Raw genomic sequence first — 86,203 nt, 5'->3', positions numbered from 1 at the left:
GAGGAGCACCTGGAACTGCTGGACCTGATGCTCGCCGGTGACGCCGAGAAGGCCGAACAGTGCATGGCCAAGCACCTGGGCCACGTCCGCTCCCTATGGGCCGGCAGCGACGGCCCATAGGGGAGAGCGCGGAGCCAGGGCCTGTCCTAGGCCTCGTCTGCCGCGTCCTTGTCCTTCTCTTCCTTGTTCTGGGCCTTGTGCTTTTCCTTGATGCGGACCGCTTCCTTGCGGACCTCGGCCTGGGTGGCGCGCTCCTTCTGCAGCCACTCGGGGTTCTCCGCCTTCAGCGCGTCGATCTGCTCCGTGGTGAGGGCCTCGGTGACACCGCCCCGCGCGAGACCGGAAATGGAGACGCCCAGCTTCGCGGCGACCACCGGACGGGGGTGCGGGCCGTTGCGTCGCAGCTCCCGCAGCCACTCGGGCGGGTCCGCCTGCAGTGCGTTGAGTTCGGCGCGCGAGACGACGCCTTCCCGGAACTCGGCGGGGGTGGCTTCGAGGTACACACCCAGCTTCTTCGCCGCGGTGGCGGGCTTCATCGTCTGGGCGGTCTGGTGCGACTTCATGGGTCCAGGGTATCGAGCGTGTGCGCGACCTCTGACCACGACCGGTAACCTGGTGGGGTGACAGGCTCGGAAGCATCCCCTTCGTTCCGACTCGCGTATGTCCCGGGAGTGACGCCCGCCAAGTGGGTGCGGATCTGGAACGAGCGCCTGCCGGACGTACCGCTGCACCTCGTCCAGGTATCCGCCGCGGAAGCCTCCGGGGTACTGCGGGACGGCGGCGCCGATGCCGGGCTGCTGCGCCTGCCGACGGACCGGACCGACCTCAGCGCGATTCCCCTCTACACCGAGACGACGGTGGTGGTGGTCCCCAAGGATCACCTCGTGGCCGCGGCCGACGAGGTGACCACCGAGGACCTGGCCGACGACATCGTGCTGCACCCCCTGGACGACACGCTCGACTGGGAGCACCCGCCGGGACGGCCGGCGATCGAGCGCCCGGCCACCACGAAGGACGCCGTCGAGCTGGTGGCGGCGGGCGTCGGGCTGCTCGTCGTGCCGCAGTCGCTGGCTCGTCTGCACCACCGCAAGGACCTCACCTACCGGCCGGTCACCGGTACCCCCGAGTCACGAGTGGCGTTGTCGTGGCGGGAGGACCGGACCACCGATCTGGTGGACGACTTCATCGGGATCGTCCGCGGGCGGACCGTCAACAGCACACGAGGCCGTCGCGCCGCCGCCCCGGCGGAGGTGCAGCGCAGCCGGGCCGGTACAGGAGGTGCGCGGCGGCAGCCCGCGGCCGGGAAGCCGAAGCCCGCGTCGTCGGGCAAGGGGGTACGGAGGGGTTCCGGCGCCCCCAAGGCCGTAAAACGAGGCAAAAGGGGCAAGCCGCGCCGCTAGGAGGCGTTGCCAGTGGGCCGTCGCCGGCGAGCTCTGGACGCCTCAGCGGCCCTGTGCCGCCTTGACGTTGTCGCCGAACGTCCAGTTCTTGGCTCCGTCCCAGTTGACCGACCAGGTCATCAGGCCCTTCAAGCCGTTGTGGTACGTGTTCCAGGCCCGCGTCACCAGGTCCGGGGGCATATGGCCGCCGCCGGCGCCCGGCTGCGCGGGCAGTCCCGGAACCTGCTTGTCGTAGGGGACCCTGATCGTGGTGCCCTGGACCGTCAGCCCCTTGTCGAGGCAGTCCGTCTGTGCGGTGAACCCCTCGATCGTGCCGGCGGGGTACGAGTCGCCGGCGCATCCGTACATGCTGCCGTTGTAGTACTGCATGTTCAGCCACCAGAGCCGGCCGTTGTCCGCGTACTTCTTGACGAGGGGGAGGTATGCGCCCCAGATCGATCCGTAAGTGACGCTTCCGCCGGTGACATAGGCCGTTTCCGGGGCCATGGTCAGGCCGAAGTCCGGAGGCATCTGGGCGAGAATGCCGTCGATGATGCGGATGAGGTTGGTCTGCGAGGGCGACAGGCGGCCGATGTTGCCGCTGCCGGTGAGGCCGGTCTCGATGTCGATGTCCACGCCGTCGAAGTGGTGCGCCTTGAGGATCGGCACGATCGTTTCGACGAACCGGTCCGCGACGGCGCTGGAGCCGAGGTCGATACCGGCCGCCGCTCCGCCGATGGACATCAGGATCGTGAGGCCCTCGGCCTTGGCCTGGCACATCTCGGCCGGGGTGGGGACCTTCACCGTCGCATCCATCCCGTTCTCCCAGAGGGCCGTGCCGTCCGAGCGGATGACGGGGAACGCCGCGTTGACGACGGTGTATCCGTGCTCGCGGATGCGGGTGTCGGTTATCGGCGTCCAGCCGAACGGCGGGTGGACGCCGTTCGCCGCGCCGTCCCAGTTCTCCCAGTAGCCCTGGAGGACCTTGCCCGGGGGCTTCGGTTTGACGGCGCAGGCGGCGTCCCGGGGCTCGTTCGGCGCCGCGGCGATCAGCATCGGCGCGGTGACGGCCATGGCCAGACCAACCCTCAGGAGACGCGACAGCCGACCGGTCACGCTGGGCTCCCTTCGTGGGGCGACGGGTGCGCCACACCGTAAGTTGGTCCATACCTTTCGTCAAGGGTGAGGAGAGGCAGGGGAGTTGATGGCATGTGCCGCCGGGGGATGGCAGCCGGGTGCCAGGGTGAGGGAGCCTGGTCGGGTTTACGTCCGCCTTCCGGGAGTCGCCGCAGATGACCACCAATGAGTTCCGTACCGACGCGCCCTCCACGCTCCGCTTCCCCGCCGGATTCCGCTGGGGCACCGCCACCGCCGCCTACCAGATCGAGGGCGCCGCGCAGGAGGACGGCCGGGGCGCGTCCATCTGGGACACCTTCAGCCGGACGCCCGGCAAGGTCCTCCACGGCGACACCGGTGATACGGCCGCCGACCACTACCACCGCATGCGGGAGGACGTGGCGCTGCTCAAGGAGCTGGGCGTGAGCGACTACCGGTTCTCGGTGGCGTGGCCCCGCGTCCAGCCGGACGGACGGGGCCCGGCCAGCACTAAGGGACTGGACTTCTACCGCCGTCTCGTGGACGAACTGCTGGATGCCGGTATCCGGCCGGTCGCCACCCTCTACCACTGGGACCTGCCGCAGCAGTTGGAGACCGTCCCTCCCGGCGACTCCGCCACGGACGGCGGCTGGCCGCAGCGCGAAACCGCCGAGCGCTTCGCCGACTACACGCGGTACGTCGCCGAGGCGCTCGGTGACCGGGTGGCCACCTGGATCACTCTCAACGAGCCGTGGTGCGCGGCGTTCCTCGGATACGCGGCGGGCATCCACGCCCCCGGCCGCACCGACCCGGCCGCCGCGCTGCGCGCCGCGCACCACCTCAACCTCGCGCACGGGCGCTCCGTACAAGCCCTGCGTGCCGCGCTCCCGGCCTCGGCGGAGATCTCCCTGACCCTGAACCTGTTCGCGCTGCGGCCCGCGCGCGACAGCGGGGCCGACCGGGAGGCGGTCCGCCGTATCGACGCCGTCGGCAACCGCCTCTTCCTCGATCCGGTCTTCCACGGCCGGCTGCCCGAGGACCTGGTGCGCGATACGGCGGAGGTCACCGACTGGTCGTTCGTCCACGACGGCGACCTGGAGGCCATCGCCACGCCCATCGACTCGCTGGGCGTCAACTACTACGCGCCGATGGTGGTCGCGGCCGGTACGAACACCTCGAACACCTCGCCCTCGTCGTCCCCGCCCCCGTCCCGGTCGCCGTGGCCGGGGGCCGCCGCGGACGTGAGGTTCCGGCCGGCGCCGGGGCCGCGTACCGCCATGGACTGGCCGGTGGACGCCGATGGACTGTACGAGCTGCTGACCCGGCTCCGCGACGAGCTGCCGCACACCCCGCTCCTGATCACCGAGAACGGTGCCGCCTACCACGACTACGCCGATCCCGAGGGCCGGGTCCACGACCCCCAGCGGATCGCCTATCTGCACCAGCATCTGGCCGCCGTGGGGCGGGCGATCGCCGACGGGGCCGATGTGCGGGGCTACTTCGTCTGGTCGTTGATGGACAACTTCGAGTGGGCGTACGGCTACAGCATGCGGTTCGGCATCGTCCATGTCGACTTCGCTTCGCAGCGGCGCACCCTGAAGGACAGCGCCCGCTGGTACGCCGGAGTGGTCGCCCGCAACGGCCTGGAGGCGTAGGCTGCCCCTTCGCCTCCACTCCCTCTCCCGCTCCCGCGTGACAGCGCCCGCCCCCCGGTACGCGACCGACGCGAAAGAAGGCTGTTCATGGCCCGATCGACGTCCAGCGTCATCACCCTGGACATCAACGGTGAGAAGCACACACTGCCCGTCGACCACCGCACCACCCTCCTCGACGCGCTGCGTGAACACTGCGGTCTGACCGGAACCAAGAAGGGCTGCGACCATGGCCAGTGCGGCGCTTGTACGGTGCTGCTCGACGGGCGCAGGGCCGTCTCCTGCCTGCAGTTCGCGGTGTCCGCCGAGGGGCGTGCGATCACCACCATCGAGGGCGTGGCGGACGGCGAGCGGCTGCATCCGGTGCAGCAGGCCTTCCTCGACCTCGACGGATACCAGTGCGGCTACTGCACGCCCGGGCAGATCTGTTCGGCCGTCGCGGTACTGGAGGAGCATGCGGCGGGCTGGCCGAGCGCGGTGACCGACGACGTACGGCCCGGAGCGGGAGCGCCGCCGTTGACCGCCGATGAGATCCGGGAGCGGATGAGCGGCAACCTGTGCCGCTGCGGTGCGTATGTGGCGATCGTCCAGGCGGTCGCACGGGCGGCCGGAAGCGGCCCGCGCACCGGGCGGGCGGCGGAGCACGGTGCGGCGGGCGGCGCGGAGGTGACGGCATGAGGGAGTTCGGCTACCGGCGGGTGTCCGACGTCCGGGGCGCGGTGGCCCTGCTCGATGCCGAGCCCGATGCACGGCTGCTCGGCGGCGGCACCAACCTCGTCGACCTGATGAAGGCCGGGGTGGAGCGCCCCGGCCTGCTCATCGACGTACGGGAGCTGCCGCTCGACCGGATCGGCGGCACGGACGGCGGCGGGCTGCACATCGGTGCGACCGTCACCAACAGCGATCTGGCCGCCCATCCCGAAGTGCGCCGCGCCTACCCGGCGTTGGCCCAGGCCGTGCTCGCCGGCGCCTCGGGACAGCTGCGCAACATGGCCACGGTCGGCGGGAATCTGCTGCAGCGTACGCGCTGCGGCTACTTCACGGACGTGACGCAGGCCTGCAACAAGCGGGTGCCCGGGAGCGGTTGCCCGGCCGTCGCGGGCGAGCACCGCAACCATGCGATCCTCGGCGCCTCCGCGCACTGTGTGGCCGTCCACCCCTCGGACATGGGGGTGGCGCTCACCGCCCTCGACGCCGTGGTGTCGTACGAAACAGTGGACGGAGCAGGGGAGTTGCCGCTGGCGGAGCTCTATCTTCCGGTGCGGGACACTCCGCACCGGGAGACCGCGCTGCCGGCCGGCGCGCTGATCACCGGCGTCACTCTGCCGTCGGCTCCGGTCGCGGCCGTCTCCCGCTACCGCAAGGTGCGCGAGCGGGCGTCGTATGCGTTCGCGATCGGGTCGGTCGCCGCCGCCCTCGACGTCCAGGGCGCGGCCGGCGGGGCCCGGGGCGCGGTCGTCCGCGATGTCCGGCTCGCCTTCGGGGCAGTGGCCTCCCGGCCATGGCGGGCGCGGGAAGCCGAGCGGCTGCTGACCGGCGGACCGGCGAGTGCCGAGGCGTTCGCCGCCGCCCTGGACGCCGAACTGGCCGCCGCCGAGGCGCTGCCCGGCAACGGCTACAAGGTGGCGCTGATCCGCAACCTGGCCGTCGCCCTGCTGACCGAGCTGACCGAGCCGACTGAGGAGAGCGCCGGATGACCGTGCCCCGGACCACGTCCGTGACCGCGACCACGGCGACCACCGCGGTGACCGGGGCCGTCGGCACCCCGTACCCCCGTGTGGAGGGCCGGGCCAAGGTCACCGGGTCGGCCCGCTACGCGGGGGAGATCCCGTTCGGCGGACTCGCCCACGGGTGGCTGGTGACGTCCCGCATCGCCCGCGGCCGGATCCGCTCCGTGGAGTCCGCCCCCGTGCTGGCGATGCCCGGCGTCCTCGCCGTCCTGCACCACGGGAACGCCCCGTGCGTCGAGCGGGACTACACAGGTCCGCTGGGCGGCCCGCCGGACCCGACCATTCTGCTCTTCCGCGACGACCGTGTGCCGAGTGCGGGCTGGCCGGTGGCGCTGGTCGTCGCCGAGACCTCCGAGCAGGCCCGCGAGGCCGCCGAAGCGCTGGTGATCCGGTACGACGAGGAACCGCACGACGTCGTGTTCCGGGCCGGCCGCCCGGGCACGTACACCCCGCCGCAACCGCCCGGCATGGCCATGGAGAAGGGCGATCTCGACGCCGCGCTCGCCGCGTCCGCCGTCGTCGTGGACGCGGAGTACACCACACCGGAGGAGCACCACAACCCCATGGAGCCGCACGCGGCCACGGCGCGCTGGGACGGCGGGCGCCTCGAGGTAGTCGACTCCAACCAGGGCAGTATGTGGGTGGCGGAGGAACTCGCGAAGCTGTTCTCTCTCGACCCGGCGACGGTGCGGGTGCGGTCCGAGCACGTCGGCGGCGCATTCGGGTCCAAGGGGGTGCATCCGCACCAGGTGGCTGCGGTGATGGCGGCGACCCGGCTACGGCGCCCGGTGCGGGTCGTGCTGACGCGACGCCAGATGTTCTCTCTCATCGGCCACCGCAGCGCCACGGCACAGCGCGTCAGGCTCGGCGCCGGCGCGGACGGGCGCCTGCGCGCCCTCTGTCACGAGGCGTACAGCGCCACCTCGACCGTGCACGAGTTCGTCGAGCAGAGCGCCAACGTCGCGCGGGTGCTGTACGACGCCGACGCCCACCACACCGTCAACCGCGTCGTCGCGCTCGACGTACCCTCGCCGACCTTCATGCGGGCACCGGGGACGGCCCCGGGCTCGTTCGCGCTGGAGTCCGCGATCGACGAACTCGCCGAGCAGTGCGGTATCGACCCGATCGCGCTGCGCGTACGCAACGAACCGGACGCCGGGCCGCTCTCCGGCCTGCCGTTCAGCAGCCGCAATCTGCTCGCCTGCTTCCGGGAGGGCGCCCGCAGGTTCGGCTGGGCGGACCGCGACCCCCGCCCCCGCGTCCGCCGCGAAGGGCGCTGGCTGCTCGGGACCGGCACGGCCGCGGCCACCTTCCCCGTCCTTGTCGCCCCGTCCACCGCGGCCGTGACGGCGGAGGCGGACGGCACCTTCACCGTACGGATCAACGCGGCGGACCTGGGCACCGGGGCGCGGACCGCGCTGACGTCGGTCGCCGCCGATGCGCTGGAGGCGGCGCCGGACCGGGTCCGGGTACGGATCGCGGACAGCGACTTCGGCCCGGCGTCGGTCGCCGGCGGGTCGATGGGCACCCGCTCCTGGGCCTGGGCGGTCACCGCCGCGGCCCGGGCGCTGCGCGAGCAGCTCGCCCTGGGCGGTGGGATTCCGCCGCAGGGCATCACCGTACGGTCCGACACCACCGAGGCCGTCGCCGCACTGGCCGAGCGGGAACGGCACTCGTTCGGGGCGCAGTTCGCCGCGGTCGCCGTGGACCCGGCCGTCGGCGAGGTCCGGGTACGGCGGATGCTCGGCGTCTTCGCCGCGGGCCGGATCGTCAATCCGCTCACCGCGCGCAGCCAGCTCATCGGCGGTATGACCTGGGGTCTTTCCATGGCGCTGCACGAGGAGGCGGTCCGGGACGAGGCGTCGGGCGGTCTCGTCGGAGCCGACCTCGTGAGCTATCACTTCGCGGCGAACGCCGACGTCCCCCTCATCGAGGCGGACTGGGTGGACGACCCGGACGACGACGACCCGGTCGGCATCAAGGGCATCGGCGAGCTGGGCATCGTGGGCGCCGCCGCGGCGATCGCCAACGCGGTCTGGCACGCCACGGGCGTACGCCACCGGCACCTGCCGATCCGGCCCGACCGGATCCTGACGGCGGAAGCCGGACGAGCCGGGCGGTGAAGCGCCGGGCTGGCCGAGTCGCCGTGCGGTTTCGGCCATCGGGCAGGGAGGGGAAGTGAGCGACGGCCGCGGGACATAAGGGACTCCGGCGGCCCGGAAGACGGGGAGGTCCGGGCGGTGGCGGACGTCAGAGTCGTGTATCGATACCGCCGATATGCCGTACTGCGCGCCGAGGTTACGGCGTCACGGAGAGCAGCCGTTGGTGCGCGGAGTCGCGGTGCGGGGCGTTGGAGCGGGTTGACCAGGATCTCGGGTGTATGCGCAGGTGGCGGGGTGTGCAAGGGTGCTTGGGCGGCCTTGTCGTCGAAATGGCCCCCGCTCCAGCCGTATTGACGGAGCGTCGATGTACGGCCACGGGTGGTGTGACGGCCGTCTCGGCCGGGTGTGGCCGTAGCTGTGTCACCCGGCGCATGAGTAGTGATCAATTCCGGTTATAGTGCTACCAGTTGGGTACCCGGGGTGAGCGGTCCCCGTGTTCTCGGCTCATGACGTAATGCCGCCTCGGGTAGGAGGGGTCGGCGGGACGGATATCGTGCCTGCCGCGCCGTACCCCAGGCGCCACGTAAGCCCATGATTGAGGATGCTGATGGTTCGTACTGCGTCGTCACCCGGAGGCTCGCATTCCGGCTCCGTTGCGGCGTGGTCGGCACCCGCTGCCATGGCTGCCGTGGCGACCGCGGTCGCCGGACCGCTCGTGCCGGCCGTGGCCACGAGCGCGGTGATCTGGTGCGGTGCCCTCGCCACCGTGGCCATCGCCCTCGTCTCGACGGTGGCGGCACGGCGGGGCCAGGCCCTGGCCGCGGTCCGCGCCGAGGCCGCCGAGCGGGAGGCCCGGCTCCTCCGGCATCTGCGGCAGCAGGAAGCGGCGACGATCCACCTCGCCGAGGAGCAGCTTCCGGTGGCCGTCAGCCGCCTCCAGGAAGGCGAGTTCGCCGAGGACGTGCTGGGGTCCCTCACCGTCACGGACGACGGGCTCAGCCCGCAGTTCCGCGCGGCGCACGAAGCTCTGCTGCGCTCGGTGGTCGAGGCGGTGCAGGCCGAGGAGTCCCTGCGCGACTCCGCGCAGCGCGGTGTGGTCAACGTCGCCCGCCGGGTCCAGGCCATCGTGCACCAGCAGGCCACGGACCTGCGCGTGATGGAGGACCGGCACGGTCAGGAGCCGGCGTTCTTCGCCGACCTGCTCAGGCTCGACCATGGCACGGCGCTCATCGGGCGGCTGGCGGACAGCATCGCCGTCCTCAGCGGTGCCCGGCCGGGACGGCAGTGGAGCAAGCCGGTGCCGCTCTACAGCGTGCTGCGCGGGGCGATGTCGCGGATCCTCGACTACCAGCGGGTGGAACTGCACTCCGTCGCGGAGGTCGCCGTCGTCGGGCCGGCCGTCGAGCCGCTCATCCACGCCCTGGCCGAACTGCTGGACAACGCCACGCGGTACTCGCCGCCCAAGACCCGCGTCCACCTGACCGCGGTGGAGGTGCACATGGGCATCGCCATCGAGATCGAGGACGGCGGTATCGGCCTCAGCGAGGAGGCCCGGGAGCGGGCCGAGCGGATGCTGACCGAGGCCCAGGCCGGGATCGACCTCAAGGACCTCGGTGAGTCGCCGCGGCTGGGTCTCGCGGTGGTCGGCCGTCTGGCGCGGGCGTACGACTTCCAGGTGGCGCTGCCGCCCTCGGCCTACGGGGGAGTGCGCGCCGTACTGAGCGTGCCGAAGGCGTCGATCACCACCGCGCCCGCACCGGGCAGGGCACACGGCATCGGCTCGGCCTCGGGCCCGCGTCCGGAGCCGCGCCGGTCCGCGCCGCCCGCCGCCGCATGGGCCGACGACACCCCGATCGAGCACTCGGCGCCGCGGGCCGCGCAGGCGGGCACCGGTGGACGTGACGAGGACACCGGCACCCACGCGGTGGCGGAACGCGGCTGTGCCGAGGAGGAGCCCACCGCGACCACGGTGACGGCCAGCGGCCTGCCGCAGCGGCGCCGGCGCACTCCGAATCCGGCGGCCCGTAAGGCGGCGCCCCCCAGGCCGGGCCCAGCGGCGACCGCGCACGAAGAACCGGCGCCCGGTGTCTGGATGGCCGAACTGCACAGTGGCCTCTCCGGCGAGCGGCAGTCGTCCGCCCCCGCCCGGACCAGCAACGACACGTCAGACAAGGGTGAGTAACCGATGCAACAGCGCGCGGACATGGACTGGATGCTCAAGGACCTCGCGGAGAGCGTCCCCCAGACCCGCCATATCGTGGTGCTGTCGTCCGACGGCCTGTGCATGGCCCGGTACGACACGAGCGCGGACACCGCCGACCGCCTGGCCGCCATCGGTTCCGGACTGCAGAGTCTCTCCAGCGCGGTCGCCGCGGAGTTCCCGCACAGCAACGGCCGGATGCGGATGGTCGTCATCGAGGTCAACGGCGGCTTCCTGTACCTGATGGCCGCCGGCGCCGGCGCGCATCTCGCCGTGCTCGCCGACGAAGGGGTGGACGCGGGCCTCGTCGGACAGTGCATGCGCGACCTCGTGGCCCGGATCGGCGCCCACCTCACCAGCCCGCCGCGGGCCGACGGACCGACGCGGTGAGCAAAGCCGGTCAGGACTGGGACGAGGGCGGGCCGGAGCGGCTCTACGTGATAACGGGGGGCCGCTCACAGAGCGACCAGCACGCCCCGCTCGACCTTGTCACACTGATCGTCGCCAAGGAGGAGGCGCAGCTGGGCATGCAGCCCGAATTCGCCGCCATCCTCCGGATCTGCCGCACGCCGCTCTCCGTCGCCGAGATCTCCGCGCACCTGGCGCTGCCGGCGAGCGTCGTCGGCGTGCTCCTCCACGACCTCTTGGCCGATGGGCGGGTGGAGGCCCGCGCGCCGGCCGCCCAACACCCCGACATAGCACTGATTGAGGCGGTTATCCATGGTCTCCAGAAGCTCTGACACCGTCATGGAGCCTCGGCGCGAGGACCAGTTGCCGTCGACGGTCTCCACCGCCGTCAAGATCGTCATCGTCGGTGGATTCGGCGTCGGCAAGACCACCCTCGTCCGCTCGGTGAGCGAGATCCGGCCGCTGACGACCGAGGAGACGATGACGGAGGCGGGCGCCGGTGTCGACGACGTCTCCGGAATCGAGCGTAAGACGGTGACCACCGTCGCCATGGACTTCGGCCGGATCAGCCTGAACGAGGAGCTGGTGCTCTACCTGTTCGGCACGCCGGGCCAGCAGCGGTTCTGGTTCCTGTGGAACGGTCTCTTCGAAGGAGCGCTCGGCGCCGTCGTCCTGGTCGACACCCGGCGGCTCGAAGTCAGCTTCGACGTCATCGGCCGCCTGGAGGAGGCCGAAGTACCGTTCGTGATCGCCGTCAACGCCTTCCCCGACGCGGCCTCGTACCCCGTCGAGGAGCTGCGCGGCGCACTGGACCTGCCGGAACAGGTGCCGATCGTGGTGTGCGACGCCCGCGACCGGGCGTCGAGCCGGGACGTCCTGATCACCCTCATGCGCTACCTGCGCTCCTTCGCCCAGCTCCCGGAGCCCCAGTGACCGCCAACTTCCCCGAGCACCCCACCGATCACCACCCGGCTCCGCCGCCGGGCTGCCCGGCACACGGCGGCGCCTCCGAGAACCTGTACCGCCTGCACGACCCAGAGGTCCAGGCCGAACTCGTGGCCGTGTACGAGAAGCTGCGCGCCGAGTACGGCCCGGTCGCCCCGGTACTCGTCCAGGGCGACCTCCCGGCCTGGCTGGTCCTCGGGCACCGGGAGAACCTGGAGGTCCTGCGCACCCCGAGCGTCTTCTCCCGCGACTCACGGCACTGGCGGGACATGGCCGAGGGCCACGTACCGGCCGACCACCCGCTGGCGCCGGTCACCACCTGGCAGCCGCTGTGTGTCTTCGTCGACGGGGAGGAGCACAGGCGCCTCCGCGGCGCGGTCACCGACAGCCTGGGCCGCTTCGAGTCCCGCGGCATCCGCCGCCATGTCACCCGCTTCACCGGCGAACTGATCGACGAGTTCGCCGGATCGGGGACGGCCGACCTGGTGAGCCAGTTCGCCGCCGAGATTCCGCTTCGTGTGATGACCCAGCTGTTCGGTATGCCGGAGGAGCACGGACCGGGCCTGACCGCCGCCGTCCAGGACGCGCTGAAGGGTACGGAGACCGCGGCGGCCAGCAACACCTACATCACTCAGACCCTCCAGCAGCTGGTCGACCGGAAGCGTGCCCACCCCGGCCACGACTTCCCGTCCAAGCTGATAGAGCACCCCGCGGGCCTCAGCGACGACGAGATCCGCGAACACATGCGGCTCATCCTCACCGCGGCCAACGAGACCACGGTCAACCTGATCGCGAACACCCTGTGCATGGTGCTCACCGACCCCCGGTTCCGGGCGCACCTGACCGGCGGCCATATGACCCTGCCCGACGCGCTGGAGCAGGTCATGTGGGACGAGCCGCCGCTGATGACGCTGCTGGGACGCTGGGCGACCAGCGACACCCGGCTCGGCGAACAGACCATCAGGAAGGGGGAGATGCTGCTGCTCGGTCTGCGCGCGGCGAACGTGGACCCGGCGATCCGCCCCGATCTGACGGCCCCGGTGCACGGCAACCGCTCCCATCTGGCCTTCAGCGGCGGCCCGCACGAGTGCCCGGGCCGGCACATCGGCCGGGCGATCGCCGACACGGCCGTCGACACTCTGCTCACCCGGCTCCCGGACCTCCGGCTGGCCGTTCCCGAGACGGAACTGGAGTGGTCGTCGTCGCTGATGTACCGCCAGCTCGTCGCGCTGCCGGTGCAGTTCACGCCGCCCCGCCGCTAGGGCGCTTCTGACGGAGATCCGTCAGAAGCGCGCGCCCTGGTCCTTGCCGCCGGCCGCCGACGTGGAGCCGTGCGGGGAATGAGTTCGACCTCCGTATGGGCTTCGTATGGCCGTTGTCAATGTGATCCTTGTTGCCTCACTGCAAGGTGTGGTCCTGTCTTAGTGTGATGCCGATGCGTGCACCGATGCTGGGGAGCACCTATGGGGCAGGACGTGCGGGCGTGGTCCGCTGACCGCAGCCGCTGTGACGGCGGGCATCACCGGCCTGCGCCGGACGCGGAGCAGGTGCTCCAAGTCCGCGTCCCCCGGCTCCCGTTCGCACCCGCCGTCCCCCGTGTGGAGCCTTGATGAACACCAGCACGCCCCTCGCCGGCGCCCGGAACCCCGCACCGGACTCCGCCCCGCCAAGTGCCGCACTGCCCGGCCTGTTCGCCCACCGGGCGGCCTGCGCGCCGCGTGACCCGGCCGTGCGGGACGGCGACCGGACCTTCAACTACCGGGAACTCGACGACTGGTCGGAGTCCGTATCACAAGCGCTTCGCGCCCGGGGGGTACGCGGTGGCGAGGCCGTCGCCGTCCTGGGCACCCGCTCCTGGGAGGCGACGGTCACCATGGCCGGCGTCCTGAAAGCAGGTTCGGTCTGCGTTCCCGTGGACGCCCACCACCCCTCGGCCCGCACCGCCGAAATGCTCACGGACGCCCGTACGCGGCTGGTCGTGGTCCTTCCCGGGCATACCGCGGCGGCGCAGGGCACGGATCACGGACCGGCCGAGTGGGTCGCCTTCGACGACCTCATGGCGGCGGACCCCGGCCCCGGTGGTGATCTCCCGGCGGCCGTGCGGCGCCGGCCCGACGACTGCGCGTACCTGCTCTTCACCTCCGGTACCACCGGCCGCCCCAAGCCCGTGGTCTTCCCGCACCGCGCCGTGGCCCGGCTCGCCGCCGGGGGCCACCCCTGGTGCCCCGGCCCCGGCACTCGCGTCCTCCAGAGCTTCGGTCTCTCCTTCGACGGCTCGCTCTTCGAGACCTGGACCACCCTGATCAACGGGGGCTGCCTCGTCGTGGCCGAACGGGACGTCCTCCTGGACACCGAGCGGCTCCGGTCGGTGATCCGCGCCGAACGCATCACCCACACCTTTCTGACGACCAGTCTGTTCCACCATGCCGTACGCACCCACCCCGCGATCTTCGGCTCCCTGGAGATGGTGCTGATGGGCGGTGAGGCCATGGACCCGGACCTGGCCGCGGCCGTCTGCGTGGCCGGGCGGCCGCGCCACCTCATCAACGGCTATGGCCCGACCGAGGGCGGCATCATGGTCACCGCGTACGACGTCGACCAGGTGCCGCCCAGCGCATCCGCCATCCCGATCGGGCGGCCGGTGGCCGGCAGCAGCTGCCATCTGCTGCGCGCCGACGGCACCCCGGCCGGTGTGGGCGAGGACGCGGAGATCCATATCGGCGGGGAAGGCCTCGCCCTGGAGTACCTCGACCGGCCCGATGAGACCGCCCGGGCCTTCGTCACCCACCACACCCCCTCCGGAGCAGCGCTCCGGCTGTACCGCAGCGGCGACGTCGGGCGTCTGCGCGCCGATGGCACGCTGGAGTTCCGGGGCCGGACCGACCGCCAGGTCAAGGTCCGCGGCTTCCGGATCGAACTGGACGCGGTGGAAGCCCTGCTGCGCGGGCACCCCGATGTCGCCGAAGCCGCAGTGGTCGTCCGGAGCAACGACGGGATCGGCAGGGGACTCACCGCCTTCGTCACCGCGGCGAACTCCGCCGCCCCCGACCAGGCCGCCCTCCACGCCCACCTCTCCGGCAGCCTGCCCGCGCACGCCCTGCCCGCCCCCATCACCGTCCTCGACCGCCTCCCCCTCACCGTCAACGGGAAGACCGACTACACGGCGCTGCGGAACTCCGCGGACCCCGCCGTCCTCCGGTGCGGTACCGAACGGGCCGCCGCCCACCGCAGCCGCGACGCCGTCGCCGAGATCTGGGCCGAGGCGCTCGGCACGCCGGTTTCCGAAGGCACCGACTTCTTCGCCGAAGGAGGCAACTCCCTGCTGGCGGCCCATACGGTCACCCGCACCCTGGCCGCCCTCGGGCTGGCAGCCGACCGCTTCGCCCCGCTGCTGCGCTGCCTGCTCGCCACTCCCACCCTCGCCGCCTACCGCTCCGCGGCCCGCCGCGAGTCCGCCGGCCGGCCGGACGACACGGAACCGGAGGACACCCCGCGGCCGGACTTCGAGGCCGAGGCCCGACCGGAGCCGCTTCGTCCGGTCTCCTCGGCCCCCGCGCCCCGGCCCACCCGGGCCCGCCACATCCTGCTCACCGGGGCCACCGGATTCGTCGGGGCGTTCCTCCTCGCACGCCTGCTGAGAGACACCGACGCCACCATCCACTGCCCTGTTCGCGCGGCCGACCGCCCCCGGGCGACGCACCGCGTCCACGAGGCGATGGAGCGCTACGGCCTGCCGCTCACCGCACCCGACCGGATCCACGCCCTCCCCGCCGACCTGGCCCGCCCCGCGCTGGGCCTGGCCCCCGCCGACTTCGACCGGCTCGCGGACACCGTGGACCTCGTCCTGCACAACGCGGCACACGTCAACTTCCTCTACCCGTACCACCAGTTGCGGCAGGCGAACGTGACGGCTGTCCGTACCCTCGTCCGGCTGGCCGGGCCGCGCCGCATCCCCTTCCATTACGTGTCCTCGACCGCGGTGTTCGCCGGCAGCGGCGTCGGCGGCGTACGGCATGTCGACGAGACCACCCCGCTCAGCCACCCCGAACTGCTCAGCATGGGGTACCCCGAGACCAAGTGGGTGGCCGAGCGGCTGCTCGGACACGCGGCCGGCGCCGGGCTGCCGGTCACCGTCCACCGTCCGTACGAGATAACCGGCCACAGCCGGACCGGAGTCTGGAACACCTCCAGCGCCATCTGCGCCGTCTTCGACGCCATCGTGCGCATGGGCATGGCGCCCGCGGTGCCGCTCCCGCTCGATCTGGTGCCCGTCGACGCCGTCACCGACGCGATCGTCGGCATCGCCACCCGGCTTCCCCACCTCGGCGGGGCGGTCCATCTGACCAACCCCCGGCCGGGGTTTCTCGCCGACATGGTCGACCGTATGCGCGCCGCCGGACACCGCGTCGACGAGGTGAGCTACCAGCGCTGGAGGGAGGCGCTCGTCGACCATGTGCGCGCCCACCCCACCGCACCCATCGCGCCGTTCACCCCGCTCTTCCTCACCCCCGCCCACCAGGCCGGCTTCAGCGTCAAGGAGATGTACTTCGACACCGTCTTCCCCGAGGTGCGGCGTACCCGCACCGATCAGCTCTGGCCGTCCTGGCGGTCCTCCTGCCCCCCGGTGGACGAGGCGATGCTGGATGCCTGCCTCACCAGCCTCCGGCGCGCGGGCCTCCTCCTCGGCCGCGCCTGACCGGGCCGGGCGGTCTCTGGTGTCCGGCGTCCGGCGGTCTGGTGTCCGACGTCCGGTGTCCGGTGGCCTCAGGACTGCTTCACCCTGCGGGCGTCGACCTCGCCCGCGTACCGGAATACCCGCAGGGGCGGGCCGGCGGTACCACGGCGGGTCTCCCCGCTGTCCACGAACATGTAGCGGTGCGGCCCGACGTCCAGATAGGCGAGTCGCCTCGTATCGTCCGCGCGCCAGTCGACGCGGCAGGGCACGTCCGTGCGCAGGTTCCGGATGAGCGGTGGCGCGTCGGAGCCGATGACCAGCCAGACGCTCTCCCGCGCCCGGCCGCGTACGGCCGGCTGCCAGCGCTGGGCCTCGGGGTGACGGGGCGGCGGCTCCCGTACCCAGCCGCCGGGGCCGAGTCGCCAGGGACCGTTCGTCGGACCGTTCATCGCGCGTCCCGCTTTCGTGAGCGGATATGTCCAGTGTGCGCGCAGAGGGGCCATCGCCCAAGCCGGGGGAGGAGAAGACCGTGCCCCGCCCGTCCCGGGGATCCGGGCCGGACGGGGCACAGGTGCGGCAGGGGGTGGCTCAGTGGCCCAGCGCCTTCAACACGGCGTCGGCCATCACGCGTTCACCGGTGGCGTTGGGGTGCAGCGGCACCGCCGGCGAGCCCGGGAGGATGCCTTCGATCCAGGGGGACGAAGAGCAGCCGTCATGGCCCTTCGTCGGACCGAGGGTGTCGACGAAGGTGGCGCCCGCCGCGGTGGCGGCCTGAGCCACCTTGTCGTTGAGCTCGCCGACGACGGAGCGCAGGAAGCGGAGATCGCCGGTCGTGGCCGGCATCTTGCCGAAGCACTTCTTCGGGTCGTCGGGGAGCACCGCGGGGTAGCCGGCGACCACCACCTTGGCCTTCGGCGCCTTGGCGGACACCTTGCGGAGGCCGTCGGTCAGCTTCGTGGCGGCGGAGTCGAGCCGCTTGCTGAGCGTGTCGCCGTAGAAGTCCTTGCACGGCGAGCCGAACGGGTTGGTCAGGGACAGGGCGGAGCACGCGACCACGACATCGACGAAGCCGAAGTCGGAGGTGCCGAGGTCGTTGCCGCCCATGGTGAGGGTGACCAGGGACGTGTCGGACGTGACGGCGTCGAGCTGGGGGCCGTTGACGACGATGCCGAGGTCGGTCTGGGATGTGCTGAGCGCGCTCACCTTGGCGCCGGCGCAGGTCATGTCCGCGTACGAGGACGAGCCGAGGGCCTTGGCGATGAGGTGGCCGTAGTTGCGGTCGGAGCGCAGGCACAGGCCCGCGGAGAGCCTGGGGATGCCCGCCCCGGCGGCGTAGGAGTCCCCGAGGGCCACGTACTTCCCGGTCCCGACCGGGGCCGGGGACGCGGCGTGGGCGGCGGTGGGCACGGTCGTGACGGTGAGGGCGGAGGCGAGGAGCGCGGCACCGGACAGCACGGACGCACGCTTCCCGGCGCGTGGGGCGCGTGGGGTGCGGGCGGTGCGTTCGGTGCGGGCGGTATGGGAGGCGCCGGCGGTACCGGCAGCGTCACCGGCGGTACCAGCAGCGCTGGTGGTGCGCGTTGTCGTGGTTCTGGACATGGTTCCCCTTGAGGAGGCAGCACGAAGGACGGAGATCGGATACCGGCCGGTAACGTCCTCGTATCGTGACTGCCGCACGCCGCACGAACCATGTGCCGACGCACAGCACCACACCCACCCCTGTTGTCCCCGAGTACAAATTCCCTCCCGTCCGCGCCCACACCTTTGTAACCTGCGGTTCATGAGCCGCAGACTCGTCGCGCCCGCCGAAATCGCCCCCATAGCGGCGTCCTTGCTGCCCCGTGCCGAGGAACTGGGCGCACGGATGGCCCGCCGTATACGCATCGAGGTGCCGTACTACGAGGACGAGGACCAGGTGCCGTTCGCGGAGCTGACCGAATCGTGCCGGCGCAACTGTGAACAGGTCCTGCGGCTGCTCGTCGACGGTGACAGCACCGCTCTGACCACGGCACAGGAGACCGGCCGCGAACGGGCCCGCGCGGGCACCCCGCTGGCCGAGCTGCTGCACGCCTACCGGGTCGGGTCAGAGGTCCTGTGGTCCGAGATCGCCGCCGAGACCCGCGCCGCGGAGGACCTCACCGCCGACACGGTCATGTCCCTGGCCGGGTGGTGGGTGAACGGCGGCCTCGCGGCGTCGGCCAGCGACGCGTACCGGGAGGAGGCCTCCGAACTGGTGCTCCAGCGGGAGCGGGAACGATCGGCCATGGTCGAGGCTCTGTTCACCGGCCTGCTCACCGACCGTACGACGCTCTGGGAGGCCGCCGATGTGCTCGGTCTGCCGACCGGCGGACCGTACGTCGTGATCGCCGCCGAGGTGCCAGCCCCCGGCCGGGAGGCGCTGCCCGGCATCGAGGCCCGCCTCCGGTCCGACCAACTGCGCTCGGCCTGGCGCCTGTTGCCGGACCTCCACGTGGGCGTGGTCGCCGTCCAGCGCCCCGGGGCCGAGGAAGCGGTGTTACGCGCCCTGGAGCGGGCGCACACCTCCCGTGTGGGCGTCAGCCCCTCGTACCGTGCCCTGCCGGAGACCCCCAGGGCCCTGCGGCTCGCCCGCCTCGCCCTCACCGGGGTGCGCGGCCGGGCCAAGGGCATCGCGCGCTTCGCCGACAGCCCGGCCGCGCTGCTGGTGGCGGCGGCCCCGGACGAGGCCGGACGGATCGCCCGGGCCGTCTTCGAGGGCGTGCTGCGGCTGCCGGCCGCCGAGCGGGACCGGCTGCTGGGGACGCTGGAGTGCTGGTACGCGGCGGCCGGCTCGGCGGCCGAAGCCGCGAAGCTCCTGTACTGCCACCGCAACACCGTCCGCTACCGGCTGCACCGGCTCGAGGAGCTGACCGGGCGCTCCCTGCAGGACCCCCGCGCGGTCGCCGACCTCGCCGTGGCGCTGCACGCGCTGCGGCTGGCACCCCCGGAGTAGGCCGTGTCCTCCTGGGCTGTCAGCGCCGATGGGGCATCTCACGCCCGGTCGCGGGAGATCTCCGGCAGCCGCAGCCGGTTGGCGATGTCGTCGTCGAGGTCCGCGCAGAAGGAGCCGAGGGTGTCCTCGAGGTGCTCGAGGGAGCGGGCGGCGAACAGTACGGGCTGGTATCCGGAGATGCGGTAGGGCGTGCCGGCGGCGTCGCGGATGTCCAGTTCGCGGACCTCGCGGCGGTCGTGGGCGCCGATCTCCCCGTAGGACGACAACAGCGCCGCACCGTAGGCCTTGGGGGTGCCGGACTCCATGACCAGGCCGTATTCGAGGGTGAACCAGTACACCCGGCTGAGCACGTCGAGGGCCTCTTCGGTGCGGACCTGGTTGGCGGCGTGTCCGATGAGGCGGTACAGCGCCGCGAAGCGCGGGCACGACAGATGGATGCCGTGCCCGAACACGTCGTGCAGGACGTCGGGTTCGGGCGTGTAGAGCGGTACGGCGGGATGCCGGACGAACTGCACGGCGTGGAAGTAGCCGTGCTCCATCGACCCCAGGAACCGCTCGTTGGGCACCACCCCGCCGGCCAGTGTGAAGGCGAATCCCGTACGGGGCAGGAGCGCGGCGCTGACCTCCGCGTGCTGCGGGATCCGGTCGGCCGGAATGCCCGCGTCCGCACTGGCGTCGAGCACTGCACGGCATGCGTGGCCACGGTGTGCCGGGCCGAGCGCCCGGTACACCACCCGCCAGGTGCGGTGCTCCGCCTCCGTGTAGTCGACGGCCGCGTAGGGGGCCCCGACGCGGTGCGTCTCGGCCGGTGCGGCGAGCGCGTCCCGGCGCCGCCGGTAGGCCGGATCGCTGCGGCCGGGGTGCTGGGCCGCCACGCCCAGTCGGCCCTCGGCGGTCACCGGCGTCTGTCTCCAGGTCGAGTTCGCGGTGTTCATGTCGGTCCCTTGCCCCCCTGCCCCTGGGCATCGCGCCGCCGCCGACGCCGGATCCGGCCGTGCGGCACCGCGTCTTCCTCAAGTTTGGCATGCCGCTCCGAAGGGTGCATCCGGGTGATGAGCGACATTGCGGAGATAAAGGTGCGGTTCCGGATATGCGACGGCAGGAACGTCGTTCAGAGGTCAACTAGTGCCTCACTTTCATATCGTTCTTGCTTCGATTCTTGACGCTGGTGCGCGAGGTGACGTTCACTGCCGGAGTTCTGGGCCGGGTCAGGCGGCCCCATGGGAGGTACCGAAATAATGAATGCAATAATGCGGCGTGTTCTCACCGGTGCGGTGGCGCTTTCACTGGCGGCACCGTTGGCGGCCTGCGGGAAAGACGACAAGGACGCCGATGCCGGCAAGGACACCATCGGCCTTCTCCTCCCGGAGAACAAGGCGGACCGTTACGAGAAGTTCGACCGCCGCATCATTTCTTCGCGGCTCGCGAAGCTGTGCCTGGAATGCACGGTGGATTACGGCAACGCCGAGCAGCAAGTCAGTACCCAGAAGAGCCAGTTCGACGCGCTGGTGGAGAAGGGCGTCAAGGTCATCATTCTGGACCCGGTCGACGCGCAGGCGGCCAAGAGCTGGGTGGACTCGGCCGCGAAGAAGGGGGTCCAGGTCGTCTCCTACGACCGGCTCGCCGAGGGCGATGTCGCCGCGTATGTCTCCTACGACAACGAGAAGATCGGCCGGCTCCAGGGCGAGGCCCTGCTCACCGCGCTGGGCCCCAAGGCGGGCAGCGCGAACGTCGTCATGCTGAACGGTTCGCCGACCGACCCGAACGCGCCGTCCTACAAGAAGGGCGCCCATGCTGCCCTCGACGGCAAGGTCCGCAAGGTCGTCTACGAGAAGGACATCCCCGACTGGTCCGCCGCCGAGGCCAAGAAGGAGATGTCCGATGCTATCAACTCCCTTGGCGCGCAGGGATTTGACGCGGTCTACTCGGCCAACGACGGTTTGGCCGATGGTATTGCTGAAGCGCTCAAGGCGGGCGGTGTCAAGAATGTTCCGGTCGGCGGTCAGGACGCCGAACTCCCCGCACTGCAGCGCCTGATCTCCGGCGCCCAGGCCTTCACCCTTTACAAGGAGGTCCGGCCGGAGGCGGAAACGGCGGCCGAAATCGCCTTCGGTCTGCTGCGTGGGAAGAGCATCAGCTCCGTCACCACGACCACGGCCGGCAACAAGACCAAGTCCGGTATCCCGGCACGGCTGTTCAAGGCGAAGGTCGTCACCAAGAAGAATATGAAGGACACCGTCGTCCGCGACGGTGTGGTCCGGACGGATCTGCTCTGTGCCGATCTCGCCGCGGAGTGCCAGTCCCTCGGGCTGAGGTGACGTCACGTCAGTGAGCCGGCGCCCGGCGGCCACCTCCGCGTACGGAAGCGGAGCGCGGCCGCCGGGGCCGGGACGCCCTCAGGGTGCTTCTGACGGATCTCCGTGGCGGAAACGCCCTGGCCCATGGCGCGCACCGGCGGGGCCCCGAGAGACCCCGGGCCCGCTCACCGCCGCTTCGCGGCTCCGCCCACCGCCTCGATCAGCGGCAGCATCCGGTGCGGCACCCGCTCGCGCAGCGCCATCTCCGTACGGGTACGGACCGCGCCCGGCAGGTTGATCAGCCGCTGGATCACGTCCTCCAGATGCGCCGCGTCCCGTGCCACCACCCGCGCCAGCAGATCCCCGCCACCGGTCGTCGAGAACGCCTCGATGATCTCCGGGACCTCCGCCAGCGCCTCGGCCACCTCCTCCAGATACCCCTGGGTGACCTCGATGTGCACGAACGCGAGCAGCGGGTGACCGAGCGCGGCCGGTGACAGCCGAGGGCTGTACGCGGTGATCACACCGTCCCGCTCCAGCCGGTCCAGCCGTGCCTGGACGGTGCCCCGGGCGACACCGAGGAGGCGTGCGTACTCCCGCACGCTGGTGCGCGGCTGCTCCAGCAGCAGCCGCAGGATCTTGGCGTCCAGGGTGTCCACCGGCATGTTCGTGCGGGCTCCTCGCGGTAGGGCTGAGGTCTGGGCTGTGGTCGGCGAATCTCCCTTCGACCGTACCAATGGCCCAGTGCTCACGCCGTGGCGGCGGCCGGTGGCCAGGGCATCGCCTGCCGTCAGCAGGAGGGGCAGCAGCGCCGGCTCTCCCGCATGCCACGTGGCCCGCTCTCCGTGTGAGGTGGCGAGTCTCCGCGTGAGGTGGCGCGGGCCGAAGCCCGGGTGGTCAGGGGTCGAAGCGGTAGCCCATGCCGGGCGCGGTGTGGAAGTGCCGGGGATGTGCCGGGTCGGCTTCCAGTTTGCGCCTGAGCTGCGCCATGTACACGCGAAGATAATTGGTCTGCGAGAGGTGCGAGGGACCCCACACCTCCTCCAGCAGCTGCCGCCGGCCGACGAGCCGCCCGCTGTTGCGTATGAGGACTTCGAGCAGGTGCCATTCGGTCGGGGTGAGGCGGACGTCGCGCCCGGCGCGCCGGGCCTTCTTGGCGAGGAAGTCGATGGTGAACTCCTCGGTCGTGATGACCGCGTGGTCGGCGGATCGCGGTGTGGAAACGATCCTGCGCGCGGCGGCGCGCAGCCGGGCCAGGAGTTCGTCCATGCTGAACGGCTTGGTGATGTAGTCGTCGGCCCCCGCGTCGAGTGCGGCGACCTTCTCGTCGGACGTCCGTCGGGCGGAGACCACGAGGATCGAGGCCCGGCTCCACTCCCGCAGTTCCCTGATCACGTCGATGCCGTCCATGTCCGGCAGCCCGAGGTCGAGCAGGACGACGTCCGGTGGCCGTGCGGCGGCGAGCCGCAGGGCGTGTGCTCCGTCGGGCGCGGTGTCCACATCGTGGCCGCGCGCCTTCAGGTTGATCTCCAGAGCCCGTACGAGCGGTGGTTCGTCCTCGACCACCAGCACCCGGGTCATCGGTGTCACCTCTCTGTGCTGTGCTGTGTCGTCTTGTTGTTGGTGCGTGCCGTGTGGTGCCGTGACGACCGGCGCGGGTGGCCGACGGGAAGTCGGCCACCCGCGCTACGGTCACGTCCGGGTCACTTCCGGGCCAGTTCCCTGACCGCGATGTTCAGCTTCAGGACGTTCACCGAGGGCTCGCCGAGGAAACCGGCGGTCCGGCCGATGGTGTTCGCCTTCACGAGCTTCTCGACCTGGGCGACGCTCAGTCCGTTGTGCTTGGCGACCCGCTTGACCTGGATCCCGGCGTAGTCGACGGAGATACCGGGGTCGATGGCGGAGGCCGAACCGGTGACCGCGTCCTTGGGGACCTCGGACTGCGGTACGCCGTTGAACTCGGCCACCTGCTGCTTGGCGTCCCGCACGTTCTTCACCAGCGTGGGGTTGTCGGCGCCGAGCTGGCTGGAGCCGGTGGTCATCGGGTCGTAACCGCTGTTGGACGGGCGGGGCTGGAACCACTTGGGGTCGGGCTTGCCCGTTCCCTCGATGTTCCAGCTCTGGCCGATGAGTTCGGAGCCGACGACCTTGCCGTCGACCGTCACCTCGGAGCCGTTGGCCTTGTCGTGGAAGAGTCCCTGCGCGATGCCGGTGACGGCGAGCGGGTAGAGGACGCCGCACACGACCGTGAGGACCAGCAGGACGCGCAGCGAGGCCCAGGTCAGACGGATGGTGCTTGCTACGGAGTTCTTCACGACGGTCACCCGATTCCGGGGATCAGAGAGATGAGCAGGTCGATGATCTTGATGCCGATGAACGGCGCGATCAGTCCGCCCAGGCCGTAGATGCCGAGGTTCCGCCGCAGCATCCGGTCGGCGCTCATCGGCCGGTACTGCACGCCCTTGAGGGCGAGGGGCACCAGCGCGATGATGATCAGCGCGTTGAAGATGACCGCGGACAGGATCGCGGACTCGGGCGAGGCCAGGCCCATGATGTTGAGCTTGTCCAGGCCCGGGTAGGCCACGGAGAACATCGCCGGGATGATCGCGAAGTACTTCGCGACGTCGTTGGCGATCGAGAACGTGGTCAACGCGCCCCGGGTGATGAGGAGTTGCTTGCCGATCTCGACGATCTCGATGAGCTTGGTCGGGTTGGAGTCGAGGTCGACCATGTTGCCGGCCTCCTTGGCGGCCGACGTCCCGGTGTTCATCGCCACACCGACGTCCGCCTGGGCCAGCGCCGGGGCGTCGTTCGTCCCGTCACCGGTCATCGCGACCAGCTTGCCGCCGGCCTGCTCGCGCTTGATCAGCGCCATCTTGTCCTCGGGCGTGGCCTCGGCGAGGAAGTCGTCCACGCCCGCCTCATCGGCGATGGCCTTGGCCGTCAGCGGGTTGTCACCCGTGATCATGATGGTCTTGATGCCCATCCGGCGCAGCTCGTCGAACCGCTCCCGCATGCCCTCCTTGACGACGTCCTTGAGGTGGATGACGCCCAGGACCCGGGGACCCCTGGCGTCGTCGACGGCGACCAGCAGCGGGGTGCCGCCGGCCTGCGAGATGGCGTCGGTCAGCTGCTGGGCGTCCTCGGCGACCTCGCCGCCGCGCTCCTGGACCCAGGCGACGACCGAACCCGTCGCGCCCTTGCGGACCTTGCGGTGGGAGCCGTCCTCGGTGACGTCCACGCCCGACATCCGGGTCTGCGCGGTGAACGGCACCCACTCGGCGTCCACCAGCTCGCCCTGGTGGCGCTCGCGCAGCCCGTACTTCTCCTTGGCCAGGACGACGATGGAACGGCCCTCGGGCGTCTCGTCGGCCAGCGAGGAGAGCTGGGCGGCGTCCGCGACCTCCGCCTCGGTCGTACCCCGTACGGGGACGAACTCGGCGGCCTGGCGGTTGCCGAGGGTGATGGTGCCGGTCTTGTCCAGCAGCAGCGTCGACACGTCACCCGCGGCCTCGACCGCGCGCCCCGACATCGCCAGGACGTTGCGCTGGACGAGGCGGTCCATGCCCGCGATACCGATCGCGGAGAGCAGCGCGCCGATCGTCGTCGGGATCAGGCACACCAGCAGCGCCGTCAGGACGATCAGGGACGTCTGCTGGTCGGCACCCGCGTAGATCGCGAACGGCTTCAGGCTGACGACGGCCAGCAGGAAGACGATGGTGAGCGAGGCGAGCAGGATGTTCAGCGCGATCTCGTTGGGGGTCTTCTGCCGTGCGGCGCCCTCGACGAGGTTGATCATCCGGTCGATGAAGGTCTCACCGGGCTTCGTCGTGATCTTGATGACGATGCGGTCGGAGAGCACCTTCGTACCGCCGGTGACGGCCGAGCGGTCACCGCCCGACTCCCGGATGACCGGGGCCGATTCACCCGTGATCGCGGACTCGTCGACGGAGGCCACGCCCTCGACGACATCGCCGTCACCGGGGATGATGTCGCCGGCCTCGCAGACCACCAGGTCGCCGATGCGCAGCTCGGTACCGGGGACCTGCTCCTCCGCGTCACCGTTCAGCCGGCGCGCCACGGTGTCGGTCTTGGCCTTGCGCAGGGTGTCGGCCTGCGCCTTGCCCCGGCCCTCGGCGACCGCCTCCGCGAGGTTGGCGAAGATGACGGTCAGCCACAGCCACGCCGTGATGACCCAGCCGAACCAGGCGCCCGGGTCCGTGATCGCCAGGACGGTGGTGACCACCGAGCCGATCAGGACCACGAACATGACCGGGGACTTGACCATCACCCGCGGGCTGAGCTTGCGGAAGGCGTCGGGCAGCGACTTCAGCAGCTGCTTGGGGTCGAACAGGCCCGCGCCGACGCGCCCTTCCTCCTTGTGTCCGGTCGGGATGTCGCTGTGCGGCGCCCGGGTCGGGGTATCCGTGGACATGGCGTCCTCGTGCTTCTGTTGCGAATCAATGGTCATGACGACAGCCCCTCGGCGAGCGGGCCCAGGGCGAGCGCGGGGAAGAAGGTCAGACCGGTGATGATCAGGATCGTGCCGACCAGCAGCCCGGTGAAGAGCGGCTTCTCGGTACGGAGGGTGCCCGCGGTCTCCGGGACCGGCTTCTGCTCGGCGAGCGAACCGGCCAGCGCGAGCACGAACACCATCGGCAGGAAGCGGCCGAGCAGCATGCACAGGCCCAGGGTGGTGTTGAAGTACGGCGTGTTGGCGCCGAAGCCGGCGAACGCGGAGCCGTTGTTGTTCGAGGCCGACGTGTAGGCGTACAGCACCTCGGAGAAGCCGTGCGCCCCGATGTTGGTCATCGCCTCCTTGCCGTCCGGCAGGGCGATGGCCACCGCGGTGCCGATCAGCACCAGTGCGGGGGTGATCAGGATGTAGCAGGCCGCGAGCTTGATCTCACGGGTGCCGATCTTCTTGCCCAGGTACTCCGGAGTACGGCCGACCATCAGGCCCGCGATGAACACCGCGATGATCGCCATGACCAGCATGCCGTACAGGCCGGAGCCCACACCGCCGGGCGCGATCTCGCCGAGCATCATGCCCAGCAGAAGGACACCGCCGGACAGACCGCTGAACGAGTCGTGGAAGGAGTTGACCGACCCGGTCGACGTCATGGTCGTGGAGACGGAGAAGAGCGACGAGGCACCCTCGCCGAACCGCTGCTCCTTGCCCTCCATCGCGCCGCCCGCGAGGTGCGAGGCGGTGCCCGGGTGGGCGTACTCGAGCCAGGTCACGGCGACGACACCGGCGAACCAGATGATGCCCATGGCCGCGACGATCGAGTAACCCTGCTTGATCGAGCCCGTCAGCTTGCCGAAGGTGCGCGGCAGCGAGAACGGGATCACCAGCAGGAGGAAGATCTCCAGGAGGTTCGACAGCCCGTTGGGGTTCTCGAAGGGGTGGGCGGAGTTGGCGTTGAAGAAGCCGCCACCGTTGGTGCCCAGGTCCTTGATGGCTTCCTGGGAGGCCACCGCGCCGGGGCTGATCCCCTGCTGCTGACCGGTGAGGGTGGTGACGTGGTGGATGTCGCCGAAGTTCTGGATCGCCCCGCACGCCACCAGGATGACCGCGGCGATCACGGAGACCGGGATCAGGATGCGGACGGTGCCGCGCACCAGGTCGGCCCAGAAGTTGCCCAGGTCGCCGGTGCGGGACCGGGCGAAGCCGCGTACCAGCGCCACGGCGACCGCGATGCCCACGGCGGCGGAGACGAAGTTCTGCACCGCCAGACCGGCGGTCTGGGTGACATGGCTCATGGCCACCTCACCCGAGTACGACTGCCAGTTGGTGTTGGCGACGAACGAGGCGGCCGTGTTGAACGCCTGGTCCGGGGTGATCGGCTGGAAGCCGAGCGACAGCGGCAGCTTGTCCTGGACGCGCTGCATCACGTACAGGAAGAGCACGCCGACGGCGGAGAATATGAGAACGCCGCGCAGGTAGGCGGGCCAGCGCATCTCCGCGTCGGGGTTCGCGCCGACGCTGCGGTAGATCCACTTCTCTACGCGCAGATGCTTCTTGGAGGAGTAGACGGCGGCCATGTAGTCGCCGAGCGGGCGGTGCACCAGGGCGAGCGCGACGATCAGCGCGGTGACCTGGAGCACATCAGCAAGGACGGGGCTCATGTCGGTGGCTCAGAACCTCTCCGGGAACACGAGGGCGAGGACGAGATAGCCCAGCAGGGCGACGGCCACGATCAGGCCGATGAGGTTTTCCGTGATCACAGCTTGGCCACCCCCTTGGCGACGAGAGCCACCAGCGCGAACACCGCGATCGTGGCGACGACGAAGGCCACATCGGCCATCGTGAACTCCTGTAAGAGGTTCGGATTATCTGACCAGACGAGGAAACCGCGAGATGGCTCGATCTCGCTCTCCGTTGATGCCACCTTTACGGCCATTAGCGCTGCCTTGACGGCTTCCTAACGCATAGGTCCTGACCTGCGATGGAACCCCTGCGACGTTCGAATTCCGCGAGCGAATCGGCCACGGCGCCCGGCCACCGTGGCGCGTTCGGTACGAAACGTTCAGACGGCGAGACCGGCGCCGTGCCGGGCGGGCTGCCCGGCGAAGTGGTGGACGTACTCCTGCTCCAGGCGGAAGCCGGCGGTCCAGGCGAGGAGGCGGCTCGGACGGTTGTCGCGGGAGCAGGTCCAGCTGGGGATGTGCGCGCGGGCGGCGATGTCCTCGCACAGGGCCGTGATACAGGCCAGGGCGAGGCGCCGGCGGCGGTGTTCGGGGACGGTGAAGCAGGCGATGTCCTCGTACCTGGAGCCGCGGAAGTAGGTGCAGGCCATGGCGAGAACGTCGCCCTTGTGGAAGGCGGCCCAGCCGTGACCGGAGGCGGCGAGCCCGGCCGGACCGCCCCAGGTGGCGTGGATCCAGGCCGTACGGGCGGACAGCGCGGCCAGGGCCGGGGCGTCCTCGGGCGTCAGGCGGCGCACCGTCACACCGCGGGGCGGGCGCGGGTCCGGCACGGAGACGCGGTGCAGGTACGCCATGCGCTCCCACGGTACGAGCTGGTCGAAGGCGTGGCACAGCAGCGGCAGGAAGCGGGCGGGGGCCTGCACGTAGTGCGCGGCGAAGCGGGAGAGGTCGCACGGAGCCAGGGCCGTGGGGGCGCCGCGGAGCAGTACGTGGTCGGCGCAGGCCACGGCCAGGGCGCGGGGCTCAATGGCGCGGTCGGCCCACCAGCGACCGGTCCCCGAGACCAGCGCGTGTTCGGCCAGTGCGGTCGCCCCGGGAGGACCGGAGGCGAACCGGTCGGCGAGGGCGGGGAGTTGGTCGGCGGAGAGTTCGATCACGGGGACTCCTTATGAGAGGAGCGGGGTGGCCCACCCGGGCCACCCCGCTCGGTGGTTCAGCGCTGTCCGGCTTTGCTGCCGTGGTTGGCCTTCTTCTTCTTGCGGGCCTTCTTCTTGCGTGCGCGCTTGGACATGGGCGTCAGGGCCTTTCGGTCGGGGGGTTCTTCAGGCGTGCTGGCCGACGAGCTGGTCGGCGAGCTTGGTGAGGCGCTTGACCGTGCGGTCCTCGGTCGCCGCCTGCGCGGGCTCGACACGCTCGTCGCGGTCGTAGTAGGCGCCGTTGACGATCTCGGTCGCCGGGTCACAGAGGCGTACGACATGGCCCGCGCCCTCGGCCGCGGACGCGCCGGAGTTGGCGTACAGGGACATCAGCTCCGTCTCGCAGATGCCCGGGTGGACGGAGACCGCCGTGACGCGGGGGTCGGCGGCGAACACGGTGAGCGCCAGCTGCGACTGGGCGTAGGCCGCGAGCCGGGAGTAGCGGCGGGCGCGCTGCGGGTCGCTCCACTGGATGGAGGCGGTGCGGTGCAGCGACGACGACACATTGACCACCCGGCCGCCCGGCTCGGTGGTGAGCGCCGGCTCCAGCAGGCAGGTCAGCAGGTAGTGGGCGAGGAAGTTGACCTGGAAGGCGATCTCGTTGCCGTCCGCGGTGAGCGTGTGCCGCTCGGGGGCGGCCATCCCCGCGTTGTTGACCAGGACGTCCAGATGCGGGTGCTCGGCGACGACGCGCCGCGCCATCGCCTCGACCTCCTCCAGGCTCCTGAAGTCGGCGCCGAACACCCGCAGTCGGCCGGCGTCGGTGCCCGTGGTGGCGACGAGCTTGTCGGCCGCTGCCTGGGCGTCCTCGGTGGTGCGGCCGTGCACCAGGACAGTGGCGCCGCGCCCGGCGAGCTGCCCGGCGGTCTCGAAGCCGATGCCGGAGGTGGCGCCGGTGACCAGGACGGTACGGGAGGAGAGGTCAGAAGAGGACATGATCCATTCCGGGAAAGGTGACGAAAGGGGCAGGCATGCCAAGGAAACCCGAGGGGGTGTCAGGGCATGCGGATATACGAAGAGGCGCCGCGTCAGGTCACGGCGCCTCGTGGGGATACGGAGGACGAATCAGCGGAAAGCGGATGTCTCCGGACAGCGCGGCACGCGACGGATCCCCGTATGAGGAGGTCGGTCGAGGAGAAGCCAGGCGCTGTTCACATCACCCATCAAATGCCGTGCTGCACACGGCTTCAAGAGTTCTCCGCACCTCTTGACGCCCTTCTGATGAACCGCGGTCGGGGCGACGAGCAGGGGAGGGCGACGGCCGGTCTACTGAGGGCGGCGGCCGGTCTACTTCTGTGCGTGCGAGCCCAGGTAGAACAGAAGCGCCAGGAAACCCAGCAGCAGGTGACTCCCGGCGATGTAGACGAACACACGCCAGGACGCCCCGCGCTCCTTCTGCTTCTCGGAGAGCCCACCGCCGTGGGACGCCTGGGGTATGGGCCGCTCATCGGCACGGTTGTCGGACACAGCGCAAGTTTATGGGCACGACCCACCCGCCCGGCACGTCGGTCACCGTGTCCTCGACGTGTCCTCGACGGCGGGCGATACCGGTGGGCCGATGGCCTCCTCGTGGCACGTAAAGAACGCGTATGGATATACCAATGGCTCAGCGATTCCGGCTTCGGTTGAGCCAGCGGTCCGCCGGATGGTGTGATGTGACCGTCGATGGCGCTGCGGATCCCGCGGCGCCTTTTTCATGCGGGTTTTCCCACGGACGTGCGGGTCTTCCCACGGGTCGTTCACGTGCGTTCGCCACCGGAACGCGGAAGGGGCGGGAGTCTGTGCTGAAGAGGGTCTTCGTGGCCGCGGATGCCGGGCGGCTGCGGCTGCGCGGCGCCGTACGAGCCGTCCTCGGCATCGGCCTGGCGGTGGCGGTCTGCGGCCTCGTCGGGCACTCGCTCGTCGCGGCGGTCATCGGCGGCCTCGGCGCGCTCCTTGCCCTCTTCACCGTCACCGACACGACGGTCCGGGCACAGATGGTCAGCACCGCGCTGCTGCCGGCGGTCGGCTTCCCGGTGCTGGCCCTCGCGGCGGGTCTGCACGACCACCCCATGGCGCGGAACGTGGCGTTCCTCGCCATCGTGGGCGCGGGGGTGTACGCGCGCCGCTGGGGTCCGCGGGGGCATGCCCTGGGCGTCTTCGGGTTCATGACGTTCTTCGTGGCGCAGTTCCTGCACACGGTGCCGCGCCAGCTGCCCGAGCTGTACGCCGCCGTCGCCCTCTCCCTCCTGGTCTCCTCGGCCGTCCGGTTCGGCCTGTGGTGCTACGAGCGGAAACTGCCCCCGGCCGTCGCACCACCCGTGCTGCCGGACGGCTCCGGCCTGGCCCGTACGACCACCCGCCAGGCCGTCCAGGCGATGGCCGGCAGCGCGGTGGCCCTCCTGGCGGGGCAGCTGGTCTCCGAGCAGCGCTGGTACTGGGCCGTGGGCGCCGCCTGGTGGGTCTTCGTGAACACCGCGTCCCGCGGCGAGACCCTCGTCCGTGGGTTCCGGCGGATCCTCGGTACCGTGATCGGCATCGGCGTCGGCACGTTCGTGGCCATTCCGCTGCACGGGGCCGCCGTCCCCAGCGCGGTGCTCGCCGCGGTGTGCGTCTTCGGGATCTTCTACACCGCGGCCGTCTCGTACACCTGGATGATGTTCGCGGTCACGGTGCTGGCCGGACTGCTCTACGGGCTCCTCGGCGTCCTGGACATGAGCCTGCTCACGCTCCGCCTGGCCGAGACCGGCATCGGGGCCGCCGCCGCGGCGCTCGCCGTGCTGCTGGTGCTGCCGGTGACCACACACGCCACCACGGACGCCTGGATCCAGCGCGCCCTGCGCTGCGTACACGCCTGCGCCACCGAGGCGGCGGCCCGCCTGGCCGGTTCCGGCACCGCCGATCCGGCCCCCCGGGTGGCGGAACTGGAACAGCTGCTGGGCAGGGTGCGGCTCTCGCTCGCCCCGCTGGTGCATCCGCTGAGTCCACTGCGCAACCGTAAGGCGAGGGCCCGGCGCGTTCTGGAACTGCTCGACGACTGCGCCCGCGAGGTCCGGGGGCTGGCCTCCATCGCCGCCGACCCGGAGGCGTCACACGACGACCGCCTCACCGCCGCCTGCCGGCGGGTGGAGGCCGCCGTCGCGGCCCTCACCACGCCAGGCGGAGGGAATGAGCTGAAGGGCGCCGATCCGGTCGTCCCGCAGGCACCGGTTCCCGGGGCCGCGCTCGCGCATCTGCACGGCCTGGAGCAGAGCCTGGCGGAGCTGGCGGCCCCGCTGCGCGGTACCCGGCCCTCGCCTCTCGCCGGGGCCTGACGCCGCCGCGCACGGGCCGGCCGTCGGCCGGATCCGGCCACCGCGGCGGCCGACCGGTCCGTTCGGGCTGTTAGCGTCGCCGCGGTGTCCTGGCGGGCGGGCCCGCCTCCAGGGGCAGGCGTCGTCTCAGGGGGTGGGCAGCGCTTCACGGGGGCGTGCGGCACTTCATGGGGCGGGCAGGCGGACGAAGGGCGGAACCAGTGGGGACGCACAAGGCGCACAAGGCGCGCAGGACGTGCAAGGCGGATAACAGGGGTCGGCGGGCGTACATCGGATCGTTCACCGCGGCCGGCGGGCCCGGCATCACCACCGCGGCCGTCGACCCGGCGTCCGGAGCGCTCACCCCGCTGTACGTCACCGACGCCGTCCCGAACCCCTCCTACCTCGCCCCGAGCCCCGACGGCCGGTACCTCTACGCGGTCAGCGAGACGCCCGACGGCGCCGCGGCCGCTTTCGCCCTCACACCCGGGGGCCCCGCACTGCTCGCTCCCGCCGTCCCTGTGAACGGCGCCGACCCCACCCATCTCGCCCTGGCCGCCGGCCACCTCGTCACCGCCAACTACGGCTCGGGAAGCGTCAGCGCGCTCCCCGTACGGGCCGACGGCTCCCTCGGCGGGCCCGCGCGGGTGCTCGCCCACCAGGGCAGCGGACCGCGGACGGACCGTCAGGAGGGCCCGCACGCGCACGCCGTGCTGCCGGCCCCCGGAGGCCGCTGGCTGCTCAGCGCCGACTTGGGCACGGACTCGGTCCGCGTCTGCGTCCTCGGTGCAGCCGAGGGTGCCGAGGGGACACCTGCCGTGCACGACGAGGTGCGGCTGCGTCCCGGCAGCGGGCCGCGCCACCTCGCCTTCCATCCGCGCGGCGGCCACGTCTATGCCATCCATGAACTCGAACCGACGGTGACGGTCTGCCGCTGGGACGGCGAAGGGGGCGTGCTGACACCTCTGGGGGAGACCCGGCTCCTCCCGGACGGGGGCGGTGGCGGTGGCGGGAGGCGGTGCGGGGGTACCTTCCCCTCCGCGCTGGTCCTCTCCCCGGACGGCGGGTTCGCCTGGGCCGCCAACCGGGGCCACGACAGCCTCTCCGTCCTCCGCCTCGACGCCTCCGGCGACGCCGCCACCCTCGTCACCACGGTGCCGTGCGGCGGCCGGTGGCCCCGTGATCTGGCGCTGCACCCCGACGGCCGGCACCTCTATGCCGCCAACGAGCGCTCCGGCGACGTCACCTGGTTCACCGTCGACCCGGATACCGGTGTACCGGCCCGGGGCGGCTCCATCGAGGTCCCGGCCGCTTCCTGTGTCGTCTTCGTCTGATTCGGCCCGTTTCTGATCCGGCCCGTGTCTGATCCGATCCGTGTCTGATCCGGCCGTCGCCACCGCACGCACGCACGCGCACACACACATCGCACGCACAGAGCCGCCCCCGCGCGGTGCGAGGACGGCCCCTCTGTGCTGCTGTGTGGAGTGCTTCCGTGCTGTGCGGAGTGCTTCCGACGGACGGCGGAACGGCGACAGGGCCTAGCGGCAGGGCCTGGTGACAGGCCCTAACGGACCGGTACCCCCTGCGCCTGGGTGGGCAGGGTGATGCCGACCGCCGCCGCGTAGTTCGACAGCACCAGGCGGCCCACCGCGCCGTACGCGCCCAGCGGCTCGGCCGAAGCACAGCCCGCCTCCGCCGCGGCCGCCCCCACCAGGCCGTCGGCGATCTCCGGGCCGATCAGGTACGGGGCCAGTGCCAGCTGCTGCGAACCGGACCCGCGCAGCTGCTCGGCCGTGCGGGCGATGGCGCCCTCCTCGTCCAGCGCCGCGGCCAGGACCGGCACCGCGAGGCGCGCCGCGAGCAGCATCCCGGTGATCCCGGCTGCCTGGACGGCCTCTTCACCGCCCACGGTGGCCAGGATGATGCCGTCCGCGGCCGTCGCGACCGTGAACAGCCGGGCGCGGTCGGCGCGCGCCAGACCCGCCTCCGAGAGCCGGACGTGCAGCGCCTCGGCGAGCAGCGGGTGCGGGCCCAGGACATCGGTCAGCTCGGCGCCGGAGCCGCTGTTCATGATGGCCTGGCGTATCCGGCGCAGCAGGGCACTGTCCGGCCCGGCCAGCAGCGGTACGACGACCGTGGCGGGGCCGAGGTCGGCGCGGCTGTCGGCGCCCGCCCGGGCCTTCTGCTCGGCGGCGGCATGCGCCAGCACGGCCTCCAGCGACGGGAACGCGTCATCGCCGCCGTCGACATAGCCGATCCGGGCGTCCAGCCCCGGAAGTTCGGAGCGGGCGATGCTGGAGACCTCCTCCGCCAGGCTGCGCGCGGCGGAGTTCGGGGTGCCGGGCACGGCCAGCACCAGGGCGGGTGCGCCCTCGGGTGCGGCGAGCGGCTCCGGCTTGCGGTGGCGGCCGGACTGCCGCGCGCGCGGTGTTCGTACGGGCAGTCCGGGTGCGCCTCCAGGGCTCGGGGATGCTGCGTCGAAATGGTGCGAGCCAGGTGCGGGCCCAGTGGGGGAACTCATGGCGCCGCATGCTAACGCCTCACACCGCACCCGCGCGGAGGGAGGGTTGGGAGCCGAGGTTTCCGTCCCGATTTATCCCGCGCAGCATGGGGGCGTCAGCCCGGCGCAGGGCGTGTGATCTGCAACAACTTCGAATCCGGGGGGAGCAGCAGACGGTCCCCGGCGAGCGCCGCGGCGATGGCCAGCGCCCCGTCGAGCGGGCTGCCCGCGGCGGCCGCGGGGCGGGCTCGCGGGAGTCGTTCGGCGAGCGCCGTACGCAGCGGGGCGAGCAGCGGTTCGCCGATGCGGAACAGCCCGCCGGTGTACGCCACCGTGCGCCCGGCGCCCGGCGGGCAGACCGCGGCCGCGGCATCGGCGAGATGCCCGGCGGCGGCGCGCAGGATACGGAGGGATACCGCGTCGTCCTCGGTGGCGCAGCGGGCGACCTCCGGGGCGAACGAGGCCAGCACGGCGGGCCGGTCGGTACGCGGATACAGCACGCCGGGCAGTCCGGCGGCCGGGCCGAACACCGCTTCGGCGCGCGCCAGCAGAGCGGCCGAACCGCCGCTCCGGCCGTCGTACGCGCGCATCGCCGCCTCCAGGCCCGCGCGGCCGATCCAGGCGCCGCCACCGGAGTCGCCCAGCAGATGGCCCCAGCCGTCCGCGCGGCGCCAGCCGCCCGCCACCGTCAGATCGGTGCCCAGCGCGATCATGCCGGTGCCCGCGGCCACCACGGCACCGGGCCGCTGGCCCAGCGCCCCGGCGTAGGCGGTCACCGCGTCCGCCGCGAGGGCGAGCCGGGTCACCCCGAACGCGCCGGCCAGCGCCGCGGGCAGTCGGGTGCGCAGATCGTCGCCCAGGGAGGCCATACCGGTGGCACCCACGCACACCGCCACATACCGGTCCGCGCCCACCTCGCTTGCCAGCTTCTCCGCGGCGGGCAGGAGTTGGGACAGCAGGTGCGTCGCGTCGATACCCGCCGGACCTGTGCGCACCGGCTCGTCCGAGGTGAACGACACCAGTGGAAGCGGCCCGGTGTCGCCGTCGGCGCGCGCCACGGCGATCCGCAGCCCCGAGCCGCCGGAGTCGACCCCGAGGACGTGACCGCGGACCGCGCCGCGGCCGGCCGGCCGCTCACCCAAGGCCGCGGGCGTCCTGCTTGAGGGCGGTGTCGACGGTCAGGGCCGTGGCGACGACCAGGCTCAGCAACGGGTCGGGCAGCTGGTGGTGGATCTGCAGGACGTAGTTGTCCGCGGTGGTGAACATCGTCTTGGCCAGGCCCTCCCAGGTCTTGGTGATCCGGGCGACCTCGGTGTCGGCGTGGTCCACGATCGCGAAGTTCCAGGCACGCCAGTTCTCGGCCTTGATGGCGCCGATCTGACGGCCGCCGACCATCATCGCGAAGTTGATCTTGCCGATGGCGTTCTGCTGCACGATCTCGCCCATCGGCGAGCCGTCCGGGCGCTCCACGATCACCTTGGACTTGAGGATCTTCGCCGGCCGGGTCAGCACCAGCTGCGGCTGGCCGTACGCGTCCCGGATCTCCAGCTTGTGGGTCATGTACTGATCGAGGCTGGAGACGACCCGCAGCACCTTCTTGGCCGTGCTCTGGCCGACCTGGACGACCGAGCCGAGGGTGTTGCCGTGCTGGTCGAACACACCGTATTCGTTGGTGACCTCGATCAGCTTGGCCTTCTGGTTGACCACCAGCACCGGCTCGGTGAAGAGGGTGCCGCCGCCGGGCGCGCCGGGCGCCACCCCGGCTTGCTGCTGTACCTGGTGCTGCACGGCGCCCGGATGCGCGCTCGGCTGCCCCGGCATCGGTTGTCCCGGCATCGGCTGCTGTCCGTACGGCTGCTGCGTCGGCCGGCCGGGCGCTGACTGGCCGGGCGCCTGCTGGGGGAGGCCGGGCCCCTGCTGCCCGTACGGTGCGCCGCCCGGCTGCTGACCCTGCTGCTGGCCGGGATACGGGGCCGGGTCCGGCGCCGACGCCGGCTGCTGTCCCGGGTGGGTGTGCTCCGTCCACAGGGACCCGTCCCACCAGCGCAGTTGGTGGGGGGTGCCCTGCGGGTCCGCGTACCAACCCGCAGGGATGTTCGCATTCGTCATGCCGGGCACACTATCGCCCAGTGTCAGGGCAGCCTCCAGTCGACGGGCTGTGCGCCCTGCCGGACCAGCAGGTCGTTCACCCGGCTGAAGGGCCGTGAACCGAAGAAGCCCCGGTCGGCGGACATGGGGGAGGGGTGCGCGGACTCCACCGCCGGCAGATCGCCCAGCAGCGGCCGAAGATTGCGTGCGTCGCGGCCCCACAGCACCGACACCAGCGGACGCCCGCGCGCCACCAGAGCCCGGATGGCCTGCTCGGTGACCTCCTCCCAGCCCTTGCCGCGGTGTGCGGCCGGCTTGCGGGGCGCGGTCGTCAGCGCTCTGTTCAGCAGCAGGACGCCCTGCTGTGTCCACGGGGTCAGATCGCCGTTCGAGGGTCGGGGCAGTCCGAGGTCGGAGTGCAGCTCGCGGAAGATGTTCTCCAGGCTCCCGGGCAGCGGACGGACGTCCGGCGCCACGGAGAAGCTGAGCCCGACCGCATGCCCCGGTGTGGGGTAGGGGTCCTGTCCGACGATGAGCACCCGCACCTCGTCGAAGGGTTGTTGGAAGGCGCGTAGCACATTGGTACCCGCCGGCAGATAGGTGCGCCCCGCGGCGATCTCCGCCCGCAGGAAGTCGCCCATCGCGGCGATCCGGTCGGCTACGGGCTCAAGTGCCTTGGCCCAGCCTGGTTCGACAATGTCTTGGAGAGGTCGTGCAGCCACGGGATCACCCTACTGGCCGAGGGCGGTTACCCCGGAATCGATGGCCTGCGCCCGCACCCGCGACCCACCGGAACCGGCCACCCCCGCCCCTCCGCCCGGCTCCCCGGCGCACACTGGCCCAGGGCGCCACCTACGCCAGGGCGCCACCTACGCCAGGGCGTTGCCTATGCCACAGCGGCGGCCCGTACGCACAGGACGTCCGGCAGATGCGCGGCCAGTTGGCGCCAGCTGTCGCCGTCGTCCGCGCTGGCGTACACCTCGCCGTTGCGGTTGCCGAAGTACACGCCGGTCGGATCGGCGCCGTCGACGCACAGGGCGTCTCTGAGCACCGTGCCGTAATGGTCCTCCGTCGGCAGTCCGGCGCTCAGGGCCTCCCAGCCGCGGCCGGCGTCGGCCGTGCGGTAGACCCGGCAGCGGTGGCCGGCGGGCACCCGGTCGATGTCCGCGGTGATCGGGAAGACATAGGCGACACCGCCCCGGTGCGGGTGCGCGGCGACGGCGAACCCGAAGTCCGAAGGCAGCCCGCCGCCGATCTCCTGCCAGGTCGCGCCCGTGTCATCGCTGCGGTAGACGCCCCAGTGGTTCTGCAGATACAGCCGGTCGCGGTCCACGGGGTCCTGCGCGATCTTGTGGACGCACTGGCCGAACTCCGGGTGCTGGTCGGGGAGGAAGACCGCCTTGACGCCGGTGTTCGACGGCGCCCAGGTCGTACCGCCGTCGAGGGTGCGGAACACACCGGCCGCGGAGACCGCGACCGTGACCGCGTCGGCGTCCCGCGGGTCGGTGACCACCGTGTGGACGGCCAGCCCGCCGCCGCCGGGCACCCACTTCTCGTGGCTGGGGTGGTCCCACAGCGCCCGTACGAGATCGTAGGTCTCGCCGCCGTCCTCGGAACGGAACAGTCCGCCGGGCTCGGTGCCCGCGTAGACCACGCCCGGTGCGGCCGGACCGGCCGGGTGCAGCTGCCAGACCCGCTCCAGTGAAGTCCCGGTGTCCGGCGGGTACTTGACGGCGGGGCGGGCCGGCTCCTGCCAGGTTTCCCCCAGGTCGTCCGAGTGGAACACCGACGGGCCCCAGTGGGAGCTGTCCGCGCCGGCCAGCAGCCGGGGCGTCGCGCGGCGGGTGTCGATCCCGAGCGAGTACACCGCCTGCGCGGGGAAGTGCGGACCGCTCAATTCCCAGTCGCCGCGCCGTCGGCGACCGATGAAGAGCCCTTTGCGGGTACCCACCGCGAGTAGTACGTCGGTCATGGCCGGACACCTCCGGGACGCCGTTGTCTCAGAACACGGGCCAGTTTGCACCCGGCCACTGACAACGGCGCCCCGGAGCGCATTTGCGCAGGTCGGACGGCGGGTGGCGAGCCGCCGTCCGGTCGGCTCAGACGGCCAGGTGGTACGGATACGGCACCCGGATCTCCGCACCGAGCTCCCGCGCCGCCTGCTGCGCGAAGCTGGGGGAGCGCAGCAGCTCCCGGCCGATCAGTACGGCGTCGGCCTGCCCCGCCGCGATGATCTTCTCGGCCTGCCGGGCCTCGGTGATCAGCCCGACGGCGCCCACCGCGAGACCGGCCTCCTTCTTGACCCGCTCGGCGAACGGCACCTGGTACCCCGGGCCGGTGGCGATCTCCGCGTCCGGTGCGTTGCCGCCCGTGGAGGTGTCCAGCAGGTCGATGCCGTGCTTCTTCAGGTCGCGGGCGAAGCGCACGGTGTCGTCGGCCGTCCAGCCCTCGCGGTCATCGCTCGCGTCCTCGGTGAGCCAGTCGGTCGCCGAGATCCGGAAGAAGACCGGCAGCTCGTCGGGCCAGACCTCGCGCACCGCATCTACGACCGCCAGCGGGAAGCGCGTCCGGTTCTCGTACGAGCCGCCGTACGCATCGGTGCGCCGGTTGGTGAACGGCGAGAGGAACTCATTGATCAGGTAACCGTGGGCGCCGTGGATCTCGACCACCTCGAAGCCCGCCGCCAGCGCCCGGCGCGCGGCCGCCGCGAACCCCGCCACGATCTCCTCTATCTGTGCCACGGACAGTTCGGCGGGGGTGGCGGACCCCTCGTCGAACGCCACCGGGCTCGGGCCGACCGGCTCCCAGCCGTGCCGCTGTCCGGGGAGGATCGGGCCGCCGCGGTTCACCCAGGTGCGCTCGGTCGACGCCTTGCGGCCGGCGTGCGCGAGCTGGATGCCCGGAACCGTCCCCTGGGCCTTGAGGAAGCCGGTGATCCGGCGGAACGCCTCGGTCTGGGTGTCGTTCCACAGGCCGAGGTCGTACGGGGTGATCCGGCCCTCGGGGCTCACCGCGGTGGCCTCCGCGAGGATCAGGCCCGTCCCGCCCGCCGCGCGTGCGGCCAGGTGCTGGAAGTGCCAGTCGCCGGGCGCCCCCGTCTCCGGCCCCTCGGGAGCCGCGGAGTACTGGCACATGGGCGCCATCCAGAGGCGGTTCGGGACGGTCAGCGAGCGAAGGGTGATGGGCTCGAAGAGTGCGCTCACGGCAGGCTCCTGCTCCTGTGCTCAGGCGGAAACGGGCTCCGGTTCGGACCCGCGTTCATACGATAGGCATCGTAATACGGTGGGTGTCAAACTACGAAGGTCCTCGTACAATGGATCCGTGGGCGGGGCGCCGCATCCGCCACCCCGCGCCGGATCGCCGGAGACCGCACCGCAGACACCCAGCCGGCAGACCGAGTCAGGAGCCGCCATGCCGAACGACAAGACGTCCACCCGCGGCCCTTCGGGATCCCGGCCGCTGGAGCACCCGGCGTGCGAGGACATCCGGCTGGCGGACGTCCTGCACGCCCTCGCCGATCCCATGCGGCTGCGCGTCGTCCGCACCCTCGCCGCCGCCGAGGGCGAGCTGAACTGCGCGGACATCGAACTCCCGGTCAGCAAGTCGACCTGTACCCACCATTTCCGGGTGCTGCGCGAGCACGGTGTGATCCAGCAGCTCTACCGGGGCACCGCCAAGATGAACCGGCTGCGCACGGCCGACCTGGAGAAGCTCTTCCCCGGCCTGATCGACGGCGTCCTCCGGGCGGCGGATCTTCAGGCCCGCCGCCTTGGGGAGGAGTAGCCCGGCGCCGGCGGCCTGGGAAGGCGGACGTGCCGACGGTCTTGGTTAAGGCCGACGTGCCTGCGGCCTCGGGAAGGCGGACGTGCCTGCGGCCTGGGGAAAGGTGGACGTTAGGGGCTGTCGCCCGCTCCCCTGGGCGTCACGTCATGGGGAGCGGCGCCCGTCCCTCCGCTCGCCCGCCGCCCTTCGTCCCGGCCGTGTCAGCAGACGACCTCCACCGTCCGCGCCGCCTCCAACAGGCCCGCCCAGTCAGGGAGTTTGACGGTGCCGCGCCCCAGTCCGCGGCCCCACTTCGCCTCCGCGGCCTCGATGGCCAGCCAGCCCGGCCAGGCCACCGGCCGCTGCCCCGCCCGGGTCAGCTCGGTCACCGGGTCCCCGGCCGGCTTCCGCGTCCGCTCCCCGAGCGCCGCGGCGTCCGCCAGCAGCGATCGCGCGGTCTCCTTCGCGCACGGCCGGTTGGTGCCGATCACGCCCGTCGGGCCCCGCTTGATCCAGCCCGCCACATACACCCCGGGGAGCGGAGCCCCGTCGCGCAGCACCCGCCCCGCGTCGTGCGGCACCGTACCGGTGGCCTCGTCGAATGGCAGCCCCGGCAGCGGCGTCCCCCGGTAGCCGACCGAGCGCAGCACCAACTGCCCCTCGATCTCCTCGAATTCACCGGTACCCGTGACCCCGCCCCGCCCGTCGGGTGCGGTCCGCTCGAACCGGACCGCCCGCACCCCGGTGGCGGCGTCCCCGAGCAGTTCCACGGGCCGGAGGAAGAACCGCAGATGGATCCGGTGCCGGCGGAGCTCCTTCGGAGGGGCCGCATCCGCCGTCCCCTCCGCCCAGCCGCGCAGCACCTCGACATTCCGCCGCGCCACCGCGGGCAGCCTGCCGGGATCCCGGTACGCCGGGTCCCGCTCCAGCTCCTCCGGCCGGAGCACCACCTCCGCACCCGGAAGCGAACCCAGCTCCCGCAGTTCCTTGGTGGTGAACTTCGCCTGGGACGGCCCGCGTCGGCCGACCATCCAGACATCCTCGACCCGGCTGTCCGCCAGCGCTCCCAGCGCGCCCTGCGGCATATCGGTGGCGGCGAGCTCGGCGGCGTCACGGGAGAGCATCCGCGCCACGTCCACCGCGACATTCCCCACGCCGATCACGATCGCGGACCGCGCCGTCAGGGGAAAGCGCCGCGTGGCCGCATCGGGATGCGCGCTGTACCAGGCGACGAACTCGGTCGCCGAATGGCTGCCGGACAGCTCCTCACCGGGGACGCCCAGGTGCTGGTCGGTGTCGGCGCCCACGCAGAACACCACCGCGTCGAAGATCTCCCGCAGCTGATCGAGGCCCAGCCCCGCCGCCCCCACCTCGACGTTCCCCAGGAAGTGCACTCCGGGGTGCTCCAGCACCGTACGCAGATTGTTCTGCAGCGACTTGATCTTCTCGTGGTCCGGTGCGACGCCGTAGCGCACGAGTCCGTACGGGCAGGGCAGCCGGTCCAGGACGTACACCTCGATATCCGGTACGTCCTGCTGCTCGATCAGGGACTGGGCGGTATAGACCCCGCTGGGTCCGGAACCGATCACTGCGATACGAAGCACGGGTGGCCCCTTCCGCGGATACCCCCAGGATCGCACCGGTGGGCGCACGACGGGAGACGCGCTATCCGGGAGATGCGCTATCGGGGTTGCTCCCGATGGGATGAGCGTGCCGCGCTGTTGGGCCGGGTGAGGTGGAGGTTAGGTTTTCAATGTGTCGGAAAGTGACTTTTATACCGTTAATCACGGATATGAAGCTCAGGGCGCGCCACGGGAGTGGCCCACGTGGGAACTGACGGCGCACGGCTCGGCCGCGCCCGCCCCCCGGCCCACCGCCCCGGACGAGGCGACCGCGTCCGACGGTCGCGGATGCCCGGCGCCCCAGCTCGACCCACTGGGCTCCTGGTGCAGCGCACGGCTGACCTTCGCCGACGGTGCCCTGATCGAAGTCCTTGTGACGGTTTCCGACGACCACATCACCGTGGAGGACGTACGGGCCGACCCGCCGCTGAGGCTCGACGGCCTCGCCGACCTGGCCCGCTGGATCGAGGGCCCACTGGACGACGCCTTCCGGACGGTCACCGGGCGCCCTCGTAGGAGCCGGCCCGCTCCTCCTCGCGGGCCGGGCCCGGCCGCCGCGTCACCGGAACGGGCCGGCGGGCCGATGGCGGCGGCCGGGACGGGATGCGAGGCCGGGGCGGGGCGCGAGGCCGGGATGGTCCACGGGACGGCGCGTGAGGCGGCGACCGAGGCGACGACCGGCCCGGCGCGTGGGCCGACGACCGCCGGCTCGGCACATGGACCGGTGGACGGCATGACACCCGAGGCGGCCGAGGAACCGCGCGCGGCGCCGGGAACGGAGCCCCCGCGGGAGCCGATGCCGGAACCGGCACCATCGGAGGAGGCGGCACCGGCGGGCGACACACCGGCGCAGACGGAGACGGAGACGGAGGCGGGGGCAGGGGAGGAGGCGGGAGCGGACTCGGCCCCGGCGACGAGCGAGGCGACGGCGGCGCGGGGGGCGGCGACGGGGCGGGAGGGTGCGCGGGACGCGGCGGGGGAGGGCGTGGCGGAGCGGGCGGAGGAGCGCGCCCGCTCCGCCCTGCTCGCCCGGTCGCGGGTCGCCGAGCGCCGTAAGCTCGCCGCGGAGGTGTACCGCCGGGCCCAACGGGAGGGGCGTGATCCGGTACTGGCGGTGATGCTCGCCACCGGGCGCAACCGCCGAAGATCGCTGCGTCTGATCGCCGGCGCCCGCGACGACGGCCTCCTGACGCCGCGTCACAACAAACGCTGACCGGCGTGCTCCGGGGCTCCGGCCCGCACACGGGTCCGCCCCACGGCGCACCCATGGCCGGCTCAGTCCGCCGGCGGCATCCCCAACTCCCAGTCCAGGCCGTACCGTTGGAACAACTCGGCACGCAGCCGGATCCGCGGCATCGCCGCCCCCGGAAGCAGCATCGGCACCACCGAACCCATCAGCAGCGCCCGCAACAGCGGGTAGTCGGAGTCCGGGTCCGGCGATCCGTACGCCACGACCGTCTCCCGCAGCAACTGCGCCAGCCGCTGTTGCTCGGGGCACTGGATGAACCCCTCGGCCGTCAGGATGCCCGCCATATGTGTACGCATCAGCAACGGGCGGTCATGCGCCAGCCCCAGGACCGCGTCGATGGCCCGCGCCATCAGCTCCCGCCCCGCCGACGGTCCGGCCGGCCGTGGGTCGCGCTCCAGTGCCGCCTGCAGGGTCAGGTGCATCAGCCGGTGCACGGCGGACTGCAGCAGCTGCCGCTTACCGGGGAAGTAATACGAGATCAGCCCCCGTGCCGCGCCGGCCCTTTGGGCGATGTCTCCCAGCGTCGTCGCCTCGTAGCCGTGCTCCCCTACCAGATCAACCGTCGCTTGCAACAGCCGCTCGCGGGAGCGCCGCCGCAATTCTTCATTGACCGATGCGCTGCGGGGGGACATCCTGTAACTCCTGCGTTGACTGGCTGCGAGCCAATATACTCAGCATGACTCCGGATGGTCGCCCTCGGTCGCCATCCGGTCAAGCTGCCCGATTCGGGCGACGCGGGGGATCGCCCGAGTCGGGCTGAGATGGGGCCGGGGTCGGCCCCATGATCAGCGACTTGCCTGGTCATGGGGTCAACCCCGGTTCACGTCAGGGTGCAGGTTCGCCGTCTCCGGTCGGGTGTGGTCATGCCTATGCCGACCCGTTGCTGACTTTCCTGGCGTTCCGTCAGTCCTTCGGCGCGGATGTCACGGCCGGCTGGAGGGCCTCCTCGCACCATTGGAGCGGCCCCCAACGTTGGAGAGGCCGCCCATAGAGCTAGAGCGCATCCGACGGATCGCTCGCTCCGGGCGCTCCTGTGGGGAGCGGTTCGATCCCGCGTACGCGACGTACCCGTGACGGTTCGATGAGCACGATGACCCGCTGTTCACCGGGGATACGCCACTCGAACCGCTCGGTTCCCAGGTACGTGTGGGCCAGCACGTCCATGTTCCGGTCCGCTTCCGGTCCCTGTACGAACCGGACGGCACGGCCGCGGATCTGTACCCGGTCGAACGGATCGGCCGCGTCCGCATGGGACAGGCACACCCGTGGGTCACGGCGCAGATTGCGTTCCTTGACCCGGCCGACCGCGGTGTTGAACAGGAGCAGGTCCCCGTCGAGGCCCACCCACATGGGGCTCACGTGGGGCGACCCGTCCCGGTTGACCGTACCGACATACCAGATGTGCGGTGCTTCGATCCTCAGGCGGATGTCATGCGGCAGCGCAACCATGAAGCAAGTATTGCCCGGATAGGACTCGCCGGACAGGGACAGGGACAGGGACGCGGACCAGGGCGCTAGGTCAGCTCGATGTGTTGCGGGTGCTGTTCGGGGTTGCCGTAGGTGAGTGCCCGGCGGAGTCCCGAGGCGAGCGCGGCTACGTCGTCATCCGGGACGTCCAGGTGCAGGGTGAGGGAGGGAGAGGGCAGTCCCAGTCCGCTGGTGGCTTCTTCTGTGAAGGACAGCCTGAGCGTGTTGCCGGTGAGTACGGCTTCTTCGATGCCGCCGTAGTGTGTGGCTCCGCTTTCGGCCATGACGCAGTAGGTGTCCAGGCCCAACTGCTCGTCCTGGTCGTCGGGTTCGTACAGGGAGATCTGGATGATCAGCTGGTGTCCTTCCCCCTGTTGCTCGGCCATGCCGACGGTGAAGCATTCGTCGGGCTCGTTCTCCTCCACGACGACGGTGTCGATCTGCATGGTGGGAGGCTGTGTGGTCACCTTCCGCGCCTTCCTGCTCGCCATTCGTTTCCGTCCCCCCACCGGTAGATGAAGTTGGCGCCGGTCTCCGCTTGGGCGCGGTTCATGGAGCCGCGGCACTGCGGGCAGGGGGGCCGTGTGCCGTTGATGACCACTGTCTCACCCGGGCTGACCGGTACGAGGTTCGCGTAGGGGTCATTGGCTATGGGGCGGGTGGGAGATCCGCCGGACATCCTGCCGACCCGGTTTTCGGTGTGGCTCGCCAAGGAGCCGTTCGGGAAGCCGAGGGCGCGTTCCTCCGGGGTCTGGTTGCCGCTGCGGAGGCCGTATCCGGTACGGAGGCTGCCGTCGGGGCGGTAGACGTAGACATCGGCGTAGTGGGTGCAGGGGGCGAGGCCGAGGGGGTCGGCCCAGGTGTGGGGGTTGTGGACGTAGGTGACGGGGTTGGGGGCCGGCTCCAGTCCGAGGGGATCCGGGGAGGCGTAACGGGCGCTCTCGGGGTCGTAGTAGCGGTAGACGTTGTAGTGGAGCTGGGACTCGGCGTCGAAGTACTGGCCGGGGAACCGGTGGGGTGTGTACGCGGTGCTGGTGTGGGTCCAGGCGGTGGTGCCCCACAGGGTGCTGCGGGCCCGCCAGGCCGGGGTCCCGTGTTCGTCGATCAGTTCGGCGGGGGTGCCGGTGAGGTCGGTGACGATGGCGAAGAAGCGGCGGTCGATGTCTTCCTGCGGTGCTTCGCCCTGAGGTGCTTCGCCGGTCTTTCGTTCGGCCTGGGCGCTGGTATTGCCGGTCCTGCTGGTCTTCTGTTCGGCCTGGGTCATGGGGCGGATGTCGTCGTACTCCCAGGTGAGGGTCACGTCCTCGGAGGTGGGGGAGGTGGTGGTCTCCTCGATGAGGGTGGTGCCGTCCCAGGTGAAGTCCGTGCGTGCCGGCTCCCCGGTGGGTTGCCGGGTCTGTTTGGCGATGCGCCGCCCCAGAGGGTCGTAGAGGTAGGTCCAGGTGGTGTTGTCGGGGGTGATGACGGTGGTCAGGCGGTTCTCGGCGTCCCATGCGTAGCGCCAGGTGTCCGGCTTCCGCGACAGGCGGGTCTTCTGGCGCAGGGTCATACGGCCTTGTGCGTCGTGTTCGTAGCGGATGCGGCCGGCACGGGTGATGCGGGTGCCGGTGTACGCGCGGCTTCCCTGTCCCTCCGCGTTCGGGTGCTGGCCGGGCCATCGGGCCTCGGTCTGGTTGCCGAGGCCGTCGTAGGCGTACTCCTCACGCCAGTTGTGGCCTTGCACATGGGTGACACGGCCCGCCGGGTCGAGGGTGAAGCGGCGGGTACCGGTGAGGAGGTCGTCGATGCCGAGCAGGCTTCCGGCGGCGTTGTAGGTGTAGCTGCGCTGCTGCACCGGGTGCTGATTGTTGCCGGCCGAGGCGGTCTGGCGGGTCAGCCGGCCCTGGGCGTCCCAGTCGTGGTCGAGGGCGAGCCACTGACCGAAGGTGCGTCTCTTCTCGCGGCCCACCGCGTCGTGCGTGAAGGCGATGGTGTGGCCGCAGGTGGTGAGGGCTTGCGGCCGGCCCGCCGGGTCGTAGGTGTAGTGGCTGACGACGGCGGCCGGGGTGGTGCGCCGGGTGCGTTGGCCGGCGGCGTCGTAGGTGTGCCGCACGGTGCGGCCGTTGAGGGTCTCGGCGGTGATCCGGCCGAGGGCGTCCCGCTGGAGCCGCAGCTCCGCATGGGGTGAGGTGGCGTGGATGAGCCGGCCGAGGGCGTCGTAGGAGTAGTCGGTGGGGGAGCCGTCGACGTCCTTGTGGATGATGTCGCCGTTGGTGTCACGGGTGTAGGAGATGTGCTGGCCCATCGCATTGGTGCGCTGGATGAGCTGCCCGGCGGCGTCGTGGGCGTAGGTGACCGTGCGGCCGTCGAAGTCGGTTTCCTCGCTCAGCCGGCCGGCCGGGTCGTAGTGGTACGTCCAGGCCGCTCCAAGGGGGTTCTCGACCTGGGTGAGTTGCAGTTCGGTGTTGTGGGTGAAGGTGTAGCGGACGCCGTCGGGGCCGGTACGGGCGGCGAGCTGGTCGAAGTGGGTGTACTCGAAGGAGGTACGGGCGCCGATGGCGTCGGTGTGCGTGACGCAGTTGCCTTCGCCGTCGTAGGTCCATGACTCGTGTGAGCCATCGGGGTCGGTGCGCCGGGCCAGGTGTCCTTCGGCGGTCCACGCCAGACGGATCACGGCGCCGGCCGGGTCGGTGAAAGCGGTGACACGTCCGTGGGCATCATGCTGATAGTGCGTGGTGGCCCCGACGGGATCGATGACGCTGGTCAGCAGGCCGGCGTCGTTGCAGGTGACCTGGGTGGTGGCGCCCAGCGGGTCGGTGACCGAGGACAGGTGCCCGCGCTGGTCGTAGGTGTAGCGGGTCACGGAACCCGCGGGGTCGATGAGCGCGGTGCGGTTGCCGGTGGCGTCGTACTCCTGCAGCCGGGTGGTGCCATCGGGCGAGGTGACGGTGCGGGGGAGTCCCAGGTCGTTGTACTCCACCGTCGTGCACAGCCCGTCGGGGCGGGTGACGGTCAGGGGTCTGCCCTGGTCGTCGTAGGTGTACCGGGTGGTGTGGCCCAGGGCGTCGGTGTGGGTGAGCGGGCGGTCGAAGTCGTCGTACGTGGTGCGGGTGGTGTGGCCCAGCGGGTCGACGGTGGCCGCCACCTGGAGGCGGTCGTTGATGAGGAACCGGGTCGTGTGGCCGAGGGAGTTGGTGACGGCTGTGATGCGGTGGCCGGTCTGCGGGTCGGTCCGGTCGTAGTCGTAGCGGTAGCGCAGATGCCCTTCGGTCCCGCCCTGGGCGGTGCACCGGCCTCGGTGGTCGTAGGTGTACTCGTAGCGGCTGTTGTTGGTGTCCACCCAGGCCGTCATCTGGTGGGTGCCGTCGTACTCGAACCGGGTGGGGGTGCCGCTGGAGTTGGTGACGGAGGTGAGGTTGCCGTGCTCGTCGTGGTCGTAGGACATCACCAGCGCGTCGCTGCCGCTGCCGTCGTCGGCGGCGCCTGCGAGGTGGAGGGCGGTGATGAGGCCGCGGTCGTCCGTGGTGAACTTCAGGTGGTATCCGGCACTGTGGCGGATCTCCACCGGAGCGCCGGTCCGGTCGTCATGGTCGAACGTGATCCGGTTGCCCTGCCGGTCGTTGATCTCGTCCAGCAGCGCGATGCCGGCGGCATGGGATGCCTGGGAGAAATAGCGGGTATGGCCGGTGTCCGGGTCGTGGATGGCCCAGTCGCCCTGGACGGTGCGCATGAGGGGCCAGCGCGGGCCCCGGGCGGGCAGAACCCTTTCGCCCGTTTCCGGTGTGGGGTAGCTGAGGAGCAGACCGGCTTCGGTGACGAAGATGATGCCGTGACGGTCGATCTCCAGGCGCTGATCGGCAGTGGATGACCAGGAGGGTCCTACGGAGCGGCCTGACCGGTAGGACGACTCGAATTTCCGGACGAACGTGAGCGGCAGTGCTCCGGGGAGTTCGAGGTCGGTCTGGCGCAGGTAGACCCGGCCGGTCGCGGCGTCCACCGGGTCGCCGCATCCTTGTACGGCCTTGTCGTCACGGGTGTTGTTGTGGGGGTGGTTCTGGTTCAGCTGGTCGCGGGGCTTGCTGTTGCCGCTGCCTCCGGGGCCCTTGCCGGTGGAATTGGGCGAGGTCCTGGGGGACTTCGGGTCCTTCCCGCCCCCTTTGCCGAGACCGGCGAAGTGATCCGAGATCGCCCGGTCGTTCTCATGGTGGTTCTTGGCCATCTGCTTGATGCCGCGGGTCATGTTGTCGTCGAGGTGCTTGGCGGTCTTCTTCACGCCGTCCTCGATGCCGTCGATGACCTTGTCCAGCATCGCGTTCGCCGCATCCGCGATCGCGTCCTTGCCGCGGGTCCGGCCGTGATGGCTCTTCGCCCGGCCGATTTTGCCGCCGGCCTTGTTGCGGAAGGTGCCCCCCGCGCTCTGCAGGCCCGTGACGGCGCGGTCGTGCTCGTCCGGGTCGAAGCTGAACCCACTGCCGGCGCCTCCTCCCCCTCCGCTGCCGCCGCCGGCGCTGAGGAGCTGCATGGAGGAGTCCTTGGCGCCTTGTGCGCCCTGGCTGAGACCTTCCTTGCCCGCCTTGGCCGTCTGGCCGAGATCGACGCCGTCCTTGACGCCCAGGGCGTTGGCGCCCAGCTGAACGACCAGGTCGCCGACCATCGCGCCGAGGGCTTCTTCGACGGGGGTCAGCGCGATACTGATGACCCGTTCGGCGACCTGCTCACAGACCTCTTTGAAGATCTTCCGCACGGCGACCCGGGTGGCCTGGGTGCCGGCCAGTGCGCCCAGTTCCGACAGGCCGAAGGTGAAGGGGGCCGCGGCCTGGGCGGCGATCACTTCAGCGGCGAGGATGGCGAGTTGGGCGATCGCGCCGATCTTGGCGCCCTCGATGAGGACGGCGACGCCGTCCAGCGCGGTGCCGGCCAGCCGGCCGCACTGCCCCAGATTCTTCAGATGCGTGCCGTTGATCTTGCCCCAGTGGGCGTTGAGCGCTTCGACCGCCACCGAGCCGCCCGCCGAGCCCACCAGGCCCTGGACGGCCTGATGCGCCTCCATCGCGCCGCTGTCGATGTCATCGGCGAACTCCCGCATGGAGTCGGCCATTTCGCGGTAGTCGTCCTCGTCCACGTTCGGCCACGAGATACCGATGATGTCGAGGATCTCATCCGCCCACCCCGGCAGAACCACACCCATGTGAACCCCCGCCCCCCTTGGCCGACTTCGACATCGGAGACCTTCTCACCAGCCTGATGGTTCCTCAAGACCTCTACGAGTTGCCCACTCCTTCTATGGCGGAAGGGTGCAAAAAGGACGTAGGCCGCATCACCGTGACTGCGCTGCCGACCTGTCCGCTCGCCGCGAGGCCCGGACGGGTGGTGGTACAGCCATGGCGATGTGTTGCCGGGGCCCGCGGCGGGCACGCGGCGGGCCTTCGGCCGGGGCGGCCGGGGCGGCCGGTCCGGCTTCAGTGCGGCGCCCTTCATCGCGTACCTTGGGCGCGAGCCGTCAACAGCGGCTTCCGGGCTCGGAGGACGGCTGCCGTCGGCCTGCGGGGAGCGAGACCGGTGGGCGGGAAGGAGTGGGCATCGGCCGTGGCCTCAGCCTCCAGGGCTCACAAGCAGCCCCGCAAGAAGAACCTCAAGTACCTGCGACGGGCTTCGGAGGCGGTGCTGGCGCGCCTGGACCTGCCCGACGGATGCACTATCGCCACGCTGATGGAACGGCTCAGCGCGGACCGTGGCCGCCCGATCCGGCTCGTCACGATGCCCTTGGGCGCGAAGACCCCCTGCGGTATGTGGCTGGCGACGGACTCGTTCGACGTGATCGTCGTCGAGGCGGACACCAGCCGTCTGCACCAGGATCACATCATCGCCCATGAACTCGCGCACATGCTGTGCGACCACTGCGACTCCGCGGGATTCGACACGACGGTGATGCAGCGTCTGCTGCCGGACCTGGATCCGCGGCGGGTGCGGGAGATGCTGGGGCGCGCCGCCTACTCCAGCGAGGAGGAACAGGAGGCCGAGACCGTCGCCTCCCTCATCCTCGAACGCGTCACCCGGCCTCCGGTGGAGTCGGTCTGGAACGTGCCGTCCGATGACGCGGAGACGGTCGCCCGGATCGAGAACTCGCTGAATCCGGGCCCGGGTTCCCATGGGCAGTAGTCCTCTGGGCGGTAGTGCTCCCGCGCACCTTCGCGCCACGGTCCGGCGGGGCGACTCGTGGGTCCGGCGGGGCGTCTCATGACCGGTGTGAAGGCCGTCGTCTTCCCCGCGTGTGCCGCCCTCTGCGTACTGGCCCTGCTCTACCGGCTGCGCGATCTGCGCCACCAGCGGGACGATCCGGCTCTGCGTGCACTGCTCATCGCGTTCTTCTTCAAGGGGATCTCCTTCACGCTCTCCACGCCTTCGGTCTCGCAGGCCGTGGACGCGCGCCTGGGCGTGGCCGATCTCGGGGCGCTCGGCATCCACCTCCTCGGCGGAGTCGCGTCCAGCGCCGCCTTCCTCACCGCGATCGTCTACTGGGTGTACCCGCCCGAAGTCGCCCGCCGGCGCGCTTTCGCCCGGCTGCTGGTCGCCGCCCTGTGCGCGGTCGCCATGCTCACCATGTGGGCGGCGGCTGGCGCGGAGGCACAGCAGCGCAGCGCGCACTATCTGCTGCAGAACGCGCACCGTCCGCTGGTCGCCGGGTATCTGCTGCTCTACGTCAGCGCGTTCGGCGCCGGAATGATCGAGATCATCCGGTTGTGCCTGCGCTACGGGCGGGTGGCCGGCCGGCAGTGGCTGCGAAGAGGGCTGTACTGCACGGCGATCGGCGCGAGCGCGTGTCTCGTCTACTGTCTCAACCGCCTGCTGTCGCTGATCGCGGTGCAGTGCGGACTGGACCCGCTGGAATGGGAACTGCTGACGCCGGTGGCCAACGGCACCGGCATCTTCTTCCTGGTGGCGGGGCTCACCATGCCGTCCTGGGGGCCTCACCTCTCCGCGGGGCGGCGTCTGGTCCGCAACTTCGTCACCTACCAGCGGCTGCATCCCCTGTGGAGCGCCCTGTACGCGGCCGTTCCGGACATCGCGCTCAACCCGCGTCACGCCGGCGGCCTCGCCCGCTTCCTGCCCGGGGACATCAGCTATCGCCTCTATCGCAGGGTCATCGAGATCCAGGACGGTCTGCTCGCGCTGCGCCCGTACATGGACCCGGCCGTGGCCGCCGGTGCCCGGCGGTCGGCCGAGGAGGCCGGGCTGGCGGGCGACCGGCTGCACGCCATGGTGCTGGCCCGCTCGCTGACGTCGGCCCTGCGCGCGAAGCACGACAACCGCCCGGTGGTCCAGGCGTCCGGGGCGCTCGGACCGGAGGCCGCACAGGCCGGGGGATACCCCGAACTGGTCGCGTGGCTGCTGTATGTCGCCCGCGCTTACACCGCTGTTCGTTCCACGGAGGAGAAGGTGAAGGTCCGATGAAGTACCGCCGGCTGGGCGTTGACGGCCCTGAGGTGTCCGCGATCGGCCTGGGCTGTATGGGCATGTCGATCGCCTACGGCACTCCGGACGAGGAGGAGTCCCAGCACACGCTCGACCGCGCCCTGGAGCTGGGCATCACCCTGCTGGACACCGCCGACGCCTACGGGCAGGGCGCCAACGAGGAGTTGGTCGGCCGCTGGCTGCGCCGGCACGCTCAGGAGCGGGACCGGATGGTCGTGGCGACCAAATTCGGCCTCCGCCATGATGCGGCCACCGGCCGGGTCGGCACCGTCGACACCTCCGCCGACTATGTTCCGCTCGCCTGCCGGGCCTCCTTGCGCCGCTTGGGCGTGGAGCACATCGATCTCTACTACGCGCACCGCCGTGACCCCGACACGCCCGTCGAGGAGACGGTCGGCGCCATGTCCCGGCTGGTGGCGGCCGGACTGGTCCGCCACATCGGGCTGAGCGAGGTCAGCCCCGCCACGCTCCGCAAGGCACACGCCGTCCACCCGATCAGCGCGATCCAGGTGGAGTACTCCCTCTTCACCCGCGACGTGGTGGAGGGCGAACTGCTCGCCACCTGCCGGGAACTGGGCATCGCCGTCGTGGCGTACTCCCCGCTCGGGCGCGGCATGCTCACCGGAGCCGTCTCCTCCCGCGACGACCTGGCCCCGCAGGACAACCGCCGGCGCTGGCCGCGGTTCGCCGACGAGAACCTCCCCCGGAACCTGGCGCTCGTAGGGGCCGTACGCGAGGTCGCCGAGCGGATCGGCTGCTCGCCCGGCCAGGCCGCGCTGGCCTGGCTGCTCGCGCAGGGCGAGGACATTGTGCCCATCCCAGGCACCAAGCGCCGTCGCTACCTGGAGGAGAACGTCGCTGCCGTGGCACTCTCGTTGACCGGGGCCGACCGTGAACTGCTGCGGCAGGCCGTGCCCGAGGAGGCAGTGGCGGGCGACCGGTACCCGGAACAGGCTCTGAAGCGGCTGGGGCACTGAGGCGCCGGGCCCGTCCCTGGGCACCGGATGGCGTGGGTCCGCGGTGTGGCGTTCGTACGGGCGGGTGCGCCGATGGCCGGGGGGTGCCTGCCGCGTGCCGTATGGCGTGCGGCAGGATGACGGACTGCGCCGGGAGCATCCGCGGATCCCCGGCGCCTTCGTGGTTCTGGAGATGGACAAGGTGAATAGGTGACGAAGTATCACATCCGGTGTGTGGCGGAACGGTTCTTCCAACGGTTCTTCCGGGGCGTGGGGGGCGGACGGTGATGAACCGCGCGCTGACGCCGCACGACGTGATCGTCGCCGGGGCCGCGCTGGCCGCCGGCATCGTGGCCGCCCTGCTGTCGCGGGCGGCCTTGCGACGGCTGGAGAGGTACGCGCGCAGGACGCGGTGGAGCGGGGACGACGTCATCGTCGACGCGCTGCGGACCGTGGTGCCCTGGGCGGCGATCTGCGCCGGTCTGGCGGTGGCGGCCGCGGCGCTGCCGCTGACGGCGACGGTCGGGCGCAACGTCAACCGGACGCTGACCGTGCTGCTCATCCTGGTCGTCACGTTCTCCGCGGCCCGGGTCATCACCGGTCTGGTGCGGTCCCTGGCCCAGTCCCGGTCGGGGGTGGCCGGATCGGCCACCATATTCGCCAACATCACCCGCATCGTGGTGCTGGCGATGGGCCTGCTCGTCGTCCTGCAGACCCTGGGCATCTCCATCGCCCCGCTGCTCACCGCGCTGGGGGTGGGCGGTCTCGCGGTCGCCCTCGCGCTGCAGGACACTCTTGCCAACCTCTTCGCGGGCGTGCACGTCCTCGCCTCGAAGACGGTACAGCCCGGCGACTACATCCGGCTGAGCAGCGGCGAGGAGGGCTATGTCGTCGATATCAACTGGCGCAACACCGTGGTGCGCGAGCTCTCCAACAACTTGGTGATCGTCCCCAACGCCCAGCTGGCCGGCACCAACATGACCAACTTCACCCGGCCGGAACAGCAGTTGTCGATCGTGGTGCAGGTGGGCGTCGGCTACGACAGCGACCTGGAACACGTCGAGCGGGTCACCGCCGAGGTCGTCACGAGCGTGATGACCGAGGTCACCGGCGCCGTACCCGACCATGAACCGGCCATCCGCTTCCATACCTTCGGGGACTCCCGGATCGGCTTCTCGGTGATCCTGGGGGTCGGCGAGTTCAGCGACCAGTACCGGATCAAGCACGAGTTCATCAAGCGGCTGCACCAGCGGTACCGGGCCGAGGGCATCCGGATTCCCGCCCCCACGCGTACGGTGGCACTCCAGCAGCCCGGGGGCATCGCGATACCGCAGCAGCGCGGGACGGCCGACCCGGCGGTCTAGGGGAGGCCCCTCCAGGAGCGGGGCCCATCAGAAGCGTAGGCCCATCAGAAGCGCCCTGGTGCCTGCCAGGGCGCCAGGGACTTCCGGCGCGGGCTCCGCCTTTCGTCAGCCGGGGAGGTCTTCGTCGTGTGCGATGTGCACCGCGGCCTCCTCCGCTGACGCGGCCCCGCCGTCGATCCCCACGTCGCGGGCGGAGATGTCATTGCTGCCGCCGCGCCAGAATCCCTCGTCGGCGCCCACGAGCCGGCCCGCCCGCTCGCGGCCGCACTCGATGTCCACCGGTTCCCCCACCCCGCCCGGCAGATCGCCGATGTCGTCACCGTCGGGCGCGGACACGTCCGGCAGCTCCACGGACAGCCGGTGCTCCAGCGACTCGCGGTCGTGCAGCTCCTGTGCGGTGGTGCCCTCGTGGTTGACCACGAAGGGCCGTTCGGGGGGTGAGTAGCCGGTGTCCAGCATCTCGTCGAGGTCGGGCTCGCCGAGGGCGTCCTCCATGTCGAGGTCGTTGGGGTTGTCCTGGGGATCGGACCTGGACGGCTGGTAGACCTCGTCGCCCATCGCGTCGTCGGACATGACCGCCCTCCTTCTCCCCATCGGCTCACCCCGCCGCGGTACGGCAGGTGCGGGTACACCTCAATTGTCCGCCACCTGCCGCCGCCCGGCACCGCCAGAGCGGCCGGAGGGGCACTGATCTCCGGGATGTCCGGAGGCCCCGGCCTCAGGCGCGGTGCTGTTCGGTGTGGAGCCCGACGGCCTGGGCGATGCTCTGCACATTGGCGAACCGCTCATGAGCGGGCAGCCGCTCGGCCACCCTGATCAGCTGGTCCGGTGCGTTGTTGCGGTGCAGTGTCTCGATGATCGTGTCCTTGTCGGCCGGGTACAGGCGCCGGCCGAGGTACTGGGCGAGCTCGGAGCGCAGCCCGACGTCCTGCTCGGTCATGCCGCGCGGCGTACCGCCGCGGAAGCGACTCTCAGGGGACAAGGCGGCCACCGGCTGGTCCTCGCCGGCCGGCTGGAGCTCGTACTCCTCAGGCGTCCGCAGCGCGCGCTCGGCGGTCAGCTGCTCGCGCAGTTGCCGCTTCATCACGTCGTCCCGGGCGGGGCCGGTCTTGTCCGTTCCGTGTTCCATGACCATGGCTGCCTCCGGCTCTACGTGTCGTACAGACCCGACGCGTTTCTCCCAGTTTCCCTGGTCCCGCCGCGCGAACAACCCGGAACGGGCGGCAGCGGCCCGGCGGTGCCGCTCCCGGGCCGTGGACGCGGTGTCCGTGCGGACGGGTACGGAAGCCCGGGCGGATGCGTACGGAGGGTGACCGGGCGCGCCGGACCAGTGATGAATATGGGGGCATATGCCGTAAATGCATACGAAATGGGTGAACGGGAATTCGTATGACACCCCACCGTGCCCCGGTGGCGGTTCACCGCGCATCCAAGGAGGCGACGCCATGCGACTCTCGCTCCTTCGGCCGGTCATCGACCGGCCAGGCCCTTGGGCAACGGTCTACGCCGATATCCAGCACGGTACCGAGGACGTCGAACGAGAACAGGAGCTGCTGGCCGGGGCCACCACGGCACAGCTCTTCGCGCTGGGCGCGGACGAGGCCACCTGCGGTGCCATCCACGAGGCCCTGGTCGCGCCGCGTCGTGGTGAACCGGGTGTGCACGCCGGGCGGGTGCTCTTCGCCGCCGACGGGGTGATCGTGCTGGACACCCCGCTGCCCGGGCCCCCTGCCCACCCCTTCGCGGCATGGGGGCCGGTGCCCCGGGTCACCCCGCTGCTGGCGGCCGTCGGCGACGATCCGGTATGCGTCGTGGTCCGCCTGGACCGCGCCGGGGCGGACCTCTCCGTCCTCGGGGAACGCGCCACCGGGGACGACCGGTCCGAGCGGCACGTCCGGACCCCGGCGCAGGGAACCGTCGAGCAGAGCGCCGCGGAGATCGCGGACGCGGTGCGCGAGGCCTTCGAGAGCTGTGGCGCCGAGGCCGTCGTGCTGATAGGCGAGGCCCACGAGCGGCACCTGGTGCACGAGAAACTGCCCGAACCGCTGCGCGCCGTCACCTACGAGAGCGAGCACGGCGCCCGGGCGCCCGGAGCCGAGCGGGACCTGGTGGAGCGGGACATCGCCCAGGTCCGGGCCGTCCAGGAACGCGACCACGAGAGGGTGGTGACGGACCTCTTCCGCGCCGGCGAGGGGGCCGGCGGCACGGTGGCCCGGCGCGCCGCGAGCGGTATCCCCGCGCTGGTCGAGGCGGCCCGGGAACACCGGATCGACACCTTGCTGGTCGCCGCGCACGGCACGGATGCCGCCCGGCAGGTCTGGGTGGGCCCCGGCGTCGACCAACTCGCCCTACGGGGTACGGAGTTGGTGGAGCTGGGGGAGGATCACCCGGCCTGCGCACGGGCCGATGACGCCCTGGTGCGGTCGGTGGCCGCGAGCGGCGCCGAGATCGTGGTGGTCCATGATCCGGAACAGGCCCCGGACGGCGGGCTCGGGGCGATCCTCCGCGGGACGGAGGAAGCGCCGCGGGAGTGAACGCCGGCCCTCGATTCGTTGATCCCTCGGTTCCTCGACCGCGGATCGTTCCTTGACCGCGGATCGCCGGCCCCGGTGGCGTCGCCCCGGGGCCGGGCCGCTCAGTGCTGCGCTTCGGCTCAGTGCTGCGCCTCGGCCGCCACCGGCTTCGGGATCAGGAAGGACGTGGCGATGGCCGCGGCCAGGATGACCACGCCCGCGATCATGCCGGCGGTGTAGCCGCCGGCCGACGCCGGATCCGCTGGTGCGGTCGCGGTCTTCACCGCGTACAGCACCGCGAAGCTCAGGCCAGCGCCGAGGTTGAACGCGCCCGCGTTCAGGCCGGGCAGGAAGCCCGGGTTCTCGCGCGGGGAGAGGACGATACCGAGCCCGTTCAGGACGATGTTCGCCACGCCCGCGTAGGCGATGCCCACGAGGACGGAGGTCACCAGCAGCAGGGCCCGCGAGTGGCCGTGCATCGTGAGCAGCATCAGCACGACGGTCGCCACCGAGCCGGCCAGGCCCAGCCGCAGGATCCGGCCGTACCCGAAGGTGGCCGCGAGGCGGCCAGCCAGCGGCCCCATCGCCAGTCCGGCGAGCGCGTACGGGGACAGCGTCCACCACGCGGACTGCTCGGCGCTCATGCCGAGGCCGGCCTGGGCGTCCTGGGCGAACGCCGGGATCAGACCGTTCATCACGGCGAAGACACCGGTCATGGTGAGCACGGTGGTCAGCAGGGTCGCCCAGGTGGCGCGCTGTTTGAGGTGGTGCGTGGCGACCAGCGGGTGGCCGCTGCGGTTCTCCGTACGCCAGAAGGCGGCGAAGGCTACCGCGGACACGACCACGAGGCCGGCGATCAGCGCCCAGTTCGCCGCGGCGAGCTTGCCCGCCTCGTTCAGTGCGATCAGCAGCGCGCCGACGGAGACGACGAGGAAGACGACCCCGGGCCAGTCCATACGGGTCGCGGCGGGGGCCTTCGTCTCGGGGGAGAGGGTGGCGACCGCGACGGTGGCGAGGACCGCGACCGCGGCCATCGCCCAGAAGACCGACGAGAAGCCGTGGTGATCGGCGAGGTAACCGCCCGCCAGGGAGTCGACGCCGGCGATCCCGCCGTTGACGGCGGTGATCACGCCCAGCAGCGTGCCGTACCGCTTCGGCTCCTGGACCTCGACCCGCAGCATGATCAGACACAGCGGGACGACCGGACCGGACACGCCCTGGATGATCCGGCCGGCGAACAGCATCGGCACGCTGGTCGCCAGGGCCGCGATCACACAGCCGACGGCCATCAGGGCCAGCATTCCGGCGAGCACCTTGCGGCGGCCGATGACATCGCCCAGCCGGGGCAGGAAGAGCGAGAACAGGGCCGCCGAGGTGAAGAACGCGGTCTGGGTGAGGCCGATCTCGGCGGAGCTGGCGCCGAGGGTGTCCTCGATGCTCTTCAGCGCGGGGCTGAGCATGCTGGCGTTGAGCTGGAAGGCGAAGCAGGCCGCCAGCAGCGCGGCGACCAGGACGCCGATGCGGACGCCCGAGCCCTGGGGTGCGGCGGACGGGCGTATGGAGGTCTCTACGGTGCTCATGCCTCGATGTCACCGATCCGTTCGAGCGCGTCGACGACCAGGTTCCAGAACCGCTCGTGGTCGAGGGCGACCGCGACCTGGGTGGTGCAGTCGTCCGGCGCGGGCGCACGGAAGTCCGTCACGGTCATCCCGACCGTCAGCGCGCCCCGCAGCTCGATGTCCACCGGGGCCCGGCGTACGGTCATCACGTCCGGGTCGATGACGTACGCGACCGCGCACGGGTCGTGCACCGGCGGGTGGTCGAAGCCCTGGTTCTCCCGGTAGGCCTCACGGAAGAAGTCCAGCAGCTCCAGAACGAAGGTCGCGGGCCGGGTACCGACCGCGGCGATCCGCTTCTCGACCGCGGGGGTGGCCAGCGCCTGGTGGGTGAGGTCCAGGCCGACCATCGTGACCGGCCACCGCTCGTTGAAGACGATATGCGCGGCCTCGGGGTCGATGGCGATGTTGAACTCGGCGACCGCGCTCCGGTTGCCCTGGTGGTAGCCGCCGCCCATCAGCACGACCTCGCGGACCCGCTCGACGATGCGCGGTTCCTTGCGTGCGGCGAGCGCGATGTTGGTCAGACCGGCGGTCGGCACGATCGTGATCTCGCCGGGCTCGTGGGACATCACCGTGTCGATGATCAGGTCCACCGCGTGCCGGCGGTCCAGCTCGATGGCGGGCTCGGGGAGGTCCGGGCCGTCCAGGCCGGTCTCACCGTGGATCTCCGGCGCCGTCTCGATGGCCCGTACGAGCGGACGCGGACAGCCGGCCGCGAAGGGGACACCGGTGATCCCGGCGATGCGTGCCACGGACAGGGCGTTGCGGGTCACCTTCTCGACCGTCGCGTTCCCGACCACGGTCGTCACGGCGACCAGCTCGACATCGGGATTGCCGTGGGCCAGGAGCATGGCGATCGCGTCGTCGTGCCCCGGGTCGCAGTCGAGGATGATCTTTCTGGCCAACGGGAGAGCCCCTTTGCTCTGCGGAACGGTGGTGCGGGGTGAAGTCTCTGGGAGCGCCGCAGGGGCTGCTGCCGCTGGAAAACGTTCTCCGAGAATTTGGCTCATTGCAGGCCCGAATGTCAACGGAGTGTGACGCATGCGACCGATTGATCCGCACCGCCGATACGGCGGGTGACCGGTGATAACGTTTGCCGCCATCCGTGGCCGTCCGTGGCCGTCGTCGCTATCCGTAGCCGTCGGCCGCCGCCGTCATCAGGGCTTCCGCTCGGCAGCAGTCGGCAGAACACGGCAGAACCCGGCAGGACTCGACAGCTCTCGACACGAGGGGCGCAGCACCGTGGCCGAAGTCACCCTGAAGGACGTCGCGCTGGCGTCCGGCTGCTCCATCGCCACGGTGTCCCGCGTCCTGGCCGGCACGCGCCCGGTCGGCGCCGAGACCGCCCGGACCGTACGCGCGGCCGCCGAGCGCCTGGGTTACCGGCCCAACCACGTGGCCCGCGCCCTGCGCAGCCGCTCCACCGGCACCGTCGGTCTTGTGCTGCCGCAGATCACCAACCCCTTCTTTCCCTCCCTGGTCCGGGAGCTGGAACACGCCCTGCACGCCGAGGGCCGGGCGGTGCTGCTCGCCGACTGCGACGACGACCCGGTCACCGAGGCGGACCGGATCGGCGCACTCCTCGCCCGGCAGGTGGACGCGCTGCTGCTGATACCGGTCGACGAGCGGCGCAGCCGGGAGGCGGTGGCCGCCGCGGCCGCCCAGGTCCCGCTGGTGCTGCTCGACCGTGGCTGCGGCCCGGGTGTCGCCGACTCGGTCGCCGTCGACAACGCGGCCGGTATGGACCTCGTCCTCACGCACCTGGCCGCCACCGGGCGCCGCCGCCCCTGCTTCATCGGGGCGGCCGGCACCGCGTCGGCGGCGGCCGAGCGGCGCGCCGCGTACGAGGCGGGCGCCGCGGCCCTGGATCCGGCGGCCCCCGGGCGCACGGCGCTCGGCGACTTCTCGGTGGAGTGGGGCCGGGCCGCTGTCGACCGGCTCTGGCCGTCCCGGCCGGACGCCGTGATCTGCGCCAACGACCTCATCGCGGCCGGTGCGCTACAGCGGCTGCGGCAGCTGGGCGCGGAGGTGCCGGGCGAGGTCGCGGTCACCGGTTTCGACGATATCCCGCTCGCCGGTCTCGCCGATCCTGCGTTGACGACCGTCCGTCAGCCGGTCGGTGAACTGGCCGCCGAGGCCGCCCGGTTGCTGGCCCGGCGGCCCGCCGGGGGAGTGGCGGAGGGCGGAGCCGGGGCGCGCCGGGCCGTCCGGCTCGCGCCCGAGCTCGTCGTACGGGCCTCCAGCGCGCCGGGGGAAACCCACCCCCTCGCCACCCCTTGACCGTACGCGGTCAGCTAGTAAAGTCCAGACCAATCACCTCACCCCTTGCGCCCTTCCCCCTCGTTCACCCCCCACCACCCCCCCTCGCGAAAGGGTTGACATGAACAGGAAAAGAAGGCTGGCCCTTGCTGTCGGCGCGGGCATCGCCCCGCTGCTCGTCGTCACCATGCCGGCGACCCCGGCCGGCGCCCACGGCTACGTGTCCTCGCCGCCCAGCCGGCAGGCGCAGTGCGCGGCCGGCACCATCGAGTGCGGTCCGATCAAGTGGGAGCCGCAGAGCGTCGAAGGCCCCAAGGGGCTGACCAGTTGCAGCGGCGGCAACAGCCAGTTCGCCGATCTCGACGATGACTCCAAGGGGTGGAAGGTCACCCCGGTCGGCAGCTCCCAGACCTTCACCTGGCGGCTGACGGCGCGTCACTCCACCAGCACCTGGCAGTACTTCATCGGCGGCCAGAAGGTCGCCGAGTTCGACGACGGCGGCGCCCAGCCGCCGGAGACCGTGACCCACAACGTCGACTTCGGCGGCATCACGGGCAAGCAGAAGATCCTCGCGGTCTGGAACGTCGCCGACACCGCGAACGCCTTCTACGCCTGTATCGACGTCAACATCGGCGGCTGATCCGCCCCGTTCCGGCGACCCCCTCCCGCTGTCCCGTCCCACCCCCTCGTCTCTCCCGGGCGCACCGCGTCGCACGGCGCCGCTCCGTGTCCCCCCGCGCCGGTCACCGTGTGTGCGGCACCCGGCAGGACGACGAGGGCGGTGGGCGCACCCGTTACGATCGGCCCTTCAAGGCCGTTGTGCGTGGCCGCTGCCGGGAGGAAGAGATGAGCCTGTTCCGCCGAGGACCGAAGCGGGATCCCCGCGAGGTGGTACGCGATGCGGAGTTCAGCTTCTTCTCCGAGCGCGAGGGCGGCGTCTTCCGCTCACAGGTCCGGCAGGCCTTCGCGGAACAGGGCCTGGAAGTGACCGCGTACGCCGGGGTGGTCACCGACTCCGCGGGCCGCCAGTTCGGCCTCGGCAACCTCGCCGCCGTGTGCCACCGCGACCGGCGCGGCGAGCGCGGCTGGCCGGTGCTGATCCGGGATCACGTCGGCAAGGTGCTGCGGACGATGGACGGCCCGCAGCCGCTGGAGATCCTCAGCGAGGACGAGATCCGGGCCTGCCTCTACCCCCGTGTCGTCGCCCAGGAGACGCTGCCCGCGTCGATCTCCTTCCGCTACGGCCGGGAGCCGGCTCCGGGGCTGCGGGAGGTCCTCGCGCTCGATCTGCCCGAGGCGGTGCAGATGCTGGGCGAGGACGCGCTGACGGACCTCGGTGACGTGGCCGAGCTGCGGATCCGGGCGATGAACAATCTGCGTGCCCTGCCGGTCGAGGGGCACGAGACGGTGCGGCGCGGCGACGGGACGACGTTCGAGGTGGTGCTCGGCGACTCGTTCTTCACCGCCAGCCGGGTGCTGGTGCTCGGTGAACTGGTGCCGCGGATCATGGGCACCCCGCTCGCCGCGGACGGTGCGCTGGTGGCCCTGCCCTTCCGTCACCAGCTGGCGTTCCACCGGATCCACGACGCCCAGGTGATCCCGGCGCTGCAGGCCATGGCGCAGTTCGCGGCGGCCGGGTACGAGGACGCGGCGGGCGCGATCAGCCCCCGGGTGTTCTGGTGGCGCCGGGGTGTGATGACGCCGCTGAGCGAGCCGGACGGCGACGGGCTGCGGGTGGTGCTGGACGGCGAGTTCCGTCAGTTGCTCGAGCGGCTCGTCCAGGACGAGGACTGACGAGGAGTGCCGAGGATTGACGAGGGCTGAGGCTCGGACGGCGTCTCCTATACCTGCCGCACGGGCACCTCGTCCGCCTCTCGCAAAATTTTTTGCGGAATCTCCACGAGGAACGGAACCGGCAGCCCCCTCCAGCCGTTTCTCTAAGTGAGGCCCCGCGTTCTCCCCCGTGCGTGGGGCCTCACCATTGCCCAGGAGGCATGCTCCCGGCCGCTGTTCACTCTCCGAGACGGGCCCGTTCCTCGTCGGTGAGCAGCCGGGAGCGAATCAGGAAGCGGACGCCCTCCGGCGCCTCCAGGGAGAATCCACCGCCCCGGCCCGGGACCACATCCACGGTCAGGTGCGTGTGCCGCCAGCGCTCGAACTGGTCCGCCGACATCCAGAACCCCACCGGCTCCGGCACTCCGTCCACGCTCAGCCGGGCCAGCAGCACATCCGACGCTCCGGTACGGAACTCCCCGGCCGGATAGCACATGGGGGCGCTGCCGTCGCAGCAGCCGCCGGACTGATGGAACATCAGCGGGCCGTGCTGATCGCGCAGCAGGCACAGCAGTTCGCCCGCCGCCGCGGTGAGCGCGATCCGGGAGGCGTCCTCCGCCGGCACGGCGTCCACGGCGGCCATCTCATAACCGTCCCCGCCGGCCATCAGCACCACCCCGCCTTCCGCGCGCAGCGGTCCGCGTTGTCCAGCGGCCCCCTGCTGTTCTGACATCGGTCCGCACATCGGTCCGCACATCGGTACATGCGTCGGTACATGCTCGGGTGCACGTCGTCTCGTCCCCTTCCTCACCCCGCGGCAGCGGTGGCCGCTCCCGCGGCCTCAGTCAACTGCCCGTCACGTTGCACGGTGGTTGCGGACGACGCGCGGAGGCGTACCGTGCCAGGCCTATGTTCGCCCGCCGGTGTGCCCGCTGCCCCGCGTGACCGCGAGCAGGGCCAGGTCATCGGTGATGCGGCCGCCGGTGTGGTGGGTCACCTCGGTGAGCAGGGTGTCGAGCAGCTCATCCGGCCCGGGGAAGTCGTGCCCGGTCAGCTCGGCCACGGGGTCGTAGAAGTCCCCGGCGCGGTTCCGCGCCTCGGTCAGGCCGTCGGTGTACAGCAGGAGCGTCGCCCCGGGAGGGAAGGGGACGGTGTCGGTCCGGTCCTCGTCGGGGCTCAGCTCCGCCAGCCCCAGGGGGAGGGCCGGCGCGGACGGTTCCGCCGTGTGCACCCGGCCGGCGTGCAGCAGGAGCGGCGCCGGGTGGCCGCGGTTGACCAGCCGCAGCTCCTCACCGCGGTGCGGGATCTCGACGAGCACGGCGGTGACGAACCCCTCGGTCCGCACCGGGCCCGACCGCCGCTTCCGCTCGCGTACCAGTGCCCGCTCCACCCTGGCTGCGATCCCGGCGAGCGTGGGTTCCTCATCGGCGGCCTCCCCGAACACCCCCATGGCCACGTTCACCGCCTTGATGGCGTCCATGCCCTTGCCCCGGACGTCGCCGACCAGGCAGCGTACGCCGTACGGGGTCTCCTGAGCGCTGTAGAGGTCACCACCGATCTGTGCGTCCTTCGCGGCAGCCTGGTAGCGCACGGCGATCCGCAGGGGCCCGATCGAGGCCGGCGGCTCCGGCAGCACGGCGCGCTGCACGGCGAGGGCGACTCTGCGCGCGGACTGCAGCCGTACGTTGCTGAAGTACATCAGACGGTTGACGACGACGGCGAGGGCCGAGACGGTCACGACCGATGACAGTTCGCTCAGCCCACCGGATTTCCCGAGGAGGCCGAAGTGGGCGAGCAGCGCGATGTCGGCGGCACAGGCACCGAGCCCTGCCAGGATCGTCGCGCGCAGCGACAGCAGTGCGGCGGCTGTCATCGGCGCGGCCGTGTAGAAGGCTTCTCCCGTGACGTGCGGATCGGTGCGGTAGTCGAAGACGGCACCTCCGACGAGCAGGACGACGGGCAGCAGCGGGAGGTGGCGCAGACCCCAGCGTCTGACCGTGGTGCGCTCCGTGCTCCGTGCCCTCACGTATCCGCTCCCGCTCCGTCGTGCTGTCCCGCTTCGTCGCGCCGTACAGCATGCTCAAGCATCGTCGGGCGGGATCACGGCTGCCAGTCGTGGCGCGGCCGCGTTCACTCGTCGGTGAGCCCCAGCCTGCTGTGCAGGCGGCGCAGCGGAGGCGGCGCCCACCAGTTGGCCCGCCCCGCGAGCCGCATCACGGCCGGTACGAGCACGCCGCGCACCAGCGTGGCGTCCAGCAGCACCGCCAGCGCCAGGCCCACGCCCAGCAGCTTCAGGAAGGTGATCCCCGACGTGCCCAGCGCGATCATCACGACGGCGACCAGCGCGGCCGCGGCACTGACCAGGCGGCCGGTCCGCTCCAGCCCGGTGGCGACGGCCTGTGTGTTGTCGCCGGTCTCGGCGTACACCTCCTTGATCCGCGAGAGCAGGAACACCTCGTAGTCCATGGACAGTCCGAAGGCGACGCAGAACATCAGCACCGGCATGGTGATGTCCACCAGGCCCGTCACCGTGAAGTCACCGACCAGGGCACGCAGGTGGCCTTCCTGGAAGACGTACACCATGGCGCCGAAGGTCGCGGTCAGGCTGAGCAGGTTGAGCACGACGGCCTTGACCGGGATCAGGAGGCTGCCGGTGAACAGGAACAGCAGCACCACGGTCGTACCGCCGACGATCAGCGCGGCTTCCGGCAGCCGGTCCGAGAGCGCGTCGCGGGTGTCGTTCAGCACCGCGGCGTCACCGCCGACGAGCACCGCGCCCGGCGCGCTGTCCGCCCGCACCCGCTTCACCAGATCGGCGCCGGCGGAGGAGTACGGCTCGACGGACGGCACCACCGACAGCCAGGTGGCCCCGTCCGAGGTGAAGGCGGCGGAGGCGGCGGAGCCGGCCGCCACCGGCCGGCCTCCGGCGTAGGAGCCCGTGACGGTGTCCACCCGGGCCACACCCGGCAGCCCCGACAGCCGGGTGGCGTAGGCGGCGACCCGCTGCCGCTCGCCGGAGCCGCTGACGGTGGGCAGGACCACGGACAGGGCGGAGTCCGCCCGGCTCGCGAACTCCTCGCGCACGAACTGCGCCGTCCGGTGCGCGGGCGCGTCGGCGGGCAGGACCCGGTCGTCGACCAGGCCGAAGGAGACCCGGGCGAAGGGGAGGCCGAGCAACACCAGCAGGGTGACCACACCGGCCGCGGACAGCACCGGGCGCCGCATGACCGCGGTGGCGAGCCGGCTCCAGAAGCCGCCTTGTCCGGTTCCGGCAGCCGGCCCCGGCCCGGCGGCCGGCCCCGGCCCGGCGGCCCGCTCCTTGCCGGCGGCTCGTCCCGTCCGGCGCCGGAACAGCCGCCGTACGTCCCACGCGTCGACCCGGGGGCCGAGTACGCCGAGCACCGCGGGCAGGACGACCACGGCCGCGAAGGCCGCGAGCGCCACCACCGCCACCCCCGCGTAGGCGAAGGAGCGCAGGAAGTAGAGCGGGAAGACCAGCAGGGCCGACAGCGACAGGGCCACCGTCAGCGCGGAGAACAGCACGGTGCGGCCTGCCGTGCGGAGGCTCTGGGCGACCGCGTCGGCGGTGCCGAGGCCGCGTGCCAGCTCCTCCCGGTAGCGGGTGACGATGAACAGGCTGTAGTCGATGGCCAGCCCGAGCCCCAGCGCCGTGGTGATGTTGATCGCGAAGACGGACACCAGGGTCAGCCCGGACAGGACACGCAGCACGACGAACGTGCCCAGGATCGAGAACACCCCGATGAGCAGCGGCAGGCCGGCCGCCACCGCGCTGCCGAACACGAAGATGAGGATGACCGCGATGACGGGTGCCGCGTACGCCTCGGCGCGGAAGAGGTCCCGTTCGCTGTGTTCCTGGGCCTCCACCGCGACCTGCGCGGACCCGGTCGCGGAGACCCGCAGCACCCCTTGGCGGCCGGTGAAGCGGGGGACCAGTTCCAGGGCGGTGGCCCGTACCCTGTCCTCGTCACCGCCCAGGCGCAGCACCACCAGCGCCGAGCGCGCGTCGCGGGCCTTCAGCGGCGGTGCGGACGTCCGCGGGACCGTCCAGTACGACGCCGCCGACAGTACGCCCCGTTGCCCGGCGAGCCGCCGGGTCAGCTCCCGTCCGGCGGCCGCGGCCTGCGGATCGTCGACCGGCCCCGGGGCGCGGGCCAGCAGGACGAGATTGGGCACCCCCGAACCGAAGCGGTCGGCGAGGAACGTCTCGGCCTGCGTCGACTCGGCGGCCGGGTCGGTGAAGCCGCCGCTGGACAGCCGGTCGGCGACTCCTCCGCCGACCGGGACCGCGGCCGCCACGGCCAGCAGCACGGCCAGGAGCACGGGAACCCGGCGGCGGACCAGCAGGCGTCCGAGCGCGGCGAGCCACGAGCGGTCGGCTCGTTGCCCGGGCCCGGCGCCGGGGGAGCGGCGCTCGGTTTCGGCGGTGGTGTGGGCGGGGTCGGACACGGCGGTACCTGTGGTCCACTCGGGGCGCTGTGCCCTGCGCGCGGTCAGACGCCCAGGAACAGCACCGCGTACAGGGTCAGCCCGGGGCCGAAGGCCAGGGACACGCCGTAGTGCCCGGGCGGCAGCGGAGACCGGCATTGCAGCTCCTGCACCACCAGCGGCAGCCCCGCGGAGGCGCAGTTGCCGTGCGCCCGCAGTACATGCCGGGAGGCGGCCAGGGCTTCGGGCGGCAGGCCGAGGCTGCTCTCGGTGGCGTCGAGGATGCGTGGTCCGCCCGGGTGCACCGCCCACCAGCGGACGTCGGCGAGGCCGAGCGAGTGACGCGCCAGCAGACCGCTCACCATGGGCCGCAGAAAGCGTTCGAGGACATCGGGCACCCGCGGGGACAGGTCCATCCGGAAGCCGTGGTCCCCGACCGTGAGCGACATGTAGTCCTCGTGCTCGGTGTCCGTGTGCGCGACCACGTCCACGACCTCCAGGCCGTGGCCGACGGCCGCGGACCGCTCCGGCTGGACGACGGTCGCCGTGACGGCGTCGCCGAACAGCGCGTTCACCACCCGCTGGCAGGTGTCCCAGGGCGGCGGCTGCAGGTGCAGCGACGACAGTTCCGCGTTCACCAGCATGGCCGGACGCCGCTGGGTGCGGACGAAGTTGGCGCACGCGGCCAGGGCGGGCAGCGCCCCCACGCACCCCATGTGCCCCACCAGGAGCCGCTCCACCGTCGGCGATATGCCCACGTCCCTGGCCAGCCGGGTGTCCAGCCCCGGGGCGGCGTACCCGGTGGAGGACGTCACGCACAGCAGGCCGATGTCGGCCGGATCGATACGGGTCGCGGTCAGCGCCGAGGCCACGGCGTCCTTGCTGAGCGGAAGCGCCTCCTCCTGGTAGTGACGCATCCGCGCGGCCGTGGACCAGTTCTTGACGTCCTCGACCAGAGGGCTCACCGCCACATGACGCTGTGCGATGCCGGAGGCCGCGGCGATCCGGTCGACGAGCCGCCGACGGGATTCGTCTCCCTCCAGCAGCGTGTACTCCTCCTGACTGTAGGAGATCGCCGGCAGGGCCACCCCGACTCCGGTCACCACCGCCGAACCGCATCCACCCATAGCCGACCACCCTCCGTAGTCGCATTGGAGCGTAGTGTTAATCGTACCGGTGGAGATCGGTACCGGCATGTGCGATGTGCTGCCCGGAGGCAGGCGGGCCGTCCCTAACGCGGCGGTGGACCGGGGAGCGGCGCCACCGCGCTGTGGAGCGTGCCCTCGGGGGTGAGCGTGGCGACGACCAGGCGGCCCCGGCTGTCGGCGGCGATGGCGGGCGGGCCCGCGATCCGGCCGTCCAGCGTCGTCCATCGCGCGGTGGCCTGCGGCCCCAGGGGCGACACGCTGACGCTTCCGGTGTTGTTGCGGCTCACCAGCACCGCACGTTCCCGGTGTGCCGGATCGGCGGCGGCCGCCATGGGGCCGTGACCGCGTCCCCCGAGGGGCAATGCCAGCGGCTTCCACGTACTGTCCGGTCCTTCGAGGCGGTACGCGACGGGCTTGACCTCCTTCTGCTGCCGGTACATCAGCAGCAGCGAACCGCCCGGCCGGGCCACGAGCACGGGAGGATCGACCGGGGTCGGCAGCCCCGTGACGGACGCCTGCGTGAGCGGTCCGTTCGGACGGTCCTGGGCCCAGTGGTGGATCGTCCTGTGGCCGGCGCCCACGACATGGACGCGGCCGTCGGCGCCGGTGACGGCGCTGAGCCCTTCCTGGACCTCGGCGCCACCGAGGTCCGTCCAGGTGCTCCACGAACCGTCCGCGCTCTGCCGCGCCGTGCTCACGCCCTTGGCCCAGTTGCGTACGAAGACCTGGGTGCTGCCGTCGGCGTTGCGCGCCACGACGGGCGCCCCCACCCGGCGGCCGCGGACGGGATCGGACTCCGGGTTCCCGAGGGAGACCCAGGAGCCGAAGGAACCGCCCGGGCTCTTCTGTTCCAGAACGACGATCTCGCGCCGGTTGCCCTGAGGGGCGGCGGTGAGGCCGGAGAGGCGCTCGGCGAACAGCTGCCAGCGGCCGTCCCCGGTCAGGGACACCGCGATATGCGGGACGAGCGTGCCCCCGCCGAGCAGGCGGGGACCGTTCCAGCGGCCGCTGCCCGGGGCGGTCTCGGTCCACATCGCGGCCTGCTGGTCGAGGACGCCGAAGGCCGTGAGGCGGTTGTCGGGTCCCCGCTGCATCCAGGTGGTGGTGCCCGGGTACCGGTATGTGGTGCTCTGCAGCCAGCCCGTCTTGTACGAGCGGTCGCGGCCGACGTCGTAGTCGCCGCAGCCGGCGGCGGAACCGCAGCCGAAGTCCGGTGATCCGCCATAGATGTTGAGGACCTCCGCCTTGGCGCGGACGACGCTCGCCGGGAGGTTGAACGGCCAGCGCTCGGTGTAGTAGCCGCGATACGCGGTGACCACGTAATGGCGCCCCGCGCCCGGGCCCTTGTAGCGCTCCAGCGCCGCATAGGTGAACAGGGCGGCGGCGGTGTGGTCCGGGTGGTCGGAGTAGCCGGCCTGGTCGTGGTGCCGGCGGTGCCCCGCGTCATGGACCTGCATGTCCGGGTCCGGGTCCATGGTGCGCACCAGAGTGGGCCGGAAGCGGTCGAGCAGGGCCGCGAGCGCGTCGATCACCGTGGCGCGGGTGACCTTGTGCTCTTCGTGCACGGTGGAACCCGTGGCCACGCGCGTCAGACCGACGGCCTTGGGGTCCCGCCACAGGACCGGCAGGCCTACATCGGTCGTCCTGGTGCGGTCCTTGGTGTGCTGCGAGAGGCCGAGGAAGACGAGCGTGACACCGGGGTGGTCCGCCAGGCTGTCCGCCTCGGCCCGCAGCCCGCCGGGGAGGTCCAGCGTGGTGCGGTTCCACCGCGCGAGGCCGTCTCCGGTGGCCATGAGGGCGTAGGCCTGGCGCAGGCCCTGCTGGCGGGATCCCGCGTAGCCCGCGAAGTCCTGCTCGGGTTTCGCCTTGCTGCCCGGCACCTTGTTGCGGCCGTTGGCCTCCCCGCTGGTGAGGTACACGCTCACCACACGGTCGTTGGCGTCGACCGACTGCGGCAGGTCGGGGCTCATGAAGTAGAGATCGTCGTCGGGATGGGCGACGATCTGCAGGATGGTGGCGCCCGACGTGCCGTCCCGCTCGGCGGGCGTCCCGGCCCGGGGGCCGGGGGCCGCGGCGTACCGCGGCTGCTCCGGGACGCTCGACGCGCACCCCGCGGCGGCCAGCGCGAGCAGCGCGCCGAGCACCGTCCTCCTGCTGGGTGAAGCCATCGTGTCAGCCCTCCTGGCGCGCGTACCGGGCGTTGCGCACCGAGCCCTTCTCGAACTGCGACGCCACCGGGAAGTAGCCCGCCAGGAAGACGGCGAGCGCGTCGGCCTGCTCCTCCTCCGGCACATCACCGTCGTGGTAGTCGTTGATGCAGAACACGTCGTGGGAGCGCGTCGCGAGCAGCCGGTGCAGCCGGACATGGTGGTCGCGCAGGCCGACGTTGACGAACGCCGAGCTGATGCCGCCGGGCATGGTGCGTCCGGTGAAGAGCCCGTACCAGTGGTGCAGCGACGAGGGGATCGCCAGATCGCTCCGCTCACGGAACTGGGCCGACGCGGTACGCGCCGTCTCCTCCGGGAAGCGCTCCTCGATCTCCTCGAGCACGCTGCGGCGCAGCGGATGCGGCGCGTGCAGGAAGGTGTTGGCGAGGACCTTGCCGAACTCCTTCTCGATCAGGGCCCGGTTGTTCTTGGCGGCGGCGAAGACGAGATCGCTGTCCTGCGACGGGTCGCCGGCCGGCACGGTGGTGGGCGACATGAAGCACTTGCTCGCGCCGCTGCCGTGGAAGAAGGACTCGGGCTTCATCGGGCGGCCGACGAACACATCGTCGTTGAAGTACAGGAAGTGCTCCGACAGGCCCTCGATACGGTGCAGCCGGCTCTCGATCGCATGCGAGTTGAACGAGGGCAGCCGTCCGGTGTCGCCGAAGACCTCCCGGTGGCTTACCACCCGCACCCGCGGGTGGTCGGTGTCCAGCCAGTCGGGGGTCTGGTCGTCGGCGACGATGTAGATGTTGCGCACCCACGGCGCGTGCATGTCCAACGAGCGCAGCGAGTACCGCAGTTCGTCGCGGCTGCGGAAGCGTGCGGCGTTGCCGGCGGACTCGGCCGCGAGCATGCCGTGTTCCGCCTGGACCTTCTCCTTGCGCGCCAGCCAGTCGGGGTCCGTGCCGTCCACCCAGGTGTAGACGACGTCGATGGGGAAGTCGACCTCGTCGACGAACGTCTTGGTGTACGCCTCCACGGTGCGGTACGCGCGTCCGCCGATGCTCGTACGGGCGGACTGCGCCAGCACGGTGCGGGGCAGGGTGGCGCCGTAGCGCGTGCCGCCGGAGACGGTGACGGTCTCCTCGTCCTCGGGGGTGTCGTGCCAGAACATCACGTCACAGCCGTAGACGCCGCTGACGCGCAGCTGGCCACCGCCGGTGAGCACGGGGCGGAAGATCCGCATGCCGGCACAACTGGACGGCACCAGGGCCGGGTTGACCAGCGCGGCGAGGACGGTACGCAGCACCGAACCGCGCTCGTTGAGCATGGCGATGTAGACCGGCTCGTCGTGGTACCGCTCGGCGCACGCCGACAGGAACGCGTCGCGCCGCTCGCCGTCCACCACGATGGTGTGCCGCAGCCTGGTGGTACGGGTGAGCAGGTACGGGACGTCCAGGGACTCCAGCACGTCCACCGCGAGGTCGAGGTTGTCCCGCATCACCTCGAAGGGCGTGGTGTCCTCGCGCATCAGGGCGAGCTGGCCGCCGGCCCGCCGGATGTCCGGGCGGGCCGCCTCGATCCGCACCTCGTGCGCCTTGTGGGCCACATCGGACTGCGCCCGGTCGATGCCCTTGGGGACGGCGGCGCTCGCGATGCCCCCCTCCGCGTCGGCCGCGGCCTGAAGCACCCGGCGCCGGGCCTTGGCGGCGTCCCGCTCACCGCTCGCCCGGTAGGCGGCCAGCTCGTCGAGCAGCTGGTGCCACTTCTGGGTGACCTCGCCGTCGGTGAACTGCGCGGAGGTCTTGAGCGCGGCCGCGCCCATCTCCTTGCGCAGAGCGTCGTCGTCCATCAGCCGGGCCAGGGCGTTGGCCAGCTCCCCCTCGTCACCGAGCGGGACGAGGATGCCGTCCTCGCCGTCGGTGAGGATCTCACCGGGGCCGTTGGGGCAGTCGTACGCGACGACCGGCACGCCGGCCGCCTGCGCCTCGACCAGCACCAGCCCGAACGCCTCGACGCGCGAGGTGAGCATCGCGACGGACGCCTTGGCCCACTCCTCGGGCATGTTCGGGGTGCTGCCGACCAGCTGCACCTGGTCGGCGACGCCGAGCTGGCCCGCGAGGTTCTTCAGCGGCCGCATGCGCGGACCGTCGCCGAGGACCCGCAGGTTCCAGCGGGGGCGGTCGGCGGCGACGGTGGCGAACGCGCGTATCGCGTGCTCGATCTGCTTCTCGGCGGCCAGCCGCGCACCCAGCACCACGGTCCGGCTCTCCAGGGTGGAGCGCGGACGGAAGCCGTCGGGCAGGGAGTTGCCGATCGTGGCCAGCCGGGGCGCGCAGGCGCCGAGCGTCTCCGCGAACCAGTCCTGGGTGCGCCCGGTGAGCGAGACCAGCGCGTCGATCGCGGAGGTGTACATCCGCAGCGGCTCACCGGAGGGGCCGCGCAGCTCCGACACCCGGTGGTCGAGGTGGACCGTGAGGACGTGGGAGGGGGCGAGCTGCGCCATGTAGGCGAGCAGCGCCGGGGTGGTGGAGACCAGCACGTCCGCGTCGATCGTGCGGAGGGCCTCGGCGAGCTCGAGGTCGGAGAGCCGGTTGAAGGCGGACTCCCACTCGGGGCGCACCAGCTCGCTCGGCGCGTCCGCCAGGCGGCGGTGGGCCGCCGCCAGGTCGCTCCCGCCGGCCGGAGTGCCGTGGGGACGCTGCTGACCGCCGCGGGTGTCGACGAGGTGGCGTACGCGCACGGAGCCGCTGTCGAAGAACGACTCGCCCCGCGTACGGAAGACACCCAGGATCTCCACCTCGTGCTGCCGGGCGAGCAGCTCGGCGAGCGTCATGGTGGCGCGTTCCGTACCGCCCATCGTGTCGGCGGAGGTCAGCAGGAAAGTGATTTTCACGTGTGGCCTTCAGTGGTGTACGGCGGTCCGGACGGCGGGGAGTGGATCAGCGGGCGCTGGTCTCGCGCGGGGTGCAGACCAGCTGGAGTGCGCCGCGGCGGGTGTACTGGGGTTTGACGACGACGAACGTGCCGTCCTCCGCGCGCACGGTGAACCGGGGCGGGGTGAGCACCCGGCGCGGCGCGCGCAGGTCGTGATCGCGGAGCCCGATGTCCAGCGGCCTGCCGCCGCCGGACGGGCGGGGGAGGCGGAACGACCAGACCTGGCGGGCGGAGGTGTCCACCATCGACGCGAGCGGGACGGCCACCCGCCATGCCCCGTCGTCGCCGGGCAGGGGGTCGGCCGCATGCCGCCGGAGCAGGCGCCGCTCTTGCTCGACCAGCTCCACGACGGGCTGCGCGCCGCCGTCGCCGGGTCCCCGGCCCGCGGGCCCGTACGTGGCGAACAGCAGGCTCGCTCCGGTGAAGGAGTGCTCGAGCCGCAGGACCTCGGCCCTGGGCAGCGGCGGGGCGACGGTCAGGCGCAGCTGGCCGGACGGAGAGATTCCGAGACGGTGGCGGCGGCCGGTGCGCGGGCAGGTGGTCCGGGCACGGGTGGGTCCCGCGAGGGCGGGCGATCCGTCGCCGAGCAGGCGCAGCCGGACGGTGGCGGGGGAGGCGGCCAGTTCCAGGGCCAGCCGCCAGCGTCCTTCGGTGACCGGGAGACCGCCGATGTCCGCACCGAGCAGCACGGTCGCGCTTGCGCACAGCCGGCCGGCGGCGTCGCGGCGCAGCCGGGCCTCGGTCCGTACTCGCCGCTCGCCGTTGACGAAGACCAGGGAGGCGGGGACAGCGGTGTCCGGCGCCGCCTCGTCGGGCAGTGCCTCGTCGGGCAGTACGGCGTGCAGGTTGAGCGTGTGGCCGTCGAGGACGCCGGCGTACCGGACGCGGGCCGCCGAGCCGTGCGCGGCCGGCATGAACACGGAGTCGACGAGCGTGTCGCGGCCACTCGCGCTCACGGTGCTGACGCGGCGCCGGACCCTGTTGCCGACCTTCCGGACCGGGCCCCTCCGCAACGCGATACGCGCGGACTTCTTGATCACGCGCAGGGCGTGCCGGGGCGCGGTCACCGGGCCGCCCCGCCGCTCAGCGCGGACGTGCGGGGGGACGCGGCGCGCCGGTTCCCGGGAGTCGTGGTCTGGATATGCACCCAAACAGCGTAAACGGCTCCCAAGCGGAGGAGTGCCGCAGCCTGCGGGAAGAGTCACAGCGTAGGCGGTGAACAGGCAATTTACGGAAGATGACCATGATATTTCCCACATCGCTAGATGCGACGAAGGGTCTCCCGCGGGTGCCCGTGCGGTGCCCTCGCACGGGATTCCTGCCCGCCAGGTATGCCCCAGACGGTCGCCGCGGCCGCGTTTCCCCCACCCGCCTGGTCCGGTTTCCTCCGCCCGTCACCGCCGCAAAGCGGATTGCCCGAATTCATGACCTCTGATAGATAGTTCATGCTTTGTTTGCCGGCGTGTTTCTTGCTGTCGTGTTTCTTGCGGTGCGCCCGTAGACGAGCAAGCGCCCGTCGGGAGCGCGTCGCGTGGGGAACCCCAGAGCTGGGGAACCCCCGAGCGCGCTGCCGACCGCAGGGGGGAGGAGACCGGCCGCAAGCCGCCTCGTGCCCAGGCGGCCACCGCGTCGCGAGCGCTGCACCAGTGGGGATCTACAACCGAGAGTTTGCAAACATGACAACGGAGCAGGCCTCTGCCTCCGCCCAGCGGGCCAACCCGGAGAAGTCCGGCCTGGTCAAGGCGTACCGCCGACTGCTCCCCGAGAGCGCTCGCCGGGCGATCGCGGGGCGGGTGTCCGTGGAGACCCGTGGCGCTCTCATGCAGCACATGGCCGAGAGCCTGGACTTCCAGCAGCGGCGGCAGCGGCTGCGCGGCAAGCGGCTCCAGCGCCGCTACGCCCGGCATCTGGACCGGTCCGTGCCACGCGTCGTCCTGGTCGACGGCAAGGCCCACATCGCCCTGGCCGACCCCGCGCCCACCCTCCACGGGGCGCGCGCCGACGCCCTGGCCCTCATCTGCACCGCTCTCGAAACCGCCCGCATCGACTACTTCTGCGTCCGCGGAGAGCTGGGAGCCGCCCCCATCGTCGCCGTCGCGGCCGCCGACCGCGAGAAGGTCCAGCGGGAACTGGCCGCGCTCTGCGCGCGGATTCCCGGCTATGTCGCCCCCGTGAACCGCGACAAGGAGCCCGGGCAGCCCCTCCCGGGCTTCGTTCCCTCGTCCTGGCGCCACATCGCGAAGGCGCCGGTCATCCGGGTCACCTGGTTCCGCACCCCGCGCGACGGTGACGGCTCCCTGGTTCTCGGCCAGGATCACGGCTGCGACATCCAGTACTGGTCCCGTGAGGAGGGCCCGGACGGGCCGGTGCTCACCGCCCCGCACCGCAACCACGTCACCGCGGAGGTGGCGGCGGACGCGCCGGCGGCAGAGGCCCCCGTCGAGCTCTTCGTCGGTCCGCTCGGGGACGCCGGACGCTCCGGCCGGACCGGGACCGGGGAATCCGCGCGGGCGCGTCGCACCGTCCGCACCCGCCCCGAGTTCACCCTCCGCCTGCCGCAGGACATCCCCTTCCCCGTAGACGTCGTCTACACCTGGGTCGACGGCAGCGACCCCGCCTGGTCCCTGCGCCGGGCCCAGGCACTGGAAGAGACCGGGGGCCCCCGCGCCCACCACGAGGAAGCCACCAACGCCGCGCGCTACCTCAGCCGGGACGAGCTGAAGTACTCGCTGCGCTCGATCCACCAGTACGCCCCGTGGGTGCGCGCCATCCACCTCGTCACCGACGACCAGACCCCCGACTGGCTGGACACCGGCCACCCGGGCATCCGCGTGGTCAGCCACAAGGAGATCTTCTCCGACCCCAGCGTGCTCCCGACCTTCAACTCCCATGCCATCGAGAGCCAGTTGCACCACATCGACGGCCTGTCGGAGCACTTCCTCTACTTCAACGACGACGTCTTCCTCGGCAGCCCGCTGACCCCGCAGACGTTCTTCCTCTCCAACGGGCTGACGAAGTTCTTCCTGTCCCCGGCGCTGGTTCCGCTCGGCGAGCACCACCCGGACGACCCGCCCGTCGCCGCCGCCGCGAAGAACAACCGGGAGCTGATGGAGGAAGGTTTCTCCACGACGCTCACCCAGAAGATGCGGCACGTACCGCACGCCCTGCGCCGCAGCGTGCTGGCCGAGCTGGAGGAGCGCTACGCCGAACGCCACCGGGCCACGGCCGCCGCCCGCTTCCGCAGCCCGGACGACCTGTCCGTCGCTTCGTCGCTGCACCACTACTACGCCTACCACCAGGGCCGGGCGATACCGTCGGACATGCGCTACGTGTACATGGATCTGGCGCACCGGAACACCTCGCGCCGCCTCAACCGGCTGCTGGCCAACCGGGATATGGACGTGTTCTGCATCAACGACACGGTCTCGACCGAGGAGGACCTGGCCCGCACCGACGCGCTGATATCGCCTTTCCTGGAGGGGTACTTCCCGGTTCCGAGCCCGTTCGAGAAGCGGGGCTGAGCGCCGGCGCCTCCTCGGCGTCCGTCGGGCAGGCCGTCAGGTGGTGGCCATGGGCGAGCCGAGGAGGAGGGAGAAGGCGCGGGTGTCGCGTGTGGCACTGGCCCGTCTACCCGCTGCTGAGCGAGGAACGCCTCGGAATGGCGGGCCGGCGCCGGACGGCCATCGACCTCACCCGCCTCGTCCCGCTGGGAGTGCTCAAGGGATGACCGGACCGTGTCCAGCCGCACGGCCGGCGGTCAGGAGCCGTCGGGTCCCACCGACGGCAGATAGCGCGGTGCCCGCCGGGCGCTCAGCCGGTGCTCCACCGCGGCCCCCAGCGACAGCAGCTCGGCGTCCTGGTGGTCACCGGCCATCAGCAGCAGGCCGACGGGCAGTTCGTGCACGAACCCGGCGGGGACCGACAACGACGGGTATCCGGCGACGGCCGCGGGGGTGGAGGACGGGATCACGTCGTTGTCGCCCCGCGCGCAGTCGGTCGTCCAGGCAGGCGGGTTCGCCGGTGAGGCGATGGCGTCCAGCCGATGGGCGGCCATGGTGGCGTCGATGGAGCGCCGGGAGAGGTACGTCAGCTCGGCGCGCATGGCCCGGTACCGGGGGTCGGTGGTGGGAGGCGCGGCGAGGGCCCGCTCGAACAGCTCCTGGCCCGCGAAGCAGGTCCGCTCCGCCGGGTGGGTACGGTTGAACTCGATCAGCCCGGCGAGGTTCCGCGGCCCCTCGCGGGTCGCGAGGTAGGCGTTGATGTCCCGCTGGAACTCGCTGAGCAGCGCGGGGAATTCGAGTTCCGCGAGCCGTTCCTGGTGCGGGGGCGTCACCTCGACGACCTCGGCTCCCGCGGCACGCAGTCGCTCCGCGGTTCGGGTCATCAAGGCGTCCACCGCCGGCCCGAGCGAGGGCAGCCGCCACAGCCCGATCCGCTGACCGCGCAGCCCGCCGGTGTGCGCCAGGGCGTCCGGGAGGCCGGCCGGCGCGCCGGTGCCGCCGGGGGCGCCGGCGCCACCGGGACGCGAAGTGCCGCTGAGCACCGACAGGGTGAGCGCCGCGTCGGTCACACTGCGCGCCATGGGGCCCGCGGTGTCCTGCTCGGCGGAGACCGGCACCACACCGGCCTGGCTGACGAGGCCGAGGCTGGGCTTGTGGCCGACCACCCCGTTCATCCCGGCCGGGCACACGATGGAGCCGTCCGTCTCGGTGCCGATCGCCACCTGCGCCAACGAGGCGGCGATCGCGGCGGCCGAACCGGAGGAGGACCCGCACGGATTCCGGTCCAGTACATAGGGGTTGTTGGTCTGCCCGCCCACCGCCGACCACCCCGACGTCGGCTTCGCCGCACGGAAGTTCGCCCACTCGGACATATTGGTCTTGCCGAGGATCACCGCCCCCGCGTCCCGCAGCCGGGTCACCAGGGCGGCGTCAGTGTGCGGCGGGCTGTCGGCCAGTGCCGTCGACCCGGCCGTCGTCGGCAGGTCGCGGGTGTTCACGTTGTCCTTGAGCAGGACGGGTACGCCGTCGAGCGGGCCGAGGGTGTCGCCGTGCCGATGCCTGGTGTCGCTGGCGGCGGCCTGGCGCAGAGCCGTCGGATCGGTGCGCAGCACCGCGTGGACCCTGGGGTCGATGGTGGTGATCCGCCACAGGTAGGCGGCGGTCAGTGCCGACGAGGTCAGCGAACCCTCCGCCATACGTGCCTGTAACTCCGGGATCGTCACCGTGTCGAGATCGACGCCCAGTGCCGGAGGCGCGGCGGACGACGGCGGCGGACCGCCGGTGCCCGGCGCCGCGGCTTCCGCACGCGGATTCGGTACGGCCGTGACCAGGGATCCCGCGACCAGGGCGGTGACCAGTACGGCAATGCTCCGGTTCGTCATGGGGGTCAGCCTAGGTCGAACGCGTTGCGCAGGCCCAGGCGATGGCGCCTGGCGTCGTCGGATTTGAGGGGGGCGAACTCCGGTGCCTCGTAGGGCCGCAGGACCGCGCAGCGCTCGGCGCCGGATCCGGCCTCGTCCAGCAGCGCGTTCACGGCCCGCCTTGCCGCTTCGTTCGCGCCCTCCATCGTCGCCAGGTCGATGTCGACGGCCACATAGTCCCCGGCGAGGAAGAGGTTGGGGACGGCGGTGCGGGCGGTGGGCCGGTTGAACCAGGTGCCGGTGGGGTGGATCAGCAACTGCTCGTCGTTGGTGGGGTTCGGGGTGCCCAGGCCGCCGACGGCCGGGTCCAGGAACCACGAATGCAGCGCGCCGTCGCGCAGTATCGCGGTGCCGCTGTCGTTGAGCCCCGCCTTCATCTGCGCCCACACCTCGCGGGCGACCTCCTCGCGCGTGCACTTCTTGGCCGTCCTGCCGTAGAGGATGCCCGGCTTGTCCCACTCGGAGACGTCCACGGACAGGCAGTCGGCGACCGCCCCGTCCCCGTAGTCGGCGGGGAAGTCCCGGTCCTTCCAGTACTGGGCCTGGCTCACGGCGGTCAGCGCCCAGGGCGAGTCCACGTGGTTGACATGGCCGTGGATGACCGGCGTCGGCTCGGTGAGATAGAACTGGATGCCGGTCATCCAGTCCGTCTGCAGCCGGTCGCAGCGGGCCAGTTGAGGATCGGCGGCCCGTAGGGCGGCGTTCCAGGTCTTACGGGCGTGCTCGACCGGCATCGCCTGGACGAAGTAGTCCGCGGTGATCAGCTGCCGCGCGCCCCCCGGGTCCGTCACCACCGCCCCGGTGATCCGGCCGCCGGCCGATTTCAGCTCGCGTACCGACCAGCCGACCCTGAACTCCACGCCCAGGGAGCGCAGATGGGCCACCCACGGGTCGATCCACGCCTCGTTGGTGGGCAGGTTCAGGACCCGGTCCGGCTGGCCGTCCGCACCCCGCCCCAGCAGGTTGAAGAGGAAGGCCTCGATGACGGACGCCACCGTCCGGGTGCTGGCGATCTCCGCCTTGGTCGCCACGATGTTGCGGGTGATGCCGATGGCCAGCAGCCGCTGGTAGTCGTACGACATCTCCGCGGCCTTGAGGAACGTCCACCACGGCACCCGCTCCCAGGTCTCCCGGCGGCGGGCGTCGCAGCTGGTGAAGTAGACCAGCAGCCGGTTGGCGAAGTAGGCGACCTCGTGCGGCGGGGCGTGCACGGCGGTGCCCAGCAGGCCGATGAGCATCCGTGTGAACGCGTCGGGGGTCAGGACCGGCGGGGGAGTACCGACGACCGCGAAGGGGAAGCGGAGATTCTCCCGGCCGCCGGTGCGGGCCAGCATCACCTCGGTGGAGGCCACCAGGTTGTCGTGGCAGCCGTTGGCGTTGCCGGGGAAGGGGATGCGGCGCAGAGTGTCGGGGAGGTTGTGGTAGATGCCCGGGATGAAGCGGAAGCCGTGTTCGCCGGGCAGCGGCTTGCGGCCGCCGTGGGCGCTCCCCGGGACGTCCATACTGCGGGCCTTGCCGCCGAGGCCGTGCGGTTTGCGCTCGTAGACGGTGACCTGGAAGCCGCGTTCGGCGAGCTCGTGTGCGGCGGTCAGACCGGCCACGCCGCCGCCGAGGACGGCCACCCGGCGGGCCGTCCGCGCCGCCCTTCCGGCCGTACGACGCGGGGCCGCGGCGGCCTCACTTCCGCCGGCGAGAGCGGCCCCGGTGCCGAGGGCCAGCGCACCGCCCACGGCCCCGCCGAGGAAGCCGCGCCGTGTGCCGGGGCCTGTGTCGGACGTCCCGCCCGCCCCGCGGCGTCCGGCACAGGCCCCAGATCCGCTGCCACTACGGTCCATTCCGAGCCCCTTACGGTCGGCAACGCCTCGCGTCAGGCGCCGGAGCCTAGAAGAGCCACATGCAGCACGGAAGGCCCCGCTGCCTCACCCTGCGCACATTGGCGCGAAAGCGCCCCCAGTGTGCGTCATGCGGCAGCGGTGCTCAGCACCGGACCGCAAGCGGCGCGTCGCGGACGGTTCCTGACGGTGCGAAACGCCTGACCAGGTGAAAGGCGCCTGACGGGCGGAGAGCCGGTCAGGCGCCTTGCCTGCGGCGGCGAGCCGCCATGTGGAGCTTCCGGGAGCGCCCCTGGGCTCAGGGGCGCTCCGTCGCCGGCACGGAGTCGTCGAGCGGCACCGTGGAAGCGGGTTCGGCGTGCGGTGATGTGCTGCTGCGATTGAAGACGGTGATCGAGAGCATGATGACCGCGAACCCGGCGATCTCCGAAACGGTCGGGCGCTGGCCCAGTACCGGCCAGGCGATCAGTCCCGCGGCGATCGGTACGCCGTAGAAGTACGACGCCACCCGGTCCGCGCTCTCCGAACGCATCAGGACGAACAGCAGGCTGAGCGCACCGATCGACACACCGACCGACATCCACAGTTCCGACAGCAGGAGTTCCGGCGTCCACCGTATGACGCCCTCCTCGAAGATCAGCCCGCCGATGAGCATGACGACGGCCGACGAGCCGGACTGAACGAATCCATTGATCAGCAGGTGCGCGCCGGGATTCTTCATCTGGTAGTAGAACTGTCCGGTGGACAGCCCCACCAGGCCGAGAACACCAAAGGCGATATTCGTCGCGGTGAGCCCGGATGACGACTCCAGGCCCCGGTACACCGTGATGGCGACACCTAACAGCCCGCCGATCAGGGCCACTACGGACAGCGGCCGGATCTTTCTCGCGGTCACGACGGAGACCATCAGCCATACCAGAATGGGTTGCAGCGCGATGATCAGTGCCGAGACCGCGGGGGTCATACCGTGGTAGAGCGCGTAGAACACCCCTACGGAGAACACGCCCTGGAGCAGAATGCCGCTGAGGATGAGGTGGACATAGCCCGAGCGCGGCCAGCTGACCCTTAAGCACATGATGAGGGCCAGGAGGATCACCGCGGTTGCGCCGAACCGGATGGCCAGGTAATAGAAGGGTTCCGCATAGGGCAGGCCGTAGCGACCGCCCACAAAACCTGATCCGTAGATGACGACGAACACCAACGCGATGAGCGCGACCTTGCGTTTGTTGTTCGCGCCGGTCACGAGTGCATTCCCACCTTGGAGTCGGCGGTCGTCGTGGCGGCGCGCGGACGCATCGCATCCGACGCCGTCCGGGTGCCGATGAGCCGGCCGGTCAGCTCGTACTCGTTGAGCAGGCCGACGATCTCGTTCTTCAGCACGGCGATCGCCTTGGGGTAGTCGGCGTCGTCCACCGCGAGCCGCGTATAGGGCGCGGCCGACCGGGACGACTTCTCCAGCATGCTGATTCCGTACATTCTGGAGAGGATGCGCCCCAGAATCACGATCTTGTCCTGGGAGGGCGCGTCGGCGAGGTAGCTGAGGTTGATGTCGCTGAGGTGGAAGAACGCGTCTTCCAGATAAGCGAACTGGCCGGTGAACTCCAGCGGAGACCGCAGCCCGGACTGCTGGAAATGCTTCAGGAACAGATGGGCCAGATGCTGGCACAGCAGGTCGTTCGTTCCGTCGAAAACGGTGTAGACGCGCGCATCGAGCAGGGCGTAGGCGGCTATGTTGTCCGGCGCGCCCATCCGGTATCCCTCGCCGCCGCACAGTTGCTGGTAGTCGACAGCCGATTCCAGCATGAGTTCGGAAGCCAGCACCTTGGTCGCCAGTGAGGCGAACATGCTGTTTTCCAGGTCGGTGTAGTAGTTCTCCGCCATCATCAGTTGCCGGTACAGCGCGTTGCACACGACATAGTTCTGCTTGATGCGCGCAACTTTGTACCGCACATAGTCGATGTCGTGCAGAGTGCCGTCACCGATCTTCCGTGTGCTGACCTGACGCAGGGCCTCCGTGTGCAGCCGGCGCAGGAATCCGCTGGCCATGGCGGCCTTGCTGTACCGGGACCCGCACAGGATCTCGGCGGCGTCGCCCAGGCTCTCCCTGGTCTTGGTGAGCCGATGGTGGCGGGGTACGCGCAGGTCCAGGGTGTTCAGTCCGTAGCCGAGGTTCTTCAGCCCCAGGCTGTCGTAGACCTCGGTGGTCACGAATCCGCCGTCCGAGCGCTTGTGGGCGAAGTAGGCGAACTCCTTGCGCTCCGGATGCTTGGCGCAGATGATCCACCAGTCCGCCTGCTCACTGAACGCCTGCCAGTGCTTGGTTCCGGTGATCCGGTACGCGTCACCCTCGTCGTGGTAAGTGGTCTGCATCCGTGCGAGGTTCGAGCCGCTGCTCGGTTCGGTGAACGCGAGACCGCCGATGACGGGGTTGTTGGCGAAGTCGTCGAAGACCTCTTTCTTCAACACGTCATCACCACTGGCCGCCACGTTGCGGAGGAAGAGGACGGTCACGATCATCGTGTACATGCCCATGGGCAAGTTGCGCTCGGACATGATTTCGATGATCTCACACATCTCCTGGTGGCTCTCCCGGCCGCCGTACTCGCGCGGGATCGCCGGCAGGTAGATGCCCAGGTCGACCAGCTTCCGCAGGCCCTCCCTGGAGAGTGGCTCCTGGGGTAGTCGGGCGCTGTCGAACTCATCGATACTGCGCTGAAAATTGTCAAGAAATTCCGACGAATCAAGTTCAACTAACAGGTTGCGCGACACGCTCATGGCAATGATCCCCTCTCAACTGGCAAAGCGGTTCCGGCGCTACAGCGCGCTCAATTCGGCTCGAAGGTGGTCCGGGATTCTGGTCGTGGTTTCCCTTTCGTAGTCGAAATGGACCATGACGCAGGTACCGTGGGCGACTTCGGCGCCGTTCTGCGTGGCGATCTGCTCGATGGTGACCGAGGTGTTGCCGATCTTCGCCACCTTCGTCTCGATGACGACGTCGACGGACGCGACGATCTGCCGGGTGAAGTCGATTTCGTACCGGCGCAGGATGAGCGCGAGGTCGCGCATGTTCGGTTCTTTGCTGAACAGCCGGAAAATCGGCATGCGGCCGTGCTCGAACCAGACCGGCACTGCGGAGTTGGTGACATGGCCGAGCACGTCGACTTCGGAGAAGCGCGGCGCTATCTTCACCTTCACGTTCTGCCCCTTAGCGGTGGGTCGCCATCCTGGATGGCGCATCGTCCGGTCGCCCGGGCGACGGCCCGGGCAGCGTGCTCCTGAAGGCCTGAGCGGCCCGTGGATTCCACGGAGTGTGGCCGTGGATGTGGATTCCGCTGTGGAATCCGCCGGTCGGGGCGCCGCCGGCGGCGAACGGTTCATCGTCAGAGCGGCGGCCGCGCCGCGTGGTTGAAGCCTGAGATCCGCGCCGGTGCATTCTCGCGATTTCGCGGCAGTGGTCCGGCCGACCATCCGCACAAGAAGTACAAGAAGCACGAGAGGCACCGGAGGGCCGTCAAGTCGGCCTCGGCAGATGGTGTCAGGTGCGACAACGTCCCCGTATAAGTCCCCGTTTACCAGCAAGGCTGCGGCATCCTCCTCGAAGAGAGCAGCTTCCTCCTCGAAGAGAGGTATTTCGCCGATGCGTGAATCCTGCATCAATCCCTGATCGTTGGCAAGTGCCAGCGGGTCGTGACGCACCGCTGAGTGATCCGCCGCACCCGTGGTGCAATCACGTGAAGAGGACGCCTGGTTCAGGCTGTCGCCACGGCCTGTGTGAGACCGCCCCCGTCCCTTCCGTTGCCGGCTCCGGGCGCGGCTTGCCAGAAGATCTGTGAAAACCCTGACGCTGACGACGACCGATCCGTATCGTCAGCGAACGCCAGCGCATTCCCGCCCCGAGCTCCCCTACGCGACGACTCACCCCCCCCCACGCGACGACTCATCCCCTCGTGACAGCTCGTCCCCACGCGACGACTCACCTCACGCGATCACTCACGCCATCACTCCCGGGCCCTTGCCGCCCCCCACAGATGCCGATATCGAGGAGCAGCGATGACAAACCTGATCGTTCCAGTCATGATCACATTTGGGATCTTCCTGCTCGCCATGGTGGCAGTGGGTATCTGGACGTATCAGGACACCCTGACCTTCTCCGACTTCGCCCTGGCCGGGCGGCGGTTGACCGCACCGGTGGCGGCCCTCTCCGCCGGCGCCAGCGATATGTCCGGCTGGCTGTTCCTCGGACTTCCTGGAGCGGTGTACGCGGGCGGTATCGGCGCCTCATGGATCGCGGTCGGTCTGGCCATCGGCACCTACCTCAACTGGCGCTTGGTGGCGCCCCGTTTGCGTACGTACACCGAGCGGGCCGGTGATGCCATGACGGTCTCGGCGTATCTGGAAGAACGCTTCGAAGACGGCAGCAGACTCCTGCGCGTGCTCTCGGCATCGGTGATCGTCGTGTTCTTCACCGTGTACGTCGCCAGCGGACTCCTGGCCGGGGGCGTGCTGTTCGAGGGGATCTTCGGCGGCGGCTTCGAATTCGCGCTGACCATCTTCGCCGTGGTCATCGTCGTCTACACCGTCCTGGGCGGCTTCCGCGCCGTCAGTGTCACGCACTCGGTGCAGGCCACCCTGATGTTCGGCGCGGCCGTGGCCCTCCCCACGATCGCCATCGGCATGCTCGGCGGCTTCGACGCGCTGCGTACCGCGATCACCCACAAGAGCACCGCCCTCCTGGACGTGACCGCCAAGGCCGGCTTCGACTCCGACCGCTGGACATCCGGCGAGCCGCTCGGTGCCGTGGCCGTCGTATCCCTCCTCGCCTGGGGACTGGGCTACTTCGGCCAGCCGCACATCCTGGTCCGCTTCATGAGCATCCGCAGCACCCGTGACATCCCCCTGGCCCGCCGCATCGGCGTGGGCTGGGTCGTGCTCTGCCTCGCGGGCGCCACACTCATCGGGCTGGCGGGAATCGCCGCACTGGACCGCCCGCTGGACAACCCGGAGACGGTCTTCATCGCACTCGCCGCCCAACTGGTCAACCCCTGGGGCGCGGCCGTCCTGCTGGTCGCCGTACTGGCCGCGATCAAATCCACCGCGGACAGCCAGCTGCTGGTCTCCGCGATGGCCCTCACCGAGGATTTCTACGGCGCCTTCCTCAAGAGGCGCGCCTCCGACGCGTCGAAGGTCCTGGCGGCGCGCGCAACGGTGGTGGCCGTCGCCCTCGTGGCCTACGTCATCGCACTGAGCGGTGGCGCCGTGCTCGACATCGTCGCGTACGCCTGGGCCGGCTTCGGCGCCGCCTTCGGCCCGGTGATCCTGCTGTCCCTCTACTGGCCGCGCATGACGCGCGCCGGAGCGATGGCCGGCATCGTGACCGGCGCGGCGACCGTCCTCCTCTGGAAGCGGATCGACCCGCTGCTCGGCCCCCTGCAGTCCGGAATCTACGAAATGGTGCCCGGCGTACTCGCGGCCACCGCCGCGGCTCTCCTCTTCGGCGCATTCGTCGGCCGCCCGCCGCGCCGCCCCTGGTCGGGCCCCATGCTGCCGAAGGCCACCGCCGTACGCGGCC

At 71.2% G+C, this 86,203-nt stretch carries 70 protein-coding genes (1 of these 70 running past the window's edge); 28 read left to right on the top strand and 42 right to left on the bottom strand.

Features of this window, described 5'->3' with window-relative positions; genetic code table 11:
* On the top strand, positions 1-120 hold a 120-nt coding region (locus ACFY12_RS28190; protein ID WP_390718728.1), incomplete at its 5' end, for an FCD domain-containing protein.
* Between the two features lie 26 nt (positions 121-146).
* Here the strand turns inward: ACFY12_RS28190 and ACFY12_RS28185 are convergent.
* Positions 147-563 carry a DUF5997 family protein gene (locus tag ACFY12_RS28185; protein ID WP_390718717.1) on the bottom strand — a complete coding sequence of 139 codons (417 nt, stop codon included), beginning with the start codon at positions 561-563 and terminating at the stop codon, positions 147-149.
* Positions 564-620: 57 nt separating this feature from the next.
* Between ACFY12_RS28185 and ACFY12_RS28180 the strand changes: the two genes are divergently transcribed.
* The gene (locus tag ACFY12_RS28180) at positions 621-1,400 is read left to right on the top strand and encodes a LysR family substrate-binding domain-containing protein (protein ID WP_390718716.1); all 780 of its coding nucleotides are present in this window, start codon (positions 621-623) and stop codon (positions 1,398-1,400) included.
* Positions 1,401-1,442: 42 nt separating this feature from the next.
* Here ACFY12_RS28180 and ACFY12_RS28175 read toward each other — a convergent pair whose 3' ends face one another.
* A complete protein-coding gene (locus tag ACFY12_RS28175) occupies positions 1,443-2,453 on the bottom strand; it encodes a chitinase (RefSeq protein ID WP_390718727.1) in 1,011 nt (336 codons plus the stop codon).
* A 218-nt stretch (positions 2,454-2,671) separates the two neighbouring features.
* Between ACFY12_RS28175 and ACFY12_RS28170 the strand changes: the two genes are divergently transcribed.
* From ACFY12_RS28170 to ACFY12_RS28125, 10 genes are all read left to right on the top strand, one after another.
* Positions 2,672-4,129 (top strand): GH1 family beta-glucosidase, encoded by a 1,458-nt coding sequence (locus ACFY12_RS28170; RefSeq protein WP_390718715.1) that lies wholly within the window; start codon positions 2,672-2,674, stop codon positions 4,127-4,129.
* A gap of 87 nt (positions 4,130-4,216) precedes the next feature.
* The gene (locus tag ACFY12_RS28165) at positions 4,217-4,804 is read left to right on the top strand and encodes a (2Fe-2S)-binding protein (RefSeq protein WP_390718714.1); all 588 of its coding nucleotides are present in this window, start codon (positions 4,217-4,219) and stop codon (positions 4,802-4,804) included.
* Positions 4,801-5,823: an FAD binding domain-containing protein gene (locus tag ACFY12_RS28160; protein WP_390718713.1), complete on the top strand. Its 1,023-nt coding sequence runs from the start codon at positions 4,801-4,803 to the stop codon at positions 5,821-5,823. Before ACFY12_RS28165 ends, ACFY12_RS28160 begins: the two co-directional genes overlap by 4 nt.
* Positions 5,820-7,979, top strand: coding sequence for a xanthine dehydrogenase family protein molybdopterin-binding subunit (locus ACFY12_RS28155; protein WP_390718712.1), 2,160 nt, complete (start codon positions 5,820-5,822; stop codon positions 7,977-7,979). The genes ACFY12_RS28160 and ACFY12_RS28155 overlap by 4 nt, the downstream gene beginning before the upstream one ends.
* Before the next feature lie 586 nt (positions 7,980-8,565).
* Complete coding sequence (locus ACFY12_RS28150; RefSeq protein WP_390718711.1) at positions 8,566-10,140, top strand: sensor histidine kinase; 1,575 nt, start codon at positions 8,566-8,568, stop codon at positions 10,138-10,140.
* Positions 10,141-10,143: 3 nt separating this feature from the next.
* Positions 10,144-10,548, top strand: a complete 405-nt coding sequence (locus ACFY12_RS28145) for a roadblock/LC7 domain-containing protein (protein ID WP_390718710.1) — start codon at positions 10,144-10,146, stop codon at positions 10,546-10,548.
* Positions 10,545-10,898 (top strand): DUF742 domain-containing protein, encoded by a 354-nt coding sequence (locus ACFY12_RS28140; protein WP_390718709.1) that lies wholly within the window; start codon positions 10,545-10,547, stop codon positions 10,896-10,898. The genes ACFY12_RS28145 and ACFY12_RS28140 overlap by 4 nt, the downstream gene beginning before the upstream one ends.
* Complete coding sequence (locus ACFY12_RS28135; protein ID WP_390718708.1) at positions 10,879-11,499, top strand: ATP/GTP-binding protein; 621 nt, start codon at positions 10,879-10,881, stop codon at positions 11,497-11,499. Before ACFY12_RS28140 ends, ACFY12_RS28135 begins: the two co-directional genes overlap by 20 nt.
* Complete coding sequence (locus ACFY12_RS28130) at positions 11,496-12,773, top strand: cytochrome P450 (protein WP_390718707.1); 1,278 nt, start codon at positions 11,496-11,498, stop codon at positions 12,771-12,773. The genes ACFY12_RS28135 and ACFY12_RS28130 overlap by 4 nt, the downstream gene beginning before the upstream one ends.
* Before the next feature lie 347 nt (positions 12,774-13,120).
* The gene (locus ACFY12_RS28125; RefSeq protein ID WP_390718706.1) at positions 13,121-16,207 is read left to right on the top strand and encodes an amino acid adenylation domain-containing protein; all 3,087 of its coding nucleotides are present in this window, start codon (positions 13,121-13,123) and stop codon (positions 16,205-16,207) included.
* Positions 16,208-16,275: 68 nt separating this feature from the next.
* On the opposite strand, the gene ACFY12_RS28120 is transcribed toward ACFY12_RS28125, so the two are convergent.
* Both ACFY12_RS28120 and ACFY12_RS28115 read right to left on the bottom strand, forming a co-directional pair.
* Positions 16,276-16,635 (bottom strand): hypothetical protein, encoded by a 360-nt coding sequence (locus ACFY12_RS28120; protein WP_390718705.1) that lies wholly within the window; start codon positions 16,633-16,635, stop codon positions 16,276-16,278.
* A gap of 139 nt (positions 16,636-16,774) precedes the next feature.
* The gene (locus ACFY12_RS28115) at positions 16,775-17,785 is read right to left on the bottom strand and encodes an SGNH/GDSL hydrolase family protein (RefSeq protein WP_390718704.1); all 1,011 of its coding nucleotides are present in this window, start codon (positions 17,783-17,785) and stop codon (positions 16,775-16,777) included.
* A gap of 181 nt (positions 17,786-17,966) precedes the next feature.
* Between ACFY12_RS28115 and ACFY12_RS28110 the strand changes: the two genes are divergently transcribed.
* The gene (locus ACFY12_RS28110) at positions 17,967-19,157 is read left to right on the top strand and encodes a PucR family transcriptional regulator (protein WP_390718703.1); all 1,191 of its coding nucleotides are present in this window, start codon (positions 17,967-17,969) and stop codon (positions 19,155-19,157) included.
* Positions 19,158-19,195: 38 nt separating this feature from the next.
* Here the strand turns inward: ACFY12_RS28110 and ACFY12_RS28105 are convergent, their stop codons facing one another.
* Positions 19,196-20,092 (bottom strand): phenylalanine 4-monooxygenase, encoded by an 897-nt coding sequence (locus ACFY12_RS28105; RefSeq protein WP_390718702.1) that lies wholly within the window; start codon positions 20,090-20,092, stop codon positions 19,196-19,198.
* Between the two features lie 315 nt (positions 20,093-20,407).
* Between ACFY12_RS28105 and ACFY12_RS28100 the strand changes: the two genes are divergently transcribed.
* Positions 20,408-21,475 carry a sugar ABC transporter substrate-binding protein gene (locus ACFY12_RS28100; protein WP_390718701.1) on the top strand — a complete coding sequence of 356 codons (1,068 nt, stop codon included), beginning with the start codon at positions 20,408-20,410 and terminating at the stop codon, positions 21,473-21,475.
* A 164-nt stretch (positions 21,476-21,639) separates the two neighbouring features.
* Here the strand turns inward: ACFY12_RS28100 and ACFY12_RS28095 are convergent, their stop codons facing one another.
* The 10 genes from ACFY12_RS28095 to ACFY12_RS28050 all read right to left on the bottom strand — a co-directional run bounded on the left by ACFY12_RS28095 (position 21,640) and on the right by ACFY12_RS28050 (position 30,270).
* Positions 21,640-22,119, bottom strand: coding sequence for an Lrp/AsnC family transcriptional regulator (locus tag ACFY12_RS28095; RefSeq protein WP_390718700.1), 480 nt, complete (start codon positions 22,117-22,119; stop codon positions 21,640-21,642).
* Positions 22,120-22,351: 232 nt separating this feature from the next.
* Positions 22,352-23,035 carry a response regulator gene (locus tag ACFY12_RS28090; protein ID WP_390718699.1) on the bottom strand — a complete coding sequence of 228 codons (684 nt, stop codon included), beginning with the start codon at positions 23,033-23,035 and terminating at the stop codon, positions 22,352-22,354.
* Between the two features lie 122 nt (positions 23,036-23,157).
* The gene (gene kdpC, locus ACFY12_RS28085) at positions 23,158-23,769 is read right to left on the bottom strand and encodes a potassium-transporting ATPase subunit KdpC (RefSeq protein WP_390718698.1); all 612 of its coding nucleotides are present in this window, start codon (positions 23,767-23,769) and stop codon (positions 23,158-23,160) included.
* Positions 23,770-23,774: 5 nt separating this feature from the next.
* Entirely contained in the window at positions 23,775-25,925 is a 2,151-nt protein-coding gene (gene kdpB / locus ACFY12_RS28080) for a potassium-transporting ATPase subunit KdpB (RefSeq protein ID WP_390718697.1), read from the bottom strand.
* Positions 25,922-27,586 carry a potassium-transporting ATPase subunit KdpA gene (gene kdpA / locus ACFY12_RS28075; protein WP_390718696.1) on the bottom strand — a complete coding sequence of 555 codons (1,665 nt, stop codon included), beginning with the start codon at positions 27,584-27,586 and terminating at the stop codon, positions 25,922-25,924. Before kdpA ends, kdpB begins: the two co-directional genes overlap by 4 nt.
* 9 nt (positions 27,587-27,595) lie before the next feature.
* Entirely contained in the window at positions 27,596-27,685 is a 90-nt protein-coding gene (gene kdpF / locus ACFY12_RS28070; RefSeq protein WP_390718695.1) for a K(+)-transporting ATPase subunit F, read from the bottom strand.
* Positions 27,682-27,861: a hypothetical protein gene (locus ACFY12_RS28065; RefSeq protein WP_390718694.1), complete on the bottom strand. Its 180-nt coding sequence runs from the start codon at positions 27,859-27,861 to the stop codon at positions 27,682-27,684. Before ACFY12_RS28065 ends, kdpF begins: the two co-directional genes overlap by 4 nt.
* Positions 27,862-27,987: 126 nt before the next feature.
* Positions 27,988-28,764, bottom strand: coding sequence for a GNAT family N-acetyltransferase (locus ACFY12_RS28060; protein WP_390718693.1), 777 nt, complete (start codon positions 28,762-28,764; stop codon positions 27,988-27,990).
* A gap of 165 nt (positions 28,765-28,929) precedes the next feature.
* The gene (locus tag ACFY12_RS28055) at positions 28,930-29,739 is read right to left on the bottom strand and encodes an SDR family NAD(P)-dependent oxidoreductase (RefSeq protein WP_390718692.1); all 810 of its coding nucleotides are present in this window, start codon (positions 29,737-29,739) and stop codon (positions 28,930-28,932) included.
* Between the two features lie 351 nt (positions 29,740-30,090).
* Positions 30,091-30,270, bottom strand: a complete 180-nt coding sequence (locus ACFY12_RS28050; RefSeq protein ID WP_390718691.1) for a DUF6126 family protein — start codon at positions 30,268-30,270, stop codon at positions 30,091-30,093.
* Between the two features lie 314 nt (positions 30,271-30,584).
* Between ACFY12_RS28050 and ACFY12_RS28045 the strand changes: the two genes are divergently transcribed.
* Positions 30,585-32,096: an FUSC family protein gene (locus ACFY12_RS28045; RefSeq protein ID WP_390718690.1), complete on the top strand. Its 1,512-nt coding sequence runs from the start codon at positions 30,585-30,587 to the stop codon at positions 32,094-32,096.
* Between the two features lie 200 nt (positions 32,097-32,296).
* Positions 32,297-33,409, top strand: a complete 1,113-nt coding sequence (locus ACFY12_RS28040) for a lactonase family protein (RefSeq protein WP_390718689.1) — start codon at positions 32,297-32,299, stop codon at positions 33,407-33,409.
* A gap of 230 nt (positions 33,410-33,639) precedes the next feature.
* Here ACFY12_RS28040 and ACFY12_RS28035 read toward each other — a convergent pair whose 3' ends face one another.
* The 6 genes from ACFY12_RS28035 to ACFY12_RS28010 form a co-directional block, all read right to left on the bottom strand.
* Positions 33,640-34,596: a sirohydrochlorin chelatase gene (locus tag ACFY12_RS28035; protein ID WP_390718688.1), complete on the bottom strand. Its 957-nt coding sequence runs from the start codon at positions 34,594-34,596 to the stop codon at positions 33,640-33,642.
* 95 nt (positions 34,597-34,691) lie between these two features.
* A complete protein-coding gene (locus ACFY12_RS28030) occupies positions 34,692-35,717 on the bottom strand; it encodes an N-acetylglucosamine kinase (protein ID WP_390718687.1) in 1,026 nt (341 codons plus the stop codon).
* Positions 35,710-36,684 (bottom strand): phospholipid scramblase-related protein, encoded by a 975-nt coding sequence (locus ACFY12_RS28025; protein ID WP_390718686.1) that lies wholly within the window; start codon positions 36,682-36,684, stop codon positions 35,710-35,712. Before ACFY12_RS28025 ends, ACFY12_RS28030 begins: the two co-directional genes overlap by 8 nt.
* A gap of 23 nt (positions 36,685-36,707) precedes the next feature.
* The gene (locus tag ACFY12_RS28020) at positions 36,708-37,385 is read right to left on the bottom strand and encodes a uracil-DNA glycosylase (protein WP_390718685.1); all 678 of its coding nucleotides are present in this window, start codon (positions 37,383-37,385) and stop codon (positions 36,708-36,710) included.
* A 164-nt stretch (positions 37,386-37,549) separates the two neighbouring features.
* Positions 37,550-38,635: a WD40/YVTN/BNR-like repeat-containing protein gene (locus ACFY12_RS28015; protein ID WP_390718684.1), complete on the bottom strand. Its 1,086-nt coding sequence runs from the start codon at positions 38,633-38,635 to the stop codon at positions 37,550-37,552.
* Between the two features lie 127 nt (positions 38,636-38,762).
* Positions 38,763-39,866 (bottom strand): NADH:flavin oxidoreductase/NADH oxidase, encoded by a 1,104-nt coding sequence (locus ACFY12_RS28010; protein ID WP_390718683.1) that lies wholly within the window; start codon positions 39,864-39,866, stop codon positions 38,763-38,765.
* Positions 39,867-40,074: 208 nt separating this feature from the next.
* Here ACFY12_RS28010 and ACFY12_RS28005 point away from each other — a divergent pair, with 208 nt between their 5' ends.
* The gene (locus ACFY12_RS28005; protein ID WP_390718682.1) at positions 40,075-40,446 is read left to right on the top strand and encodes an ArsR/SmtB family transcription factor; all 372 of its coding nucleotides are present in this window, start codon (positions 40,075-40,077) and stop codon (positions 40,444-40,446) included.
* 200 nt (positions 40,447-40,646) lie between these two features.
* On the opposite strand, the gene ACFY12_RS28000 is transcribed toward ACFY12_RS28005, so the two are convergent.
* On the bottom strand, positions 40,647-42,029 hold the full coding sequence (locus tag ACFY12_RS28000) for an FAD-dependent oxidoreductase (RefSeq protein ID WP_390718681.1): 1,383 nt from the start codon (positions 42,027-42,029) through the stop codon (positions 40,647-40,649).
* A gap of 151 nt (positions 42,030-42,180) precedes the next feature.
* Here ACFY12_RS28000 and ACFY12_RS27995 point away from each other — a divergent pair, with 151 nt between their 5' ends.
* Positions 42,181-43,260: a DUF6214 family protein gene (locus tag ACFY12_RS27995; protein ID WP_390718680.1), complete on the top strand. Its 1,080-nt coding sequence runs from the start codon at positions 42,181-42,183 to the stop codon at positions 43,258-43,260.
* 62 nt (positions 43,261-43,322) lie between these two features.
* On the opposite strand, the gene ACFY12_RS27990 is transcribed toward ACFY12_RS27995, so the two are convergent.
* The 4 genes from ACFY12_RS27990 to ACFY12_RS27975 form a co-directional block, all read right to left on the bottom strand.
* Entirely contained in the window at positions 43,323-43,928 is a 606-nt protein-coding gene (locus ACFY12_RS27990; protein WP_390718679.1) for a TetR/AcrR family transcriptional regulator, read from the bottom strand.
* 361 nt (positions 43,929-44,289) lie between these two features.
* Positions 44,290-44,745, bottom strand: coding sequence for a PPOX class F420-dependent oxidoreductase (locus ACFY12_RS27985; protein WP_390718678.1), 456 nt, complete (start codon positions 44,743-44,745; stop codon positions 44,290-44,292).
* A gap of 65 nt (positions 44,746-44,810) precedes the next feature.
* On the bottom strand, positions 44,811-45,230 hold the full coding sequence (locus ACFY12_RS27980) for an Imm10 family immunity protein (RefSeq protein WP_390718677.1): 420 nt from the start codon (positions 45,228-45,230) through the stop codon (positions 44,811-44,813).
* Positions 45,227-49,930 (bottom strand): DUF6531 domain-containing protein, encoded by a 4,704-nt coding sequence (locus ACFY12_RS27975; RefSeq protein WP_390718676.1) that lies wholly within the window; start codon positions 49,928-49,930, stop codon positions 45,227-45,229. The genes ACFY12_RS27980 and ACFY12_RS27975 overlap by 4 nt, the downstream gene beginning before the upstream one ends.
* 398 nt (positions 49,931-50,328) lie before the next feature.
* Between ACFY12_RS27975 and ACFY12_RS27970 the strand changes: the two genes are divergently transcribed.
* From ACFY12_RS27970 to ACFY12_RS27955, 4 genes are all read left to right on the top strand, one after another.
* Positions 50,329-50,901, top strand: coding sequence for a toxin (locus ACFY12_RS27970; protein ID WP_390718675.1), 573 nt, complete (start codon positions 50,329-50,331; stop codon positions 50,899-50,901).
* 78 nt (positions 50,902-50,979) lie between these two features.
* Positions 50,980-52,194: an MAB_1171c family putative transporter gene (locus ACFY12_RS27965; protein WP_390718674.1), complete on the top strand. Its 1,215-nt coding sequence runs from the start codon at positions 50,980-50,982 to the stop codon at positions 52,192-52,194.
* Positions 52,191-53,192, top strand: coding sequence for an aldo/keto reductase (locus ACFY12_RS27960; RefSeq protein ID WP_390718673.1), 1,002 nt, complete (start codon positions 52,191-52,193; stop codon positions 53,190-53,192). The genes ACFY12_RS27965 and ACFY12_RS27960 overlap by 4 nt, the downstream gene beginning before the upstream one ends.
* Positions 53,193-53,458: 266 nt before the next feature.
* A complete protein-coding gene (locus ACFY12_RS27955; RefSeq protein ID WP_390718672.1) occupies positions 53,459-54,535 on the top strand; it encodes a mechanosensitive ion channel family protein in 1,077 nt (358 codons plus the stop codon).
* A 105-nt stretch (positions 54,536-54,640) separates the two neighbouring features.
* Here ACFY12_RS27955 and ACFY12_RS27950 read toward each other — a convergent pair whose 3' ends face one another.
* Both ACFY12_RS27950 and ACFY12_RS27945 read right to left on the bottom strand, forming a co-directional pair.
* The gene (locus ACFY12_RS27950) at positions 54,641-55,108 is read right to left on the bottom strand and encodes a DUF5709 domain-containing protein (protein WP_390718671.1); all 468 of its coding nucleotides are present in this window, start codon (positions 55,106-55,108) and stop codon (positions 54,641-54,643) included.
* Positions 55,109-55,253: 145 nt separating this feature from the next.
* Positions 55,254-55,664, bottom strand: coding sequence for a DUF2795 domain-containing protein (locus ACFY12_RS27945; RefSeq protein WP_390718670.1), 411 nt, complete (start codon positions 55,662-55,664; stop codon positions 55,254-55,256).
* Between the two features lie 316 nt (positions 55,665-55,980).
* Here ACFY12_RS27945 and ACFY12_RS27940 point away from each other — a divergent pair, with 316 nt between their 5' ends.
* Entirely contained in the window at positions 55,981-57,069 is a 1,089-nt protein-coding gene (locus ACFY12_RS27940; protein ID WP_390718669.1) for a hypothetical protein, read from the top strand.
* 119 nt (positions 57,070-57,188) lie between these two features.
* Here ACFY12_RS27940 and ACFY12_RS27935 read toward each other — a convergent pair whose 3' ends face one another.
* Positions 57,189-58,628 (bottom strand): MFS transporter, encoded by a 1,440-nt coding sequence (locus ACFY12_RS27935; RefSeq protein ID WP_390718668.1) that lies wholly within the window; start codon positions 58,626-58,628, stop codon positions 57,189-57,191.
* On the bottom strand, positions 58,625-59,572 hold the full coding sequence (locus ACFY12_RS27930) for a nucleoside hydrolase (protein ID WP_390718667.1): 948 nt from the start codon (positions 59,570-59,572) through the stop codon (positions 58,625-58,627). The genes ACFY12_RS27935 and ACFY12_RS27930 overlap by 4 nt, the downstream gene beginning before the upstream one ends.
* A gap of 337 nt (positions 59,573-59,909) precedes the next feature.
* Here ACFY12_RS27930 and ACFY12_RS27925 point away from each other — a divergent pair, with 337 nt between their 5' ends.
* From ACFY12_RS27925 to ACFY12_RS27915, 3 genes are all read left to right on the top strand, one after another.
* Positions 59,910-60,947 (top strand): LacI family DNA-binding transcriptional regulator, encoded by a 1,038-nt coding sequence (locus tag ACFY12_RS27925; RefSeq protein ID WP_390718666.1) that lies wholly within the window; start codon positions 59,910-59,912, stop codon positions 60,945-60,947.
* A gap of 100 nt (positions 60,948-61,047) precedes the next feature.
* A complete protein-coding gene (locus ACFY12_RS27920) occupies positions 61,048-61,566 on the top strand; it encodes a lytic polysaccharide monooxygenase auxiliary activity family 9 protein (protein WP_390718665.1) in 519 nt (172 codons plus the stop codon).
* 206 nt (positions 61,567-61,772) lie between these two features.
* A complete protein-coding gene (locus ACFY12_RS27915; RefSeq protein WP_390718664.1) occupies positions 61,773-62,720 on the top strand; it encodes a hypothetical protein in 948 nt (315 codons plus the stop codon).
* A gap of 217 nt (positions 62,721-62,937) precedes the next feature.
* Here the strand turns inward: ACFY12_RS27915 and ACFY12_RS27910 are convergent, their stop codons facing one another.
* From ACFY12_RS27910 to ACFY12_RS27880, 7 genes are all read right to left on the bottom strand, one after another.
* Positions 62,938-63,342: a DUF779 domain-containing protein gene (locus ACFY12_RS27910; RefSeq protein WP_390718726.1), complete on the bottom strand. Its 405-nt coding sequence runs from the start codon at positions 63,340-63,342 to the stop codon at positions 62,938-62,940.
* A gap of 264 nt (positions 63,343-63,606) precedes the next feature.
* On the bottom strand, positions 63,607-64,725 hold the full coding sequence (locus ACFY12_RS27905) for a PP2C family protein-serine/threonine phosphatase (RefSeq protein WP_390718663.1): 1,119 nt from the start codon (positions 64,723-64,725) through the stop codon (positions 63,607-63,609).
* A 104-nt stretch (positions 64,726-64,829) separates the two neighbouring features.
* On the bottom strand, positions 64,830-67,166 hold the full coding sequence (locus ACFY12_RS27900; RefSeq protein WP_390718662.1) for an MMPL family transporter: 2,337 nt from the start codon (positions 67,164-67,166) through the stop codon (positions 64,830-64,832).
* A gap of 44 nt (positions 67,167-67,210) precedes the next feature.
* Positions 67,211-68,272: a type III polyketide synthase gene (locus ACFY12_RS27895; RefSeq protein ID WP_390718661.1), complete on the bottom strand. Its 1,062-nt coding sequence runs from the start codon at positions 68,270-68,272 to the stop codon at positions 67,211-67,213.
* A 104-nt stretch (positions 68,273-68,376) separates the two neighbouring features.
* Positions 68,377-70,461, bottom strand: a complete 2,085-nt coding sequence (locus ACFY12_RS27890; protein ID WP_390718660.1) for a PIG-L family deacetylase — start codon at positions 70,459-70,461, stop codon at positions 68,377-68,379.
* 4 nt (positions 70,462-70,465) lie between these two features.
* Positions 70,466-73,339 carry a stealth conserved region 3 domain-containing protein gene (locus ACFY12_RS27885; RefSeq protein WP_390718659.1) on the bottom strand — a complete coding sequence of 958 codons (2,874 nt, stop codon included), beginning with the start codon at positions 73,337-73,339 and terminating at the stop codon, positions 70,466-70,468.
* Between the two features lie 46 nt (positions 73,340-73,385).
* Positions 73,386-74,447, bottom strand: a complete 1,062-nt coding sequence (locus ACFY12_RS27880; protein WP_390718658.1) for a hypothetical protein — start codon at positions 74,445-74,447, stop codon at positions 73,386-73,388.
* A gap of 609 nt (positions 74,448-75,056) precedes the next feature.
* Here ACFY12_RS27880 and ACFY12_RS27875 point away from each other — a divergent pair.
* Positions 75,057-76,901 carry a stealth family protein gene (locus tag ACFY12_RS27875; protein WP_390718657.1) on the top strand — a complete coding sequence of 615 codons (1,845 nt, stop codon included), beginning with the start codon at positions 75,057-75,059 and terminating at the stop codon, positions 76,899-76,901.
* 236 nt (positions 76,902-77,137) lie between these two features.
* Here ACFY12_RS27875 and ACFY12_RS27870 read toward each other — a convergent pair whose 3' ends face one another.
* The 5 genes from ACFY12_RS27870 to ACFY12_RS27850 all read right to left on the bottom strand — a co-directional run bounded on the left by ACFY12_RS27870 (position 77,138) and on the right by ACFY12_RS27850 (position 83,829).
* Complete coding sequence (locus ACFY12_RS27870; RefSeq protein WP_390718656.1) at positions 77,138-78,763, bottom strand: amidase; 1,626 nt, start codon at positions 78,761-78,763, stop codon at positions 77,138-77,140.
* A 5-nt stretch (positions 78,764-78,768) separates the two neighbouring features.
* Positions 78,769-80,637 (bottom strand): FAD-dependent oxidoreductase, encoded by a 1,869-nt coding sequence (locus ACFY12_RS27865; protein ID WP_390718655.1) that lies wholly within the window; start codon positions 80,635-80,637, stop codon positions 78,769-78,771.
* 295 nt (positions 80,638-80,932) lie between these two features.
* Complete coding sequence (locus ACFY12_RS27860) at positions 80,933-81,877, bottom strand: DMT family transporter (protein WP_390718654.1); 945 nt, start codon at positions 81,875-81,877, stop codon at positions 80,933-80,935.
* A complete protein-coding gene (locus ACFY12_RS27855; RefSeq protein WP_390718653.1) occupies positions 81,874-83,409 on the bottom strand; it encodes an acyl-CoA dehydrogenase family protein in 1,536 nt (511 codons plus the stop codon). Before ACFY12_RS27855 ends, ACFY12_RS27860 begins: the two co-directional genes overlap by 4 nt.
* 39 nt (positions 83,410-83,448) lie before the next feature.
* Entirely contained in the window at positions 83,449-83,829 is a 381-nt protein-coding gene (locus ACFY12_RS27850) for an acyl-CoA thioesterase (RefSeq protein ID WP_390718652.1), read from the bottom strand.
* 879 nt (positions 83,830-84,708) lie between these two features.
* On the opposite strand from ACFY12_RS27850, the gene putP reads away from it, so the two are divergent.
* Positions 84,709-86,203 carry the 5' portion of a sodium/proline symporter PutP gene (gene putP / locus ACFY12_RS27845; RefSeq protein WP_390718651.1) on the top strand. The gene runs 23 nt beyond the window's last position, so only the first 1,495 of its 1,518 coding nucleotides appear in the window; its start codon is at positions 84,709-84,711; its stop codon lies off the right edge, out of view.

The sequence above is a fragment of the Streptomyces sp. NPDC001339 genome (assembly GCF_042895955.1).
Taxonomy (GTDB): domain Bacteria; phylum Actinomycetota; class Actinomycetes; order Streptomycetales; family Streptomycetaceae; genus Streptomyces.
This window is presented reverse-complemented; position numbering and strand designations above follow the sequence as displayed.

Coding starts and splice junctions, on each gene's coding strand:
- ACFY12_RS28185 (WP_390718717.1), bottom strand. CDS start 563: ATGAAGTCGCACCAGACCGCCCAGACGATGAAGCCCGCCACCGCGGCG.
- ACFY12_RS28175 (WP_390718727.1), bottom strand. CDS start 2,453: ATGGCCGTCACCGCGCCGATGCTGATCGCCGCGGCGCCGAACGAGCCC.
- ACFY12_RS28170 (WP_390718715.1), top strand. CDS start 2,672: ATGACCACCAATGAGTTCCGTACCGACGCGCCCTCCACGCTCCGCTTC.
- ACFY12_RS28165 (WP_390718714.1), top strand. CDS start 4,217: ATGGCCCGATCGACGTCCAGCGTCATCACCCTGGACATCAACGGTGAG.
- ACFY12_RS28160 (WP_390718713.1), top strand. CDS start 4,801: ATGAGGGAGTTCGGCTACCGGCGGGTGTCCGACGTCCGGGGCGCGGTG.
- ACFY12_RS28155 (WP_390718712.1), top strand. CDS start 5,820: ATGACCGTGCCCCGGACCACGTCCGTGACCGCGACCACGGCGACCACC.
- ACFY12_RS28150 (WP_390718711.1), top strand. CDS start 8,566: ATGGTTCGTACTGCGTCGTCACCCGGAGGCTCGCATTCCGGCTCCGTT.
- ACFY12_RS28145 (WP_390718710.1), top strand. CDS start 10,144: ATGCAACAGCGCGCGGACATGGACTGGATGCTCAAGGACCTCGCGGAG.
- ACFY12_RS28135 (WP_390718708.1), top strand. CDS start 10,879: ATGGTCTCCAGAAGCTCTGACACCGTCATGGAGCCTCGGCGCGAGGAC.
- ACFY12_RS28125 (WP_390718706.1), top strand. CDS start 13,121: ATGAACACCAGCACGCCCCTCGCCGGCGCCCGGAACCCCGCACCGGAC.
- ACFY12_RS28120 (WP_390718705.1), bottom strand. CDS start 16,635: ATGAACGGTCCGACGAACGGTCCCTGGCGACTCGGCCCCGGCGGCTGG.
- ACFY12_RS28115 (WP_390718704.1), bottom strand. CDS start 17,785: ATGTCCAGAACCACGACAACGCGCACCACCAGCGCTGCTGGTACCGCC.
- ACFY12_RS28110 (WP_390718703.1), top strand. CDS start 17,967: ATGAGCCGCAGACTCGTCGCGCCCGCCGAAATCGCCCCCATAGCGGCG.
- ACFY12_RS28105 (WP_390718702.1), bottom strand. CDS start 20,092: ATGAACACCGCGAACTCGACCTGGAGACAGACGCCGGTGACCGCCGAG.
- ACFY12_RS28100 (WP_390718701.1), top strand. CDS start 20,408: ATGCGGCGTGTTCTCACCGGTGCGGTGGCGCTTTCACTGGCGGCACCG.
- ACFY12_RS28095 (WP_390718700.1), bottom strand. CDS start 22,119: ATGCCGGTGGACACCCTGGACGCCAAGATCCTGCGGCTGCTGCTGGAG.
- ACFY12_RS28090 (WP_390718699.1), bottom strand. CDS start 23,035: ATGACCCGGGTGCTGGTGGTCGAGGACGAACCACCGCTCGTACGGGCT.
- kdpB (WP_390718697.1), bottom strand. CDS start 25,925: ATGACCATTGATTCGCAACAGAAGCACGAGGACGCCATGTCCACGGAT.
- kdpA (WP_390718696.1), bottom strand. CDS start 27,586: ATGAGCCCCGTCCTTGCTGATGTGCTCCAGGTCACCGCGCTGATCGTC.
- ACFY12_RS28065 (WP_390718694.1), bottom strand. CDS start 27,861: ATGGCCGTAAAGGTGGCATCAACGGAGAGCGAGATCGAGCCATCTCGC.
- ACFY12_RS28055 (WP_390718692.1), bottom strand. CDS start 29,739: ATGTCCTCTTCTGACCTCTCCTCCCGTACCGTCCTGGTCACCGGCGCC.
- ACFY12_RS28035 (WP_390718688.1), bottom strand. CDS start 34,596: ATGAGTTCCCCCACTGGGCCCGCACCTGGCTCGCACCATTTCGACGCA.
- ACFY12_RS28025 (WP_390718686.1), bottom strand. CDS start 36,684: ATGACGAATGCGAACATCCCTGCGGGTTGGTACGCGGACCCGCAGGGC.
- ACFY12_RS28015 (WP_390718684.1), bottom strand. CDS start 38,635: ATGACCGACGTACTACTCGCGGTGGGTACCCGCAAAGGGCTCTTCATC.
- ACFY12_RS28005 (WP_390718682.1), top strand. CDS start 40,075: ATGCCGAACGACAAGACGTCCACCCGCGGCCCTTCGGGATCCCGGCCG.
- ACFY12_RS27990 (WP_390718679.1), bottom strand. CDS start 43,928: ATGTCCCCCCGCAGCGCATCGGTCAATGAAGAATTGCGGCGGCGCTCC.
- ACFY12_RS27985 (WP_390718678.1), bottom strand. CDS start 44,745: ATGGTTGCGCTGCCGCATGACATCCGCCTGAGGATCGAAGCACCGCAC.
- ACFY12_RS27975 (WP_390718676.1), bottom strand. CDS start 49,930: ATGGGTGTGGTTCTGCCGGGGTGGGCGGATGAGATCCTCGACATCATC.
- ACFY12_RS27965 (WP_390718674.1), top strand. CDS start 50,980: ATGACCGGTGTGAAGGCCGTCGTCTTCCCCGCGTGTGCCGCCCTCTGC.
- ACFY12_RS27960 (WP_390718673.1), top strand. CDS start 52,191: ATGAAGTACCGCCGGCTGGGCGTTGACGGCCCTGAGGTGTCCGCGATC.
- ACFY12_RS27955 (WP_390718672.1), top strand. CDS start 53,459: ATGAACCGCGCGCTGACGCCGCACGACGTGATCGTCGCCGGGGCCGCG.
- ACFY12_RS27950 (WP_390718671.1), bottom strand. CDS start 55,108: ATGTCCGACGACGCGATGGGCGACGAGGTCTACCAGCCGTCCAGGTCC.
- ACFY12_RS27945 (WP_390718670.1), bottom strand. CDS start 55,664: ATGGAACACGGAACGGACAAGACCGGCCCCGCCCGGGACGACGTGATG.
- ACFY12_RS27940 (WP_390718669.1), top strand. CDS start 55,981: ATGCGACTCTCGCTCCTTCGGCCGGTCATCGACCGGCCAGGCCCTTGG.
- ACFY12_RS27935 (WP_390718668.1), bottom strand. CDS start 58,628: ATGAGCACCGTAGAGACCTCCATACGCCCGTCCGCCGCACCCCAGGGC.
- ACFY12_RS27920 (WP_390718665.1), top strand. CDS start 61,048: ATGAACAGGAAAAGAAGGCTGGCCCTTGCTGTCGGCGCGGGCATCGCC.
- ACFY12_RS27915 (WP_390718664.1), top strand. CDS start 61,773: ATGAGCCTGTTCCGCCGAGGACCGAAGCGGGATCCCCGCGAGGTGGTA.
- ACFY12_RS27910 (WP_390718726.1), bottom strand. CDS start 63,342: ATGGCCGCCGTGGACGCCGTGCCGGCGGAGGACGCCTCCCGGATCGCG.
- ACFY12_RS27895 (WP_390718661.1), bottom strand. CDS start 68,272: ATGGGTGGATGCGGTTCGGCGGTGGTGACCGGAGTCGGGGTGGCCCTG.
- ACFY12_RS27890 (WP_390718660.1), bottom strand. CDS start 70,461: ATGGCTTCACCCAGCAGGAGGACGGTGCTCGGCGCGCTGCTCGCGCTG.
- ACFY12_RS27875 (WP_390718657.1), top strand. CDS start 75,057: ATGACAACGGAGCAGGCCTCTGCCTCCGCCCAGCGGGCCAACCCGGAG.
- ACFY12_RS27870 (WP_390718656.1), bottom strand. CDS start 78,763: ATGACGAACCGGAGCATTGCCGTACTGGTCACCGCCCTGGTCGCGGGA.
- ACFY12_RS27865 (WP_390718655.1), bottom strand. CDS start 80,637: ATGGACCGTAGTGGCAGCGGATCTGGGGCCTGTGCCGGACGCCGCGGG.
- ACFY12_RS27855 (WP_390718653.1), bottom strand. CDS start 83,409: ATGAGCGTGTCGCGCAACCTGTTAGTTGAACTTGATTCGTCGGAATTT.